General features: G+C 73.5%; 73 protein-coding genes and 2 pseudogenes. 45 read left to right on the plus strand and 30 right to left on the minus strand.

Annotation, left to right across the window (positions count from 1 at the left end; genetic code table 11):
- Both ABZY13_RS06645 and ABZY13_RS06650 read left to right on the plus strand, forming a co-directional pair.
- Nucleotides 1-97, plus strand: a pseudogene (locus tag ABZY13_RS06645) (acetylglutamate kinase); the annotation flags it as partial.
- 248 nt (nucleotides 98-345) lie between these two features.
- Nucleotides 346-804 (plus strand): ATP-binding protein, encoded by a 459-nt coding sequence (locus tag ABZY13_RS06650; RefSeq protein ID WP_356627774.1) that lies wholly within the window; start codon nucleotides 346-348, stop codon nucleotides 802-804.
- A 117-nt stretch (nucleotides 805-921) separates the two neighbouring features.
- Here the strand turns inward: ABZY13_RS06650 and ABZY13_RS06655 are convergent, their stop codons facing one another.
- Nucleotides 922-1,968 (minus strand): DUF2637 domain-containing protein, encoded by a 1,047-nt coding sequence (locus ABZY13_RS06655; protein WP_356627775.1) that lies wholly within the window; start codon nucleotides 1,966-1,968, stop codon nucleotides 922-924.
- Nucleotides 1,969-2,261: 293 nt separating this feature from the next.
- Nucleotides 2,262-3,125 carry a (2Fe-2S)-binding protein gene (locus ABZY13_RS06660; RefSeq protein ID WP_356627776.1) on the minus strand — a complete coding sequence of 288 codons (864 nt, stop codon included), beginning with the start codon at nucleotides 3,123-3,125 and terminating at the stop codon, nucleotides 2,262-2,264.
- A gap of 226 nt (nucleotides 3,126-3,351) precedes the next feature.
- On the opposite strand from ABZY13_RS06660, the gene ABZY13_RS06665 reads away from it, so the two are divergent.
- Entirely contained in the window at nucleotides 3,352-4,098 is a 747-nt protein-coding gene (locus ABZY13_RS06665) for a GntR family transcriptional regulator (protein ID WP_356627956.1), read from the plus strand.
- Between the two features lie 163 nt (nucleotides 4,099-4,261).
- Here the strand turns inward: ABZY13_RS06665 and ABZY13_RS06670 are convergent, their stop codons facing one another.
- Together ABZY13_RS06670 and ABZY13_RS06675 are read right to left on the minus strand one after the other, a co-directional pair.
- Nucleotides 4,262-5,035, minus strand: a complete 774-nt coding sequence (locus tag ABZY13_RS06670) for a hypothetical protein (RefSeq protein ID WP_356627777.1) — start codon at nucleotides 5,033-5,035, stop codon at nucleotides 4,262-4,264.
- A 153-nt stretch (nucleotides 5,036-5,188) separates the two neighbouring features.
- The gene (locus tag ABZY13_RS06675; RefSeq protein WP_356627778.1) at nucleotides 5,189-6,862 is read right to left on the minus strand and encodes a PucR family transcriptional regulator ligand-binding domain-containing protein; all 1,674 of its coding nucleotides are present in this window, start codon (nucleotides 6,860-6,862) and stop codon (nucleotides 5,189-5,191) included.
- Between the two features lie 394 nt (nucleotides 6,863-7,256).
- Between ABZY13_RS06675 and ABZY13_RS06680 the strand changes: the two genes are divergently transcribed.
- The 4 genes from ABZY13_RS06680 to ABZY13_RS06695 all read left to right on the plus strand — a co-directional run bounded on the left by ABZY13_RS06680 (nucleotide 7,257) and on the right by ABZY13_RS06695 (nucleotide 12,544).
- Nucleotides 7,257-8,144, plus strand: coding sequence for an FAD binding domain-containing protein (locus tag ABZY13_RS06680; protein ID WP_356627779.1), 888 nt, complete (start codon nucleotides 7,257-7,259; stop codon nucleotides 8,142-8,144).
- Nucleotides 8,144-8,830 (plus strand): 2Fe-2S iron-sulfur cluster-binding protein, encoded by a 687-nt coding sequence (locus ABZY13_RS06685; protein WP_356627780.1) that lies wholly within the window; start codon nucleotides 8,144-8,146, stop codon nucleotides 8,828-8,830. Before ABZY13_RS06680 ends, ABZY13_RS06685 begins: the two co-directional genes overlap by 1 nt.
- Nucleotides 8,827-11,214 (plus strand): xanthine dehydrogenase subunit D, encoded by a 2,388-nt coding sequence (pucD, locus tag ABZY13_RS06690; RefSeq protein ID WP_356627781.1) that lies wholly within the window; start codon nucleotides 8,827-8,829, stop codon nucleotides 11,212-11,214. Before ABZY13_RS06685 ends, pucD begins: the two co-directional genes overlap by 4 nt.
- Before the next feature lie 157 nt (nucleotides 11,215-11,371).
- Nucleotides 11,372-12,544 carry an XdhC/CoxI family protein gene (locus tag ABZY13_RS06695; RefSeq protein WP_356627782.1) on the plus strand — a complete coding sequence of 391 codons (1,173 nt, stop codon included), beginning with the start codon at nucleotides 11,372-11,374 and terminating at the stop codon, nucleotides 12,542-12,544.
- 181 nt (nucleotides 12,545-12,725) lie between these two features.
- On the opposite strand, the gene ABZY13_RS06700 is transcribed toward ABZY13_RS06695, so the two are convergent.
- Complete coding sequence (locus tag ABZY13_RS06700; RefSeq protein ID WP_356627783.1) at nucleotides 12,726-13,190, minus strand: SRPBCC family protein; 465 nt, start codon at nucleotides 13,188-13,190, stop codon at nucleotides 12,726-12,728.
- A gap of 120 nt (nucleotides 13,191-13,310) precedes the next feature.
- On the opposite strand from ABZY13_RS06700, the gene ABZY13_RS06705 reads away from it, so the two are divergent.
- Nucleotides 13,311-14,354: a glycosyltransferase gene (locus ABZY13_RS06705; protein WP_356627784.1), complete on the plus strand. Its 1,044-nt coding sequence runs from the start codon at nucleotides 13,311-13,313 to the stop codon at nucleotides 14,352-14,354.
- 345 nt (nucleotides 14,355-14,699) lie between these two features.
- On the opposite strand, the gene ABZY13_RS06710 is transcribed toward ABZY13_RS06705, so the two are convergent.
- Nucleotides 14,700-15,683 (minus strand): polysaccharide pyruvyl transferase family protein, encoded by a 984-nt coding sequence (locus ABZY13_RS06710; RefSeq protein ID WP_356627785.1) that lies wholly within the window; start codon nucleotides 15,681-15,683, stop codon nucleotides 14,700-14,702.
- 140 nt (nucleotides 15,684-15,823) lie between these two features.
- On the opposite strand from ABZY13_RS06710, the gene ABZY13_RS06715 reads away from it, so the two are divergent.
- Nucleotides 15,824-16,927: a winged helix DNA-binding domain-containing protein gene (locus ABZY13_RS06715; protein WP_356627786.1), complete on the plus strand. Its 1,104-nt coding sequence runs from the start codon at nucleotides 15,824-15,826 to the stop codon at nucleotides 16,925-16,927.
- Between the two features lie 135 nt (nucleotides 16,928-17,062).
- Here the strand turns inward: ABZY13_RS06715 and ABZY13_RS06720 are convergent, their stop codons facing one another.
- The 3 genes from ABZY13_RS06720 to ABZY13_RS06730 form a co-directional block, all read right to left on the minus strand.
- On the minus strand, nucleotides 17,063-17,869 hold the full coding sequence (locus ABZY13_RS06720; RefSeq protein ID WP_356627787.1) for a serine protease: 807 nt from the start codon (nucleotides 17,867-17,869) through the stop codon (nucleotides 17,063-17,065).
- 334 nt (nucleotides 17,870-18,203) lie between these two features.
- Entirely contained in the window at nucleotides 18,204-21,020 is a 2,817-nt protein-coding gene (locus ABZY13_RS06725; protein WP_356627788.1) for an AAA family ATPase, read from the minus strand.
- Nucleotides 21,021-21,446: 426 nt separating this feature from the next.
- Nucleotides 21,447-22,283 (minus strand): helix-turn-helix transcriptional regulator, encoded by an 837-nt coding sequence (locus ABZY13_RS06730; protein ID WP_356627789.1) that lies wholly within the window; start codon nucleotides 22,281-22,283, stop codon nucleotides 21,447-21,449.
- A 115-nt stretch (nucleotides 22,284-22,398) separates the two neighbouring features.
- Here ABZY13_RS06730 and ABZY13_RS06735 point away from each other — a divergent pair, with 115 nt between their 5' ends.
- The 3 genes from ABZY13_RS06735 to ABZY13_RS06745 all read left to right on the plus strand — a co-directional run bounded on the left by ABZY13_RS06735 (nucleotide 22,399) and on the right by ABZY13_RS06745 (nucleotide 26,768).
- On the plus strand, nucleotides 22,399-24,072 hold the full coding sequence (locus tag ABZY13_RS06735; RefSeq protein WP_356627790.1) for an AMP-binding protein: 1,674 nt from the start codon (nucleotides 22,399-22,401) through the stop codon (nucleotides 24,070-24,072).
- Nucleotides 24,069-25,676 (plus strand): AMP-binding protein, encoded by a 1,608-nt coding sequence (locus tag ABZY13_RS06740; RefSeq protein ID WP_356627791.1) that lies wholly within the window; start codon nucleotides 24,069-24,071, stop codon nucleotides 25,674-25,676. The genes ABZY13_RS06735 and ABZY13_RS06740 overlap by 4 nt, the downstream gene beginning before the upstream one ends.
- A gap of 69 nt (nucleotides 25,677-25,745) precedes the next feature.
- Complete coding sequence (locus ABZY13_RS06745) at nucleotides 25,746-26,768, plus strand: LacI family DNA-binding transcriptional regulator (protein ID WP_356627792.1); 1,023 nt, start codon at nucleotides 25,746-25,748, stop codon at nucleotides 26,766-26,768.
- Between the two features lie 148 nt (nucleotides 26,769-26,916).
- On the opposite strand, the gene ABZY13_RS06750 is transcribed toward ABZY13_RS06745, so the two are convergent.
- Nucleotides 26,917-27,393: a hypothetical protein gene (locus tag ABZY13_RS06750; protein WP_356627793.1), complete on the minus strand. Its 477-nt coding sequence runs from the start codon at nucleotides 27,391-27,393 to the stop codon at nucleotides 26,917-26,919.
- A 235-nt stretch (nucleotides 27,394-27,628) separates the two neighbouring features.
- Complete coding sequence (gene helR, locus ABZY13_RS06755; protein WP_356627794.1) at nucleotides 27,629-29,773, minus strand: RNA polymerase recycling motor ATPase HelR; 2,145 nt, start codon at nucleotides 29,771-29,773, stop codon at nucleotides 27,629-27,631.
- Between the two features lie 799 nt (nucleotides 29,774-30,572).
- On the opposite strand from helR, the gene ABZY13_RS06760 reads away from it, so the two are divergent.
- The 5 genes from ABZY13_RS06760 to ABZY13_RS06780 all read left to right on the plus strand — a co-directional run bounded on the left by ABZY13_RS06760 (nucleotide 30,573) and on the right by ABZY13_RS06780 (nucleotide 40,341).
- Nucleotides 30,573-32,987 (plus strand): glycoside hydrolase family 9 protein, encoded by a 2,415-nt coding sequence (locus tag ABZY13_RS06760; protein WP_356627795.1) that lies wholly within the window; start codon nucleotides 30,573-30,575, stop codon nucleotides 32,985-32,987.
- A gap of 254 nt (nucleotides 32,988-33,241) precedes the next feature.
- Nucleotides 33,242-34,369, plus strand: a complete 1,128-nt coding sequence (locus ABZY13_RS06765) for a cellulose binding domain-containing protein (protein ID WP_356627796.1) — start codon at nucleotides 33,242-33,244, stop codon at nucleotides 34,367-34,369.
- Nucleotides 34,370-34,503: 134 nt separating this feature from the next.
- Complete coding sequence (locus ABZY13_RS06770; protein WP_356627797.1) at nucleotides 34,504-36,714, plus strand: glycoside hydrolase family 3 N-terminal domain-containing protein; 2,211 nt, start codon at nucleotides 34,504-34,506, stop codon at nucleotides 36,712-36,714.
- 143 nt (nucleotides 36,715-36,857) lie between these two features.
- Nucleotides 36,858-39,071 (plus strand): glycoside hydrolase family 6 protein, encoded by a 2,214-nt coding sequence (locus tag ABZY13_RS06775; protein ID WP_356627798.1) that lies wholly within the window; start codon nucleotides 36,858-36,860, stop codon nucleotides 39,069-39,071.
- A 163-nt stretch (nucleotides 39,072-39,234) separates the two neighbouring features.
- Complete coding sequence (locus ABZY13_RS06780; RefSeq protein ID WP_356627799.1) at nucleotides 39,235-40,341, plus strand: lytic polysaccharide monooxygenase; 1,107 nt, start codon at nucleotides 39,235-39,237, stop codon at nucleotides 40,339-40,341.
- 103 nt (nucleotides 40,342-40,444) lie between these two features.
- Here ABZY13_RS06780 and ABZY13_RS06785 read toward each other — a convergent pair whose 3' ends face one another.
- Together ABZY13_RS06785 and ABZY13_RS06790 are read right to left on the minus strand one after the other, a co-directional pair.
- Nucleotides 40,445-40,864, minus strand: a complete 420-nt coding sequence (locus ABZY13_RS06785; protein ID WP_356627800.1) for a hypothetical protein — start codon at nucleotides 40,862-40,864, stop codon at nucleotides 40,445-40,447.
- Between the two features lie 62 nt (nucleotides 40,865-40,926).
- A complete protein-coding gene (locus ABZY13_RS06790; RefSeq protein ID WP_356627801.1) occupies nucleotides 40,927-41,496 on the minus strand; it encodes a TIGR04222 domain-containing membrane protein in 570 nt (189 codons plus the stop codon).
- A gap of 210 nt (nucleotides 41,497-41,706) precedes the next feature.
- Here ABZY13_RS06790 and ABZY13_RS06795 point away from each other — a divergent pair, with 210 nt between their 5' ends.
- The 6 genes from ABZY13_RS06795 (at nucleotide 41,707) to ABZY13_RS06820 (ending at nucleotide 45,739) form a co-directional block, all read left to right on the plus strand.
- The gene (locus tag ABZY13_RS06795; RefSeq protein WP_356627802.1) at nucleotides 41,707-41,955 is read left to right on the plus strand and encodes a hypothetical protein; all 249 of its coding nucleotides are present in this window, start codon (nucleotides 41,707-41,709) and stop codon (nucleotides 41,953-41,955) included.
- The gene (locus ABZY13_RS06800; RefSeq protein WP_356627803.1) at nucleotides 41,952-42,320 is read left to right on the plus strand and encodes a helix-turn-helix domain-containing protein; all 369 of its coding nucleotides are present in this window, start codon (nucleotides 41,952-41,954) and stop codon (nucleotides 42,318-42,320) included. The genes ABZY13_RS06795 and ABZY13_RS06800 overlap by 4 nt, the downstream gene beginning before the upstream one ends.
- Nucleotides 42,321-42,459: 139 nt before the next feature.
- The gene (gene uraD / locus ABZY13_RS06805; RefSeq protein ID WP_356627804.1) at nucleotides 42,460-42,975 is read left to right on the plus strand and encodes a 2-oxo-4-hydroxy-4-carboxy-5-ureidoimidazoline decarboxylase; all 516 of its coding nucleotides are present in this window, start codon (nucleotides 42,460-42,462) and stop codon (nucleotides 42,973-42,975) included.
- On the plus strand, nucleotides 42,972-43,376 hold the full coding sequence (gene uraH, locus ABZY13_RS06810; protein WP_356627805.1) for a hydroxyisourate hydrolase: 405 nt from the start codon (nucleotides 42,972-42,974) through the stop codon (nucleotides 43,374-43,376). The genes uraD and uraH overlap by 4 nt, the downstream gene beginning before the upstream one ends.
- Nucleotides 43,377-43,383: 7 nt before the next feature.
- Nucleotides 43,384-44,286, plus strand: coding sequence for a factor-independent urate hydroxylase (gene pucL, locus ABZY13_RS06815; RefSeq protein ID WP_356627806.1), 903 nt, complete (start codon nucleotides 43,384-43,386; stop codon nucleotides 44,284-44,286).
- A gap of 58 nt (nucleotides 44,287-44,344) precedes the next feature.
- Complete coding sequence (locus ABZY13_RS06820) at nucleotides 44,345-45,739, plus strand: 8-oxoguanine deaminase (protein WP_356627807.1); 1,395 nt, start codon at nucleotides 44,345-44,347, stop codon at nucleotides 45,737-45,739.
- Between the two features lie 152 nt (nucleotides 45,740-45,891).
- Here ABZY13_RS06820 and ABZY13_RS06825 read toward each other — a convergent pair whose 3' ends face one another.
- The 4 genes from ABZY13_RS06825 to ABZY13_RS06840 are packed head-to-tail and all read right to left on the minus strand — an operon-like array spanning nucleotide 45,892 to nucleotide 48,900.
- Nucleotides 45,892-46,314 (minus strand): acyl-CoA thioesterase, encoded by a 423-nt coding sequence (locus ABZY13_RS06825; RefSeq protein WP_356627808.1) that lies wholly within the window; start codon nucleotides 46,312-46,314, stop codon nucleotides 45,892-45,894.
- Nucleotides 46,315-46,372: 58 nt separating this feature from the next.
- On the minus strand, nucleotides 46,373-47,008 hold the full coding sequence (locus tag ABZY13_RS06830) for a hypothetical protein (protein WP_356627809.1): 636 nt from the start codon (nucleotides 47,006-47,008) through the stop codon (nucleotides 46,373-46,375).
- Between the two features lie 52 nt (nucleotides 47,009-47,060).
- Entirely contained in the window at nucleotides 47,061-47,663 is a 603-nt protein-coding gene (locus tag ABZY13_RS06835; RefSeq protein WP_356627810.1) for a histidine phosphatase family protein, read from the minus strand.
- 28 nt (nucleotides 47,664-47,691) lie between these two features.
- The gene (locus tag ABZY13_RS06840) at nucleotides 47,692-48,900 is read right to left on the minus strand and encodes a pyridoxal phosphate-dependent aminotransferase (protein ID WP_356627811.1); all 1,209 of its coding nucleotides are present in this window, start codon (nucleotides 48,898-48,900) and stop codon (nucleotides 47,692-47,694) included.
- Nucleotides 48,901-48,981: 81 nt separating this feature from the next.
- On the opposite strand from ABZY13_RS06840, the gene ABZY13_RS06845 reads away from it, so the two are divergent.
- The gene (locus ABZY13_RS06845; RefSeq protein ID WP_356627812.1) at nucleotides 48,982-49,608 is read left to right on the plus strand and encodes a winged helix-turn-helix transcriptional regulator; all 627 of its coding nucleotides are present in this window, start codon (nucleotides 48,982-48,984) and stop codon (nucleotides 49,606-49,608) included.
- 48 nt (nucleotides 49,609-49,656) lie between these two features.
- Here the strand turns inward: ABZY13_RS06845 and ABZY13_RS06850 are convergent, their stop codons facing one another.
- Genes ABZY13_RS06850 through ABZY13_RS06860 form a run of 3 tightly spaced genes read right to left on the minus strand, consistent with a single transcriptional unit; the run spans nucleotide 49,657 to nucleotide 53,300 of the window.
- Nucleotides 49,657-50,475 carry a hypothetical protein gene (locus ABZY13_RS06850; protein ID WP_356627813.1) on the minus strand — a complete coding sequence of 273 codons (819 nt, stop codon included), beginning with the start codon at nucleotides 50,473-50,475 and terminating at the stop codon, nucleotides 49,657-49,659.
- On the minus strand, nucleotides 50,475-51,746 hold the full coding sequence (locus ABZY13_RS06855) for a VWA domain-containing protein (RefSeq protein ID WP_356627814.1): 1,272 nt from the start codon (nucleotides 51,744-51,746) through the stop codon (nucleotides 50,475-50,477). Before ABZY13_RS06855 ends, ABZY13_RS06850 begins: the two co-directional genes overlap by 1 nt.
- A gap of 60 nt (nucleotides 51,747-51,806) precedes the next feature.
- Entirely contained in the window at nucleotides 51,807-53,300 is a 1,494-nt protein-coding gene (locus tag ABZY13_RS06860; RefSeq protein ID WP_356627815.1) for an IucA/IucC family protein, read from the minus strand.
- 130 nt (nucleotides 53,301-53,430) lie between these two features.
- On the opposite strand from ABZY13_RS06860, the gene ABZY13_RS06865 reads away from it, so the two are divergent.
- Complete coding sequence (locus tag ABZY13_RS06865; RefSeq protein ID WP_356627816.1) at nucleotides 53,431-54,966, plus strand: IucA/IucC family protein; 1,536 nt, start codon at nucleotides 53,431-53,433, stop codon at nucleotides 54,964-54,966.
- Here ABZY13_RS06865 and ABZY13_RS06870 read toward each other — a convergent pair.
- Complete coding sequence (locus ABZY13_RS06870; RefSeq protein WP_356627817.1) at nucleotides 54,948-55,292, minus strand: DUF3140 domain-containing protein; 345 nt, start codon at nucleotides 55,290-55,292, stop codon at nucleotides 54,948-54,950. The two genes, ABZY13_RS06865 and ABZY13_RS06870, sit on opposite strands and share 19 nt — an antisense overlap.
- Complete coding sequence (locus ABZY13_RS06875; RefSeq protein ID WP_356627818.1) at nucleotides 55,289-55,516, minus strand: DUF2945 domain-containing protein; 228 nt, start codon at nucleotides 55,514-55,516, stop codon at nucleotides 55,289-55,291. Before ABZY13_RS06875 ends, ABZY13_RS06870 begins: the two co-directional genes overlap by 4 nt.
- 194 nt (nucleotides 55,517-55,710) lie before the next feature.
- Here ABZY13_RS06875 and ABZY13_RS06880 point away from each other — a divergent pair, with 194 nt between their 5' ends.
- The gene (locus ABZY13_RS06880; RefSeq protein WP_356627819.1) at nucleotides 55,711-56,289 is read left to right on the plus strand and encodes a DNA starvation/stationary phase protection protein; all 579 of its coding nucleotides are present in this window, start codon (nucleotides 55,711-55,713) and stop codon (nucleotides 56,287-56,289) included.
- 91 nt (nucleotides 56,290-56,380) lie between these two features.
- Here ABZY13_RS06880 and ABZY13_RS06885 read toward each other — a convergent pair whose 3' ends face one another.
- Nucleotides 56,381-57,274 (minus strand): SDR family oxidoreductase, encoded by an 894-nt coding sequence (locus tag ABZY13_RS06885; RefSeq protein WP_356627820.1) that lies wholly within the window; start codon nucleotides 57,272-57,274, stop codon nucleotides 56,381-56,383.
- Between the two features lie 198 nt (nucleotides 57,275-57,472).
- On the opposite strand from ABZY13_RS06885, the gene ABZY13_RS06890 reads away from it, so the two are divergent.
- Nucleotides 57,473-57,730 carry a DNA-binding protein gene (locus ABZY13_RS06890; protein ID WP_356627821.1) on the plus strand — a complete coding sequence of 86 codons (258 nt, stop codon included), beginning with the start codon at nucleotides 57,473-57,475 and terminating at the stop codon, nucleotides 57,728-57,730.
- Nucleotides 57,731-57,744: 14 nt separating this feature from the next.
- Here ABZY13_RS06890 and ABZY13_RS06895 read toward each other — a convergent pair whose 3' ends face one another.
- A complete protein-coding gene (locus ABZY13_RS06895) occupies nucleotides 57,745-58,218 on the minus strand; it encodes a hypothetical protein (RefSeq protein WP_356627822.1) in 474 nt (157 codons plus the stop codon).
- 204 nt (nucleotides 58,219-58,422) lie between these two features.
- Between ABZY13_RS06895 and ABZY13_RS06900 the strand changes: the two genes are divergently transcribed.
- Both ABZY13_RS06900 and ABZY13_RS06905 read left to right on the plus strand, forming a co-directional pair.
- Complete coding sequence (locus ABZY13_RS06900; protein WP_356627823.1) at nucleotides 58,423-59,337, plus strand: HipA family kinase; 915 nt, start codon at nucleotides 58,423-58,425, stop codon at nucleotides 59,335-59,337.
- The gene (locus ABZY13_RS06905) at nucleotides 59,334-59,621 is read left to right on the plus strand and encodes a SelT/SelW/SelH family protein (RefSeq protein ID WP_356627824.1); all 288 of its coding nucleotides are present in this window, start codon (nucleotides 59,334-59,336) and stop codon (nucleotides 59,619-59,621) included. The genes ABZY13_RS06900 and ABZY13_RS06905 overlap by 4 nt, the downstream gene beginning before the upstream one ends.
- 83 nt (nucleotides 59,622-59,704) lie before the next feature.
- Here the strand turns inward: ABZY13_RS06905 and aceB are convergent, their stop codons facing one another.
- Together aceB and ABZY13_RS06915 are read right to left on the minus strand one after the other, a co-directional pair.
- Nucleotides 59,705-61,333, minus strand: a complete 1,629-nt coding sequence (gene aceB, locus ABZY13_RS06910) for a malate synthase A (RefSeq protein WP_356627825.1) — start codon at nucleotides 61,331-61,333, stop codon at nucleotides 59,705-59,707.
- Between the two features lie 211 nt (nucleotides 61,334-61,544).
- The gene (locus ABZY13_RS06915; protein ID WP_356627826.1) at nucleotides 61,545-62,144 is read right to left on the minus strand and encodes a nucleotidyltransferase family protein; all 600 of its coding nucleotides are present in this window, start codon (nucleotides 62,142-62,144) and stop codon (nucleotides 61,545-61,547) included.
- Between the two features lie 196 nt (nucleotides 62,145-62,340).
- Between ABZY13_RS06915 and ABZY13_RS06920 the strand changes: the two genes are divergently transcribed.
- Nucleotides 62,341-62,655, plus strand: a complete 315-nt coding sequence (locus ABZY13_RS06920) for a DUF5955 family protein (RefSeq protein WP_356627827.1) — start codon at nucleotides 62,341-62,343, stop codon at nucleotides 62,653-62,655.
- A 236-nt stretch (nucleotides 62,656-62,891) separates the two neighbouring features.
- Here ABZY13_RS06920 and ABZY13_RS06925 read toward each other — a convergent pair whose 3' ends face one another.
- On the minus strand, nucleotides 62,892-63,689 hold the full coding sequence (locus ABZY13_RS06925) for an IclR family transcriptional regulator (RefSeq protein ID WP_356627828.1): 798 nt from the start codon (nucleotides 63,687-63,689) through the stop codon (nucleotides 62,892-62,894).
- Nucleotides 63,690-63,890: 201 nt separating this feature from the next.
- Here ABZY13_RS06925 and allB point away from each other — a divergent pair, with 201 nt between their 5' ends.
- Nucleotides 63,891-65,228, plus strand: a complete 1,338-nt coding sequence (gene allB / locus ABZY13_RS06930) for an allantoinase AllB (RefSeq protein ID WP_356627829.1) — start codon at nucleotides 63,891-63,893, stop codon at nucleotides 65,226-65,228.
- 197 nt (nucleotides 65,229-65,425) lie between these two features.
- On the plus strand, nucleotides 65,426-66,556 hold the full coding sequence (alc, locus tag ABZY13_RS06935; protein ID WP_356627830.1) for an allantoicase: 1,131 nt from the start codon (nucleotides 65,426-65,428) through the stop codon (nucleotides 66,554-66,556).
- 419 nt (nucleotides 66,557-66,975) lie between these two features.
- Here alc and ABZY13_RS06940 read toward each other — a convergent pair whose 3' ends face one another.
- Nucleotides 66,976-67,755: a 3-oxoacyl-ACP reductase family protein gene (locus ABZY13_RS06940; RefSeq protein WP_356627957.1), complete on the minus strand. Its 780-nt coding sequence runs from the start codon at nucleotides 67,753-67,755 to the stop codon at nucleotides 66,976-66,978.
- Between the two features lie 197 nt (nucleotides 67,756-67,952).
- Between ABZY13_RS06940 and ABZY13_RS06945 the strand changes: the two genes are divergently transcribed.
- From ABZY13_RS06945 to ABZY13_RS06955, 3 genes are all read left to right on the plus strand, one after another.
- Nucleotides 67,953-68,579, plus strand: coding sequence for a dihydrofolate reductase family protein (locus ABZY13_RS06945; protein WP_356627958.1), 627 nt, complete (start codon nucleotides 67,953-67,955; stop codon nucleotides 68,577-68,579).
- A 143-nt stretch (nucleotides 68,580-68,722) separates the two neighbouring features.
- On the plus strand, nucleotides 68,723-69,628 hold the full coding sequence (locus ABZY13_RS06950; RefSeq protein ID WP_356627831.1) for a DMT family transporter: 906 nt from the start codon (nucleotides 68,723-68,725) through the stop codon (nucleotides 69,626-69,628).
- Nucleotides 69,629-69,712: 84 nt separating this feature from the next.
- Nucleotides 69,713-70,108 carry a ribonuclease domain-containing protein gene (locus ABZY13_RS06955; RefSeq protein ID WP_356627832.1) on the plus strand — a complete coding sequence of 132 codons (396 nt, stop codon included), beginning with the start codon at nucleotides 69,713-69,715 and terminating at the stop codon, nucleotides 70,106-70,108.
- A 50-nt stretch (nucleotides 70,109-70,158) separates the two neighbouring features.
- On the opposite strand, the gene ABZY13_RS06960 is transcribed toward ABZY13_RS06955, so the two are convergent.
- Nucleotides 70,159-70,359 (minus strand): hypothetical protein, encoded by a 201-nt coding sequence (locus ABZY13_RS06960; protein ID WP_356627833.1) that lies wholly within the window; start codon nucleotides 70,357-70,359, stop codon nucleotides 70,159-70,161.
- A gap of 181 nt (nucleotides 70,360-70,540) precedes the next feature.
- On the opposite strand from ABZY13_RS06960, the gene ABZY13_RS06965 reads away from it, so the two are divergent.
- Entirely contained in the window at nucleotides 70,541-71,791 is a 1,251-nt protein-coding gene (locus ABZY13_RS06965) for a histidine kinase (protein WP_356627834.1), read from the plus strand.
- A gap of 103 nt (nucleotides 71,792-71,894) precedes the next feature.
- A complete protein-coding gene (locus ABZY13_RS06970) occupies nucleotides 71,895-72,587 on the plus strand; it encodes a response regulator transcription factor (protein WP_356627835.1) in 693 nt (230 codons plus the stop codon).
- Between the two features lie 247 nt (nucleotides 72,588-72,834).
- Here the strand turns inward: ABZY13_RS06970 and ABZY13_RS06975 are convergent, their stop codons facing one another.
- Entirely contained in the window at nucleotides 72,835-73,857 is a 1,023-nt protein-coding gene (locus ABZY13_RS06975) for a Gfo/Idh/MocA family oxidoreductase (protein WP_356627836.1), read from the minus strand.
- A gap of 130 nt (nucleotides 73,858-73,987) precedes the next feature.
- Here ABZY13_RS06975 and ABZY13_RS06980 point away from each other — a divergent pair, with 130 nt between their 5' ends.
- The 8 genes and pseudogenes from ABZY13_RS06980 to ABZY13_RS07015 all read left to right on the plus strand — a co-directional run.
- The gene (locus tag ABZY13_RS06980; protein WP_356627959.1) at nucleotides 73,988-74,725 is read left to right on the plus strand and encodes a GntR family transcriptional regulator; all 738 of its coding nucleotides are present in this window, start codon (nucleotides 73,988-73,990) and stop codon (nucleotides 74,723-74,725) included.
- Between the two features lie 198 nt (nucleotides 74,726-74,923).
- A complete protein-coding gene (locus tag ABZY13_RS06985) occupies nucleotides 74,924-75,928 on the plus strand; it encodes a sugar ABC transporter substrate-binding protein (RefSeq protein ID WP_356627837.1) in 1,005 nt (334 codons plus the stop codon).
- A complete protein-coding gene (locus ABZY13_RS06990; protein ID WP_356627838.1) occupies nucleotides 75,925-76,962 on the plus strand; it encodes an ABC transporter permease in 1,038 nt (345 codons plus the stop codon). The genes ABZY13_RS06985 and ABZY13_RS06990 overlap by 4 nt, the downstream gene beginning before the upstream one ends.
- Nucleotides 76,959-77,762: an ATP-binding cassette domain-containing protein gene (locus ABZY13_RS06995; protein ID WP_356627839.1), complete on the plus strand. Its 804-nt coding sequence runs from the start codon at nucleotides 76,959-76,961 to the stop codon at nucleotides 77,760-77,762. Before ABZY13_RS06990 ends, ABZY13_RS06995 begins: the two co-directional genes overlap by 4 nt.
- Before the next feature lie 203 nt (nucleotides 77,763-77,965).
- On the plus strand, nucleotides 77,966-79,111 hold the full coding sequence (locus ABZY13_RS07000) for an ROK family glucokinase (protein WP_356627840.1): 1,146 nt from the start codon (nucleotides 77,966-77,968) through the stop codon (nucleotides 79,109-79,111).
- Nucleotides 79,108-79,704 (plus strand): sugar kinase, encoded by a 597-nt coding sequence (locus ABZY13_RS07005; protein WP_356627841.1) that lies wholly within the window; start codon nucleotides 79,108-79,110, stop codon nucleotides 79,702-79,704. The genes ABZY13_RS07000 and ABZY13_RS07005 overlap by 4 nt, the downstream gene beginning before the upstream one ends.
- 178 nt (nucleotides 79,705-79,882) lie before the next feature.
- Entirely contained in the window at nucleotides 79,883-82,831 is a 2,949-nt protein-coding gene (locus ABZY13_RS07010; protein ID WP_356627960.1) for an SNF2-related protein, read from the plus strand.
- A pseudogene (locus ABZY13_RS07015) lies at nucleotides 82,828-83,094 on the plus strand (hypothetical protein); the annotation flags it as partial. The gene ABZY13_RS07010 and the pseudogene ABZY13_RS07015, both read left to right, overlap by 4 nt.

Genomic DNA, 83,094 nt, shown 5'->3' on the forward strand with positions numbered 1-83,094 from the left:
GATCGACGACGAGCTGAAGGCCGCCTTCGCCCAGGACGTCGTCTTCCTGCGGCACGCCGGCCTCAAGCCCGTCGTCGTCCACGGCGGCGGCCCGCGCCGACGGAATTCCGGCGTCCACGGCCGGCGACGGTGTGTGACCGCCCTTCACCGCCCGACCGGCCGCAAGGCACGGGCGGCGCGGCGGTTCCGGACGCCTGTCGAGGTGGCCCGGTGACGTCCCCGGCCGTGGCCGAACAACCGGTTGTTGATGATTCCACATGACTGGCCCCGTGCCGATGGGGCATTCATCCCCCTGAACGTGTTCGAGCAGGAGGGAAACCGACCATCGGCACGCGGGCGGGGGACATGAAGAGGCAGGCGTCGGGAGGCGGTTCCGCGACCATCGGGACCACTTCGGCACACAGGCAGCTCAGGCACAGACTCGGAAGGGCCGATCTGCGGGCGGTGCCGCAGGCACGCCGGGCCCTGCGCGAACTGCTGCGGGACTGGGGCGAACCCGAGTCGTCCCGCACCGCGGAACTGCTCACCAGCGAACTCGTCACCAACGCGCTCGTCCACACCGACGGCGAAGCGGTGCTGACGGTCACGGTCGAACCCCGCCGACTGCGGGTGGAAGTACGGGACTTCGTGGGCCGCCGGCCCGCCGTGCGGGTGCCGAACGCCGACGACGGCACGCACACCGGGCCCGGGACGTACAGCACGAACGGCAGGGGGCTGTTACTGGTGCAGTCCCTGGCGGACGCCTGGGGCGTGCTGCCCCACGAGGTGGGCAAATCGGTGTGGTTCGAGCTGGACGCCGCCTGACCGGTCCGGACCCGGGATCGTTCACGACCCGACCGTACGCGGCCCGACGACACGCGTCGGGGGCGCGGCCCGTACCGGCCGCGCCCCCGCACCAGGGCCGTCGTCACTCGGCGCCGCTCAGCCGAACTGCTGCTCCAGGTCCTTGAGCTTGCGCTCCAGGGAGTCCAGACGCGGCAGCGCCATCGTGTCGTCCTCGGCGGTGAGGTCCACCGTGATCGGGTCCGAGCCGCTGCTGCGCACCGGCTGCAGCGAGGGACGGGCGCGCGCCGGCAGTTCCGGCGCCGGTATGGCGGGCTCCGCGGCGACCCGCTCGGTCTCCTGCTCCACGGCCGGCAGCCCGGCCCGGCGACCGCCGCCGCGGCCGGGGAAACCGCGGCCGTGGCCGCGGCTGATCGCCTTGAGTTGGGCCCGCTCCAGGCGCTGCTGGTCGCGCCTGCGCTGCCGGGCCTCCATCTTCTGGCGCTTGTCCTCGCGGACCTCCTCGACCGCCTCGTCCAGGGTGCGCACGCCCTCCAGGAGCATGAGCGACCAGGCGCCGTAGGTCTCGCGCGGGGCCCGCAGCCAGCGGACGATGCGGATCTGCGGCAGCGGGCGCGGCACCAGGCCCTGTTCGCGCAGGGCGGCGCGACGGGTCTGCTTCAGCGCGCGGTCGAACAGCACCGCGGCGGACAGGGACATGCCCGCGAAGAAGTGCGGGGCGCCCGCGTGGCCGGCGCCGCGCGGCGCGTGCACCCAGTTGAACCAGGCCGCGGCGAACGCGAACGTCCACACCAGGATGCGGGAGCCGAGCGCGGCGTCGCCGTGGCTGGCCTCACGCACCGCCAGCACGGAGCAGAACATGGCCGCCCCGTCCAGGCCGAACGGGACCAGGTACTGCCAGCCGCCGCTCAGGCCGAGGTTCTGCTCGCCGAAGCCGACCAGGCCGTGGAAGGAGAGCGCCGCCGCGACCGCGGCACAGCAGAAGAGAAGGACGTAGGAGACGGTGCCGTAGATGGCCTCCTTGCGCCGGCGGCGCTCCTCGCTGCGCTCCCACGAGTCTTCGGCGCCCGCGTCCTTTCCCGCGGCACGCTTGCCGCGCGCGAGCACCGCCACCGCCGCCAGCATGCCCAGGAGCAGTACGGCGCCCGGGAGCAGCCAGTTCAGCGATATGTCGGTCAGTCTCATCTAGGTGGTCCCTTGCATTGGGATAGGGCGTAACGCCCGCCATGGTGGCCCAGACCCGCCGGCCCTCAGGGGGTTTCGGGGCAAGAGGCCGCCAAGGAGGTGCAAGGGGATGCCCAGGACGGCGTTCTGCTCGAACTGCCGCTTGAGGGGCGGGAGTTGAGTTCGAATAAGACTACCCGTCCCGGCGGTGCCACGGAAAGTTCCCGTGACGCGTGAGGAATTGGTGAATCACCTGTAACCGTGCGGGCGGTCTCATCGCAAGGTGATCTTACGCCAGAAGCGGGCGCGGCCCGTCAAGGGGCCGCGAGCGCGGTCGGCTTGGCGGGCGTACGGCGCGCGTCGCACAGCCGCGGACAGTTGGCGCAGATGTCCTCGGGGCGCACGGTGTAGAACATGCAGCAGCTCACCCGGTCGCGGGTGGGCTGCGCCCCGTCAGCCGCCGGACCGGCCGGCGCGCGGAAGGCGGCGGAGCCGACGTACGGCTCGGTCGCGCCCGGCAGCAGCAGCTCCAGCTCGCGGCGCGCCCGCTCCTGCTCGCCGAGGAGCAGCCCGACGTGGTCGAGGCCCTCGACGACCTCGTCGGTGGCCATGCCCCACAGCGCGCGTCCGCGCCGCCGCATCCGGGGCCCGAAGCCGGCGAGGACGGGTTCCAGGTGCTCGGCGACGGCCGCGCGCACCTCGGCGCGCAGGGCGGTCTCGTCGGCGACGACGGTGGCGCCGGGCAGGGCGGCGGCCGGGTCGCCGGGAAGGCAGGCGAAGGAGCCGGGACGCACGGCGATGCCGCCCATGGACAGGCCGGGGACCGTGCGGCTGTACGACACGTGCGTCACGGGATAGCGGGGGACGCGGCGCAGCAGGAGCCACGGCACGGTGATCAGCAGACAGGCGGGCCAGGCGTAGCGGTGCAGGCCGAAGCTGGCTATGACGTCCGGACGGGCCCGCTGTCCGTAGTCCCGGACGACCTGCTCCTCGTCCCAGGCGAGGAAGGCGTCCAGGCCGCCGCCGCCCTCCGCGAGCGCGGCGGCGGTGATCCAGCCGTCCTCCCGGGGGAGGGGGGCGGCGGGGGAGAGTTCGGTCACGGCGAGGCCGGGAAGGACCTCGGCGAGGCGGGCGTACGCCTGCGTGACGGCCGTGCGGGGCGCGGGCGCGGGCTGCATGCGGGACCACCGATTCCGGGCGTCGATTAAAGGTAAGCCTTACCTTACCCAAGTGATCGGGAGTTTGAACTGCCCGGTTCTGCCCATAAGGTGCCCCCTGAGTGGGGCGGGCGGGTGACATCCGCCCGGAAACGACCGCAAGTCCGACACGTCCGGAGGAGGACCCGTGGAACAGGGCGGGCACGGCGCGCGGGGCGCCTCCGGGGCGGGGTCCGGGCGGCCTTCGGTGGCGCGGGTGCCGGCGCAGCCGACGGCGGCGGACGTGGACCGCGGCCGGGCGCCCGGACCGGAGCGTGGTGCGCGATCGCGGCGGGACGAGGGGGCCCCGGCAGGGCGGCCTGTCGTGCAGCGGTCGTCGGTGCGCGGGCAGATCCTCGACGCCCTGCGCACCGCGCTGATGTCCGGCGAACTGCGGCCCGGAGAGGTCTACTCGGCCCCGGTGCTCGGGGAACGGTTCGGGGTGTCGGCGACGCCCGTGCGCGAGGCGATGCAGCAGCTCGCGGCGGAGGGCGCGGTCGAGGTCGTGCCCAACCGGGGCTTCCGGGTGGTCGAACGGGACCCGCGGGAGCTGGCCGAGCTGACCCAGGTGCGGGCGCTGATCGAGGCCCCGGTCATCCTGCGCCTGGCCCGCACGGTGCCGCCGGAAGGCTGGGCCCGGCTGCGTCCCCTGGCCGAGGCGACGGTCCGCGCGGCGTCCGCCGGCTGTACGGCGACGTATGCGGAGGCGGACCGTGCCTTCCACCGGGCGATCCTCGCCCTCGCCGGCAACACCCAGCTGATCCGGGTCGCCGAAGACCTGCACCGGCGCACACAATGGCCCCTCCTGGGCCCCGCCGGCCCCCAGGCCCGCACCGACCTGATCGCCGACGCCGCCCAGCACACGGCCCTGCTGGATGCCCTGATCGCCCACGACGGGGAGAGGGTCCGGCTGCTGGTGCGCGAGCACTTCGGACATGTCGGCGAGGATGACTGACCGGTCGTGGCGATCGACGGCCGTCGCGACGACCGGTGGGACAGCGGGACGGGCGGGACAGCGGGACGGCCGGAGAGGACGACCGGCCGGTCACGGCTCCTGCGACGACCCGACGACCCGACGCTAGTCGACCCGTCGACCCGTCGACCCGTCGATGCGACGCCTACGACGCCGCCGCCGGTGGCGCCAACTGCGGTGCCAGCCATGTCGGCACGCCCCCCAGGAGACGGAACAGGCGGCGGGCCTCCTCCCGCAGGCGGGACGCCTCCGGTTCGGGTTCCGTGTCGGCCAGGGAGGCCAGTGCCGGGGCCGTGCCGACGAGGAAGCCCAGCTCCTCGCGGATGCGCAGGGACTCGGCGAAACCGTGCCGTGCCTCGGCCAGGTCGCCGTCGCGCAGGGCCAGCCCGGCCAGATGACGCCAGGTGAAGGAGAGCAGCAGGGCGTCGCCGTGCGCCGTGGCCGCCGCGTGCGCCCGGCGGTAGGCGGCGCGCGCCGCCTGCGGTGAGCGGGTCAGGTTCTCGGCGAGCAGCCCGCGCCGGAAGTCCAGCAGGGCCCGCCCCGGCGTTCCCGGAGGGATCAGCGCCGCCGCCCGCCCCAGCGCGGCGCGCGCCTCGTCGGCCCGGTCGCGCACGGAGTGCAGGGTGGCGGCGTAGGCGAGCTGGCCGCGTTCGCAGGCCGCGGCCCCGCGTTCCTCGTCGGTGTGGGCCTGCGCCTCGGCCGTGCGCAGCGCGTCCTCCGCCTCCTCCCACCCCTGTTCGGTGAACAGGCACCGTTCGACCAGCAGTGCCGCCCGCTGGAGTGCCGCCGCGGCCGTGGCCGGCGGCAGCAGGGCCGCCGCGTCCACCCAGCAGGCCCGCGAGCGAAGCCGCCACACCGCTGTCTGGAGGGGATCGTCATCAGAGGTCGTTCCGGTACCGGACATGGCGGAATGCGCCACGTTGCCCTCCCCGAGCGCGCCATCGAGCTGTTGAGTGGTGGCCGCATTTCAGCACCCCTACGGCCGTCCGGCCAAGGGGGCGGGTGAAGGAATTCACAAAGTCGTGGGAACAGGCGGCCGGTTCGAGCCGCCCCCGGGCAGGCGGACGGGGCCTCAGCTCATCCGCAGCGCCAGGAAGAAGTCGAGCTTGTCCTCCAGGCGCGACAGGTCCCGGCCCGTCAACTGCTCGATGCGACCCACCCGGTAGCGCAGCGTGTTGACGTGCAGATGCAGCCGCCCGGCGCAGCGCGTCCAGGAGCCGTCCGACTCCAGGAACGCCTCCAGCGTCGGGATGAGTTCGGCGCGATGACGCCGGTCGTAGTCCCGCAGCGGGTCCAGCAGCCGCGCGGTGAAGGCCCGGCGCACGTCGTCCGGCACGAACGGCAGCAGCAGGACGTGCGAGGCCAGTTCCTGGTGCCCCGCCGCGCACACCCGGCCGGGCCGCGCCGCCGCCACCCGGCGGGCGTGCCGCGCCTCCTCCAGCGCCCCGCGCAGCCCTTCCGCCGAGTGCACCGCCGCGCTCACGCCCAGGGTGACCCGCCCGTCGCCGTCGAGACCGGCGGTCAGGGGAACGCGTACGGACTCCAGCAGCGCGTCGGCGAGGACGCCCGCCTCGGAGCCGTCGTGCTCCGCCGACACCGCGGGCAGCGCGGCGAGCGCGATCGCCTCCTCGCCGGTGTGCGCGACGGCGATGCGGTCGGACGGCTCGGACCCGCCGGCCGACGGGTCGACGAGGATCTCCTCCAGCAGCGACTGGGCCACCGGACCGGCCTCCACGCCTGCGCCGTCCCACTCCACCCGGGCCACGACCACCTGCCAGTGCGGGGCGGCCCCGAGGCCCGGCAGCAGCACCGGCGCGGCCACCCGCAGCCGTGCCGCGATCTCGGCCGGCGCGGCGCCCGTCTGGACCAGGTCCAGGACCTCCTGCGCGAGCCGGCGGCGCACCGTACGGGCCGCGTCCCGGCGGTCGCGCTCGACCGCGATCAGCTGCGTGACGCCGTACAGCAGGTCCAGCCGCTCCTCGGCCCAGTCCCCGGCGTCGGCCTCCACGGCCAGCAGCCACTCCGACAGCACCGTCTCGCGCACGTCCCGCGCGGGCCCCGGGGCGCGGCCACCGCCGCGGACCGGGAACAGGGAGTACGTCGTCGTGCCGAGCGTCACCCGGTGCGGGGCCCGGCGGCCGGCGCGGGCGGCGGCCAGGTGCTCCGCCGCGAGCCGCGCGCACACCTCGGGAGGCAGGGCCGGCCCGGAGACCTTGGGACCGGCGACGAGACGCCCGGCGGGGGAGAGGATCCAGGCCCGCAGGTCGAGGTCGGAGCGGAGCAGGTCCAGCACCACGTCGGGGCCGCCGCCCGCCGGCCCCGCGGTCATCATCCGGCGGTGCCGGTCCACCACGGCCGCCAGATCGCCGGCCCGCTCGCCGGACACCTGCCGCACGACGTGCTCGGTGATCGTCGCGAAGGCCACCGACTCGTGCACCGCGAACAGCGGCAGCCGGTGCCGGGCGCAGGCCACCACCAGGTCCTCCGGCACGTCCCCCAGCTCCGCCTCGCCCGCGGCCAGCGCCGCCACCCCGGCCTGCACCAGGATGCGCACGAAACTCTCGGAGTCCGCGGCGTCCCGCCGCCACGCGAGCCCCGTCAGCACCAGCTCGCCGCCGGACAGATAGCGGCTCGGGTCCCGCAGGTCGGTGGTCATCACGCCCCGCACCGCGCGGTCCAGCTCGTCCTCGCCGCCGAGCAGCTTCAGGCCCAGCGCGTCGGTGTCCAGCAGTGCGCGCAGCCGCATGTGTCGTCGCCGCCGTTCTCTCGTCTCGGGAGTCTCGAATGTCTCGAACTCGCGTCTGAAACTACGATGGATCTTGCAGGGCTCGGACGCGCCGCTGGAGCTGCACGTTTCCACCGGAGAACCGGGAGGTTTCCGATGTCCTCCATTCATACGAATCTACAAGATGACCCCTGTGGCCAGCCAACTCCTTCATGGTTTCGGTGACTGACCCCACCGGAGTACGGCGCTGTGTACTGACTGCGCTCCCTGTGAACAGGACAGGAAACGAGCCTCGCCCGCCGCACCGGACCGGCTCCGTCCGCAGCACTTCCGCAGCACTTCCACAGCACTTCCGAGACGCAGCAGATCGCAGCAGATCGCAGCAATCGAAGAAGATCGAAGAAGAGAGCCGGTCATGGACTTCCTTCGCCCCTCCAGCTGGGAGGAGGCGCTCGCCGCGAAGGCCGAGCACCCCGCCGCCGTGCCGATCGCGGGCGGCACCGACGTGATGGTCGAGATCAACTTCGACCACCGCAGGCCCGGCCACCTCATCGACCTCACCCGCATCGACGACCTCTACGCCTGGGAGACCGGAGAGGACACCGTGCGGCTGGGCGCCTGCGTGCCGTACAGCCGGATCATCGAGCACCTGAGCGCCGAGCTGCCGGGCCTCGCCCTGGCCTCCCACACCGTCGCCTCCCCGCAGATCCGCAACCGCGGCGGCGTCGGCGGCAACCTCGGCACCGCCTCCCCGGCAGGCGACGCCCACCCCGCGCTGCTCGCCGCCGGCGCGGAGGTCGAGGCCGTCTCGGTGCGCGGCACCCGCATGATCCCGATCGACGCGTTCTACACCGGCGTCAAGCGCAACGCCCTCGCGCCGGACGAGCTGATCCGCGCCGTGCACATCAGGAAGGCCGACGGGCCGCAGCAGTTCTCCAAGGTCGGCACCCGCAACGCCATGGTCATCGCCGTGTGCGCCTTCGGCCTGGCCCTGCACCCGTCGACCCGCACGGTCCGCACCGGCATCGGCTCCGCAGCCCCCACCCCGATCAGGGCGAAGGCGGCCGAGGAGTTCCTCACCGCGGCCCTGGAGGAGGGCGGTTTCTGGGACAACGGCAAGATCGTCACCCCGTCGGTCGCCAAGCGGTTCGCCGACCTGTGCGCCGCCGCCTGCAACCCGATCGACGACGTACGGGGCACCGCGAGCTACCGACGCCACGCGGTCGGCGTCATGGCCCGCCGCACGCTCACCTGGACCTGGGAGGCGTACCGCGGCGCCGCCACCACGGAGGGAGTCGCGTGATGCGCGTCAGTTTCACGGTCAACGGCCGCCCGCAGGAGGCCGACGACGTCTGGGAGGGCGAGTCCCTGCTGTACGTCCTGCGGGAGCGGCTCGGCCTGCCCGGCTCCAAGAACGCCTGCGAACAGGGCGAGTGCGGCTCCTGCACGGTCCGCCTGGACGGCGTGCCGGTGTGCTCCTGCCTCGTCGCCGCCGGCCAGGCGGAGGGCCGGGACGTCGTCACCGTAGAGGGCCTCGCCGAGTACGCGAGGCAGCGCTCGCGCGCAACGGCGGCGTCGGGTCCGTCGAGGGCGGCCTGCGACGCGGCGGCGCCCGCGTCCGGCACGCCCACGGACCTCCCCGGCACGGCAACGCCCGCCTCCGGCGCCTCGACGACCGCCCCCGGCACCTCACTCGACGACGCCAAGCGGTGGCGGGCCGAGGGCGGCAGCGACTCGCATACCGGCGAGGGCGCCGGACTCGCCCCCATCCAGCAGGCGTTCATCGACGCCGGCGCCGTCCAGTGCGGCTTCTGCACGCCCGGCCTGCTCGTCGCCGCCGACGAGATGCTCGAACGCAACCCCGAGCCCACCGACGCGGACATCCGCGAGGCCCTCTCGGGCAACCTGTGCCGCTGCACCGGCTACGAGAAGATCATGGACGCGGTCCGTCTGGCGGCCGCCCGGCAGCAGGAGGCGGTACGGCCATGACGTCCCCCAACGGCGCCCCCGCCAGGATCACCCAGGGCGCGCGGACCAGGGGCGGCGTCGGCGAGTCCACGCTCCGCCCCGACGGCACCCTCAAGGTCACCGGCGAGTTCGCGTACTCCTCCGACATGTGGCACGAGGACATGCTCTGGGGCCAGATCCTGCGCTCACCCGTCGCCCACGCCGAGATCGTCTCCATCGACACCGGCGAGGCCCTCGCCACCCCGGGCGTGTACGCCGTCATGACCTACGACGACCTGCCGACCGACGTGCGCCACTACGGCCTGGAGATCCGGGACACGCCCGTCCTCGCCCACGGCAGGGTGCGCCACCACGGCGAACCCGTCGCCATCGTCGCCGCCGACCACCCCGAGACCGCCCGCCGCGCCGCCGCGAAGATCAAGGTGGACTACCGGGACCTGCCCGTCGTCACCGACGAGGCCTCCGCGACCGCGCCGGACGCCGTCCTCCTCCACGAGCACCGCGACGACCACCACGCCCACCACGTCCCGCACCCCAACATCGTCCACCGCCAGCCCATCGTGCGCGGCGACGTCGAGGCGGCACGCGCGCGTGCCGACGTGATCGTCGAGGGCGAGTACACCTTCGGCATGCAGGACCAGGCGTTCCTCGGCCCCGAGTCGGGGCTCGCCGTGCCCGAGGAGGACGGCGGCGTCCACCTCTACATCGCCACCCAGTGGCTCCACGCCGACCTGCGCCAGATGGCCCCCGTCCTCGGACTGCCCGAGGACAAGGTCCGGATGACGCTGTCCGGCGTCGGCGGTGCGTTCGGCGGACGCGAGGACCTGTCGATGCAGATCCACGCCTGTCTGCTCGCGCTGCGCACCGGCAAACCCGTCAAGATCGTCTACAACCGCTTCGAGTCGTTCTTCGGGCACGTCCACCGCCACCCCGCGAGGCTCCACTACGAACACGGAGCGACCAGCGACGGCAGGCTCACCCACGTCAAGTGCCGCATCGTGCTCGACGGCGGCGCCTACGCCTCCTCCTCCCCGGCCGTCGTCGGCAACGCCGCCTCCCTCGCCGTCGGCCCCTACGCCGTGGACCACGTGGACATCGAGGCCCTCGCCCTCTACACCAACAACCCGCCCTGCGGGGCCATGCGCGGCTTCGGCGCGGTCCAGGCGTGCTTCGCCTACGAGGCGCAGATGGACAGGCTCGCCGGGCGACTGGGCCTGGACCCGGTCGAGTTCCGGCAGCGCAACGCCATGGAACAGGGCACCCTCATGCCGACCGGCCAGCGCGTCGACTCCCCGGCCCCGGTCGCCGAACTCCTGCGCCGCGTCAAGGCGATGCCCATGCCGCCCGAGCGCCAGTGGGAGAGCAGCGAGGGCGCCGACGTACGGCAGCTGCCCGGCGGCCTGTCCAACACCACGCACGGCGAGGGCGTCGTCCGGGGCGTCGGCTACGCGGTCGGCATCAAGAACGTCGGCTTCTCCGAGGGGTTCGACGACTACTCGACGGCGCGGGTGCGCATGGAGGTCGTCGGCGGCGAGGCCGTCGCCACCGTGCACACCGCGATGGCCGAGGTCGGCCAGGGCGGCGTCACCGTCCACGCGCAGATCGCCCGCACCGAGCTGGGCGTCGCGCAGGTGACCATCCACCCGGCCGACACCGCGGTGGGCAGCGCCGGTTCGACCTCGGCCTCCCGGCAGACGTACGTCACCGGCGGCGCGGTGAAGCACGCCTGCGAACTCGTGCGGGAGCGGGTGCTGGAGATCGGCCGCCGCAGGTTCGGCTCCCACCACCCCGCCTGGGCCACCGCCGAACTGCTGCTGGAGGGCGGGAAGGTCGTCACCGACGGTGGCGAGGTGCTGGCCGACCTGGCCGACGTGCTGGAGGACGAGGCCGTGGAGGTCGAGCGGGAGTGGCGGCACCGGCCGACCGAACCCTTCGACCTGCGCACCGGCCAGGGCAACGGCCACGTCCAGTACTCCTTCGCCGCGCACCGGGCGGTGGTCGAGGTCGACACCGAACTGGGCCTGGTCAAGGTCGTCGAGCTGGCCTGCGCCCAGGACGTGGGCAAGGCCCTCAACCCGCTGTCCGTCGTGGGCCAGATCCAGGGCGGCACGACGCAGGGGCTGGGCATCGCCGTGATGGAGGAGATCGTGGTGGACCCGAGGACGGCGAAGGTGCGCAACCCGTCCTTCACCGACTACCTGATCCCCACGATCCTCGACACCCCGACCATCCCCGTCGACATTCTCGAACTGGCCGACGGCCACGCCCCGTACGGCCTGCGCGGCGTGGGCGAGGCCCCGACGCTGTCCTCGACCCCGGCGGTCCTGGCGGCGATCCGCGCGGCGACGGGCCTGCCCCTCGACCGGACACCGGTACGGCCGGAACACCTGACGGGGACGGCGTAGGCGTAGCAGCCGCCGGGCGGCTGTGCCCGCGGGTCGCACCGCGGGCAGTCGTACGGCAGACGGCCGTACGGCAGACGGTGGTCGTAGGGCCGGCAACCGCACGGCAGACGGTCGCACGGCCGGCAACCGCACGGCCGGCAGGCAAGGAGACCGAGACATGTTGGACATCGCCGACGAGCTGCACCGATGGGTGACACAGGGACGGGACTTCGCCGTGGCCACCGTGGTGTCCGTCGGCGGCAGTGCCCCCCGGCAGCCCGGCGCCGCCCTCGCGGTCGACGCCGACGGCACGGCCGTGGGCTCGGTCTCCGGCGGCTGCGTGGAGGGCGCGGTCTACGAACTGTGCCGGCAGGCGTTGCGGGACGGCGAACCGGTCCTGGAGCGCTTCGGCTACAGCGACGAGGACGCCTTCTCCGTGGGCCTGACCTGCGGTGGCGTCATCGACGTGCTGGTGACGCCGGTCCGCGCGGGCGACCCTGCGCGGCAGGTGACGGCAGCCGCGGTGGCCGCCGCGGCCCGGCGCGAACCGGCGTCCGTGGCGCGGATCGTCTCCGGCCCGGCGCCCCTCCTGGGCCGCGCGCTGCTGGTCCGCCCCGACGGCTCCCACGCCGGCGGCTTCGGCGCGCATCCGGATCTCGACCGCACCGTCGCGGCCGAGGCGGGCGCCTTCCTGGAGGCCGGCCGCACCGGCACGCTGGAGGTCGGAGAGCAGGGCTCACGTTGCGGAGCACCGCTCACCTTGCTGGTCGAGACCTCGGCCCCGCCGCCCCGCATGATCGTCTTCGGCGCGGTCGACTTCGCCTCCGCCCTGGTGCGGATCGGCACGTTCCTCGGCTACCGGGTGACGGTGTGCGACGCCCGCCCCGTCTTCGCGACCGCGGCCCGCTTCCCGGACGCCGACGAGGTGGTGGTCGAGTGGCCGCACCGGTACCTGGAGCGCACCGCGACCGACCGCCGCACGGTCCTGTGCGTGCTGACCCACGACGCCAAGTTCGACGTGCCGCTGCTGAAGCGCGCCCTGCGGCTGCCGGTGGCGTACGTCGGCGCGATGGGCTCCCGCCGCACCCATCTGGACCGCGAGGCCCGCCTGCGCGAGGCCGGCGTGACCGAGGCAGAACTCTCCCGCCTGCGCTCGCCCATCGGCCTCGACCTGGGCGCCCGCACCCCGGAGGAGACGGCCCTGTCCATCGCCGCGGAAATCGTCGCCGCCCGCCACGGCGGCACCGGCATCCCCTTGGCGGGCGCCCACACGCCCATCCACCACGGCGCCCCGCCCGGCGCCGCCCGGCGGCCGGTCTCCGTCGGCGGTCGTCCGCCGGGCGCGGCCTGAGCAGGCCGGGGCCGCAGTCGCCGGCGTTGGGCGCGCGGACGGCGTGCACCCGTGCCGCCGGGTCGGTGAGGCGCACGGGCCGCACGGGCCGCACCGGCCGCCCATGCCGCCGCCGTCCGACGCCGTGCCTGCACGCGCCCGGCGCGTACGGCGCGGCCGGGCCGATCTCGAGGTGCGCCCGTCAGGGAACTCCGGCTGTGCCGTCGCCCAGCAGGCGGTCCACGGCGCGGGCGAACGCGCGCCGGGCCACGCGGGCCAGCAGGCCGTCCACGGGGCGGGGGAGCGGCAGCGGCAGGCGGAGTTCCTCGTGCCAGCCGATCAGCGTCCGCCCGGCGCCGCCCGGGTCCGGGGCGACCTCGATCTCCGCCCAGCCGCGGACCAGCCGCCCGCGCTTCTCCAGCCGGCACCGGCCCCCGCCGCCCTCCCGCGGCGGCCGCCACACCGTGACCTCCATGCGGTCGTCGAACGCCAGCGGGCCGATCCCCGTGCGGGCGACCAGTTCCGTGCCGGGCCCAGCGGGCGGCGGCGTCGTCACCGTGACACGGGTCAGCGGGACCGCGTCGCCGTGCCGGGGCCAGTCCGTCAGCCGGCGCCAGGCCTCGGACGGGGCGAGGGACGTCGTACGGCGCACGCGGAAGAGGGCCACGGGGCGAGCCTAGACGGAGCCCGGCCACGTCGCCGCGTTTGAGACGGCCCCACCCTGGCACCCGCGAAGACCGAGAGCGCGCCCGGTCCGCCGCCCTGCCCCGCCAGAAAGTCGTCCCTCATGCACGATCCCGGCCCCAGCACCCCAGCGACGACGGCACCCGCCCACGCCCCCGCGTACGCCGTGGTCGTGCCCACCGTCGTACGGGACACCCTCGCCGACTGCCTCGCCGCGCTCGCCGCCGCAACCGGACCCGAGCCCCGCGAGATCGTCCTCGTGGACGACCGGCCCGCTCCCGACCCCGCCGACCTCGAACACCCGCTCGCCGTCCTCAGCCACCTGCGGGACCGCACCACCGTGCTGTACGGCCACGGCCACGGCCCCTCCGCCGCCCGCAACACCGGACTGCGCGCGGTCGCCTCGCCCTGGGTCGTCTTCCTGGACGACGACGTCCAGGTCGGGCCGCACTGGTGCGAGCAGCTCGCCGAGGACCTGCGCGCCGCCGACCCCGACACCGCCGCCGTGCAGGGCGTCATCGACGTCCCCCTGCCCGGCGCGCGCCCGCCCACCGACTGGGAGCGCGACACCGTCGCCCGCGCGCGGGCCCGCTGGAGTACCGCCGACATGGCGTACCGCACCGACGCCCTCAAGCAGGTCCACGGCTTCGACGAACGGTTCCGCCGCTCCCACCGCGACGGCACCGACCTCGCGCTGCGCCTCCTCGACGACCGTCGGCGCATACGGCAGGGGCGGCGCAGCGCCCGGCACCCCGTCCACCGCGCCGACCGCTGGGCCTCGGTGCGCGCCCAGCGCGGCCACGCCGACGACGCCCTCATGCTGCGGCTGCACGGTCCCGGCTGGTGGCACAAGGCGGTCGCCCCGCGCGGTCCGATCCGCGCCCATCTGGCCGTCACCGCGACCGGCGCCGCCGCCTGCGCCCTCGCGGTCACCCGGCACCGCGGGCCCGCTCTCGCCGCCGGGCTCGTCTGGGCCGTGGGCACCGCCGAGTACGCCCGCGCCCGCATCCTGCCCGGTCCGCGCACCCGCGACGAGGTGACGACCGTCGTCGTGACCAGCGCGCTCATCCCGCCGACGGCCACCTGGCACTGGCTCAGCGGACTCTGGCGGCACCGAAGGGCGCCCGCCTGGCAGGAAGTGGCGTGAGCGGCAAGCGGCGCAGCGACGACAGGGACCAGCCAGTGCCGGGAAGTGCCGGGACAAGAGCCCACGGCCTCGGTCCGGGTCGCCCCCCGGACCGAGGCCGTGCGCGTTTCTCCGCAATGGTCTTCGGAGCGGTCTCCGTATCTCCGTATCCCCGCGTCTCCGCAATCCGGCTGGTTCCGGCGCGTCTCCGTCCCACTCGTGTGCCCCCGAAATCCCCGGACTAACTCACGGACCGAGCCGCGGGACCGACGGGCCGCCCGACCTGCTCGGGGGCACACGAGAAGGACTGAAGGACTCAGGGACGGAGGACTCCGCAGGACAGAGGGGCCGACGGGCCGCGACGACTCAGCCGACCTCGTGCGCCTCGTGCGCGGGCGCCGGGGACGCCGACTCCAGCGCCTGCCACAGCCCCGCCGCGCTGTCCCGCACCGCTCCTTCCCGGAACTCGGCACGCAACCGGTGTGCCTCACGGCGCCCGGCCGTGAGGCACCAGTGCCACCATCGCTCCAGCCCGCCCGCGTCCAGCCCGCCGGAGCCCGGCCCGTGCCCGTTCGGCCCGCCCGCCGTGAGCGCCTCCGCCGGCACCACCGCCGGCCAGCCGCACGCCCGCGCCTGAGCCGTCACCTTCGCGCCCCCCGCCACCGGATCGACGGCCAGGGCCGGGGTGCCGGCGCGCAGGGAGAGCACCAGCCCGTGCAGCCGGTCGGTGACGACGAGGTCCAGCCGGGCCAGGACCGACGTCAGCTGGGAGGGCGTCGAGCACAGCCGCCAGTCATGCGCGTCGAGCCGGGTGTCCAGCTCCAGACGCGCGCACTGCTTGGCCGACAGCCACCGGGTCACCGCCTCGGCGACCTCCGCGTGCCGCCGCTGCCGCCCGTACTCGTGCTGCCCGTGGGTGAGGATCACCCCGACCACCGGCCTGACCGGCGTGGCGGGGGCCCGGGCCGACAGGTCCACCACCGGTTCCTCGTCCCGGGCGTCGCGGGCCAGCACCCGGTGGAACCCGGTGACGGCGGGGCTCGCCGGGTCGATCACGGACGTGCCGACCGCGATCCGGACGCAGTGCGCGAACCGCCGGTGCAGCTCCTCGATCCGCGGACCGTGCAACGGCCCGCACACGAAGATCAGATGGGAATAGTCCTCCGGCCGCACCCGCTCGAAGTGCAGGGCCCGCTCCCGGAACACCGGGCTCCATACGACGTCGTACGGCGCCCCGCGCCGCGCCAGCACGTCCTCCACCCGTTTCAGGGCCAGCACGTCCCCGGCGGTCGCCTCCCCGTCCCGGAAGCTGAACCACCCGACGACCAGGATGCGCAGTCGTGGCTCCACAGTGCGGCACGGGTGCCCCGTACGCTCCGCTCCAATCACCGCGCCGCCGGCACACCCACCCGGTCGACCCGCTCGATCACCCCGCCCCGCCCTGCCGCCCGGTCCCCTCGGGCGTGCCCGTCAGGCCCTACGGTCGTCCCATGACGAAGGCCACCCCCGCCGCACCCGTCCTCGGCCCGCGCGCCCTCAACCGCGCCACCCTCGACCGGCAGCTGCTCCTGCGCCGCTCGGCCCTGTCCGCGCCGGCCGCCGTGGAGCACCTCGTCGGCCTCCAGGCGCAGGAGGTCAAGCCGCCGTACGCCGCGCTCGCCGCCCGCCTGGACGGTTTCGCGCCGGACCGGCTGGCCGGGCCCCTGGAGCGGCGGGAGGCGGTACGGATCGTCACCCTGCGCTCGACCATCCACCTGCACACCGCCGAGGACGCCCTCGCCCTGCGCCCGCTGGTCCAGCCGGTCGTGCTCCGGGAGTTGAGGAACTTCCGGGAGGGCCTGGCCGGCGTCGACCTGGACCGCCTCGCCGCCCGCGCCCGTGAGCTGGTCGAGGAGGAGCCGCGCACCATGCGGCAGTTGAGGGACGCGCTCGGGGCCGAGTGGCCGGACGCCGACCCGGCCTCCCTCGCCGTCGCCGCCCGCTGCACGCTCCCGCTCGTCCAGGTCACCCCGCGCGGGATCTGGGGGCGCGGTGGACAGGTGGCCCTCACCACCGTCGAGCGGTGGCTCGGCCGGCCCGCCCCGCCCGCCGCGGACGTCGAGGACGTCGTCCGGCGCTATCTGGCCGCCTTCGGGCCCGCCTCCGTCAAGGACATGCAGGTCTGGTGCGGGCTGACCCGGCTGCGCGCCGCCTTCGAGGGCCTGCGGCCCCGGCTGGCGGTCTTCCGGGACGAGAACGGCGTCGAGCTGTTCGACCTGCCCGACGCGCCCCGCCCCGACCCGGACACCCCGGCACCGCCCCGCTTCCTGCCCGAGTTCGACAACCTGCTGCTCTCGCACGCCGACCGCACCCGGGTGCTGCCCGCCCGGCACAGGGGCCGCACCTGGCGGGTGAACACCTTCCACCGCCCGCTGCTCGTGGACGGTTTCGTGGCGGGCGTCTGGCGGCTGACCGAGGACGCCCTGGTCGTCGAGGAGTTCGACGCGCTGACCGGAGCGCAGCGCGCGGCCGTGGCGGGCGAGGGGGAGCGGATGCTGGAGGTCCTCGCGCCGGGGGAGTCGTACGACCTCCGGTTCGGCACGGTGACCGGCTGAACCGGATGACCGGTGACGCGCTGCCTCGGTGAACCGGCGCATGGAGAGGGGGCGTTGCGGGCCGCTCGTGGAGGCCCGCAACGCCCCCTGGTTTTTCACCTGAGTGGTACTCAGGAGCCTTGGTTCACCGGCCCGTCACGAGTTGACCTGAGTGGTCACCAGGCTGGAGAAGGTGGTGAGCCGGGTGTAGACGCCGGGGTAGCCGGCCGCCGCGCAGCCCTCGCCCCAGGAGGTGATGCCGGCCAGCACGCCCCCGATGAGGAGCGGGCCGCCGCTGTCGCCCTGGCAGGTGTCCACGCCGCCGGAGGAGTAGCCGGCGCAGACCATCTCGGCGGCGACGTAGTCGGATCCGTACGAGGTGCGGCAGCTGGTGTCCGAGACCGTGGGGACGGTGGCGGTGCGCAGCTGGTTGGAGGAGCTGCCGCCGGAACGGGTGGTGCCCCAGCCGACGATGCGGGCGGTGGTGCCGGCCGCGTACACGGACGTCTCGGTCGACGAGACGTACTTCGCCGGGGTGTACGGCATCGACGTCGACAGCGTCAGCACGGCGACGTCCTCGCCGTTGGTGGCGTCGGTGTAGTTCGGGTGGATCCAGATCCTGCTGACCCGGGCGACGGTGCCGTTGGTGCCGTTGCGGTAGGTGCGCCCGCCGACGACGCGGACGCTGCTGGTGGTCTCCCCGACCATGCAGTGCGCGGCGGTGACGACCTTCGTCGGCGAGACCAGCGTGCCGCCGCAGAACTGGTTCTGCGACGAGTCGGTGATCTGCATCATGAACGGATACGTGGTCGTGGTGGTGGTCGTCCCGCCCACGATGGGCTGCGGAGCGGCGGCGGCGGGGGAGCCGGCCAGAGCGGTCGCCGCGGCGGCGGCCGTAGCGGCGAGGGCGACGGCGGTCTTTCTCGCGGAACCGTTCCTTCTGGCGCGGATGAGCCCGAACATGAGTCTCCTCAGGGGTTGCCGGTGGGGGGTCGCGCGGGTGCGGGGGGTGGTTCACGAGGGTCTCGGGACCGACCCCCATGTGCCCGGCGAGCGGCACGTCCCCTACGCTAGGACCGGCCCTCGTACCGCCCCAATGAGGGACTCCCCTAGCGGAGTTGGGGCAGGGAAAACCCTCGGTCGCGCCCCCGGCGGCGGCTTGAGGACCGCCTTCGCCGGGCGGGCGCCCCCGCCAGTTGCCCCGGCCCGGTCCGTACGCGTGCCCCCGCCAGTTGCCCCGGCCGGTCCGTACGCGTGCCCCTACCAGCCGCCCCCGCCCGGTCCCTGCGCGTGCCGCCTACCGGGCGTGCCGCGCCGCCGCCAGCCGGACGATGTCCACCCGGGAACGGATCCCCAGCTTGCGGTAGACCCGGGTCAGCGTCGCCTCGACCGTCTTGACGCTGATGAACAGCCGCCCGGCTATCTCCCGGTTGGTCGCGCCCTCCATCACCAGCGCCGCGACCTGACGCTCCATCGACGCCAGCCCCTCCAGCGCGTCCGGCACCACCGGGGCGGGCGCGGGGACGGCCGGCTCGGCGGCGCCGGACGCGATCGCCGCGTCCACCTGACGCAGCCAGGGCAGCGCACGGCACCGCCGGAACAGCCGCGCCGCCTCGTCGTACGACGTCGGACCCGGCCGCCGGGTGCGCAGCCGGGCCAGCGCGAACGCGGTCCGCGCCTCCTCCAGGCCGCAGCCCAGCTTGGCGAGCCGGTCCTGAACCGACGTCAACTGCGCGCATGCCGCGTCGTGTTCGCCCCGCGCCGCGCGCAGCAGGGCCTCGCCCCGGTCGAGCACCGCGAGCGTGCTCTCCCGGCCCAGCCGCAGCGCCTGCTCGCGCGTCACCTCGATCAGGTCCCGCGCCTCGTCCGGTTCGCCGATCAGCACCAGCGCCTCGGCGAGGTCGCCGTGCCAGCGCCCGCGCGCCGGGTCGGTGACGCCGAGGCCGTGTTCCAGCTCCCGCACCCGGCGCAGCGAGCGCACCGTGCCCGGCGCGTCCCCGGCGACCAGCTGGACGTAGCCGAGGGCGGCCAGGGCACGGGACATGTAGATCTGGTCGCCGTCGTCCTCGGCGTGCCGCACCGCCTCCTCGGCCAGCGCGAGCCCGCGCTGCACGTCCCCGCCGGAGGCCTCCGCGAGCGAGGTGAGCACCGCGGAGGCCACCTCGCCGATCCCGGAGTCACGGGCCAGCCGCAGGCTCTCGCGGGACAGGTCCAGGGCACGCCCGCAGTGCCCCGAGCGCAGCTCCGCCTCGGCCAGCATGCGCAGGAAGTGCACCTCGCTCTCGACCATGCCGCGCCGTCGCACCTCCCGCAGCAGCGCCGTGACCGTGCTGCGCGCCTCGGACAGCTGGTCGCCCATCAGCAGCCAGCGCAGCCGGGTCGAGCCCGCGCCGTTGTGATGGCAGGCGACCTGCGGGTCCTGCGGCTCCTTCAGCGCGCGTTTGATGGTCGCCGGGGCGTCCGGGTGGCCCATCAGGGTCTCGGCCTGAGCCTGGAAAGCCAGCGCCAGCAGCTCGGTGCGCCGGTCGCCGCCGCGGGCGGCCAGCTCGGCGGCGTGCGCGGCCTCCTCCCGGCCCTCCGCGAAGTCGCCCTCCACGACCAGGGCGCGCCACGCCAGCTGGTAGTGCACCAGCGCCAGCAGCCGCGGGTCGTCGCCCGCGTCGGCCAGCACCTGCGGGAAGACGGCGTCGACCTCCCCGAGGGCCTGCCCGGCGGCCTCGATCACCACCATCCAGGCCCGCACCCGGTCCGCGGGCACCGTGGCCCGGGTCAGCACCTCGCGGGCGATGTCCCGGGCGAGGTCCACCTCCCCGGCCATGATCGCGTCCTCCGCGGCCTGCAGCCGGCGCTCGTCCGGCCCCGGAGCGCCGTTGGCCGGCGTGTGCCGGGCCGACAGCAGCATGAGCGAGGCGGCCACCGAGGGCGCCCCGCGGTCCCGGGCCAGCGCCGCGGCCCCGGCGAGCCGCGCCGCGACCCCCGGATCGGTGCCGGCCGTCGCCAGCGCCAGGTGCCGGGCCCGCTCGATCGGGTCGGACGCCGCCGTCGACAGGGCGGCGTGCGCGGCCCGCCGCTCGTGCGCGGGCGCCTCCGCGTACAGCGCGGCCGAGATCAGCGGGTGGGCGAACCGTACGGCCGGCCCCTCCGGCTCCGTCGCTAGCAGCCCCAGCTCCGCCGCCCGCGCGGTCTCCGCCTCGGCGTTCTCCCGGCCGGCCGCGCGCAGCAGGGCCAGCGTGGGGCGGGCGCCGGCGCTGGCCACCAGCAGGGTGTGCCGGGCCTCGGCCGACAGCATCTCCAGCCGGCTCAGCACCAGGGCGCGCAGCGACGTCGGCACCGGCAGCGGTTCGCCGGGGCGCGGCGGCGTCGGATTCTCGGCCAGCGCACGGCCCAGCTCCAGCGCGAACAGCGGGTTGCCGCCGCTGGTGCGGTGGATGTCCCGCACGGTCGAGCGGGGCAGGCCGGTGTAGCCGCGGTTCTCGAGCAGCGCGGACACCTGGGCGCGGGAGAGGGCGCCGAGGCGGACCGCCAGGGTGTCCGGCGGGGCGGCGCGCAGATGACGGTCGTACTCCTGCCCGTCGGTGCGCACCGCGGCCAGCAGCTGGACCGGGGTGTCGCCCAGGCGGCGGGCGGCGAACCCGAGCAGTTCGGCACTGGCCGAATCCAGCCACTGCACATCGTCGGCGACGACCAGCACCGGCCCGTCGACGGCCAGCGCGCGCAGCGCCGACAGCACCGCCAGGCGCAGCGCGAGACCGTCGCGCTGGAGGGTGGACTCGCCGCGGCCGGTGAGCGCCGACTCCAGGGCCGTGCTCTGCGCGGCGGGCAGCTTGTCGGAGACCCTGTGCAGGACCTGGCCGAGGAGGTCGGCGAGGGCGAGGAAGGGCAGATGCGATTCGGACTCGGTGGCGGAGCAGCGCAACACGGTGCGCGCCGCGCGGGCGTAATCCGCGGTCAACGACCGCAGGACGGTCGATTTCCCTATTCCGGCGGGCCCGTGGAGCAGCACACTGCCGCCCCGGCCGAGCTGGTCACGCGCGGCCGTGAACAGCTCGTCCCGGCCGATGACCAGGTCGGGGCGGCATCTGGCAGGCTCCTGGAAGTCCCGTCGCACGGTCACCGCTCCCTCCGAGTGTCGTGTTCGGGCCAAATTCTAGGCAACGTGTCGTTGAAATTCGGAGGGGCGATGTGGTGAGGGAAATAACAGATTCGGTGCGGAAGCAAATTCTGCGGTCGATCCGTCGCCGGTTCACTGCCGGTCCGCCGCCGGTTCGCCGCCCATCCGTGCTCGATCCGCGACCGATCGGCGACCGGTCCGCCCCGCTCCGTTGTCGGTCCGTCGCCGATTCGCCGCCTATTCGCCGCTGAACCGTTGTCGATCCGCCGCCCTTCCGATGCCGTCCGCCGCGGCCCTGCGCCAACACCGGCGCCGTGCCGCCACCGGCCCTGCGCCGCCCCGGTGCCCGGGGCCCGTCCCTCCCTCCCATGCCGTCCAGCCGCGCTCCGCCCCCGCTCCGGCCCCCCGCCCGGGGGCGGGTTCTCCCGTCTACGGCAACAGCCCCGCCCGGCGCGCCGCCGCCACCGCCTCCCCCCGGGTCCGGGCGCCCAGCTTGCGCATGGCCGACCGCAGATAGCCCTTGACGGTTTCCGGCCGCAGTCCCAGCCGCCCCGCGGCCACCGCGTTGGTCGCCCCGGCCGCCACGCACGCCAGCACGTCCACCTCCCGAGGCGCCAGGCCGACCCCCTCCGGGCCGCCGCCCTCCGCCACCAGCAGTCCGCACGCCTCCAGCAGCTCGGCCCGCAGCGCCGCGTCCGCGATCCGCGGAGCCAGCGCCCGCAGCGCCGCGTGCGCCTCCCGCACCCGCTCCCGCTCCCGCGCGGCGCCCGGGTCCCGGTCCGGCCCCGGCAACGCCGCGGCCAGCAGGTCCCGCGCCTCCTCCCGCACCACCAGCGCCTGCTCCACGTCCCGCGCCGCCTCCACCGCCGCGCTCAGCGTGCGGTCGCCCAGCGGCTGGGCCGCGCGCAGGGCGCCGTACAGCACGCCCCGCACCCGGCGCCGTACGACCACCGGCACCGCCAGCACCGACCGCAGCCCCTCGGCGGCGACCGGTGCGTCGTACTCGTGGCTGATCCGCCGCGACGACGGATAGTCCGGCACCGCGCACGGCCGGCCCAGTGCCACCGCTCGCCCGCCGAGACCGCTGCCCGTGCTCACCGCGAGGGAGCTGAGCGCGAGCGTCCGCGTGCCGCTCAGCTCGCTGATCCGCAGCCGCGGCCGGCCGGGCTCCACCAGTCCGCCGAAGGCCACCGGCAGCCCGGTCGACCGTCGCAGCCGCACCAGCGCGCCCCGCATCTCGTCCGCACCGGCCGCTTCCGTCACCACGCGTTCGCTCCTTCACCGCAGCGCACTCCCCCCGTTCGGGGGTAGTGAGACCTGCATCACGGATTACACGATGACAGCGAGCCGCCCGGCAATGGTCCGGCACGAAGGAGGACGAATGACGGCGACGGAGCGCTTCCGCGAGGCACGGGACTTCCTGCTGCGGCACCGAGAGGACTACGCCACCGCCCACCGGGACTTCGCATGGCCCCGCCCCGACCGCTTCAACTGGGCGCTCGACTGGTTCGACGTCATCGCCGACGGCAACGACCGCACCGCCCTGCACATCGTCGAGGAGGACGGCGCCGAGATGCGCCTCACCTTCGCCGAGCTGTCCGAACGCTCCGACCGGGCGGCCAACTGGCTGCGCGCACGCGGGGTGCGCGCCGGCGACCGCGTCCTCGTCATGCTCGGCAACCAGGCCGAGCTGTGGGAGACCGCGCTGGCCGCGATGAAGCTGCGCGCCGTCGTCATCCCGGCCACCCCGCTGCTCGGACCCGCAGACCTGCGCGACCGCGTCGACCGCGGCCGGGTCCGGCACGTACTGGTCCGGGCCGACGACACCGGCAAGTTCGACGACGTCCCCGGCGACTACACGCGCATCGCGGCAGGCGGCGCACCGGACGGCTGGCAGCGGTACGAGGAGGCGTACGACGCCCCGGCCGGCTTCACGCCCGACGGCCCCACCCACGCGGACGACCCGCTGATGCTCTACTTCACCTCGGGGACCACCGCCCGCCCCAAGCTGGTCGAGCACACCCACGTCTCGTACCCGATCGGGCATCTGGCCACCATGTACTGGATCGGCCTGAAGCCGGGCGACGTCCACCTCAACATCTCCTCGCCCGGCTGGGCCAAGCACGCCTGGTCCAACCTCTTCGCCCCCTGGAACGCCGAGGCGACCGTCTTCCTCCACAACTACACCCGCTTCGACCCGGCCCGCCTGATGGCCGAGATGGACCGGGCCGGAGTGACCTCCTTCTGCGCCCCGCCCACGGTGTGGCGGATGCTCATCCAGGCCGACCTCACCCACCTGCGCACCCCGCCCCGCGAGGCCGTGGCCGCCGGGGAGCCGCTCAACCCGGAGGTCATCGAGCAGGTCCGGCGGGCGTGGGGCGTGACGATCCGGGACGGCTTCGGGCAGACCGAGACGGCGGTGCAGATCGCCAACACCCCCGGCCAGCCGCTGAAGACCGGTTCCATGGGCCGCCCCAGCCCCGGCTACCGCGTCGAACTCCTCGACCCGGTCACGGGCGAACCCGGCGCGTCCGAGGGCGAGATCGCGCTCGATCTGTCCACCCGCCCGGTCGGCCTGATGACCGGCTACCACGGCGACCCGGATCGCACGGCGGAGGCGATGGCCGGCGGCTACTACCGCACCGGTGACATCGGAACACGGGACGAAAACGGATATATTACGTTTGTCGGTCGTCGGGACGACGTGTTCAAAGCCTCCGACTACAAGATCTCCCCGTTCGAGCTGGAGAGCGCGCTGCTGGAGCACGAGGCGGTCGCCGAGGCGGCGGTCGTGCCCGCCCCGGACGAACTGCGGCTCGCCGTGCCGAAGGCGTACGTCGTCCTCGCCGACGGCTGGGAGCCCGGCCCGGACACCGCGAAGGTGCTGTTCGAGCACTCCCGCGAGGTGCTCGCGCCCTACAAGCGCATCCGCCGCCTGGAGTTCGGCGACCTGCCGAAGACCGTGTCGGGCAAGATCCGCCGCATCGAACTGCGCGAGGCGACGGCCGCGGGCGCCGGCTCCGCCGACGAGTACCGCGAGGAGGACTTCCGGTGACGACGGCCTCCTACAGCCACGGCACGAGCCGGACGCCGCTCCTCGGCGACACCATCGGCGCGAGCCTCGACCGGGCCGTCGCCGCCCACCCGGACCGCGAGGCGCTGGTCGACGTGGTGTCCGGACGCCGCTGGACCTACGCCGAGTTCGGCGCGGCCGTCGACGAGGTGGCACGCGGGCTGCTCGCCAAGGGACTGCGCAAGGGCGACCGGGTCGGCATCTGGGCGGTCAACTGCCCCGAGTGGGTGCTGATCCAGTACGCCACCGCCCGCATCGGCGTCATCCTGGTCAACATCAATCCGGCGTACCGGGCGCACGAGCTGGAGTACGTCCTGGGCCAGGCGGGAGTGACCCTGCTCGTCGCCTCCCTCGCGCACAAGGGCAGCGACTACCGGGCGCTGGTGGAGCAAGTGCGGGGCCGGTGCCCGCAGTTGCGGGAGACGGTGTACATCGGCGACAGGAGCTGGGACGCCTTGACGGAGGCGGCGCGATCCGTCCCCGCCGAGCAACTCGCCTCGCAGGAGGCCGCATTGACATGCGACGACCCGATCAACATCCAGTACACCTCGGGCACCACCGGTTTCCCGAAGGGCGCCACCCTCTCCCACCACAACATCCTCAACAACGGCTACTGGGTGGGCCGTACCATCGGATACACCGAGCAGGACCGGGTCTGCCTGCCCGTGCCCTTCTACCACTGCTTCGGCATGGTCATGGGCAACCTGGGCGCGACCTCCCACGGCGCCTGCATCGTCATCCCGGCCCCGTCCTTCGACCCGAGGGCGACCCTGGAGGCGGTACAGCGCGAGCGGTGCACCTCCCTCTACGGCGTCCCGACCATGTTCATCGCCGAGCTGAACCTCCCCGACTTCGCCTCCTACGACCTCACCTCCCTGCGCACCGGCATCATGGCGGGCTCGCCCTGCCCGGTGGAGGTGATGAAACGGGTCGTCGCCGAGATGCACATGCGCGAGGTCTCCATCTGCTACGGCATGACCGAGACCTCCCCGGTGTCCCTCCAGACCCGCGCGGACGACGACCTGGAACACCGCACGGCCACCGTCGGCCGCGTCCTGCCCCACATCGAGGTGAAGATCGTGGACCCCGCCACCGGAGTGACCCAACCCCGCGGCGCGGCCGGGGAGTTGTGCACCCGCGGCTACAGCGTGATGCTCGGCTACTGGAACGAGCCCGACAAGACCGCCGAGGCCGTCGACCCCGCACGCTGGATGCACACGGGTGACCTCGCGGTGATGCGCCCCGACGGTTACGTCGAGATCGTCGGCCGCATCAAGGACATGATCATCCGGGGCGGCGAGAACATCTACCCGCGCGAGATCGAGGAGTTCCTTTACGGCCATCCGAAGATCGCCGACGTCCAGGTCGTCGGCGTGCCCCACCCGCACTACGGCGAGGAAGTGCTGGCCTGCGTCATCCCCCGCGACCCCGCCGATCCCCCCGCCCTGGACGACATCCGCGCCTTCTGCCAGGGACGGCTCGCCCACTACAAGATCCCGAGCCGGCTCCAGGTGCTGGACTCCTTCCCGATGACGGTGTCCGGAAAGGTACGCAAGATCGAACTCAGGGAGCGATTCACCGCCTGACCCGCCGCCCGGCCGTTCGGCAGCACGGGGCTCGCCCCGTAAGATCGGGGGGCCTTGGGGGTGGGGTTTATGGTCAAGCGCAGTAACGGCACGCCGACACTGGAGGAAGTCGCCGCCCTCGCCGGAGTGGGGCGGGGCACGGTCTCCCGGGTCATCAACAACGCGGCGGGCGTCAAGGAGTCCACGCGCCGCGCCGTCCAGCGCGCCATCGCCGAGCTGGGCTACGTGCCCAATCTGGCGGCGCGTTCACTCGCGGGGCGGCGCGCCGACGCCGTGGCGCTCGTGATGACGAAGACGGACTGGCGGCTGTTCGGAGAGCCGTTCTTCTCGGAAGTCGTCCGCGCGGTCGGCGACGCCCTCTCCGACACGGCGGTCCAACTGCTGCTCACCCTGGTGCGCACCGACGCCGAGCGGCAGCGCTTCGTGGAGTACGCCCGCGGCGGCCGGGTCGACGGCGTCCTGCTGATGTCCGTGCGCGCCGAGGACCGGCTGCCCGACATGCTCGCCGACGCCGGCCTGCCCACGGTGCTGCTGGGCCGCCGCTCGGTCGACGAACGCGTCACCTACGTCGACGCGGACAACGTTGGCGGCGCCCGAGCCGCCGTCAACCACCTGGTGAACGGCGGCCGCAGGGCGATCGCCGCCATCACCGGCCCGCCCGAGATGTACGTCGCCCAGTGCAGGCTGCGCGGCTACCACGAGGCCCTGTCCCAGGCCGGGCTGGACAACGGCCCCTCCCTGGTGGTCGAGGGCGACTTCACGGAGGCCAGCGGCAAACGGGCGATGGCCACGCTCCTGGAACGGCACCCCGAGGTCGACGCCGTCTTCGTCGCCTCCGACTCCATGGCCGCCGGCGCCCTGGCCACCCTGCACGCGGCCGGACGCCGGGTTCCGGACGACGTCGCCCTGATCGGCTTCGACGACTTCGAACTGGCCGAACAGACCGACCCACCCCTGACCACCGTCCGCCAGCCCCTGGACGAGATCGGCCGCACGATGGTGCGCCTCCTGCTGGAGGAGATGGACCAGCCGGAGGTCGCCTGGCAGCACGTGATCCTGCGGACGCAGCTGGTGGTGCGGGAGTCGGCGTAGGGGGTGCCGGCCCGCGAGGGCGGCCCGGAAATGGCCGTATCCCCGGCCTGCGCAGGCCGGGGATACGCGGTGACGGGCCGAACCACGAGCCGACCCCGTAACCCGTCCGGGGCGCGGTGGCCGCCCCCGGACGGGCTGCGGCGGGCGGTCAGCCGATCGGCGTGGGGTTGTTGAGCTCGTCGCCGGTGGGCTTGTAGGGGCCGCCGTTGACCGTGGTGTCGGTGAGGGGGAGGGCGTGGGTCTGGTGGTGGCCGGCGGTCGTGGCGTCGTCAACGGTCTGTACGCAGCCTCCACTGACGCAGAGGGTCGTGTCGGGCACGGCAGTGACGCAGCCTCCACTGACGCAGAGGGCCGTGTCCTGCCTCGCAGCCGGCATGGCGGTGACCGCCACGGGAGCGAGCCGACTGTCGCTGCTGTCGGCACTGGCAACGCCCGCGCCGATCCCCAGAGTCGACACGGCCGCGGCCGCGATGAAGACACCGGTGAAGAAGTGCTGCCGAGTACGCATGTGATCCTCCAGGATCATCCGTTCATGCCTGCGACGAATGTTCCGCAGCAGGGAGTAGCAGAATTGGTCACCGTCCACGCGGGCGATGCCGTGTTGCGCGCCCTGATGATCCCTCATGCACGCCGGTGACAGAAGCTTTTCGATCCTGCTCGAAAGGTGTTCACCGGGGGTGCTTGTGCTTGTGCTTGGGCCGTGCCGTGGCGCGACTCCCAGCCGTGCCCGGCCGCTTGGCCAACAAGGCACCATCTGGGTTGGACGTCCCCGCGGGCGGCGACGTCCGGTCCTGCTCGCCGTACACGGCCTCCGTGGCCCGGACCTCCCCGCACGGCGCTCAGCCCCGGCGTCGCGCGGCTCAGCTCGTCAGCACCACCAGCCGCTGCGTAGCCCGCGTCATCGCCACATACCGGTCCACGGTGCCCTCGACACCCGTGCCGAACGCCTGCGGATCCACCAGCACCACCAGGTCGAACTCCAGCCCCTTCGCCAGTTCCGGCGTCAGGGAGCGGACCCGCGAGGCGCCCCGGTAGGACGGGGCGCCGATGACGCAGGCGGTGCCCTCGGTGTGCTCGGTGAGCCAGGTGGTGAGGACCTGCTCCAGTTCCGTGACCGTGCCGTGGGTCACCGGGATGCCGCTGCTGCGGACGGACGTCGGCACGTTGGCGTCGGGGAGGACGGAGCGGATGACCGGCTCGGCCTCCGTCATGACCTCCTCGGGCGTGCGGTAGTTGATGCTCAGGGACGCCACCTCGATCCGGTCGAGGCCGATTCGGGCGAGCCGTTCCTGCCACGACTCGGTGAAGCCGTGCCTGGCCTGCGCGCGGTCGCCGACGATCGTGAAGCTCCGCGACGGGCAGCGCAGCAGCAGCATCTGCCACTCCGCGTCGGTCAGTTCCTGCGCCTCGTCCACGACGACGTGCGCGAACGGGCCGGACAGCGGCTCCGGGTCGGTGGCCAGCAGCGCGGCCTCGTCCACCAGGCTGTCCCGCAGGTCCTGCCCGTGCAGCATGGTCACCGCGCCCTCGCCGTCGTCGTCGGACGCGATCACGTTGTCGATGACGCCGGCCATGCGTTCTCGCTCGGCCTCGACCGCGGCCTCGCGCCGGCGTCTGCGCAGCGCCGCCTTCGGGTCGCCGAGCCGCTGCCGCGCCGCGTCCAGGAGCGGCAGGTCCGACACCGTCCAGGCCCGGGCGTCCGCGCGCTGGAGCCGGCGTACCTCGTCCCGGCTCAGCCATGGCGCGCACATCCGCAGATACGCGGGCACCGACCACAGGTCACCGACCAGGTCGAGCGGGTCGATCAGCGGCCAGGCGTTGTTCAGCGCGCCGGTCAGCTCCGCGTCGCGGGCCAGGAACTTCCGGAACTGGTCCGGCGGCACCTCCTCGCCCAGCTTGTCCAGCAGGATCGTGACCAGCTCCTGCCGGATCAGCTCCCGTGCCTCGTTGTGCGCAGCACCCGACTCCGCCGCCTCGAAGGCCTCGGCCCAGTCGTCGGCGGTCAGCACTGCCTCGCCCCAGGGAGTCGTGACCGTCAGGGTGTCGGTGGGCGGGGTCTCGTAGAACCGGACGGCCTTCTCGATCGCCTTCACCATGCCGGCGGACGACTTCAGCCGGGCCACCTCGGGGTCCTTCTCGGGCGCCGCCGCCGCGCCCTCGGGGACCAGGTCCCGCAGCGTGCACGTCCGTACGCCCTCCTCGCCGAGGCTGGGCAGCACATCGGCGACGTAGGCCAGATAGGGGCCGCTCGGGCCGACGAACAGCACGCCGCCCCTGCGGTGCCCGAAGCGCGGGTCGGAGTAGAGCAGATACGCCGAGCGGTGCAGCGCGACCACCGTCTTGCCCGTGCCCGGACCGCCGTCCACGACCAGCGCGCCGCGCGAACCGGCCCGGATGATCGCGTCCTGGTCGGCCTGGATCGTGGCGAGCACGTCCCGCATCCGCGACGACCGGTTGTCGCCCAGACTCGCGATGAACGCCGACTGGTCGTCCAGCGCCGCCCGCCGCTCCAGTCCTTCCGCGGTGAACACCTCGTCCCAGTAGTCGCTGATCCGGCCCCGGGTCCAGCGGTATCTGCGGCGGCTCGCCAGCCCCATGGGGTTGGCGTGGGTCGCCGCGAAGAACGGCTCGGCCGCGGGGGAGCGCCAGTCGATCAGCAGCCGGCGGCCCGTGCTGTCGGTGAGGCCGAGGCGGCCGACGTAGACGGGCTCGGGGTCGTCCGCGAAGACCATGTGGCCCAGGCACAGGTCGAGGCCGAAGCGCCGCAGTGCCCGCAGGCGGGCCGTCAACCGGTGGATCTCCGCGTCCCGGTCCATCGCCGCCCGGCCCACGCCGCCGGGGGCCCGGCGTTCGGCGGCGAGCTGCTCGTCGAGTTCGGAGATCGTTCGCTCCAGGCTCTCCGCGATGGCCGCGAAGTGCCGCTCGTCACCGGCGATCAGCTCCGGGGCGGCCTTGGCCGAGAGGCGCTCGGGCAGGTCGAAGGCACTGGTGGTCAGGGGGGTCATGGCATCAGCTCCGATCAGCGGCCGCGCGCGCGAAGTCCGGCGGCACGCGGCCTGGGCCTGCGATTCTGCGGCAGAACGGGGGCCTTGCCGCAAGCCCCCCAGTGCGCTATACGTTGAGAGTGGCGAGGAGTGGGTCCACCCACCCCGGGTCATGTCACTCCGGACTCATCATTCCGGACTCCAGTGCCGGCCGTTCGCCTGCGATCTTCGTTCGCCTCCAGCACGCGCCATCACCTTCTCAGTGCGCGTCGTGCGCGTCTCGTTCTCAGGGCGCGCCTTTCGCCTTCTCGGCCAGTGGGCTTCTCCCCATCATCGCCGGTCCGCGTCGTCGTTCCCTCCCACCGCCGTCGTCGCTTCAGTGATGCGTCGGCGGCCGGTTTGCGTGTGCTCGCCGCCGGGCGAGGGGTCGTTGTCGCCGCGCCGGCAGTCGTCACTGCTCCCCGGACCCTCCCGGCAGTCCTCCCCGGCCGTCGACGGGTCGACGGCCGGGGAGCGATGACACGGCCGGGAGTCATGACACCGCCGGGGAGTCATGGCTTCGCCCGCACCACCTCCCGCCCACCGCTCCGCCCACCCTCCACCGAAAGTCGTGATCCAGACTTTCCCATCCCTTGACAGCCCGCTACGGGGCTGGCTTCATGCAAGTGGGAGCGCTCCCACGGGCTCCCGCACGCGTATGCCCAGCGCAAGGTCGGCCATGCTCCAGCCACCGGCCGGCCGGACCCGCGCCGGGCCTTCGCTCCCCAGCACGGCACGACCCGATCCCTCCTCCGCACGGCCGTACGGAAAGGACGATCCGTTGCGCCCCCACCTGCTCGGACTGCTGAAACCCCTCACAAGACGGCAGCAGCCCCGCACCCCCGCGCCCACCCCCACCTCCCCCCGTCGCCGCCCCCGCCCCGGCCCCGTCGCCGCCCTCGCGGCCGTCGTCACCGCCGGGCTGCTGCTTCCGCTCGCCGCAGCCTCCCCGTCGGCCGCCGCGCCGGCGTTCAACTACGGCGAGGCCCTGCAGAAGTCGCTCCTCTTCTACGAGGCCCAGCAGTCCGGCGAACTCCCGGACACCAACCGCGTCTCCTGGCGCGGCGACTCCGCGCTGAACGACGGCAAGGACGTCGGCCTGGATCTGACCGGTGGCTGGTTCGACGCCGGGGACCACGTCAAGTTCGGCCTTCCGATGGCCTATTCGGCGACCGTGCTGGCCTGGGGAGGTCTGGAGGAGCGGGCCGCCTACACCTCCGCGGGGCAGTGGACGTATCTCAAGAACAACCTGCGGTTCGTCAACGACTACTTCATCAAGGCCCACCCCTCGCCCAACGTCCTTTACGGGCAGGTCGGTCACGGCGGCCGGGACCACGCCTGGTGGGGGCCGGCCGAGGTGATGCCGATGGACCGGCCCGCCTACAAGATCGACGCCTCCTGCCCCGGCACCGACCTCGCCGGGCAGACCGCGGCGGCGATGGCGGCCTCCTCCATGGTGTTCGCCGACAGTGACGCGGCCTACGCGGACAAGCTGCTGACGCACGCCAAGCAGCTGTACACCTTCGCCGACACCTACCGCGGCGAGTACAGCGACTGCATCACCGACGCGCAGAGCTACTACAACTCCTGGAGCGGCTACCGGGACGAACTCGTGTGGGGCGCGATCTGGCTCCACAAGGCGACCGGTGACCCGGCCTATCTCGCCAAGGCCGAGAAGTACTACGACGATCTGTCCACCGAGCCGCAGACGTCCACCCGTTCCTACCGGTGGACCCTGTCCTGGGACGACAGTTCCTACGGCGCCTACGTCCTGCTCGCCCAGCTCACGGGCAAGCAGCGCTACATCGACGACGCCAACCGGTGGCTGGACTGGTGGACCACCGGGGTGAACGGCAACCGGGTGCGCTACTCGCCGGGCGGCCAGGCCGTGCTCGACAGCTGGGGCTCCCTGCGGTACGCCGCCAACACCGCCTTCGCCGCACTGGTCTACTCCGACTGGCTCACCGGCGACCCCGAACGCAAGACCCGCTACCACGACTTCGCCGTACGGCAGATCAACTACGCGCTCGGCGACAATCCGCGCAAGTCCAGCTACGTCGTCGGCTTCGGCGCCAACCCGCCGACCAAGCCGCACCACCGCACCGCCCACGGCTCGTGGACCGACCAGATCACCAGCCCCGCCGAAAGCCGGCACACCCTCTACGGCGCCCTCGTCGGCGGACCGAGCGCCCCGGACGACGCCTACACCGACGACCGGCAGAACTACGTCAACAACGAGGTCGCCACCGACTACAACGCCGCCTTCACCGGGGCGCTCGCCCGCCTCTACGCCGAGTACGGCGGCACGCCGCTGGCGGACTTCCCCAAGCCCGAGCGGCCCGACGGCCCGGAGATGTCCGTGCAGGCGTCCGTGAACGCCGTCGGGAACGGCTTCACGGAGATCAAGGCGTATCTGGTCAACAAGTCGGCCTGGCCGGCGCGTGCGCTGAACGACGCCTCGCTGCGCTACTACTTCACCCTGGAACCGGGCGTGAGCCCGGGCCAGATCAGCGTCACGACCAACTACAACCAGTGCGGGCCCGCCTCCGGACCGACCCAGTACCGGGGCAGCGTGTACTACGTCACCGTGGACTGCTCGCAGACGGTGATCGCGCCCGCGGGGCAGTCGGCGTACCGCAAGGAGGTGCAGTTCCGGATCAGTTCGACGGGGGCCTGGGATCCGTCCAACGACTGGTCCTACCGGGGCGTTCCGACCACGCCGGGCACCACGCCGGCGGACGCGCCGAACATCGTCCTGCTGGAGGGTTCCGAGCGGCAGTGGGGCAGCCTCCCCGACGGCAGCACCCCGGACCCGACGCCCACCCCGACCCCGGACCCGACTCCGACGCCCACCCCGGATCCGACGCCCACGCCGAGCCCGGCGGGGTCGTGCGAGGTGGCGTACACCGTCGGGTCGTCGTGGAACGGAGGTTTCACGGCCGAGGTGCGGGTACGCAACACCGGGTCGACGGCGATCCAGGGGTGGAAGCTCGGCTTCACCTTCAAGGGCGGCGAGCGGATCACCAACGCGTGGAACGCCACCGTCACCCAGTCCGGGACGGAGGTGACCGCCTCCAACGCCGGGCACAACGCGACGCTTTCGGCGGGCGGTTCGACAACGTTCGGCTTCCAGGCGAGCGGAAGCTCCGCCGGCGCGCCCTCGAACGTCACGCTCAACGGCCGTCATTGCACCTGACGAAACTTTCGGGAGCGCTCCCAACTCCTTGGCATATGCCAGGAGTTCAGGATCTTGAAGCCCTTACCCCCCTTGACCAGCCGCTTCGAAATCAGTTCGACACATTCGGTTCCGATGGGTTGTCAGGGGGCTGAGGACGCTCCTACAGTCCTCTCCGAACCAGTGGGTGGGAGCGCTCCCATCAGTGGGGAGTTGGGAGCGCTCCCGATTTTTCTGTCACCCGTTCCGGTTGTCCCTCTTGAGAGGCCCCCCGCATGCGACCGACACCGCACCTCCCCCGCACGGCACGCGCCCTGCTCGGCGCGCTCCTCACCGCTCTCGCCACCGTCGCGGCCCTCATGACCGCCGCGCCGGCGGCCCAGGCCGACACCCTGATCTGCGACCAGTTCGGGTCGACCACGATCCAGGGCCGTTACGTCGTCCAGAACAACCGCTGGGGCACCACCGCCACCCAGTGCGTCACCGCCACCGACACGGGCTTCCGGCTCACCACGGCCGACGGCTCCGTGCCCACCAACGGCGCCCCGAAGTCGTACCCCTCCATCTTCAACGGCTGCCACTACACCAACTGTTCGCCGGGCACCAACCTGCCGGCGCAGGTCAGCAACATCGCCAGCGCGCCCAGCAGCATCTCGTACGGCTACGTCAGCAACGCCGTCTACAACGCCTCGTACGACATCTGGCTCGACCCGACCCCCAAGAAGGACGGGGTGAACCGGACCGAGATCATGATCTGGTTCAACAAGGTCGGTTCGATCCAGCCGATCGGCTCCCAGGTGGGCACCGCCACCGTCGGCGGGCGCACCTGGCAGGTGTGGACCGGCAGCAACGGCTCCAACGACGTCATCTCCTTCGTCGCCCCCTCGGCGATCGCCAGCTGGAGCTTCGACGTCATGGACTTCGTGGACGAGACCGTCCGCCGCGGAATGGCCCAGAACAACTGGTACCTGACGAGCGTCCAGGCCGGCTTCGAGCCGTGGCAGAACGGCGCCGGGCTCGCGGTGAACTCCTTCTCGTCGTCCGTGAACCTCGGCGACCCCGGCGGCCCCGGTGAGGAGCCGAACCCGACGACGGCCTGCAAGGTGACCTACGGCACCAGCGTCTGGTCGGGCGGCTTCACCGCCAACGTCACCGTCGCCAACACCGGTACGACCGCCGTCGACAACTGGAAGCTCACCTTCACCCTGCCCTCCGGACAGCGGATCACCAGCGCCTGGAACGCGACCGTCTCGCCGTCCTCCGGCGCGGTGACGGCGACCCCGGTCGCCCACAACGCCCGGATCGCGGCCGGCGCCAGCCAGTCGTTCGGCTTCCAGGGCACCTACAGCGGTTCGTTCGCCCAGCCGAGCGGGTTCAGCCTCAACGGCACCCCCTGCTCGTGATCTGACCGGCACCACCGCACCCGCACGTTCCGGGACCCGCCCCCTCTTCTCCCTGCGCCGACAGGGGGGCGGGCCCCGGAACACCTCCCCCGCGCTCCCCAGCACCTCCGGCCGCACCCGGAAAGGCCCCGCTCATGAGCCCGAGCACCGCCCCACCCCGCCGCCGCGCGGTCGTCGCCGCGCTGTGCGCCGCCGTCCTCGGCGTCACCGGCCTGACCGCCGCCGCGCCGCCCGCCGAACAGCGGGCGTCCGCCGCCGCGCTGCCGTACCAGGACCCGTCGCTGCCCGTCGCGGACCGCGTCGCCGACCTGATGTCGCGCATGTCCCTCGACGACAAGCTCGGGCAGATGACCCAGGTCGAGAAGGACGCCCTGGTCCCGCAGTCGGACCTCGCGACCTACCGCATCGGCTCGGTGCTCTCCGGCGGCGACTCCACGGTCAGCCCCAACAACGCGCAGACCTGGGCCGACACCTACGACTCCCTGCAGCGCACCGCCCTCGGCACGCCGCTCGGCATCCCGATGATCTACGGCATCGACGCGGTGCACGGACACAACGCGGTGCGCGGCGCCACGATCTTCCCGCACAACATCGGACTCGGCGCCACCCGCGACCCGGAGCTGGTGCAGCGCATCGGCCGCGCGGTCGCCCTGGAGATGGCCGGCACCGGCATGGACTGGGACTTCGCGCCCTGCCTGTGCGTGGCCCGCGACGACCGCTGGGGCCGCACCTACGAGTCCTTCGGCGAGAAGCCCGAACTGCCCACCTCCATGGCCACGTTCGTCACCGGCCTGCAGGGGAGCACCCTCGGCGCCGACCCGGCCTCGGTGCTCGCCACCGCCAAGCACTACATCGGCGACGGCGGCACCACCGGCGGCGTCGACCAGGGCAACACCCAGCTCACCGAGGCCGAGCTGCGCGCCATCCACCTGCCCCCCTTCCGGGAGGCGGTGCGCCGCGGCGTGGGGTCCGTGATGCTGTCGTACAGCAGCTGGAACGGCGTCCGGTCGCACGCCCACAAGTACCTGGTCACGGACGTGCTCAAGGGCGAACTGGGCTTCACCGGGTTCGTCGTGTCCGACTGGGCCGCGGTCGACCAGCTCGACGGGCAGACCGGCTTCACGGGCGCCGAGATCACCACGGCCGTCAACGCGGGCGTCGACATGGTGATGATCCCGCACGACTACAAGAAGTTCCTCACCCTGCTGCGCGGCGAGGTGAACGCCGGGCGGATCACCCAGGCCCGCGTCGACGACGCCAACCGGCGCATCCTCACCAAGAAGTTCCAGCTCGGCCTGTTCGAACGGCCGTTGACGGACCGCTCCTACACCTCCACCGTCGGCTCCGCCGCGCACCGGTCGCTCGCCCGGGAGGCCGTGCGCGAGTCGCAGGTGCTGCTGAAGAACGACGGCGGCGTCCTGCCGCTGGCAAAGAACGCCAAGCTGTTCGTCGCCGGCAAGTCCGCCGACGACATCGGCAACCAGAGCGGCGGCTGGACCGTGGGCTGGCAGGGCCGCAGCGGCCCCGTCACCGACGGCACCACCATCCTCCAGGGCATCCGCGCCGCGGCCACCGACCCCTCGCGGATCACCTACGACCGGTACGGCAACGGCATCGACGGCAGCTACACCGCCGCCGTCGCGGTGATCGGGGAGACGCCGTACGCCGAGATGCGCGGCGACCGGCCGAACGGCATGGGCCTGGACCAGGAGGACCTGAGCACCCTGGCCCGGCTCAAGGCTAGCGGCGTGCCCGTGGTCGTGGTCCTGGTCTCCGGCCGGCCGCTGGACATCGCCGCCCAACTGCCCGACTGGAAGGCCCTGCTGGCGGCCTGGCTGCCCGGCACCGAGGGCAACGGCGTCTCCGACGTGCTCTTCGGCGACCACGCCCCGACCGGCAAGCTGCCCATGACGTGGATGCGCAGCGCCTCCCAGCAGCCGATCAACGACGGCGACGGCAAGACCCCGCTGTTCCCCTTCGGACACGGACTGACCTACGGCGCCAACCCCGACCCGGACCCCGAGCCCGACCCGGACCCGGAGCCCGCGCCCAAGGCGTGCACCGCGCAGTTCAAGGTCGCCTCCGCCTGGAACGGCGGCTACCAGGCCGAGGTCACCGTCAAGAACACCGGCACCGGCCCGCTCACCGGCTGGAGCGTCGCCTGGGACCTGGGCGGTTCCACCATCAACAACCTCTGGAACGGCACGCTGACCGTCGCCTCCGGGCGCGCCACCGTCCGCAACGCCGCCCACAACGGCGCCCTGTCACCCGGCGCCTCCACCACGTTCGGCTTCACCGCGAACGGCTCGGCGGGCACGCCGGCCCCGCAGTGCACCGGCACCTGACGTACGACGGCGCCGGCCGGCGCACGAGCGCGGCTCACACCCGCACGACCGCGCCGGCCGATGCACGCGCACTCACAGACGTACGACCGCACCTCCTGACGTACGACCGCACCACCCGCACCCGTACAACCGAGGAGAGCACGATGACCGACCCGACCAGATCCGCCTCCGCGCGCCCGCGCCTGTCGCGTCGACGACGCCCGGCGGTCCTGGCCACCGCGCTGGCGACCCTGCTCCTGGGGGTCGCCGGACAGGTCGCGGGGCAGCCCGCGGCAGCGGCGGAGGCACACGTCGACAACCCGTTCGCCGGGGCCACGTTCTACGTGAACCCCGACTACGCGACCCGGGTGAACACCTCCATCGCGCAGACCACCGACGCCACCCTCAAAGCGAAGATGGAGACGGTCAAGAACTACCCCACGGCCGTCTGGCTGGACCGGATCGCCGCCATCCACGGCGGCGCCAACAACGACAACCGCAAGAGCCTGGCCGACCACCTCGACCTGGCCCTCGCGCAGAAGAAGCCCGGGCAGCCGATCACCGCCACCATCGTGGTCTACGACCTGCCCGGCCGCGACTGCGCGGCCCTGGCGTCCAACGGTGAACTGCCCCTCACCCAGGCCGGTCTCGACCGCTACAAGACCGAGTACATCGACGTCATCGCGAACGTCTTCAAGAACCCCAAGTACCAGGACATCCGCATCACCACGGTGATCGAGCCGGACGGCCTGCCCAACCTGGTCACCAACCTCTCCGACCCGGAGTGCGCCCAGGCCAAGAGCAGCGGCCTGTACGTCAAGGCCGTCCAGTACGCCCTGGACAAGCTGCACGCGATCCCGAACGTCTACACGTACCTGGACTTCGCCCACTCCGGCTGGCTCGGCTGGGAGAACAACCTCACCCAGACCGTGCAGCTGTACACGGACGTCGCCAAGGGCACCATCGCCGGCACCAACAGCGTCGACGGCCTGATCACCAACGTCTCCAACTACACGCCGCTCGACGAGCCCTTCCTGACCAACCCCGACAAGACGGTCGGCGGCACCATGGTCAAGGGCGGCAAGTACTACGAGTGGAACCCCAACTTCGACGAGGCCGACTTCACCAGGAACGTGCACCGCGCGCTGGTCGCGCAGGGCTGGTCCGCCAACACCGGCATGGTGATCGACACCTCCCGCAACGGATGGGGCGGCGCCGGCCGGCCCACCGCCGAGTCGACCAGCACCAACGTCGACACCTACGTCGCCGAGTCCAAGGTCGACCGGCGTGCGCACCGGGGTCTGTGGTGCAACGTGAACGGCGCCGGCATCGGCCAGCCCCCGCAGGCCGCCCCGGCCGGCTACACGCACCTCGACGCCTTCCTGTGGGTCAAGCCGCCGGGGGAGTCCGACGGTGCGAGCGAGGACATCCCGAACAACGAGGGCAAGCGCCAGGACCCGATGTGCGACCCGGACTACACCGCGCCCAGCGCCGGTAACAGCAAGACGGGCGCCATGCCCGACGCGCCGCTGGCCGGGCACTGGTTCCACAACCAGTTCTCGATGCTGGTCCGCAACGCCAACCCGGCCGTGCCCACCGACGGCGGCGGCGGCCCCGGCGACGACACCACCGCCCCGACCGCGCCGACCGGCCTGACCGCCACCGCGAAGACGGCGACCAGCGTCTCGCTCTCCTGGACCGCCTCCACCGACGACCGCGGCGTGAGCGGCTACGACGTCTACCGCAACGGCACCAAGGTCAACACGACGCCGGTCAGCGGCACCACGTACACGGACACCGGCCTGACCGCCTCCACCGCCTACAGCTACACCGTCCGCGCCCGGGACGCCGCGGGCAACGTCTCCGCGGCCTCCGCCGCGCTGAGCGTCACCACCGAGGCGGGCGGCGGCGGTCCCGACCCGACGGGCGGCGTCGCGGTCCGCTACAAGAACAACGACGCCTCCGCCACCGACAACGCGATCCGTCCCGGCCTGCGCATCGCCAACACCGGCACCGCCGCGCTGGACCTGACCAAGGTGACGGCCCGCTACTACTTCACCCGTGACGGCGGTTCGACCGACGTCCGCGCCTTCTGCGACTACGCGGCCGTCGGGTGCGCCAACGTCAAGCTCCGGGTCGTCCCGCTGAGCACGCCGGTGGCCGGCGCGGACGCCTACCTCGAGGTCGGGTTCTCCGCCGGCTCGCTCGCCGCCGGGCGGGACAGCGGCGACATCCAGCTGCGCATGGCCAAGTCCGACTGGTCGGCCTTCAACGAGGCCAACGACTACAGCCGTACGACCGCCACGGCCTACGCCGACGCCCCGGCGATCCCCGCCTACCTGGGCACCACGCTCGCCTGGGGCGCTCCGCCCGCCTGATCCGCACCCGCCCTCCCCAGATCCCCCCGCCCGTCCGGAGGAGTCCTCCCCGGACGGGCGGGGGCTCCAACAACCGACGGACACGACCGACTGTGAGCCGCAAGGAGACAGGTAACACCCGGCAGGAAAGCCCAAAGCCCCACACAGCACAGGAGACACCACAATGGCTCGACCCAAGAAGAGACTGATATCGCTGGCGGCGGTCTTCGCGACGCTGCTCGGCGGCATCGGTCTGGCCCTGCTGGGCCAGGGCAACGCGCAGGCGCACGGCGTGACGATGATGCCCGGCTCGCGGACCTACCTCTGCTACCTGGACGCCAAGACCACCACCGGGTCCATGGACCCGACCAACCCGGCGTGCAAGGCCGCCCTCGCCGAGAGCGGCGCGACCTCGCTGTACAACTGGTTCGCGGTGCTCGACTCCAACGCGGGCGGGCGCGGCCCGGGTTACGTGCCGGACGGCAAGCTGTGCAGCGCCGGCGACCGGTCGCCGTACAACTTCACCGGGTACAACGCCGCTCGCGCGGACTGGCCGAAGACGCACCTGACCGCCGGCAAGACGATCCGGATCCGGCACAGCAACTGGGCCGCGCACCCGGGCTCGTTCAAGGTGTACATCTCCAAGCCCGGTTACTCGCCGACCTCCCCGCTGGGCTGGGGTGACCTGGAGCTGATCCAGACCGTCACCAACCCGCCCCAGTCCGGCTCGGTCGGCTCGGACGGCGGCCACTACTACTGGGACCTGACGCTGCCCTCGGGTCGCTCGGGCAACGCCATGATGTTCATCCAGTGGGTGCGGTCGGACAGCCAGGAGAACTTCTTCTCCTGCTCCGACATCGTCTTCGACGGCGGCAACGGCGAGGTCACCGGCATCCGCGGCTCGGGCAGCACTCCGACCCCGACCCCGGACCCGACCACTCCCACCCCGGACCCCACCCCGGACCCGACGCCGGACCCGCACACCGGGTGCATGGCCGTCTACAACGTGACCAACTCCTGGAACGGCGGTTTCCAGGGCTCCGTCCAGGTCATGAACCACAGCACGACGGCACGCAACGGCTGGGCCGTGGCGTGGAAGCCGGGCACGGGCACAAAGATCAGCAGTGTCTGGAACGGCTCGCTGAGCACCGCCTCGGACGGAACGGTCACGGTCAAGAACGTCGACCACAACCGGACCATCGCACCGGAAGGCAGCACCACCTTCGGCTTCACGGCCACGTCGACCGGTAACAACTTCCCGGCCGGCACGATCGACTGCGTCAACCCGTAGTCGAACGCGTCAACTCGTGGTCGCACTGCGGCAATCCGTAGTCGTACCGGGCAGCGCCGGCTTCCGCACCTCGGGAAGCCGGCGCTGTCGTGCGTCCGGGTGGTCAGGCGCCGTCGGCGGGCGGCCGCTCGGCGAGGCCGTTCACCGGCAGGGCGGCGCCCGTGGGGCCGAGGACGAACAGCGGGACGCCCGGGGCGTCGGCGCGGACGCGGGCAGCGTCGGTATGGCCGGCGACCGAGAAACACACGCAGGCCTCCGCCCGCGCCGTCGCCGCCGGCCACAGGCACTCCACGTCCCGCTCCGTCACCGGCTCGGCCGGCGGCTCCACCCCGGCCGGCAGACCCGGCGCGGTGAGCCCGGCGTCGGCGGGCCGGTGCCCCTCGGCGCGGCGGATGTCCCGGTGGCCGGGCCGGTGCAGATGCGCCGCGGCGGCGATGACCGCGTCGAGCGCGGTGAGCACGCGGGCGGCGCTTCCCTCGGGACCGGACGCCGTCCCCCGCCGCGCGACCGCGATGCTCAGCACCGTGCCGCAGGGCGTGCCGGCGTCATGGAGCGGCCGTCGGTCGCCGTGGGCGGCGGGCGCCGTCAGTCGCCGGCGTCCCCGCCCCCGGAGTACGGGTTGCGGCCCGTGTGCCTGAGCAGCCCTCGGTCGGCGCCCTCCACCCGGCGGATGAGCCCGGCGCGCAGCGCGAAGCGCGGGACGACCGCACGCAGTCCGGCCTCGCCGTGCAAGGCCACGGCGAGCAGTTTGGCATGATCGGTCAGCCCTCGCCCGCTCCGCGGCACGGGCAGCCCCCGCCGCAGGTCGCGCAGCCGGAGGCGGGCGGTGCGGGTGGGGCCGAGGAACGGGTAGCGCAGCAGCCCGGCCTCCGCGAGCGGGACGCGCATCAGGGCGACGGCCAGGCGGACGTCCGGGCGCTTCGCCAACTCGCGCAAGGTACAGGGCTGTTGTTCGAGCGAGGCATGGACCGCGGCTTCCAGCGGCGGGAGCTCCACGGCGTCCGAGACGGGCGGGTGGAGGAAGCCCGCCGGGCCGGCCACCATCATGCCCTTCAGGTGCAGGGCCACCACGGCGACGGTGACGGCGGCGCGCGGCCCGCCCCGCAGCAGTGCGATCTCGTGCGGCCGCAGCCGGATCGCCGGCCCGTCGTCCATGGCGTCACCCCCGTGCGCGGGGCCCGCCGCCCCCGTGCCGGCGGGCCCCGCATGACCAGGATGTGCCCGCTCGGGGGGCTGCCTGAAGCCTCACGACACCGGTTCAGAGGTTCATTTGAGGGTGCCGTACGCCGGCTACGACCGCTGGTGTAGCCGGGGAGGACCCGCCAGGGGTCGTGCGCGTCCGGAACCGGGCGTTAGGTTGAGCGGGTGCGACTCAGAGTGGAATTCACGACCGAGCCCTTCGATCTCGACGAGGCGCCCCCGCACGCCCTGGTCGCCCGTGAGGTCATCGGCGCGGCCGAGCTGGACGCGGTGGACGTCGGGCCGTTCGGGAACACCGTCGAAGGAGGCGCCGACGCGGTGCTCGGCGCCGTGGACGCCCTGTTGCGCAGGACCCTCGAAGCCGGGGCGACGCGGATCTCGTTCCAGGTCAACGTGGTCGGAGAGGCCGAGTGACCGGCGCCGGCGACGAGCCGTTCGTCGCGGCGGTGAAACCCCTGGTCGACGCCATGGGCGGGGAGATGCTCCCACCCGACGAAGCCGGGCCCGACGACGTCGTGCTCGCCTGGGAGGGCGTCGACGTCGTCGCCGTACGGCTGCCGCAGCTGGCCGACTCCCTCGATCACATCCTCGCCGCCATGGAGCGCAAGCGCGGCAAACCGCTGGCCGAGCTGGACCGCAAGGCCAAGCAGGAGGTCGTACGGGTGCTGGAGGCGCGCGGCGCCTTCTCGGTGCGGCACGGTGTGGAGACCGTGGCGAGCGCGCTCGGGGTCAGCCGCTTCACGGTCTACAACTACCTCAACCGGGAGAAGGGCGCCTGAGCCCCGGGCGTCGGCCGTCACCCGTCCGGCCGGCGTAACGCCGAATTTTCAACAAACTGTTGACCTCCTCTGTGCGGAGGGCGTTAGCTGTCGGCACGCCCGTTCAGCACGACGGCCGTTCGCGGCCACGGAGGCTTCCGTGACGTCCACCCCCATGCCGCCGGGCCTGGCCCGGCTCAACGACCTGGAGGAGCGCGCGGCCCTCGCCGCGCTCCACGAGGTCTGCGCCGCCGCTGCCTGGGCGCGGCGGCTGCTGGCCGCCCGCCCCTACGCCACACCCCAGGACCTCTACGCCGCCGGCGACGCCGCCACGGCCGCGCTGACCGACGGGGACCTCGCGGAGGCGATGGCCGGGCACCCGCCGATCGGCCGCCCCACGCCCGGCGACCCGGCCTCGGCCCGCGAACAGCGCGGCATGGCCGGCGCCTCCGCGGAGCTGAGGGAGCAGATGCTGGAACTGAACCTGGCCTACCAGGAGAAGTTCGGCCATGTCTTCCTGATCTGCGCCACCGGCCGCACCGCCGAGGAGATGCGGGACGCGGCCAGGGAACGGCTCGGCAACACGCCGGAGCGGGAACGCGAGATCGTCCGCACCGAACTGGGCAGGATCAACCGCATCCGCCTGGCCCGACTCGTCGAGGACGCCCGACCATGAACACCAGCAACTTGGCCACCCCCGCCTCCGTGTCCACGCACATCCTGGACACCAGCGCCGGCCGCCCCGCCGAGGGCGTCGCCGTCCACCTCGCCGCCCGCCCGGGGCGGGACGCGGACTGGACGGCGCTCGGCGGATCCACCACCGACGCGGACGGACGGTGCACGGACCTGCCGGCCCTGCCGGAGGGAACCACCCAGGTGCGGCTCGACTTCGCGGTCGAGCCCTACTTCGAGAAGAAACGAGCCGGGGCGCGGCACGACGCCCCCGCGAACCGGGACGGCGGCCGTGCCGTGTTCTTCCCCGAGGTGGCGATCACGTTCGCCGTCCAGCCGGGCGAGCACTATCACGTGCCGCTGCTGCTCAACCCGTTCGGCTACTCCGTATACCGAGGGAGCTAGCTAGAGAATGCCCACGATCCTGGCCCAGAACCAGTACGGCAAGGCCGAGAACCGAGTCGTCAAGATCACGCGGGACGGCGCCGTCCACCACATCAAGGACCTGAACGTCTCCGTGTCGCTCAGCGGCGACATGGACGAGGTCCACTACACCGGCTCCAACGCCAACGTCCTGCCGACCGACACCATGAAGAACACGGTGTACGCGTTCGCCAAGGAGCACGGCATCGAGTCCGCCGAGCAGTTCGGCATCCACCTCGCCCGCCACTTCGTCACCTCCCAGGAGCCTATCCACCGCGCCCGGATCCGCATCGAGGAGTACGCCTGGGAGCGGATCGAGACCCCCGCCACCGGCGGGAAGAAGCACTCGTTCGTCCGCGGCGGCAAGGAGACCCGCCTGACCCGGATCACCTTCGACGGCTCGTCGTGGGAGGTGATCTCCGGACTGAAGGACCTGGTCGTGATGAACTCGACCGACTCCGAGTTCCGGGGCTACGCCAAGGACGAGTACACGACCCTCCCGGAGGCCCACGACCGCATCCTGGCCACCCAGGTCACCGGCCGCTGGCGGTTCAACTGGACCGACGACGCCCAACAGGCGCCCGACTGGGACGAGTCGTACGCGCGGACCAGGCGGCACCTGTTGGAGGCCTTCGCCGAGACGTACTCGCTCTCGCTCCAGCAGACGCTGTACCGGATGGGCGCGCGGATCATCGACAACCGGGACGAGATCGACGAGGTCCGCTTCTCCCTGCCGAACAAGCACCACTTCCTGGTGGACCTGGAGCCGTTCGGGCTGACGAACGACAACGAGGTGTACTTCGCCGCCGACCGCCCCTACGGGCTGATCGAGGCGACCGTCCTGCGCGACGGCTGCCAGGCGCGGATTCCGGTGGACCTCACCCATCTCTGAGACGTTCCTCCCCACGTCCCGAGGGATCCGCCGAAGCCCCAGAGCGAAAAGGACGACCATGGCAGCACCCTCCGCCTCCGCGCCACCGCAGCGCACTGTCATCGAGAACTGCGCGATCGCCACCGTCGACGCCCACGACACCGAGCACGCCCGCGGCCATCTGGTCCTCGCCGGCGACCGCGTCGAGACGCTCGGCCCCGGCCCGGCCCCCCGCGACCTGCGGAACGTGACGCGGCGCATCGACGCCTCGGGCCACCTCGCCACCCCCGGCCTGGTCAACACCCACCACCACTTCTACCAGTGGATCACCCGCGGCCTGGCCACCGACCACAACCTCTTCGACTGGCTCGTCGCCCTCTACCCGACCTGGGCGCGCATCGACGAGCCGATGGTGTACGCGGCGGCCCAGGGCTCGCTCGCGATGATGGCCCGCGGCGGCGTCACCACCGCCATGGACCACCACTACGTCTTCCCGCGCGGCACCGGCGACCTGTCCGGCGCGATCATCCGCGCCGCCCGCGAGACGGGAGTCCGCCTCACCTTCGCCCGCGGCTCCATGGACCGCGGCGAGAAGGACGGCGGCCTGCCCCCGGACTTCGCCGTCGAGACCCTGGAGGGCGCGCTGGCCGCCACCGAGGAGACGGTAGGCGCCCACCACGACGCCTCCTTCGGGGCCATGACCCAGGTCGCCGTGGCCCCCTGCTCGCCCTTCTCCGTCTCCACCGCACTGCTGCGCGAGGGCGCGGAGCTGGCCCGCCGGCTCGGCGTGCGGCTGCACACCCACGGCTCGGAGACGGTGGAGGAGGAGAAGTTCTGCCACGAGCTGTTCGGGATGGGCCCGACCGACTACTTCGAGTCCACCGGCTGGCTCGGCGAGGACGTGTGGATGGCCCACTGCGTCCACATGAACGACTCCGACATCGCCGCGTTCGCCCGGACGCGGACCGGCGTCGCCCACTGCCCCTCCTCCAACGCCCGCCTCGCCGCCGGCATCGCCCGCGTCCCCGACATGCTGCGCGCCGGCGTCCCCGTCGGCCTCGGCGTCGACGGCACCGCCTCCAACGAGTCCGGCGAACTCCACACCGAACTGCGCAACGCCCTGCTCGTCAACCGCCTCGGCCCGCACCGCGAGGCGGCCCTGACCGCCCGGCAGGCACTGCGGCTCGGCACCCACGGCGGCGCCCAGGTCCTCGGCCGGGCCCACGAGATCGGCTCGCTGGAGCCCGGCAAGCTGGCCGACCTGGTGCTGTGGCGGATGGACACCCTCGCCCACGCCTCCATCGCCGACCCGGTGACCGCGCTGGTCCTCGGCGCGGCGGCCCCGGTCACCGCATCGTTCGTGGGCGGGCGCCAGATCGTCGCCGACGGCCGGCTGTTGACGGTCGACGAGGAGGCGATCGCCCGCTCGACCCGCGCCGAGGCACGGCGGCTGGCGGGGATCGCCGGGCACTGAGCGGGTTTCCGCCGGGTGCGGGTACCCCGTGTCCGGGTACGCCGCGTGCGGATACGGCGTACTCGGGTCCGGCGGGCGCGCGGGTACGTCGTGTGCGGTACGCCGCGTCCGCCCACGCCGTGTCCGCGGCCCGGTCCGATCCCCGGCAGCCGTCAGAGACCGAACAGCTCCGGCTTCGTCGCCAGCTTCCTGAAGCGCTCCCGCGGGTCCGCCACCAGGCGGCGCTCCGCGAGGTCGAGCAGGCCGCCGACCGCGCTCACCTCGGCGGCGACCGTGCCGTCCGTCCTGCGGATGGTCTGCTCGATGCGGAACGTCTTGCCGTCGCCCCACTCGAAGGCGCACGTCACGTCGACCTCGTCGCCGGCGAGGAGTTCGCGCCGGTAGCGGATCGTCGTCTCCAGAGCGACCGGGCCGATGCCCGTGCCGGTCAGGCCCGCCTGGGTGATGCCGGCGGCCTGGAGCAGCGACCAGCGGGCGTGCTCGGCGTAGTTGAGGTACACGGCCTGGTTCAGATGGCCCTGTACGTCGGTCTCGTAACCCCGCACGGTGACCCGGACGGAAAACGGCTCGCTCACGGCTTCCCCTGTTTCTCGGCGAGAATCGGTGTCCTGTGCACTGATCCTGGCACGCCGCTCACACCCGGCGCGGGGAAGCCAGCAGATAGCGCGTCCTGCTGCGGGGATCGGTGTGCTCGCCGACCTGCCAGCCGGCCTCCTCCAGGGTCGCGGCACAGGCTCGCAGCGATCCGTCGTCCGGTCCGTGCACCGCGACGGCGTCCGGCTGCGGGGTGGCGCGGACGCGGTAGCCGTCGGCGCCGGGACCGGCGGGAGGGTGCCCGGCCGCCTCCAGGGCGAGCGCGGCGGCCCGCACCAGATGCGTGCGCTCCCAGCCGCACGGCCGGTCGACGGCCCCGTCGGGGTTGGTCATGCGGCGCAGCTCCAGCAGGCCCTGCCAGGCGCTGTTCACCTCGCGGGTACGGGCCGGGCCCGACGGCGGGGGGTCGTCCTCGCCGCCGACGCGGGCGGCGAACACGCCGCCGGAGGATTGGGGCGGGGGCGGCGCGGCGGGCGGGGGCGCCTGCGGCGGGGTCTCGCGCAGGCGGTGCCCCGCCGGCGTGAGGAAGTGGTCGTGCGGCGGTCTGGGGTGACGGAAGGCCAGCCCGCGCCGCACCAGCGCCGCGAGCTGTGCCTGAGTGCCCTTCAGCCGCCCGGTGACGGGATCGGCGGCGTCGATGACACGCCGCTGCGCGGCGGTCGGCGGTCGGGTCACGGCGTGCTCCTTCCCGGTGCGGACGGCCCTGGCGGGACCGTCTGCCGGAAGGCTACGACGTGGGTCTGACATTCCACGCCGCGACGACCGGCCGGGCGTGCTCGGCGCCCAGCCGGCTCACCGTGCCCGTCGCCAGCTGGAACAGCGCCCCGGACGACGGCGGCAGCCCGAGCCACCGGGCGGTCAGCACGCGCAGGAAGTGCCCGTGGGCCACCAGGACCACGCACCCCTCGGTGTTGGCGAGCGCGGCGTGCGCCTTGGCCAGCATCCGGTCGGCCCGCTCCCCGACCTGCTCGGGGGACTCGCCCGGACGCTCCGGCGGCCCGGCCTCGACCCCGTCCGTGAACAGGAACCAGTCCGGCCGGGTGCGGTGGATCTCGACGGTCGTGACGCCCTCGTAGGCGCCGTAGTCCCACTCGTGCAGATCCGCGTCGATCTGCACGTCCTCGGTCAGACCGATCAGCTCGGCGGTCTCCCGCGCCCGCTGCGACGGGCTGACGAACGCGGCCCCGATCCGGTGCGAGCGGATCAGCGGCGCCAGCCGGCGCGCCTCCTGACGGCCGCGCTCGGTGAGCGGGACGTCGGTCAGACCGGTGTGCCGACCGGAGCGGGACCACTCGGTCTCGCCGTGCCGGACCAGAAAGAGATCACCCATGCGGCACAGGCTATGCGCACGGCGGGGGCTACTGGCGGTAGCCGCCCAGGAAGCGCGCGATCCGTCCGATGGCCGTCTCCAGGGTGTCCGCGTGCGGCAGTGTGAGGATGCGGAAGTGGTCGGGCGTCGGCCAGTTGAAGCCGGTGCCCTGGACGACCTGGATCTTCTCCCGCAGCAGCAGGTCGAGGACGAACTTCTCGTCGTCGTGGATGCGGTGCACCTTGGGGTCCAGGCGCGGGAAGGCGTACAGCGCGCCCTTGGGTTTCACGCACGACACGCCGGGGATCTCGTTCAGCTTCTCCCACGCCACGTCGCGCTGCTCGTGCAGCCGGCCGCCGGGCGCGGTCAGCTCCCGGATGGACTGCCGGCCGCCCAGCGCCGCCTGGATGGCGTACTGCGCGGGGGCGTTGGCGCACAGCCGCATGGAGGCCAGCATCGTCAGGCCCTCCAGGTAGTTCTTCGCGTGCTGCCTGGGACCGGTGACCACCAGCCAGCCGGAGCGGAAGCCGGCCACGCGGTACGTCTTGGACAGTCCGCAGAAGGTGAGGACCACCAGATCGGGGGCGAGCGCCGCGGCCGAGTGGTGCACGGCGTCGTCGTACAGGATCTGGTCGTAGATCTCGTCGGCGAAGACCATCAGTCCGTGCCGCCGGGCCAGGTCGAGGATGCCCTCGACGACCTCCTTCGGATAGACCGCGCCCGTCGGGTTGTTGGGGTTGATGAGGACGACGGCCCGGGTGCGGTCGGTGATCTTCGACGCCATGTCGTCCAGGTCCGGGTACCAGTCGGCCCGCTCGTCGCACAGGTAGTGCACGGCCTTGCCGCCGGCGAGGGTCGTCACCGCCGTCCACAGGGGGAAGTCCGGGGCGGGGATCAGCACTTCGTCGCCGTCCTCCAGCAGCGCCTGCACGGCCATGGAGACCAGCTCGGAGACGCCGTTGCCGAGGAACACGTCGTCGACGTCGACCTCCAGGCCCAGGGTCTGGTAGCGCTGGGCGACCGCGCGGCGGGCGGAGAGCACCCCGCGCGAGTCGGTGTAGCCGTGCGCCCGCGGCAGCATCCGGATCATGTCCTGGACGATCTCCTCCGGCGCCTCGAAGCCGAAGAGGGCCGGGTTGCCGGTGTTCAGGCGCAGCACGCTGTGCCCCGCCTCCTCCAGGGCGTTGGCGTGCTCGATCACCGGGCCGCGGATCTCGTAACAGACCTCGCTGAGCTTGCTCGACTGCCGGAACTCCATGCGCCCCTCCGGTATCTGGTGTTGCTTGGTTTTACCAAGTACCTGCTTGGAAAGTCCAACGACATGTCTAGACTGCGTCGCATGCCACCTCGCCGAAGCTACGACCAGTACTGCTCCGCGGCCCGCGCCCTCGACGCGGTCGGCGACCGCTGGACGCTGCTGATCGTCCGCGAACTCCTCGCCGGCCCCCGCCGCTACACCGACCTGCACGCGGACCTGCCCGGCGTCAGCACGGACGTCCTCGCCTCCCGGCTGAAGGACATGGAACGCGACGGCCTGTCCACCCGCCGCCGGCTTCCGCCGCCCGGGGCGGCCTACGTCTACGAACTCACCTCACGCGGGCGCGAGTTGCTGCCCGTGCTGCAGGCGCTGGGGGAGTGGGGGCGCTCCGAGCTGGGCGAGCGGCGGCCCACCGACGCGCTGCGCGCCCACTGGTTCGCGCTGCCGCTGCTGCGCCTGCTGGAAGGCGAGGGGCTGGTCGAAGTGCGCCTGGACGAGGGGGACTTCCATCTGTACGTCGGCGCGCAGGACGGTCCCGTGTACGGCGCAGGCCCCGCCCCGGCCGAGCCCGACGCCCGGCTCGTGCTGGACACCGGCGCCGTCACGGCCGTCGCGAGCGGGGAGTTGAGCCTGGCCGAGGCGGTGCGCGCGGGGCGGGTCACGGTGACCGGCGACGGGACGGTGGCCAAGGCGCTGCGGGAGGCATGAGGAGGGCCCGGCGCGAACCCACGCCGGGCCCTGCCTCCCACCGGCGGCTCAGGCGGCCGGCGGGACCCTCGGCGGGCGTCCCGAGCCGCGGGTCAGCGCGTAACCGCCGACGCCCGCGAGCGCGGCCAGCACGCCCCCGGCCGCCGTCCACACCCAGCGGTCGGACCACCAGCCCGACGTCCAGCCGTCCTCCGGCTCGATGCCGGAGAGCACGGCCTCCTCGGACGCGTCACCGGACTCGTCCTCCTGCGCCGTGACGGCGATCCCCGGCACCAGCGGCTCGGCGAGCGAGCCGTCGACCGCCGCCCGGCCGCCGATGTCCTCGGCCTCCACCCGCACCTCGGCGCCCACCGGAAGGCCCCGGTCGGCCGTGGCCAGCTCCACCACCGTCAGCCGGACGTAGTACGTGCCCGGCAGCGGGTCGTTCGCCCACGGCTCGGACCAGGCCCGCACCGTGCGCAGGACGCAGGCCAGTTCGACCGAGGACGCGTCCGGGGCGGCGGTGCGGGTCTGGGCGCCGTACCGGCAGGCCTGGCGGCGGCGCAGGCCGTCGTACACGTCGACCTGCCAGGTCTGCGCCGCGTGCGCCTGCGGCAGCTTCACCGTCGCCCGGACGGTGGGACGCCGGCCGGCGTCGGCCGCGAACGACCAGTACAGGTAGTCGCCGGCGGAGGCGTCCGCGGTGGCCGTCCGCCCCTCCTCGACCTCGGCCGCCGTACGGAACGACGTGCCCGCCTCCGTCGGCCCCGCGCCGTCCGCGGAGGCGCCCGGGGACGGGCTGGAGTCGGCGGCGGCCGGGGACGCCGGGGACGCCGACAGGCCCAGCGCCAGCAGCGCGGCCGCGCCCCATGCTCGTACGGTCCTCATCAGCCTGCCCTCCACACCGCGACGCGCCAGCGGGACAGCCAGCCCCACAGCAGACCGGCGAGGAAGCCGGTCAGGACCAGTACGCCGAGCAGCCACCAGCCGCGGCCCAGGCCGAACGAGGCCACGTCCCCCGCGTCCGACGGTCCGTCGACCACGTCGACGGTCAGCTCCAGCGGCAGACCCGGGGTCGTCCTGACGCCCGGGGCGGCGGAGAACGAGCCGGTCACCTGGAGACAGACGGTCTCGGCGGCCGGCTTGTCGCTGTCGTCGTCGTCCCGCTCGGGCTTCGGGTAGCGCAGCCCGGTGGAGAGCACGTCCGTGCGGCCGTGGCCGGCGGCCTCGCCGCGCACGATCTCCCGGCCGCGCACGGTGACCGCGCGCAGCAGCACGCCGTAGTCGGGGTTCACCGCCCGGTCCGCCGCCAGGCTCACCGAGGCGCGCAGCTCCTGGCCGGCCAGGACGTCCACCCGGTACCAGCGCTGCTGCCCGAACTCCGCGCGGTCGGTGTACAGGCCCGACTTCAGCGCCGGCGCCTCGGGGCAGGAGTCCGCGCCCTCGACGGCGACCGGGGTGACCACCGGATCGGCCGCGCGGTCCACCAACTGGTTGACGCGGTCGGTGAGTTCGTCGGTGTGCTCGACGGAGGTGTACGTGCCGCCGGTGGCCTCCGCGATGCAGCTGAGCTGCTGTCGCATCCTCGTGCTGGGCACCAGGCCGAGGGTGTCGATGGTCAGTCCGACGCCCTTGGCGGCGATCTCGCGGGCGACCTCGCACGGGTCGAGCGGGGCGCAGGTGTCCTCGCCGTCGCTGATCAGCACGATGCGCTTGGAGCCGGTGCCGCCGTCGAGGTCGTCGGCCGCCTCCAGCAGCGCCGGGCCGATCGGGGTCCAGCCGGTCGGCGCCAGGGTGGCCACCGCCGCCTTCGCCTCGGTGCGGTCCAGCGGGCCCACCGGGTAGAGCTGCGCGGTGTCCTCGCAGCCCTTCTTGCGGTCGTCGCCGGGGTAGTCGGCGCCCAGCGTGCGGATGCCGAGCTGCACGTCCTCGGGGGTGGCGTCCAGAACCTCGTTGAACGCCTGCTTCGCCGCCGCCATCCGCGACTGCCCGTCGATGTCCCGCGCCCGCATCGAACCGCTGACGTCCAGGACCAGGTTCACCTTCGGCGCGGTGGCCGTGGTCTCGTCGGCGAGCGCCGGGGCCGGGAGCGCGATCCCGGCCGCCAGCGCGGCGAGCAGGCCGAATGCCCCTGCCGCCCGCCGTTTTCTTGTGATCATCGGCGGATCCTATTGACCTGGGTCGTGGCGCACCAAAACGCGGGCCCGGGCCCCCGCGGCTCAGCGCATCGGCCGGGGCAGCTCGGTCCACTGGTCCCCGGGCGTCCGCGGCGACAACCGCATCAGCGTCAACGCCTTCGCGGGCAGCGGCTCTTCGCGCAGCGCCGTGAGATCGGGCGTGCGCGGCAGATCCCGTACGGCGCTCTCCAGCGCCGCCCCCAGCGCCGGCCCCGACCCGGCGACCCCGGCCAGCGCGCCCGCGACCAGCGAGCCGAACAGCTTGCGGCGCAGGGCCGTCACGTCGTCGGTGAGGATCCGCGCCGGCAGCTCCGGCAGCGGGACGCCGTGCCGCGCGAGCCGCTTCGGGCCGACCCGGATGTCGGCCAGGTCGCGGTAGACCAGCCGCAGCGGGGCGCCGTCCTGCGCCAGCACCACCAGCAGGTTCTGCCCGTGCGCCTCCAGCGCCACCCCCAGCTCCAGCAGCCGCAGCCCCACGGTGAGCGCCAGCCGCGCGAAGTCGCCGAGCCACTGAGGGGAGTCCGCCAGGCCGGTCGCCGCCAGGGCCGCCACCGGCAGCACCCGTTCCCCCGGCGCCGCGTACCGCTGGGGCGACTCCCGCAGCACCGCCGCGAGGTCCGGGGTCCCGTCCGTCACCGCGCCCAGCGTCCGGGTGACGTGCAGCAGCCCGTCCGTGCGCCCCGCCAACTCCTCGCCCAGCGACGACAGTCGCATGGACGCGGTCACCGACCCGACCGAGATGTCCCGCACCGAGGACGTCAACCGGGCGCTCAGCGCGGTCTTGACGTGCCCGAGGCCGTCCACCGCCAGCGTCCGCAGCGACATCAGCGGATGCCCGTCGAGCACCGGCTCGCCCGGCCGCTTCAGCACATGCGCCGCCTGCCAGGGGTGCACCGGCACCAGTACCCGCCCCGCCTCCCGCAGCTGCGCGGGCCACGCGCCCACCACCCGGCACGCCTCCCCCGGCACCGGCACCGCGCCGAGCCCCACCAGCGGCCGGTGCTCGGGCGCGTACGCCAGCTGCTCGGCCACCGAGAAACCCGGCCGGGAACGGCAGTTGGGGTGGAACGGATGCCCGTCCACCACTCGCTGCTCCCACTCCCAGTCCACCGCCGGCCACTCTTCCGGGTGAGCCGGTTGCGCGGCGCGGGACAGCGCCAACGAGGCGGTGCCGTGGTCCAGTTCCGCGGCGAAGCCCGCACCGTGCGGCACGGCGAGGTCCGCCATCAGCCGGGCCGGACGGTCGTACACCTCCCGGTCGAGCCGTACGGCGGTGACGTACGCGTCCGTCCGGTACGGGTCCGGGACCGGGCCGCGCAGCCGGCGGCCGTCGCGCAGCAGCAGCGTGACGCCGTCCCGGTCCCGGACGCGGCCCGCCAGCCAGGGCAGCGGCTCGTGGGCGAGCGCCCGCCACAGCCGGGTCAGCACGGCCGCGCGCGCCCCGGGCAGTTCGGCCGCGTACCGGGCGGCGAGGTCCGGGCGGACGGCGGCCAGCTCGCCGGCGGTCTCGGCCTCGGCGGTCGGGGGACGGTGCACGGGCGGTTCCTCCGTACGGGTAGGGGACGGGCGCGCGGTCCCGGCGGGCGACGACGACCGCGATACTGATCGTCTCCGCACGGAACGCGCACGAAAGAACCGTAGGGAACGAGTGGAACGCGTAGATCTCATGCCCCCAGCCGCAGGCGGCGACGCCGCCGAGCGCGACGGCCTCGACGGCCTGGCCGACGCGTACGCGGCCGCACCGCTGCTGAACTGCCTGCTGCGCGAGCTGGCCCGCCCGGCGCCGGGCGAACCGGGGCTGCACCGGCTGCCCGCCGCCGGCCGGCTGCTGCGGGTGCGCGGAGCGCGCCGCCCGGCCGCCGCCGAGGTCCACGAGTCCGGCCGCTGGCGGCGCCTGGACCACGCCGGCCTGGTCGCGCTCGTCGCGGAGGAACTGCGCGGCCACACCGGCCTGCCCAACCACGAGCTGCCCGCCGAGATGCTCGACAGCCGCGACGCCGTCGCCGCGATCCTCGCCGCCCGCGCCCGCGCCACCCCGCCCGACGATCCCTATCTGCGCTCCGAGCAGTCCCTGATCACCGGCCACCCCCACCACCCCGCCCCCAAGACCCGCGGCGGCGGCCCGGCCGCCGACTGGCTGCCCTACGCCCCCGAGGCGCACGCCCGCTTCCCGCTGACCCTGCTCGGCGTGCGCGCCGACACCGTCGTGGACGACGGCGACACCTCCGCGCTGGACGCCCTCGGCGAGGCCCCGCCCGGCTACCGGCTGCTGCCCGCCCACCCCTGGCAGCTCGACCTCGCCGCCCCCGACCTGGCCGCGGCCTTCGCCGACGGCCGCCTGATCCGGCTGGGCGCCACCGCCGCCCCCGCCTGGCCCACGGCCGCCGTCCGCACGGTGTACGTGCCCGGGGCCGAGCTGTTCCTGAAGTTCAGCCTGGACGTGCGCATCACCAACGACGTACGCCGACTGTGGCGGCACGACCTGCTGAAGCTGCGCCGCACCGACGCCGCCGTCACCGCCGCCTTCGCCGCGCTGCCCGGCCCGGCCGCCTGGCTCTCCGACCGCGGCTACCGCACCGCTTCCTTCGCCTTCGAACAGCTGGCCGTCGTCGTGCGCGACGGCGTGCGCGACCACGTCCTGCCCGGCGCCACCCCCTACCTCGCCGCCGGCCTGGTGGAGGGGTTCGCGGGCAGCCCGCCCGACGCCACGGCCGATCCCGCCGGCTGGTGGCGGGCGTATCTGCGCCAGGTCGTCCCGCCGGTGCTCACCGCCTTCGCCGAGCACGGCGTCGTCCTCGAGGCGCACCTGCAGAACTCCCTGATCGCGTGCGCCGCCGACGGCACGCCGGTGCAGGCGCTGTTCCGGGACGTGGAGGGCGTGAAGCTGCTGCCGGAGACGTCGCGGCGGGCCGGCTGGGAGCGGCTCGTGTACTGCCTCGTCGTCAACCACCTGGTCGAGCTGGCCGAGGCCCTCGCGGAACGCCATCCCGGCTTCGACCCCTGGCCCGCCGCCCGCGCGGAACTCGCCGCCGCCCGCCGCCCCGACCTGCCCGAGGCCGCGGCCCTGCTCACCGCGCCCACGCTCCCCGCCAAGACCAACCTGCTGCTGCGCTGGACCGGCGCGGACGGCGCCGACTCCCGCTACCGCCCGCTGCCCAACCCGCTGCTCGACGGGGACGCCCGCTACTTCAAGGGGTCGTGACCCCAGTTCATGAGCGAGTGACGCCATCGGGTGTCCGACACGTCGCCGCCGGGGCGCTGTGCGACGTGCCGACGGACGTAACCGACGACCTTGCGCATGTGGGCGATGTCGTCGTCGCCGAGCTGGGACTTCTTCGTCCGCAGCAGTTCGACGATGCGCCGTCCGGAAGCGTGCCCCACGCTCTCACCGCCGTCGCTCTGCCCGGCGCCGCGGGACTCCTCGCTGCCCAGCCACTTCTCCAGCTCGCCGGCGGTCATGTTGACCGCCTCGTGGAACGCGGCGAGAGTCCCGTCCCGGTCGTCGTCCCGCCGTCCGGGAGGCGTCACGCGCCCTTGCCCCTCCTGCGCAGGGCCCCGGGCCGGTGCACGGCCGAGCGGCCGGTCCTGTCGCTCTCCACCTCGTACTGCGGGTCGTCCTCGGAGGCGTCCACGGTGCGGCCGGCCGCCCGGGTGCGGTCCGTGATCTTCTTCTTGACCTTCCCGGCCACCTCCCGTCCGTGGCTCTTCCACGAGACGGCCTCGCCCTTCTTCATGTCGTCCTTCCTGGACACGGCACGTCCCTTCGCCGACACGGCCCCCACTCACCCCAGGATCGTCCAGTCCCGCCCGGGATGCGTCCACACGGGCCGCTCGCTGTGCTCCACACCGGTGGCCTCGGGCGGGCCGCGGAGGGTGCGGCGCCGTGCCGGCCGCGGCGCCTGCTTGGCTGGCCGTCCCAGCGTCCGACCAGGCAAGGAGCGCCACTGTGCCGTCACAGCATCCGTCCCTCTCGTACACCGTGCCGGGAATGAGCACCGAGGACAGCCGGCGGATCATCGAGCTGCTGCAGATGCGGCTGCACTCCCTCAACGACCTCCACCTGACCCTCAAGCACGTCCACTGGAACGTCGTCGGTCCGCACTTCATCGCCGTGCACGAGATGATCGACCCCCAGGTCGAGGAGGTCCGCTCCATGACCGACGACATCGCCGAGCGGATCTCCACCCTCGGCGGCGAGCCCAACGGCACTCCCGGCGCGCTGGTGGCCGCGCGCACCTGGGACGACTACTCGATCGGCCGCGCCGAGGCCATCGAGCACCTGGGCGCGCTCGACCTCGTGTACACGAACGTCATCAAGGACCACCGCGAGGCGATGGAGGCCACCGAGACCCTCGATCCCGTCACGCAGGACATGCTCATCGGACAGCTGCGCGGCCTGGAGCTCTTCCAGTGGTTCGTCCGGGCTCACCTGGAGTCCGGCGGCGGCGTGCTGAGCACCAGTGGCGCCACGACGGAGAGCGGCGCCGCGGCCCGTGCTGCCGAACAGGCCCGCGACCAGCCCTGACACGGCCGGTCCGGCCGACCGCGCAACGGCACGGGCACCGGATTCCGGGCGGGTCGGCGAACGGACGCCCCCACCGCCGCAGCCGGCGCCTTCAGTCGTGGGCCGGGCGCGGGCCGGTTCCGCCGGCCGCCCGGCCGCCCGCGCCGAGCAGACCCGTCGCCTCGAAGCTCTCCACGGCGGCCAGACGCGGCAACTCGCGGCGCGACAGCATGGTGACCACCGGCGGCATCGCGGCCCGCACCAGCTGGGTCGCCCGCAGCCAGCCGGGGACGTACACCGACGGACGGCGCCGTTCGATCGCGGTGACCAGACGGCGGGCCACATGGGCGACGGGGTACACCTTGCGCGCCGGCGGCGGCATGTGGCCGCGCAGCGCGCGCAGCACGGCGTGCTGGTCGGCGTCCCGGATCATGTCGGTGTCCGTCCAGTTGATGTAGGCGATCCCCACGCCCACGCGCTGGTGCGCGACCTCCGCGCGCAGCGCGTGGGCGAACGCCTCGGCCCCCGCCTTGGACGCGCAGTACGCGCTCATCATCGGGGCCGCGCCGATGGACGCGAGGGACCCGACCTGGAGGAAGTACCCCGCGGTGCCGACCAGGTCCGGCAGGAACGTCCGGGCGGTGACGGCGCTGCCGACGAGGTTCACCTCCACCACCCGGCGCCAGACCGCGGGGTCGGACGCGCCGAACGGACCGCCCTCGGCGACGCCCGCGTTGGCGACCACGACGGACGGCGGCCCCAGCTCCGCACGGATCCGGGCGCCGGCCCGCGCCATGCCCCGGTCGTCGGTGACGTCGACCTCCCAGCAGGCGGACGTCCCCGGCAACGAGTCCCGCACCCTGTTCAGGGCTCCTTCCTCGCGGCCGAGCAGCGCCACCTTCGCGCCCCGGGCCGCCAGGTCCCGTGCCAGCGCCGCGCCCAGCCCGCGCGCCGCACCCGTCACGACAGCCGTACGTCCGTTCAGCGGACTCGCGGACATGGACATGGGGCGGCTCCTTCACCGGGCGCTCGTGGCGCCCACGGTAGGCGCGGACGACGCCGTCGGCACTCCGGGCGCGCTCGGCCGAGCCAATCGGCGCGTAGGCCGATCAGGGGTCCCCCGGCACGCCTGCGCCCGCGGACCGGGCGGCGGTGCTCCCATGGGGCACGGTGACCCGTACCGGACAGGAGGCGAGGGCGAGACATGGACAAGGCTCAGTTGGCCGAGGCCGGCGCACGCAAGGCCGCGCAGAGCGGGCAGGAGATCCTGCCCGAGGACGCCGAGCGGGTGATCGACGCCCTGTTCGGCACGGTCGACTCGGCGGGCGTCATCGCCGAAGGACTCAAGGACGGCGAAACGGTCGCGGTCGGCAGCTTCGGCCGCTTCCGCGCGGACGGCGGCTCCGCCGTCTTCGAACCGGGCAGGGCCCTGACCGAGTACCTCCACGGCGACACCCGGTAGGAGAGCGGCGTCCGTCAGCGGTTCCGGCGCCCGGGGCTGTCGGGGCGAGCCGTGTGGTCCGGGTGGTTCCGGGTCCGGCGGGCCTCCTTCATCTCCGCTTCGTGCAGGTGGTCGCGCCCCTGGGCGAGCCGCTCCACCGCCTCGCGCTGCAGGCTCCTGAACGCCTCGTAGTAGGTCCGGTCGTACGCCTCGACGATCTGGAACGTCCAGTGTCCCGGGATGACGTTGCGGCCCAGGACCTCCGTCTCGACGCGGTCGGCCCACTCGGGGTGGCCCGCCTTGCGCAGCAGCTCCACGGCGCGGTCGAGCTCAAGGTCGGCCGTGCCGGTGAGCTGGTGGAACGAGTACAGGTGCCCGCGGGCCCGCTCCGTCGTCTCCAGCGCCTTGGACAGTGATCCGAGCGCCTCCACCGTCGCGTCGTCCACCCCCTGCGGACGGCGGTGCGCCTCGTCCGGCCCGTCGCCCCCGCTGCGCGCGTCTTCCGTCATGACCACTCCTCTCCGGCCTGCCGGTGCGGTGCAGGCGAGGGAGCGTGTACCCCGGTCGGGCCACCGGGCACCCACGGCCGGCTGTACGCTCGGTTACGGCCTCCCCGTCGGCCCAGGCGGGGGGCCCGGGGCACACCGCAGTCGCCGGACTGCTCGGGAGACAGGGGGATCCAGCGTGCCAGTCGTCACTCCCGGCTGCAGAACATGCTGACCGAGGTCACCGCCACCCGCTACATCACGCACCTGCGTGAGGGCGGCTCCGTGCCCGCGCTCGTCGAGGCCGACGACCTCGGTACCTACGTCGTCAAGTTCACCGGCTCCGCGCAGGGCCGCAAGGCGCTGGTCGCCGAGGTGGTCGTCGGCGAGCTGGCCCGCGCCCTGGGACTGCGCTTCCCCGAGCTGGTGCTGGTCCGCTTCGACCCCGCCATCGCCGCCGACGAGCCGCACCAGGAGGTGCGCGGCCTGCACGCGGCCAGCGCCGGGATCAACCTCGGCATGGACCACCTGCCGGGCGCCATGGACTTCACGCCCGAGGTCGCCGAGGTGTTCCCGGTCGACCCGGTGGAGGCCGGGCGGATCGTGTGGCTCGACGCGCTCACCGTCAACGTCGACCGGACGGTGCACAGCTCCAACCTGCTGGTGTGGCCCACGGCCGGCGTCGCCCCGCCCCGGCTGTGGCTGATCGACCACGGCGCCGCCCTCGTCTTCCACCACCGCTGGGACGGCTCCGACCCGGCGAAGGCCTACGACTTCCGCCACCACGCCCTCGGCCGGTACGCGCCCGACGTCCGCGCCGCCGACGCCGAGCTGGCGCCCCGCGTCACCCGCGAGCTGCTGCGCGAAGTCACCGCGGCCGTCCCCGACGCCTGGCTCGCCGAGGAGCCCGGCTTCGAGAGCCCACAGCAGGCCCGCGACGCGTACGTCGATCACCTCCACGCGCGCGTGCGCGCCTCCGCGGCGTGGCTGCCCACCGACTTCCCCACCCGGGAGGAACTCGCCGCCGAGGACGCCCGGCGCGCGCAACGGACCCGGCAGGGACGGCCGAGCTGGCTCAAGCGGGTCCCCGACCTGCACGGCAAGCCGGCCGCGGAACAGGATTGGTCGGTGCACCTGGGATGACCCAGAACCCCCCGAACCCCCGTCGCGTCCAGATCGAGTACTGCACCCAGTGCCGCTGGCTGCCGCGCGCCGCCTGGCTCGCCCAGGAGTTGCTGACGACCTTCGAGGCGGAACTGACCGAGCTGGCCCTCAAACCCGGCACGGGCGGCGTGTTCGTGGTCCGCGTCGACGACGAGGTGGTGTGGGACCGCCGCGAGCAGGGCTTCCCGGAGCCGACGGCGGTGAAGCGGGCCGTACGCGACCGAGTGGCCCCGGGCAGGACCCTGGGCCACTCGGAGCGGTGAGGCGGTGATCGGCCGCCGAGGCGCCGATCGGCTGTTGGGGCGCTGATGACGCGTGTGCCGTTGGACCGCCGTCGAGGCGCTGATCAGCCCCCCAGCTGCTCGTAGGCGGGCAGCGTCAGGAAGTCGACGTACTGCTCGTCCAGGGCGACCTTCAGCAGCAGGTCGTGCGCCTGCCGCCAGTTCCCGGCGGCGAAGGCCTCCGCGCCGATCTCCTCGCGGATCGCGGCGAGTTCCTCCGCCGCGACCCCGCGCACCAGCTCCGCGGTGACCCGCTCGCCGTTGTCGAGGACCACGCCGGCGTTGATCCACTGCCAGATCTGCGACCGGGAGATCTCGGCCGTGGCGGCGTCCTCCATCAGGTCGAAGATGGCGACCGCGCCGAGGCCGCGCAGCCACGCCTCGATGTAACGGACGCCGACCTGGACGGCGTTGACCAGGCCCGCGTACGTCGGCCTGGCCTCCAGCGAGTCCACGGCGAGCAGGTCCTCCGCCTTGACGTCGACGTCCTCGCGCAGCCGGTGCTTCTGGTGCGGCCGGTCGCCGAGGACCCTGTCGAAGGACTCCATGGCGATCGGGACCAGGTCCGGGTGGGCGACCCAGGAGCCGTCGAAGCCGTCGGCGGCCTCCCGGTCCTTGTCGGCGCGGACCTTCTCGAAGGCGACCTTGTTGACCTCGGGGTCCTTGCGGGACGGGATGAACGCCGCCATGCCGCCGATCGCGTGCGCGCCCCGCTTGTGGCAGGTGCGCACGAGCAGCTCGGTGTACGCGCGCATGAACGGGGCGGTCATCGTGACCGCGTTGCGGTCCGGGAGGACGAACTTCGCCCCGGCGTCACGGAAGTTCTTGACGATCGAGAACAGGTAGTCCCAGCGGCCGGCGTTCAACCCGGAGGCGTGCTCCCGCAGTTCGTAGAGGATCTCCTCCATCTCGTACGCGGCGGTGATCGTCTCGATGAGGACGGTGGCGCGCACGCTGCCCCGCGGGATGCCCAGGTGCTCTTGGGCGAAGACGAACACGTCGTTCCACAGGCGGGCTTCGAGGTGCGACTCCGTTTTCGGGAGGTAGAAGTACGGGCCCTTGCCGAGGTCCAGCAGCCGCCGTGCGTTGTGGAAGAAGTACAGGCCGAAGTCGACCAGGGCGCCGGGCAGCGGGGCGCCGTCCGGGCCGGTGAGGTGACGCTCGTCCAGATGCCAGCCGCGCGGCCGCACGACGACCGTGGCCAGTTCCTCGTCGGGGCGCAGGGCGTACGACTTGCCGGTGCGCTCGTCCGTGAAGTCGATGCCGCGGGCGTAGGCGTCGATCAGGTTGAGCTGGCCGAGGACGACGTTCTCCCAGGTGGGGGCGGAGGCGTCCTCGAAGTCCGCGAGCCAGACCCTCGCACCCGAGTTGAGGGCGTTGACGGTCATCTTGCGGTCCGTCGGGCCGGTGATCTCCACCCGGCGGTCGTTCAGGGCCTGGGGGGCGGGGGCCACCTGCCAGGAATCGTCCGCGCGGATCGCGGCGGTCTCGGGCAGGAAGCCGAGGGTGCCGGTGCGGGCGATCTCGGCGCGGCGCTCGGCACGCCGGGCGAGGAGTTCGTCACGGCGGGGCGTGAACCGGCGGTGCAGCTCGGCCAGGAAGGCGAGCGCCGCGCCGGTGAGGACCTCGTCCTGCCGGGGCAGGGGCTCGGCGTCGACGATGACCGGCGGGGACGGCGCTGGTGCGGCGGACATGAGCGGTCACTTCCTTGGGTGGATGTCTGGACTGGATGCCGGGAGTGGATGCCTGGTGGTGTGGATCCGGCGGCTTGTGGGAGAGGGCTGACGGCTTGTGGGTGGTGGCGGCAGCTTCTGGGAAATGGAATGGATAGTAGTTTCCTCATCGTGGAAGCTCAATGTTCGTCGACGTGGGAGCGCTCCGGGTCGAAGCGGTTCGGGCCGGGGGTCACTCAAGGCGTCCGAGGTCGTCGGCGGTGTCGATGTCGTACGGCTCGGCGACGTCGCCGCACTCCACGAGGGTGATCGCCGAGGCCCGCGCGTGGAGGTAGGCGCGGGCGCCCCGGTCGCCGGTGGCGGTCGCGGCGACGCCCGCCCAGTGGGCGGCGCCGAAGAGGACGGGGTGACCTCGCGTCCCGCCGTACGTCGCGGAGGCCAGTGACGTCTCGTCCCGGTACGCCGCCCGCACCCGGGCCACCGCCTCCGGGCCGATGCCGGGCTGGTCCACCAGGAAGACGAGCGCCGCCCGCGCGCCCGTGCCGGCCAGCGACTCCAGACCGGCGCGCAGTGAGGAGCCCATGCCCTGCGCCCACGCCGGATTGTCGACCAGCACGCATCCGGCCAGTTCCGCACGGTCCCGCACGGCGTCGGCCGCGGCCCCCAGGACCACGTGCACGCGGGCGCACCCGGCCGCGCGCAGAACGCCCGCCGCGTGTTCGACCAGGGGCCGGCCCCGGTGGAGGAGCAGCGCCTTGGGCCGTCCACCGAGCCGCCGCCCGCCGCCCGCCGCGAGCAGCAGCCCGGCGACTTCGTCCTCCGTGTGTGTCATACGTCCTGCATACCTGACACCGCGTCAACCGCGTGACGGGGGAAGGGCTGAATTTCCGTGCGCGCGGTGGCGGTTCGGGAGCGGGTGGCGTTTACTGACCCGCGTCCCCGGCGCTCGGAGCGCGCTGCGGGGCGTACGAGGGGGAGTGAATCGTACGGGGCGGGACTGGCGCGGCGACGTGCCAGGGGGGAGAGCTGTGTTGCGGAGCTTGGGGCAGAAGCGAGTGACCGGCAGTGACGAGGACCCCAGAGCGGCGGAGCTGCTCACAGCCGTGTCCCGGCTGCGGCGGGCCCTCGCCGTCCATCCGGCCGATTTCCCCGACCGCGGGGTGGCCGAGGACGAACTCGCCGCCCTCGCCGCGATGGCGGCCCACGGGACGCCCGAAGTCCCGCGTCTGCGCCACTCGCTGTTACTGGTCGCGGGTGCGATCGGTTCCGTGAGCGCGCTCGGGCGAGGGCTCGCCGAGGTGCGCCGGGCGGTGGAGCTGTTCGGGGAGCCGCCGCGGGGCTGAGGCCGCCCGGGGTGAGCCTTCCGGGGGCGTGCCGGGCGTGCCGGGCGTGCCGGGCGTGCCGGGCGTGCCGGGCGGGCGGGGTGGGGTGCCGGGCACGCGGGGGTGCGTGCGTGCGGAGGCGTGCGGGGCGGCTGAGGCATTCGACGGGCGTACCGGTAGACGGGCCCAGGGCCGTGTGGCCGTGGGCCGGGCGGCACGGCCGTGCGGGTGAGGCATGCGGCGGCGAACCCTCCCCGTCAGGCGCCCGGCCCGGAACCGGCCAGCGCCTCCGACAGCTCCGCGGCGATCTGCTGGAGCACCGGCACGATCCGTTCCTGCGCCGCCTGCGTGACGCGGCCCGCCGGACCCGAGATCGAGATCGCGGCGGCGGTGGGGGAGTCGGGCACCGGGACGGCGAGGCAGCGCACGCCGACCTCCTGCTCGTTGTCGTCCACCGCGTAGCCGAGCCGGCGCACGTCCGCGAGCGCCGTGAGGAAGCCCTCCGGGGTGGTGATCGTCCGGTCCGTCGCGGCGGGCATGCCGGTGCGGGCGAGCAGCGCGCGCACCTCCTCGTCCGGGAAGCCGGCCAGCAGTGCCTTGCCGACGCCCGTGGAGTGCGGCAGCACACGCCGGCCCACCTCGGTGAACATGCGCATGGAGTGCTTGGACGGCACCTGTGCCACGTAGACGACCTCGTCGCCGTCGAGCAGCGCCATGTTCGCCGTCTCGCCGGTCTCCTCGACCAGGCGGGCGAGGTGAGGGCGGGCCCAGCTGCCGAGCAGGCGGGAGGCGGACTCGCCCAGACGGATCAGACGGGGGCCGAGGGCGTAGCGGCGGTTGGGCTGCTGGCGGACGTAGCCGCAGGCCACCAGGGTGCGCATCAGACGGTGGATCGTCGGCAGCGGAAGCCCGCTGGACGCGGCCAGTTCGCTCAGGCCGACCTCGCCGCCCGCGTCCGCCATGCGCTCCAGCAGGTCGAAGGCGCGCTCCAGGGACTGGACGCCGCCTGCGCTGGACCTGGCGGAGTCGGAGGTGCTGGCGCTGGACCTCGGCACGGCGCGTTCCTTTCGGACGGGCGGGAAGGGCAGAAGCGTACCCGGCGGCCGATTGCCCCCTGTTCGTGCGCAGCCGGATCGCTGTGGAGGTGTGTGCCGGACGGGCGCCCTTGACGGGGTGCCGGGCCGGAGTGAAGACTCCTTCAACAGAACGTTGAATTCCGTTACGTGGATGTGAACGACGGTCGAGAGGGGGGCCAGGTGTCCGAGTCCGAACTGGTGCTGCGCTCGACGCGCGTCATCACGCCCGAGGGGACGCGCGCCGCGTCGGTCGCGGTCGCCGGCGGACGGATCACCGCCGTGCTCCCGTACGACGCCCCGCTCCCGGCCGGGGCACACCTGGAGGACCTCGGCGACGACGCCCTGCTGCCCGGCCTGGTCGACACCCATGTGCATGTGAACGACCCCGGCCGCACCGAGTGGGAGGGCTTCTGGACCGCCACCCGCGCCGCGGCGGCCGGCGGCATCACCACCCTGGTCGACATGCCGCTCAACTCCCTGCCGCCCACCACCACCGTCGGTCACCTGCGCACCAAGCAGCGGGTCGCCGCCGACAAGGCGCACGTCGACGTCGGCTTCTGGGGCGGCGCGCTGCCGGGCAACGTCGACGACCTGCGCCCGCTGCACGACGCTGGCGTCTTCGGCTTCAAGGCCTTTCTGTCGCCCTCCGGCGTGGACGAGTTCCCGCACCTCGACCAGGATCAACTGGCCCGCTCCATGGCCGAGATCGCCGGGTTCGGCGGACTGCTCGTCGTGCACGCCGAGGACCCGCACCACCTCGCCGCCGCCCCCCAGCGGGGCGGCCCGAAGTACGCCCACTTCCTCGCCTCCCGGCCGCGCGACGCCGAGGACACCGCCGTCGCCGGCCTCGTCGCCCAGGCCCGGCGTCTCGACGCACGCGTGCACATCCTCCATCTGTCCTCCGCCGACGCGCTGCCGCTGATCGCCGCCGCCCGCGCCGAGGGCGTACGCGTCACGGTCGAGACCTGCCCCCACTACCTGACCCTGACCGCCGAGGAAGTCCCGGACGGGGCGAGCGAGTTCAAGTGCTGCCCGCCGATCCGCGAGGCCGCCAACCAGGACCTGCTGTGGCAGGCGCTGGCCGACGGCACGATCGACTGCGTGGTCACCGACCACTCCCCGTCGACCGCCGACCTGAAGACCGGCGACTTCGCCACGGCCTGGGGCGGCATCTCCGGACTCCAGCTGAGCCTGCCGGCGGTGTGGACCGAGGCCAGCAAGCGCGGCCACACCCTGGAGGACGTCGTCCGCTGGATGTCCGCCCGCACGGCCGCACTGGCCGGCCTCCGGCAGAAGGGCGCCATCGAGGCCGGCCGCGACGCCGACTTCGCCGTCCTCGCCCCCGACGAGACGTTCACCGTCGATCCGGCTGCCCTCCAGCACCGCAACCCCGTCACGGCCTACGCCGGCCGCACCCTCAGCGGCGTCGTGAAGTCCACATGGCTGCGCGGCCGACGCATCCACGCCGACGGCCGGTTCACGGATCCGGAGGGACGGCTCCTCACCCGCACCGACTGACCACGGCAGTACCCGCCCCCCGAGAGGCACCCCGCCCAAGAGGCACCCCCGAGAGGCACCCCGCCCAAGAGGCGCCCCGAGAGGCACACCCGAGAGGCACGACCCGCCCTCGAAGACACACCCTGAGAGGCAGGCCCGACCCGAAGGCACGCCCGTCCCCGAAGGCGCCCCGATCCGAAAGGCAGGACCCGATCACCGTGACGGCGCAGCACCCACTCCCGCCGGTCCGCTTCACCGGCGACACGCAGCCCTACGGTGGCGGCGACCCGTACGCGGACTACCGCACCGCCGACTTCCCCTTCACCCGCTACGCCGACCTCGCCGACCGCCGGCTCGGGGCCGCGGTCGTCGCCGCCAACGACGAGTTCTTCGCCCAGCGCGAGAACCTGCTGCTCCCCGGGCGCGCCGTGTTCGACCCCGAGCACTTCGGGCACAAGGGCAAGATCATGGACGGCTGGGAGACCCGGCGCCGCCGCGGAGCGGGCGCCGACCACCCCTGGCCCGCCGCGGACGACCACGACTGGGCGCTGATCCGCCTCGGCGCGCCCGGCCTGATCCGCGGCATCGTCGTCGACACGGCCCATTTCCGTGGCAACCACCCGCAGTCCGTGTCGGTCGAGGGCGCGTGCGTATCCGGCACGCCGTCCCCGGAGGAACTCCTCTCGGACGACGTGAAGTGGACGAAGCTCGTCCCGCGCACGCCGGTCGGCGGCCACGCCGCGAACGGCTTCACCGTCTCGGTGCGGCAGCGCTTCACCCACCTGCGCCTCAACCAGCACCCCGACGGAGGCATCGCCCGACTGCGCGTCCACGGCGAGGTCGTGCCCGACCCGGCGTGGCTCGCCGCTCTCGGCGCGTTCGACGTCGTGGCCCTGGAGAACGGCGGCAGTGTCGAGGACGCCTCCGACCGCTTCTACTCGCCGGCCGACAACACCATCCGGCCCGGCCGCTCCCACCGGATGGACGACGGCTGGGAGACCCGCCGCCGCCGCGACCACGGCAACGACTGGATCCGCTACCGGCTCGCCGCCCAGGCCCGCATCCGCGCCGTCGAGATCGACACCGCCTGCCTCAAGGGCAACAGCGCCGGCTGGGCGGCGGTCTCCGTGCGCGACGGCGAGCACGGAGACTGGCACGAGATCGTGCCCCGCACCCGCCTCCAGGCCGACACCGACCACCGCTTCGTCCTCCCGGAGGAGGCCGTCGGGACCCACGCCCGCGTCGACATCTTCCCCGACGGCGGCATCTCCCGCCTGCGCCTGTTCGGCACCCTCACGCAGGCGGGCACGGCGGCACTGACGGCACGGCACCAGGAACTGGCCGGCTGAGCCATGCGGGGGCGCGCACCCGCGCCCTCGCGCCTACCGTCCGTCGCCCGGGTGACGGGGCTGCGCCGCGAACCCGCCGCCGCGCGCCCCGGTCGCTCGGCCGCCCGGCCGCTGAGCTGCTGGGCTGCTGAGCCGCTGGGCTACGGGGGATCGGGCGACCGGTTGCCGGGGCATACGGCGGGTAACCGCCGCCCACGCGTGCCCAGTGCCCGGCCGTCTGTCGCTGGGGCCTGTGGCGGGGTCGTGTCGCCGCGTGCCCCGGCCACAGGGCGTGCTCCGGCCCAAGGGTCATCGGGTGCGGGGTGCGGGGTGCGGGGTGCGGGTCGCCGGGGGCCCATGGCGGGTGGTTGCCGCCGCGTGCCCCAGCCGCCCACGCCGGTGGCCGGCCGCCGGGGCCCCGCGTGACCGCCGCCCCCCGCCTACGCCGCGTGCCCGCCGTCCACGGAGAACTCCGCGCCGGTGACGTACGGCGCCAGGGTCAGATGCGCCACCGTCGACGCCACCTCCTCGGCCCTCCCGAACCGGCCCAGCGCGGTCATCGCCGCCTGGCCCGGCGCGTACGGACCGTCAGCCGGGTTCATGTCCGTGTCCACCGGACCGGGATGGACGATGTTCGCGGTGATCCCGCGTCCGCCCACCTCCCGGGCGAGGGCCTTGGTCAGCCCGACCAGGGCCGCCTTGCTCATGGCGTACAGCGTGCCGCCCGGCCCGGGCACCCGCTGGGTCATGCAGCTGCCGATCGTGATGATCCGGCCCCCGTCCGTCATCCGCGCCACGGCGGCCTGCGACGCCAGGAAGACGCCCCGCACATTGACCGCGAGGACGCGGTCGACGTCGGCGAGCGTCAGGGTCTCCACGGGACCGAGCAGCCCGACGCCCGCGTTGTTCACCAGCACGTCGATCCGGCCCAGCGCCTCCGTCGTGCGCGCCACCGCCCCCGCCGCCTCCGCCGGATCCCCGGAGTCCGCGCGCAGTGCCACGCCCCGACGGCCCAGCGCCTCCACGGCCCGCACCACATCGTGGGCCGCGTCCTTCTCCCGCGCATAGGTCACGGCCACGTCGGCGCCCTCCCGCGCCAGCCTCAGCGCCGTGGCCGCGCCGATGCCGCGGCTGCCCCCGGTCACCAGGGCCACCCGTCCGTTCAGCGTCTGCTCGCGGCTGAAGCCGCTGGTCGTGCCGTTGGTCGTTCCGCTGGTCATGCCACCGGCCGTGTCGCCGGTCGTGTCGTAGGTCATGCGCCCATTCCAGCGGCGGCCCGGCGCGCGTGCTGGCGGCGAACGGACACCGAAGTGCCCGCCGGGCCGGCGGTGACCGGAGCACCGATGAGTTGCGGGCGGTCGAGGGGTCTGAACCGATGACAGCGAACCTCCCGCAGCACCGAGAGAAGGAACCCGCCATGGGCAAGCTCGTCCTCACCACCTTCGTCACCCTCGACGGCGTGTACCAGGCCCCCGGCGGTCCCGATGAGGACCGGAGGGACGGCTTCGAGCAGGGCGGCTGGAGCGTCCCCTACGGCGACGAGGACTTCGGCCGGTTCGTCGACGAGGTCTTCGGACGCGTCGGGGCCTTCCTCCTGGGCCGCCGCACCTACGACATCTTCGCCTCCTACTGGCCCCGGATGACCGACCCCGCCGACCCGGTCGCGTCCCGGCTGAACTCCCTCCCCAAGTACGTCGTCTCCAGCACCCTGACCGACCCCGAGTGGGCGCACACCACCGTGCTGCGCGGTGACCTCGCCAAGGAGGTCACCGAGGTGAAGGAGCGCACCGACGGCGAACTCCAGGTGCACGGCAGCGGGGCGCTGGCCCAGTCCCTGCTCGCCCGCGACCTGGTGGACACCGTCCATCTGCTGACCTTCCCGGTCGTCCTCGGCGCGGGCCGTCGCCTGTTCACCGAGGGCGCCCTGCCCACCGCCTTCCGGCACACCGGCGGACGGATCACCGCGGCGGGCGTCTCCATCCAGTCGTACGACCTCGCGGGCCGCCCCGAGTACGGCAGCTACGAGCTGCCCGCCGACGCCTGAGCCCTGGACGCCCGAGCCCCGGACGCCGCCGGACCCGGCGAAAAAGCCTGGTCCAAGACCCATCGCCCCGATACGGTGATCGTCCCGTGCGAGCCGCCGCCGTCTCCACGTCCCCCTGACGCCGGAGACCGGAGCCGCACCGCATGACGTCGATCGCCGTACCGGGCGCCCTCGCGCCCCGCCGCGCCTGGCTCACCGACCTGCCCGTCCTGCTGGTGGCGGTGGTCTGGGGCGCGAGCTATCTCGCGGCCAAGGAGATCACCACCGCTCAGACCGTCCTCGCGGTGCTCGTGCTGCGGTTCGCGCTGGCCCTGCCCGTCCTCGTGATCGCGGGCCGGCGCTCGCTGCGCGCCCTCACCGCGGCCCAGTGGCGCGGCGCCGCCCTCCTCGGGCTGATCCTCAGCGGCATCTTCCTGCTGGAGACCTACGGCGTCGTGCACACCTCGGCGACCAACGCCGGCCTGATCATCAGCCTCACCATGATCTTCACGCCCCTCGCCGAGTCCGCCGCGACCCGCACCCTCCCGGCCCGCTCCTTCCTCGGCGCGGCGGCGCTGTCGGTGCTCGGCGTCGTGCTGCTCACCCAGGGCGGCGGCTTCACCCCGCCCTCCCTCGGTGATCTGCTGATGCTGCTCGCAGCCTTCGCCCGCACCCTGCACGTGATGGCGATGTCTCGGGTGAGGGCCGTGCAGGACGCCCCCGCGCTGCCGCTGACCACCGTCCAGCTCGGCACCTGCGTCCTGGTGTTCGCACTGCTGTCGACCGGCGCGGACACCACGCCGTGGGAGACGGCGGCCGGCTTCGGGGCACGGGAGTGGGCGGGACTGGTGTTCCTGTCCGTGTTCTGCACGCTGCTGGCCTTCTTCGTGCAGATGTGGGCCGTGCGGCGCACCTCTCCCTCCCGGGTGAGTCTGCTGCTGGGCACCGAGCCGCTGTGGGCCGCCGCGGCGGGCATCGCCATCGGCGGCGAGCGCCTCGGCGCGCTCGGCCTGGCGGGCGGCGCGCTGGTCCTCGTGGGGACCGCGTGGGGACGCCGGGCGGCAGGTTAACTCCCCGAAAACTCGGCCGACGAGCCGGGAAACTCTCAGTGTTGACATTGACATGTCAGCGTCTACGCGCGTCATCATAACGCCATGAGATTCCCCCCACGCGCCACTCGCATCGGCGCCGCAGCCGCGCTCCTGTCCGCCCTCCTCATGGGCGGCGCCGCCACCGCCCAGACCGCCGCCGCGGCCCCCACGGCCGTCGGCAGCATCTGCTACAGCAACCTGCCCTCGCAGGCCCACGACACGCTGAGGCTGATCGCCCGGGGCGGCCCCTTCCCGTACTCCCAGGACGGCAGCGTCTTCTACAACCGCGAAGGCATCCTGCCCAGCCAGCCGACCGGCTACTACCACGAGTACACGGTCAAGACCCCCAACATCTCCACCCGCGGCGCGCGCCGCATCGTCACCGGTGAGGAGTACCGGGAGGACTACTACACCGCCGACCACTACGCCTCCTTCCGTCTGGTCAACTACTCCTGCTGACCGGCCGGCGGACCCGCCGGAAGCCCGGCCCCCGTCCCACCGGGCGGCGCTCAGCCGGGCTTCCGGCTCTCCGAGGCGGCGAACAGCGCGAACGCCGATATGAGCAGAGCGACGCTCGCGAACACCTCGTGGCCGTCGAGGAAGTCCAGCCGCTGCACGAGGCCGGCCTTCCAGTCGGTGAACTCGTGCACCAGCCCCAACACGCCCTGCACCAGGGCGATGAACCCGAGAAATCCCAGCAACTGCTTCATGGTCACCACTCTCGCCCCGCGGACCCCCCACGCACATCGGCCGCAGGGCGAGTCGTGTGCGACGCAAGTCGCCGCCCGGGCCCGCCCGTCCGCGACCAAAGTCGCGGGCTTGCGCAACTTTGGTCGCGGATCACTGCGGGAGCGCCCGGACCCGGCCGGCTGCTGCGTAGATTTGCCGACCGTGACAAGCGACAGAACGGCGCCGAGGAGCCCGGAGTTCGAGGGGCGGCGCTGGCTGTTCCCGTCCGCCGTACTGGACGGCCTCGACCGGGACGCCGGACCGTCGGCCCGACGGCCCCGGCGCACCGCACGCGACTGGATCGTCGACTTCTCCTGCTTCCTGCTGGCGGTCGGCACCGGCATCGCAGGCGCGGAGACGGTGGCCAGGGACCCGAACCTCCCGCACGCCTTCGCCGTGGCCGACCAGTGCCTGGGCGCGCTGGCCTGCGCGGCGGTCTGGCTGCGCAGACGGCACCCCGTCGGCCTCGCGGTCGCCCTGGTCCCGGTCTGCTTCCTCTCCAACACCGCGGGCGGCGCGGGCCTCGTCTCCCTGTTCGCCCTCTCCGTGCACCGGCCCTTCCGGTACGTGGCCTGGATCGGCGGCGCCTCCCTCGCGCTGCTCCCCGTCTTCTTCTGGCTGCGCCCGGAGCCCGACCTGCCCTACGCGGCGGCCGTCGTGCTGTCCGGCCTGCTGACGGTCTCCACCATCGGCTGGGGCATGTTCGTCCGGGCCAAACGCCAGCTCGTGACGAGCCTGCGCGAGCGTGCCCGGCGGGCCGAGACAGAGGCCAGGCTGCGTGCCGAACAGGCGCAGCGGCTCGCGCGGGAGGACATCGCCCGGGAGATGCACGACGTGCTCGCCCACCGGCTGACCCTGCTCAGCGTGCACGCCGGGGCGCTGGAGTTCCGCCCCGACGCCTCCCGCGAGGAGGTCGCGCGGGCCGCCGGGGTGATCCGGGAGAGCGCCCACGACGCCCTCCAGGACCTGCGGGAGATCATCGGCGTCCTGCGTGCGGGGGAGGGCGACGAGACCGGCCGGCCCCAGCCCACCCTCGCCGCCGTGACCGCGCTGGTCGCCGAGTGCGCCGAGGCGGGCCCGAAGATCGCCCTGGACCTCCGCGTCGCCGATCCCGACGCCGTGCCGCCGTCGATCGGCCGCACCGTCTATCGCATCGTCCAGGAGGGCCTGACCAACGCCCGCAAGCACGCCCCCGGCGCCGAGGTCACGGTGTGCGTCGCGGGTGCGGCCGGAGAGGGCGTCGACGTCCGCGTGGGCAACCCCCCGCCCGAGGGCGAGGTGCGGCCGGTGCCGGGCTCCGGGCAGGGCCTGATCGGCCTGACCGAACGGGCCGCGCTGTCCGGGGGCCGGCTGATGCACGGACCGCGCTCGGACGGCGGTTTCGAGGTGCGGGCCTGGCTGCCGTGGGAGTGAACCGCGGCGGTGTCGCCGTCGGCCCGGCCCGGATCCGCCGGCCCCGGCGCGACCGCCGGACGCCGGTGCCCGGCTGTCGTACCCGCGTGATTACGTATGCGCCATGACTGCGATCAGAGTCCTTCTCGTCGACGACGACCCGCTGGTGCGGGCCGGGCTGTCCTTCATGCTGGGCGGCGCCGACGACATCGGGATCGTCGGCGAGGCCGCCGACGGCGCGGAGGTCGAGGCGCTCGTCGACCGCACCCGGCCCGACGTCGTGCTGATGGACATTCGGATGCCGGCGGTGGACGGACTCACCGCCACCGAACGGCTGCGCGCCCGCCCGGACGCCCCGCAGGTCGTGGTCCTGACCACCTTCCACGCCGACGAGCAGGTGCTGCGGGCGCTGCGGGCCGGTGCGGCCGGGTTCGTCCTCAAGGACACCCCGCCCGCCGAGATCGTCGCCGCCGTGCGCAGGGTGGCCGCCGGGGAGCCCGTGCTGTCGCCCACCGTCACCCGCCAGTTGATGGCCCACGCCGTCGGCACGGCCGCCGACACCCGCCAGGCCCGCGCCCGCGAACGCCTCGCCGCGCTCAACGACCGCGAACGCGAGGTCGCCGTCGCGGTCGGCCGGGGACTGTCCAACGCGGAGATCGCCGCCGACCTGTTCATGAGCGTCGCCACGGTCAAGACCCACGTCTCACGCATCCTGGCGAAGCTGGAGCTCAACAACCGGGTGCAGGTGGCCCTGCTGGCGTACGACGCGGGGCTCGTCGAGGGCGGTGCGGGGGAGGGCGCGGGAGGAGGCCGTTGAGGCCTGTGGTCGGGATCAGGCCGCACACGGGGTCCGGTCCGGCCGGCGCGCACCGGGCCGCGGGTCCGTGTCGCCGGCAGATGCCGGGAGGGACCTGACTGTCCGTCGGGCACGACCAGGTCCGCGTGGCGCCCGCCGACCGCGGCCGGCCGGCGTACAGCGCCGTCGGCGAGTCCCTCCGCGGGGGCCGTGCGGCTCCGCCCGCGCCGCCGGAACGCGCCCTCGGCCTCGACGGGACGCCCCCCGATCACCGCAGCACCGGCTCCGCGCCTCCCGGAATCTCCACCAGACGGACCGGGCGGTGTTCCCGCCGGGACAGGTCGCAGGCCTCGGCGACGCGGAGGGCTTGGAGGGCCTCGCGGCCGTCGCACGGGTTGGCGCGTTCACCGCGGACGACCTCCACGAACGCGTTCAGCTCGGCCTCGTAGGCGGGGGCGAAGCGTTCCAGGAAGCCCGTCCAGGGCTTGGTGGCCGCCGGTGGGCCGGTCGGCTCGGTCGAGGCGATCGGGGTACGGTCGTCCAGGCCGACGACGATCTGGTCCAGTTCCCCGGCCAGTTCCATCCGCACGTCGTAGCCGGCCCCGTTCAGGCGGGTCGCCGTGGCCGTGGCGAGCGTGCCGTCCTCCAGGGTGAGCAGCACCGCGGCGGTGTCGACGTCGCCCGCCTCGCGGAACATCGCGGGACCGGCGTCGGACCCGGCGGCGTACACCTCCGCGACCTCGCGCCCGGTGACCCAGCGCAGCACGTCGAAGTCGTGGATGAGCGTGTCGCGGTAGAGCCCGCCGGACAGCGGCAAATACTCCGCCGGCGGCGGCGCCGGGTCGGAGGTCAGCGCCCGGACCGTGTGGAGCCGGCCGAGCCGCCCGGAGCGCACGGCCTCCCGCGCGCCCGCGTAGCCCGCGTCGAAGCGCCGCTGGAAGCCCATCTGGAGAATCGTGCCGGCGGCCTCCACCTCGGCGATGGCGGTCAGGGAACCGGGCAGGTCGAGCGCTATCGGCTTCTCGCAGAACACCGGCAGGCCCGAGCGCGCCGCCCGGCCGATCAGATCGGCGTGCGCCGCGGTGGCCGTCGTGACGACCACGGCGTCGACGCCCCACCGGAAGATCTCGTCCACGCCGGGCGCGGCCGTCTCCCCGAGCCGTAACGCCAGCTCGGCGGCCCGGGCGGGATCCGTGTCCGTGAGGATCAGGGAACCCACCTCCCGGTGCCGGCTGAGCGTGATCGCATGAATCGTGCCGATGCGGCCCGTACCGATGACCCCGATGCGCATGGAAACAAAGTGGGGTGCGACCGACCGCACTGTCAACGCCTATGTCCTGACAATCGGACTTCACGACTTCCCGTCAACTGCCCTCGAAGCTACGCTCGGGCACGTGCCCAGAGCAGAAGCAGACCCGACCGTGCCGCTCGGTCTGAGCGTGGACCGCAGCTCGCCGGTGCCGCTCTACTTCCAGCTGTCCCAGCAGCTGGAGGCCGCCATCGAGCGGGGCACCCTCACCCCGGGCAGCCTGCTGGGCAACGAGATCGACCTCGCCGCGCGGCTCGGCCTGTCCCGGCCCACCGTCCGCCAGGCCATCCAGTCCCTGGTCGACAAAGGGCTCCTGGTGCGCCGCCGGGGCGTCGGCACGCAGGTCGTGCACAGCCATGTCAAGCGCCCGCTGGAGCTGAGCAGCCTCTACGACGACCTGGCGGCGGCCGGACAGCGCCCCGCGACGAAGGTCCTGGTCAACGCGGTCGTCCCGGCGTCCGCCGAGGTCGCGGCGGCTCTCGGCGTCCCCGAGGGCGGGGAGGTGCACCGGCTGGAACGGCTGCGGCTCACCCACACCGAGCCGATGGCGTACCTGTGCAACTTCCTGCCGCCCGGCCTGCTCGACCTGGACACCGCCCGGCTGGAGACCACCGGCCTGTACCGGCTGATGCGCGCCGCGGGCATCACCCTGCACAGCGCGCGCCAGTCCATCGGCGCGCGGGCCGCCGCCGCGGAGGAGGCCGAGCGGCTCGGCGAGACGCCGGGCGCGCCGCTGCTCACCATGGAGCGCACCACCTTCGACGACACCGGCCGCGCCGTCGAGTACGGCGCCCACACCTACCGACCGGCGCGTTACTCCTTCGAGTTCCAGCTCCTCGTACGCCCCTGACTCCTCCCGGCCTCGCCCCCGACCTCGCCCCGGCTCCGCCCCCGAATTCGTCACCTTGTCCTGACAAGATGACGGACTAGCGGTCCCCGGGCGCGCGGCGCATTGTCCGGGTGTTCGATACTGGGGCGTTTGGACCGGGGTAGAACCCGTCCTGAACGCATGGGTGACACATGGGAAACAGAAGGAAGGCGCGGCCTCGTGGCACGGTTTCGGACCTGGGTGGGCATCGCGGTGGCGGGGGCGCTGTGCGCGTCCCTCGCGGGGTGCAGCAGCACCGGCGGCAAACGCGCCGAGGACGCCCGCAAGGCCGCGGCCGCGCAGGGCAGGGCGGCGGTGAACACGCCCCGCTGGACCTTCGCGATGATCACCCACTCGGGTGACGGCGACACGTTCTGGGACATCGTCCAGAGCGGCGCGGAACAGGCCGCCGTCAAGGACAACATCGAGTTCCTCTACTCCCACGACGACGAGGCCCAGCAGCAGGCCCAGCTCGTGGACGCCGCCGTCGACAAGAAGGTCGACGGCATCATCGTCACGCTCGCCAAGCCCGACGCGATGAAGGCCGCCGTCGCCCGAGCGGTCAGGGCCGGCATTCCGGTGATCACCGTCAACTCCGGCTCGGCCGAGTCCGCCGAGTTCGGCGCGCTCACCCACATCGGCCAGGACGAGACCATCGCCGGCCAGGCCGTCGGCGAGGAGCTCAACGCCCGCGGGAAGAAGAAGGCCGTCTGCGTCCTGCACGAGCAGGGCAACGTCGGCCACGAGCAGCGCTGCGACGGGCTGAAGGAGACCTTCGAGGGCACCGTCCAGAACCTCTACGTCACCGGCACCAACATGCCCGACGTGCAGTCCGCCCTGGAGGCCAAGCTCCAGTCCGACACCGCCGTCGACGCCGTCGTCACGCTCGGCGCCCCGTTCGCCGACACCGCCGTCAAGGCCAAGGAGAGCGCCGGCAGCAAGGCCGAGATCGACACCTTCGACCTCAACGCCAAGGTGGCCGCCGGGCTCAAGGACGGCACCCTCGGCTTCGCCGTGGACCAGCAGCCGTACCTCCAGGGCTACCAGGCGGTCGACCTGCTGTGGCTCTACAAGTACAACGCCGACGTCCTCGGCGGGGGCAAGCCCGTGCTGACCGGCCCGCAGATCATCACCAAGGACCAGGCCGAGGCCCTCCAGGAGTACACCGAGCGGGGCACGCGATGACCGCGGCCACCACCCGCGCGGACGAGCGCCTGCTGCACGCCTCGCCGCTGCGCAAGCTCCTCGGCCGCCCCGAACTCGGCTCGGTCGTCGGCGCGCTCGCCGTCTTCGTGTTCTTCGCGTTCGCCGCCGACAGCTTCCTGCGCGCGTCCAGCCTCAGCACCGTCCTGTACGCCTCCTCCACCATCGGCATCATGGCGGTCCCGGTCGCCCTGCTGATGATCGGCGGCGAGTTCGACCTGTCGGCCGGCGTCCTGGTGACGTCGTCCGCGCTGATCTCGTCCATGTTCAGCTACCAGATGACGGCGAACGTCTGGGTCGGAATCGGCGTCTCCCTGCTCGCCACCCTCGCCATCGGCGCCTTCAACGGCTTCATGCTCACCCGCACCAGGCTGCCCAGCTTCATCATCACGCTCGGCACGTTCCTGATGCTCACCGGCATGAACCTCGGCTTCACCAAGCTGATCTCCGGCACGGTCTCCACCAAGACCATCGCCGACATGGAGGGCTTCCCCGCCGCCCAGGACGTCTTCGCCTCCACGCTCACCCTCGGCGGCGTCGACTTCAAGATCACCATCCTGTGGTGGTTCGCCCTGGTCGCCGTGGCCTCCTGGATCCTGCTGCGCACCCGCGCCGGAAACTGGATCTTCGCCGTCGGCGGCAACCAGGACGCCGCCCGCGCGGTCGGCGTCCCGGTCGCCCGCACCAAGATCGGCCTCTACATGGGCGTCGCGCTCGGCGCCTGGATCGCCGGCCAGCACCTGCTCTTCTCCTACGACGTCGTCCAGTCCGGCGAGGGCGTCGGCAACGAGCTGATCTACATCATCGCGGCCGTCATCGGCGGCTGTCTGATCACCGGCGGCTACGGCAGCGCGGTCGGCTCGGCGGTCGGCGCGTTCATCTTCGGCATGACGAGCAAGGGCATCGTCTTCGCCGAGTGGAACCCCGACTGGTTCAAGTTCTTCCTCGGAGCGATGCTGCTCCTCGCGACCCTGCTCAACGCCTGGGTCCGCAAGCGGGCGGAGGCCACGGCATGACGACGAGCACGGACACGGCGAAGGGCGCACCGCTGGTCGAGCTGACCGACGTCAGCAAGCACTACGGCAACGTCCGCGCCCTGGAGGGCGTCTCCCTGGAGGTCCACGCGGGGGACATCACCTGCGTCCTCGGAGACAACGGCGCCGGCAAGTCCACCCTCATCAAGATCATCTCCGGGCTGCACCAGCACGACGGCGGCACCCTGCGCATCGAGGGCGAGGAGACCCGCTTCGCCTCCCCGCGCGAGGCCCTGGACCGCGGCATCGCGACCGTCTACCAGGACCTCGCCGTGGTCCCCTTGATGCCGGTGTGGCGCAACTTCTTCCTCGGCTCCGAACCCCGCAGGGGCGCCGGCCCCTTCAAGCGCCTGGACGTCGACTTCATGCGCCGTACCACCCACGCCGAACTCCTGCGCATGGGCATCGACCTGCGTGACGTCGACCAGCCCATCGGCACCCTCTCCGGCGGCGAACGCCAGTGCGTGGCCATCGCCCGGGCGGTGTACTTCGGCGCGAAGGTGCTGGTCCTGGACGAGCCGACCGCGGCGCTGGGCGTGAAGCAGTCCGGGGTGGTGCTGAAGTATGTGGCAGCAGCACGGGACGAGGGTCTGGGTGTCGTGTTGATCACCCACAACCCGCATCACGCGTACCTGGTGGGGGACCGGTTCGTCCTGCTGAAGCGCGGCACGATGACGGGCAGCCACACCCGGGACGACATCACCCTGGACGAGCTGACACGGCAGATGGCGGGCGGCAACGAACTGGACGACCTGCGGCACGAACTGGAGCGCTCTTCGTAACCGGCGTGGAGCGCTCGTCGTGACCGGCACGGGGCGCCCGTCCTCACCGGCACGGGGCGCCGCTCGACGGCGACCGCGGTCGGTTCGCCGCAACGGCGGGGAGGGCGCGGTCTCGGCGAGGACGCCCGCAGGCGCGGGTCCCGCGCAGCCCGCGCCCTCCCCGTTTCGGCGCAGAGCGTGACCGTGCGGCACAATCGGCCACGATGAGCACCTACCGCGACCTCACCGCCCCCATCGGCTCCCGCCGAGCCCCGGTCCTGCGCACCGTGGGCACCCGGGAGCGCCGCTCCCACCTGACGGCGCCCCGGGTGCCCACGGTGGGGATCGACATCGGCGGCACCAAGGTGATGGCGGGCGTGGTCGACGCCGACGGCAACATCCTGGAGAAGCTCCGCACGGAGACCCCGGACAAGTCCAAGAGCCCGAGGGTCGTGGAGGACACCATCGTCGAGCTGGTCCTCGACCTGTCCGACCGGCACGACGTGCACGCCGTCGGCATCGGCGCGGCCGGCTGGGTCGACGCCGACCGCAACCGCGTGCTGTTCGCCCCCCACCTGTCCTGGCGCAACGAACCCCTGCGCGACCGCCTCGCCGACCGCCTGTCCGTGCCGGTGCTGGTGGACAACGACGCCAACACCGCCGCCTGGGCCGAGTGGCGCTTCGGCGCCGGGCGCGGCGAGGACCACCTCGTCATGATCACCCTCGGCACCGGTATCGGCGGCGCCATCCTCGAGGACGGCCAGGTCAAGCGGGGCAAGTACGGGGTCGCGGGCGAGTTCGGGCACATGCAGGTCGTGCCCGGCGGCCACCGCTGCCCGTGCGGCAACCGCGGTTGCTGGGAGCAGTACAGCTCCGGCAACGCGCTGGTCAGGGAGGCGCGCGAGCTGGCCGCCGCCGACTCGCCGGTCGCCTACGGCATCATCGAGCACGTCAAGGGCAACGTCTCCGACATCACCGGCCCGATGATCACCGAGCTGGCCCGCGAGGGCGACGCCATGTGCACCGAGCTGCTCCAGGACATCGGCCAGTGGCTCGGCGTGGGCATCGCCAACCTCGCCGCCGCCCTCGACCCCTCCTGCTTCGTGATCGGCGGCGGGGTGTCGGCCGCCGACGACCTGCTCATCGGCCCCGCGCGCGACGCCTTCCGCCGGAATCTGACCGGCCGCGGCTACCGTCCCGAGGCCCGCCTGGTCCGCGCCCAGCTCGGCCCCGAGGCCGGCATGGTGGGCGCCGCCGACCTGGCCCGGCTCGTCGCCCGCCGCTTCCGGCGCGCCAAACGCCGCCGGGTGGAGCGCTACGAACGCTACGAGCGGTACACGGAAGCCCGCCGTTCACAGGAGTCGCTGTGAGCGGGTCGTCGCTGCCCCAGCAGGGCGGGCCCGAGGACGGGCACACGGCGCCGGCCGAGAGCCGCGGGCACGTGATCCGCCGTCGGGCGCTCACCCTGCTCATCATCGTGCTGCTCATCGGCATCCCGGCCGGCTACCTGGTGATCTCCGCCAACCAGAGCCGCGACAGCGGCAAGGACAAGGAGGAGAAGTACTCCGCGCGCGGGCTGACCCAGGGCTGGCCGTCGAAGGTGCAGCGCCGCCTCTACCAGGTGCCGATACCGCACCCCGCCAACCAGGTCGCCTGGTACGAGACCAACAACTGGCGCACCAGCCGGCTCTACGTCCAGTTCCAGACCACGCACGCCGGACTGGACGCGTTCCTCAAGGAGGTCGGCGTCGCCCGCGCCGACCTGGCCAAGGGCGAGATCACCATCGGCGCCCGCGACCGCCACGTCACCGGCTGGCGCTTCTCCGGCCCCGGCTCCCGGCCCGGCGCCTACTACGGCGTCGTGCACGAGCAGAAGGACCCGAGGCCGACGCGGGCGATCGTCGTGAACACCGGCAATCCGACGTATCCGATGGTGTACGTCGTCTCGCGCACCAATCCCTGACGGGGCCGGTTGTCAGACCCCGCCCGTAGAGTCGAAGACGTCTGATCCGACGAGCGGGCGGGAGGTGAGAATCGTGCGTACGAGCGAGACGGGCGCGGCCCGGTCCGCCGCGGCCGTGGTCGAGTCCTCCGGCCCTGCGGCCGGGGCCGCCGCGTCCGCCGCCGGGTCCACAGGTTCCGTGCCCGCGGGGCTTGCCGCGGTGTTCCTGCCCGCACCCGTGCCGCGCGAGGGCCGTGTCGCCTTCTGGGACCCGGCCGCCGTCTCGCCGGATCCGGCCGCCGTGCCGCGGGACCCCGCCGGTGCCTCCCCCGACCGGGCTGCCGTCCCGCCGTACGTCGCCGACGCCTCGCTCGCCCCGGCCGCCGACGAGCCGCCGCCCGTCGAACGCACGGAACTGATCGTCGTACGACGTCACGGCGCCGCAGTGCGGCGCAAGCGGACGCCGGCGCTGACCCTGCCCGTCGGCGCGGCCCTGCCGCTGCTCCTCCGCGCGCGGCACGACCCGGCCGCCCACCCCGCCACCGCCTGCTGGGGCGCGGCCGCCCTGCACGCGCTGGGGCTCGTCGCCCGCGGCCGGCTGCTGCCCGGCCTCACCCCCACCGGCCACGACGCGTGGCGGGCCGGGCCGCTCGGCCGCGACGACATCGCCCACCTGCGCGCGGTGGCCGCCGCCCTGCCCCCCGAGGGCCACGCGACGCCCCTGCCCGGCCCCGGCCCGATCCGGCTGCCCGAGCCGGAGGCGCTGATGCGGTCCTTCCTGGACGCCGTCGCGGACACCCTGCCCCGCACCCCCGCCGCCCCGCACGCCTGCGGCGGCCCCTTCGCCGCGCGCGCACCCCAGCACCTGCCCCACGCCCACGACTGGGCCGCCGAAGTCGCCGCCGGCATGGACGCGGGCGTGCGGATCTCGCTGCGCCTGGACCTGTCGGCGTACGCGATCTTCGACACCTCCGACGACGACCGCACCGACGACCGCATCGGCGACGGGACCGGCGCCGCGGACGGCGGGGGAGCGGTGCTGCGCCGCGCCGGCGCGGCGATCGTGCAGGTGCACAGCCTCGCCGACCCCACTCTCGTCGTGGACGCGGCGGCGCTGTGGGCGGGCGACGCGGACGCCCGGTTCGGCCCCCGCGCGCGGGTCGACGCCGCCCTCGCCGTCCGCCGCGCGGCCCGCGTCTGGCCCCCGCTCGACCGGCTCGCAGAACAGGACGCGCCCGACGTGCTCGCGCTGTCCGAGTCCGAGCTGGGCGACCTGCTGGGGGTGGCGGCCGGCCGGCTCGCGGCGGCGGGCGTCGCCGTGCACTGGCCCCGCGACCTGGCCCGTGACCTGACGGCGGCGGCGGTCGTACGGCCCGCGCCGGGCTCGGCGACCGATGGGACGGGCTTCCTGGAGAGCGGCGAACTGCTCCAGTTCCGCTGGCAGCTGGCGCTCGGCGGAGAGCCCCTCACCGAGGCCGAGATGGACGAACTGGCCGAGGCCCACCGTCCCGTCGTCCGGCTGCGCGACCAGTGGGTCCTGGTCGACCCGGCCCTCGTCCGCAAGGCGCGCAAGCGCGAACTGGGGCTGCTCGACCCGGTCGACGCCCTCTCCGCCGCCCTCACCGGCACCGCCGAGGTCGACGGCGAGCCGGTCGAGGCGGTGCCCGTCGGCGCCCTCGCCGCGCTGCGCGACCGGCTGACGGCCGGCGTCGACCCCGCCGAACCGCCCCCTGGGCTCGACGCCACCCTGCGCGACTACCAACTGCGCGGACTGGCCTGGCTCGACCTGATGACGTCCCTCGGCCTCGGCGGCTGCCTCGCCGACGACATGGGACTGGGCAAGACGATCACCGTCATCGCCCTGCACCTCAAGCGCGCCCGCACCCGGCCCACGCTGGTGGTCTGCCCGGCCTCGCTGCTCGGCAACTGGCAGCGCGAGATCGAGCGGTTCGCCCCCGGCGTCCCCGTCCGCCGCTACCACGGCCCCGACCGCACCCTCGACGGCCTCGGCGCCGGCTTCGTCCTCACCACGTACGGCACCATGCGCTCCGCCGCCCCGGCGCTCGCCGGCCGGCAGTGGGGCATGGTCGTCGCCGACGAGGCGCAGCACGTCAAGAACCCCTACTCGGCCACCGCCAAGGCCCTGCGCACCATCCCGACGTCCGCGCGGGTGGCCCTGACCGGCACGCCGGTGGAGAACAACCTCTCCGAGCTGTGGGCGCTGCTGGACTGGACGACCCCCGGACTGCTCGGCCCGCTCAAGTCGTTCCGTGCCCGGCACGCGCGCGCGGTGGAGACCGGCGAGGACCAGGAGGCCGTGACCCGGCTCGCCCGCCTCGTGCGGCCCTTCCTGCTGCGCCGCAGGAAGTCCGACCCGGGCATCGTCCCCGAACTGCCGCCCAAGACGGAGACCGACCACCCGGTGCCGCTCACCCGCGAACAGGCCGCGCTGTACGAGGCGGTGGTGCGCGAGTCCCTGCTGGCCATCGGGACGGCCGAGGGCATGGCCCGCCGCGGGCTGGTGCTCAAGCTGCTGACCTCGCTGAAGCAGATCTGCGACCACCCCGCGCTGTATCTCAGGGAGCGGCACGACGAGGCGGGCGGCGACCGGCTCGCCGCCCGCTCGGGCAAGCTCGTCCTGCTGGACGAGCTGCTGGACACCCTCCTCGCCGAGGACGGCTCGGCCCTGGTCTTCACCCAGTACGTCGGCATGGCCCGCCTGATCACCGCTCATCTGGCCGCCCGCGCGGTCCCGGTGGACCTGCTCCACGGCGGTACGCCGGTCCCCGAGCGGGAGCGCATGGTGGACCGCTTCCAGGACGGCGCGACCCCGGTCCTGGTTCTCTCCCTCAAGGCGGCCGGCACCGGCCTGAACCTCACGCGCGCGGGCCACGTCGTCCACTTCGACCGCTGGTGGAACCCGGCCGTCGAGGAACAGGCCACCGACCGCGCCTACCGCATCGGCCAGACCCAGCCCGTCCAGGTCCACCGGCTGATCGCGGAGGGCACGGTCGAGGACCGCATCGCGCAGATGCTGGAGTCGAAGCGCGCGCTGGCCGACGCGGTCCTCGGCTCCGGCGAGGCGGCCCTGACCGAGCTGACGGACCGTGAACTGTCCGACCTGGTGTCCCTGCGGAGGACGGCATGACCGGCGACGGCGACGGCGACCGCGAGGAGGCGCGCGGGTCGCGGCCGGCCGACGTCGCCCGGCGCGCGCTGCGGGCGGCGCGGGAGCGGGAGGCCCGCGCGGCCGAGGAGACGGCCGCCGGGCGCGGGGCCGGGGCCGCGCCCGCCGGGGCCCGCGAGCCCAGGCCGGGCGACGCGGCCCGCGCGGCTCTGCGCCGTGCGGTCGCGGACCGGCAGGACCCGGTCGCGGACGGGCGTGGTCCGGCCGCTGACCGGCACGCGGAC

Origin of the sequence: Streptomyces sp. NPDC006610 (genome assembly GCF_040611575.1) — a bacterium.
Taxonomy (GTDB): Bacteria; Actinomycetota; Actinomycetes; order Streptomycetales; family Streptomycetaceae; genus Streptomyces.

Coding starts and splice junctions, on each gene's coding strand:
- ABZY13_RS06885 (WP_356627820.1), bottom strand. CDS start 57,274: ATGTCCATGTCCGCGAGTCCGCTGAACGGACGTACGGCTGTCGTGACG.
- ABZY13_RS06945 (WP_356627958.1), top strand. CDS start 67,953: ATGGGCAAGCTCGTCCTCACCACCTTCGTCACCCTCGACGGCGTGTAC.
- ABZY13_RS06720 (WP_356627787.1), bottom strand. CDS start 17,869: ATGTTCGGGCTCATCCGCGCCAGAAGGAACGGTTCCGCGAGAAAGACC.
- ABZY13_RS07000 (WP_356627840.1), top strand. CDS start 77,966: ATGAGCACCTACCGCGACCTCACCGCCCCCATCGGCTCCCGCCGAGCC.
- ABZY13_RS06715 (WP_356627786.1), top strand. CDS start 15,824: ATGACGAAGGCCACCCCCGCCGCACCCGTCCTCGGCCCGCGCGCCCTC.
- aceB (WP_356627825.1), bottom strand. CDS start 61,333: ATGTCCGCCGCACCAGCGCCGTCCCCGCCGGTCATCGTCGACGCCGAG.
- ABZY13_RS06790 (WP_356627801.1), bottom strand. CDS start 41,496: ATGGACGACGGGCCGGCGATCCGGCTGCGGCCGCACGAGATCGCACTG.
- ABZY13_RS06655 (WP_356627775.1), bottom strand. CDS start 1,968: ATGAGACTGACCGACATATCGCTGAACTGGCTGCTCCCGGGCGCCGTA.
- ABZY13_RS06820 (WP_356627807.1), top strand. CDS start 44,345: ATGGCAGCACCCTCCGCCTCCGCGCCACCGCAGCGCACTGTCATCGAG.
- ABZY13_RS06855 (WP_356627814.1), bottom strand. CDS start 51,746: ATGATCACAAGAAAACGGCGGGCGGCAGGGGCATTCGGCCTGCTCGCC.
- ABZY13_RS06745 (WP_356627792.1), top strand. CDS start 25,746: ATGGTCAAGCGCAGTAACGGCACGCCGACACTGGAGGAAGTCGCCGCC.
- ABZY13_RS06990 (WP_356627838.1), top strand. CDS start 75,925: ATGACCGCGGCCACCACCCGCGCGGACGAGCGCCTGCTGCACGCCTCG.
- ABZY13_RS06960 (WP_356627833.1), bottom strand. CDS start 70,359: ATGAAGCAGTTGCTGGGATTTCTCGGGTTCATCGCCCTGGTGCAGGGC.
- ABZY13_RS06950 (WP_356627831.1), top strand. CDS start 68,723: ATGACGTCGATCGCCGTACCGGGCGCCCTCGCGCCCCGCCGCGCCTGG.
- pucL (WP_356627806.1), top strand. CDS start 43,384: ATGCCCACGATCCTGGCCCAGAACCAGTACGGCAAGGCCGAGAACCGA.
- ABZY13_RS06850 (WP_356627813.1), bottom strand. CDS start 50,475: ATGAGGACCGTACGAGCATGGGGCGCGGCCGCGCTGCTGGCGCTGGGC.
- ABZY13_RS06685 (WP_356627780.1), top strand. CDS start 8,144: ATGCGCGTCAGTTTCACGGTCAACGGCCGCCCGCAGGAGGCCGACGAC.
- ABZY13_RS06905 (WP_356627824.1), top strand. CDS start 59,334: ATGACCCAGAACCCCCCGAACCCCCGTCGCGTCCAGATCGAGTACTGC.
- ABZY13_RS06835 (WP_356627810.1), bottom strand. CDS start 47,663: ATGGGTGATCTCTTTCTGGTCCGGCACGGCGAGACCGAGTGGTCCCGC.
- ABZY13_RS06890 (WP_356627821.1), top strand. CDS start 57,473: ATGGACAAGGCTCAGTTGGCCGAGGCCGGCGCACGCAAGGCCGCGCAG.
- ABZY13_RS06770 (WP_356627797.1), top strand. CDS start 34,504: ATGAGCCCGAGCACCGCCCCACCCCGCCGCCGCGCGGTCGTCGCCGCG.
- ABZY13_RS06895 (WP_356627822.1), bottom strand. CDS start 58,218: ATGACGGAAGACGCGCGCAGCGGGGGCGACGGGCCGGACGAGGCGCAC.
- ABZY13_RS06750 (WP_356627793.1), bottom strand. CDS start 27,393: ATGAGGGATCATCAGGGCGCGCAACACGGCATCGCCCGCGTGGACGGT.
- ABZY13_RS06940 (WP_356627957.1), bottom strand. CDS start 67,755: ATGACCAGCGGAACGACCAACGGCACGACCAGCGGCTTCAGCCGCGAG.
- ABZY13_RS06680 (WP_356627779.1), top strand. CDS start 7,257: ATGGACTTCCTTCGCCCCTCCAGCTGGGAGGAGGCGCTCGCCGCGAAG.
- ABZY13_RS06975 (WP_356627836.1), bottom strand. CDS start 73,857: ATGCGCATCGGGGTCATCGGTACGGGCCGCATCGGCACGATTCATGCG.
- ABZY13_RS06780 (WP_356627799.1), top strand. CDS start 39,235: ATGGCTCGACCCAAGAAGAGACTGATATCGCTGGCGGCGGTCTTCGCG.
- ABZY13_RS06900 (WP_356627823.1), top strand. CDS start 58,423: ATGCTGACCGAGGTCACCGCCACCCGCTACATCACGCACCTGCGTGAG.
- ABZY13_RS06675 (WP_356627778.1), bottom strand. CDS start 6,862: ATGCGGCTGCGCGCACTGCTGGACACCGACGCGCTGGGCCTGAAGCTG.
- ABZY13_RS06845 (WP_356627812.1), top strand. CDS start 48,982: ATGCCACCTCGCCGAAGCTACGACCAGTACTGCTCCGCGGCCCGCGCC.
- ABZY13_RS06695 (WP_356627782.1), top strand. CDS start 11,372: ATGTTGGACATCGCCGACGAGCTGCACCGATGGGTGACACAGGGACGG.
- helR (WP_356627794.1), bottom strand. CDS start 29,773: ATGACCCCCCTGACCACCAGTGCCTTCGACCTGCCCGAGCGCCTCTCG.
- ABZY13_RS06705 (WP_356627784.1), top strand. CDS start 13,311: ATGCACGATCCCGGCCCCAGCACCCCAGCGACGACGGCACCCGCCCAC.
- ABZY13_RS06765 (WP_356627796.1), top strand. CDS start 33,242: ATGCGACCGACACCGCACCTCCCCCGCACGGCACGCGCCCTGCTCGGC.
- ABZY13_RS06915 (WP_356627826.1), bottom strand. CDS start 62,144: ATGACACACACGGAGGACGAAGTCGCCGGGCTGCTGCTCGCGGCGGGC.
- ABZY13_RS06995 (WP_356627839.1), top strand. CDS start 76,959: ATGACGACGAGCACGGACACGGCGAAGGGCGCACCGCTGGTCGAGCTG.
- ABZY13_RS06775 (WP_356627798.1), top strand. CDS start 36,858: ATGACCGACCCGACCAGATCCGCCTCCGCGCGCCCGCGCCTGTCGCGT.
- ABZY13_RS06735 (WP_356627790.1), top strand. CDS start 22,399: ATGACGGCGACGGAGCGCTTCCGCGAGGCACGGGACTTCCTGCTGCGG.
- ABZY13_RS06955 (WP_356627832.1), top strand. CDS start 69,713: ATGAGATTCCCCCCACGCGCCACTCGCATCGGCGCCGCAGCCGCGCTC.
- ABZY13_RS06970 (WP_356627835.1), top strand. CDS start 71,895: ATGACTGCGATCAGAGTCCTTCTCGTCGACGACGACCCGCTGGTGCGG.
- uraH (WP_356627805.1), top strand. CDS start 42,972: ATGAACACCAGCAACTTGGCCACCCCCGCCTCCGTGTCCACGCACATC.
- ABZY13_RS06840 (WP_356627811.1), bottom strand. CDS start 48,900: ATGGAGTTCCGGCAGTCGAGCAAGCTCAGCGAGGTCTGTTACGAGATC.
- ABZY13_RS06660 (WP_356627776.1), bottom strand. CDS start 3,125: ATGCAGCCCGCGCCCGCGCCCCGCACGGCCGTCACGCAGGCGTACGCC.
- ABZY13_RS06650 (WP_356627774.1), top strand. CDS start 346: ATGAAGAGGCAGGCGTCGGGAGGCGGTTCCGCGACCATCGGGACCACT.
- ABZY13_RS06865 (WP_356627816.1), top strand. CDS start 53,431: ATGCCCCCAGCCGCAGGCGGCGACGCCGCCGAGCGCGACGGCCTCGAC.
- pucD (WP_356627781.1), top strand. CDS start 8,827: ATGACGTCCCCCAACGGCGCCCCCGCCAGGATCACCCAGGGCGCGCGG.